Below are 114,190 nucleotides of genomic sequence, written 5' to 3' on the forward strand. Positions count from 1 at the left end.
GGATCCCTCCCCGCCCGCCCCCCGCAGCACGGGGGGCCCGGGGGGCGTGACGCACCCGGCGCCCCTCTGTGCTGCTGGACGGGCCAGTACCCATTTTCCCGGGCCAGCAGTCCCCGTTGCAGATTTGAGCTTCGGCCCCGGCACTTCGGCGCATGTGACCACTCAGACCCAGACCAGGGTCTACCGCATGGACCATGACTACGCCTCCGCACTGATGAACATCACGGTCGAAGAAGGCGCCCGTGTGGAGTACCTGCCCGAGCCAGTGGTGCCCTTCGCCGCTTCGCGCTATTACCAGCAGACATCGGTGGTGATCGACGAGTCGGCAACCTTGATGCTCAGCGACACCATGTACGCGGGCAGGCTCGCCCGCGGGGAGCGGCACGCCTACGATGTGTACGCCTCCGACCTCGAGGTGCGGCGGCCGGACGGCGGGCTGGTTGCCCTGGACCGGGTTCGGCTCAGCCCGGGAGCGGGAGCCGACGGAGCGGTCTCCGGCGTCGGCGGGCTGGGCGTGCTTGCCAACCACGATGTGCTCGCCATGCTCTACGTCTTCACACCCCTTGTTCCGGCGGCCCAGCTCGCCGATACCCTGCACCGGTCCGGTCCCGCTCTCGTGGGTTCTGGCTGTGGTTGGAACCGTGGTGACGGCGGTGATGACGGTGATCATGCACGATTTTTCAGCTCCCACCTACACCTGGCCGTATATCCTCACCACTTGGGTGTTCCTGGTGATCGCCCACTACATTCCGGCAGCCAGACGCACGTGAGCGGGACATTTAGAGCGCTGCGCCCACCCAGAGGCCGACGGCGGCCGCCGCCACCGAGAGCACGAGCATAACCACACCGCTGATAAACGACGCGCCGTGGCGGCCCTGTTTGATCAGCTGAACCGTCTCGTAGCTCGCCGTACTGAAGGTGGTGTAGCCGCCGAGGAAGCCGGTACCGATGATATAGCTGAGGTCGGTCGGCACCAGGTGCACGAACACGACGCCGGTGAGCAGGCCGAGCACGAGGGAGCCGGACACGTTGATGATCGTCGTTGCCCACTGGAACGTCGTCTTAAGGTGGGCTCGGATCAGCCCGTCCACGATGAACCGCACCGCGGCACCGAATCCGCCGGCCAGCGCCAGCAGCAGGAAAATCCCGGGAGTCATGCAGCAGCCTCCTTCCCGCCGTCGTTCCGCCGGCCGGGACCATTGATGGCGCTCGCCACGGCGATGCCGGCCCAGGTGGCACAGGCACCGATAAGCACCGTGCCAAAGGCGTAGATCAGCGCGGCCCAGGGCAGCCCGTCACGAAAGAGCACGGCGGTGTCGGTGGCCAGCGAGCTGTAGGTCGTGAAGCCGCCGCAGAAGCCGGTCCCGAGCAGCAGTTTGAGATTCTTGCCGGTCGGGGCGCTGCCCAGGCGGGTGACGGCCTCATAGAGGTAGCCGAGGAGAAAGGCGCCGACCACGTTGATGATCGGAATCGCCACCGGCACCTCGCCGAGGTTCGGGATGAGCAGTGTAAGACCTTCGCTGCTGGCGGCACCGGCTGCGCCGCCGAGGAACACGAGACTGATGGGTGCCCAGCGCAGGTGCGGTGGGCGGAGACCGGCGCTCATCGCCCGGCCCGGGGCCGGCCCGGGCGAGCCCCGGTGTCACGGACGGGAATCCCGGCAGCATCAATGGCCGGGCGGGCGTCGAAGAAGACCACGCGCCCGTCCGCGAAGTCGGGGTCCATCGGGGAGGTGTGCATTAACCCGTCATGGGACTCGGCGGCGGCAAAGCCGGCAAGGACCACATGCGGCGGCCGGCCGGAGGAAACGCAGACGACGACCGGGTGGCTCTGGGGGGAATTCGACCTGGCGCCCTTGTTTCCGAAGGTACTCCCGGGGCCACCCGTCTTCAATGCCGGCAGGCCGCCGGTCCGCTGAGCGGCTGGGAACAGCACCACGTTCGAATGTACCGGCTGTACGCCAAGGACCCGGCCCCGCCGGAGCCGGGCCTTTGGCGCGGACATCAATGCCGGCTGTCCCTGGTTCCATCGGTGCTGCCCGTGCCGGCCGATACCGGGGCCGGAATGGGCAGGTCACCGTCCTCCTGCCGGCCCTCCCCCGCCAGGCCCTGCGGCCGCGGCGGCAGCGGAGCCGGCTGGAGGCTGCGGTACCCGGCAAGCGCCGGGGGCTCGTCCGTCGGCAGCTCGGAGAGCATTTCCCGCAGGATGCCCACACCGTGTTCCAGCTGCGGGTCGTCCCCGGACACATAGGCGTGCGGCGGGAAGGCAACCTCGATGTCCGGCTCCACTCCACGGTTTTCCACGCCCCAGCCCGCACCGCCCGTGAACCAGTAGGCGTGCCGCGGCTGGTTCACCGCGGTTCCGTCCACCAGGCTGAAGCGTCCGTCGATTCCGACGACTCCGCCCCAGGTGCGCGTGCCGACTACCGGGCCGATGCCCCGCAGCTTGGAGACCTGGGTGACGATGTCGCCGTCGGAACCGGCAAATTCGTCAGTGAGGATCACTACCGGTCCCCGCGGAGCATGTGACGGGTACGGTGTGGGCGTGCCCGCTCGGGGGTTGCTCCAGGCCGTGACCTTCCGCCCAATCAGCTCGGCAACCAGCTGGGACGTGTGCCCGCCGCGGTTCCGCCGGACGTCGACCACCAGGCCGCGCAGGGACGCCTCCTGGTCCAGGTCCCGGTGCAGCTGCGACCACCCGTTGGCCATCATGTCGGGGATATGCAGGTAGCCGAACTCGCCGTTGGAGGCTTCCCGAACGATGCGGCGGTTGGCGCTGACCCAGTTCTGGTAACGCAGGCGTTCCTCGCTCCGCAGCGGAACGACGGCGATCCGCCGCTGCTCCGGTGCGCCGTCCTTGCCGGCGGATACAACAGTCAGTTCGACGGTGCGGCCGGCGGCACCGGCGAGCAGGACTGCCGGTCCCTCGTTTGCGGGAACCGGCTGCCCGTCCACTGCCGCAATAACATCACCGGGGTGAACGCCGGCACCTGGAGCGGTCAAGGGAGACGTGGCCTCCGGATCGGAGGACTCAGCCCCGAGGATCCGGGCCACTTCCCACCCGCCGGTGCCGGGACGCAGATCGGCACCAAGGAAACCCTGGCCGCCGGATCCCTGTTCGGTGACCGGAACGGGAGTGACGTAGGCGTGGGAGGTGCCCAGTTCACCGTGCATTTCCCACAGCAGGTCCACAAGGTCGTCATGGCTGCCGAGGTTCTGCACCAGCGGGCGGTACCGGGCGTGGACGCCTTCCCAGTCCAGCCCGCCCATGTCCGGAGCCCAGAAGAAGTCCCGCTGCAGGCGCCACGCTTCATCGAAGGCCTGACCCCACATCTTCACGGGATCGATCCGGACCCGGATGCGCTCCAGGTCAACGCGGACGTTGTCGGCGGAGTCCTCCTCCACCCGGGCAGCAGCAGGGACCATCCGGACGCTGCCCTCGTGGCGCAGCACTACCTGGGTGCCGTCGCCGCTGACTTCGAAATCGTCCAGCGCCGGAACCAGGACGGAGACGTCCTTCTTCGCCAGGTCAAAGCGCTCCAGCCGGGAGGCCGGATCACGGTCCGCGGCCGAAGCACGGCCGTCGCCGGTCACCCCGTAGATGTCGGAGGCCTGCCAGAGAAGTCCGCCCTCTGCCGGACGGAGCTTTTCGTAGCGCCCCTGGGGTACCGGCACGGGGATCAGGCGGTCACCGATCCGCTCGGCGTCCACCTGCACCGGCGCCACCGTGTCCTGTGCCGCGTCTGACTCGGTTCCGGCCTCCGCCGTGGCCTTGGAGGCAGCTAGGGATGTCCCGGACACCGACGGGCCGAACGGCGAAGGCGTCCCGGCTGCCAGTGCAACGAGGAACGGTTTCGTGGAGGACGGGAAGCTGAGGTCGAACCGGTGGGTGTCGTACACCGGGTCGAAGCTCCGCTCCGAAAGGAACGCCAGGTAACGGCCGTCAGTGGTGAACGAGGGATCGTGGTCGGTAAACCGGCCGTCGGTTATATCGATCACGGGGGCTGCGGTATCCAGCACGGACCGCAGGCGGATCCGGGACCGGCCCTCGCCGCTGGACGGTTCGGCCCAGGCGAGCCACTGCGAGTCAGGAGAGAAAGCCAGCTGGTCGACGGCACCGAAGCCGGAGGACGCAACGGGGAACAGTTCGGCCGTGGCGACGTCCAGCACAAACACTTCACCGTATTCGGTGGAGACGCCCACGTGCTGTCCGTTCGGGCTGGGAACGAGCTGGCTGACGCGGGTGGCACTGCCGAACCCTACGCGGACGACGCCGGCGGTGGTGTCGGCTGCGGCACCCTCCTGCGCGCCTGCGCCGTGTACCGCGGCGTTGCCCGTTCCGGCGTCTCCGGCTCCGTCACCGATCGCCTGGGCGGCCGGAACGGCAGCACCGGAAGCGGACACCGGGCTGGGCAGAACCAAACCGTTGCCCTCGCCGGCACCGGCAGCAGGAACTCCCGCTCCTTCCTTGACAGCCGGACCTGCCGCATCCCTGGCAAGGTCGGCAAAAACGTCCTTGATATAGATCGCTTCTTCTCCGTTGCGGTCCGCCACGTACACGGCACGGGACCCGTCCAACGGCCTGCCCAGACGGGCGCGGACGGCCGAGTCTGCTTCGATCACGCGTGACGGCCCGTCCCGGTGGGTCAGCCAGTGCAGGGTTCCGTGGCTCTCCACCACGCTGGCAGTTCCCTGGGTATCAGGAACAACCGCTGACAAATGCTTTGCGACGTTAAGGGGACGCGGCCGGCGGGCAGTGCCGGCCGAGCCCAGGACGATGTCCAGCGGCTGCGCTTCGGCGTCCAGCGAAGACAGGAGCCAGATACGTCCCGCCGATTCAAACACGATCCGGCTGCCGTCGGAGGACGGGTGCCGAACATAGAAGCCTTCGAAGTCGGTGTGCCGTCGAAGATCGTTCCCCTGGGGCGTCACGGAATAGAGGTTGCCGTAGCCTTCATGGTCCGAAAGGAAGACCACCCGGCCGTCGATCCACATCGGGTCCGACAGGTTGCCGTCCAGTTCCGGCACAAGGCGAAGGAATTCTCCATTGCCGTCGGCGTCGATCCAGAGCTTTCCCGCGGTCCCGCCGCGGTAGCGCTTCCACCATGCCTGCTCACGGGTGAGCAGGCTCCCGATCACCATCGGGCGTTCATCGCCCACTGCGGGTCCTTCAGCGATGGTCTCCACCGGGCCGTACGGAAGCTTCACCGGCGCCGTGCCGTCGAGAGGAACCGCGAACGCCCAGCGCAGCCGGTTATCCTCCTGCTCCACAGAGCAGGTGGCAATGACGTGTCCGGCCGAGTTGAAGCCCTTGAGCCGCGTGCTTTGGCTGCCCCAGAAGGTCAGCTGCCGGAAGTTCCCGCCGTCGACGTCGGCCGTGACGATTTCCGGGGCACCGCCCTGGACCACCTGCCAGGCCAGCCGGCTCCCGTCCGGGGAGAACTTCGGGCTGCGGGCGGGCAGCTGCATCGCGGAAACCCGCCACGCGCGGCCGCCGCTGACCGGAGCCATCCAGACATCGTCTTCGGCGACAAAAGTGAGGAGGTCCCCGTGCAGATCGGGGTAACGGAGGTATGCAGTTGGGCTCATGGGATGATCCTATCTTTCGCCACGGACTTGTCCGTGTAGCCAGCAGCCTCACTATGGAGCCAGGATCCGGCTGATCCGCCATTGTCCCTCGTGTCGCACCAGCACCAGCAGCACCTCCTGCTGCTGTGCCTGCCCGTAACCCAGCACCGCCCCGGCGCTGTCAACCTGCGTGTAGCCGGAAACCTGCATCCGAACCCGCAGTTCGGCCGTTGCCGTTCCCTGCGGCGGAGCAGTCCAGCTGCCGGACACCACGGACACCTCCATGGCCAGGCCGGACAGGGCCTGCCCTTCCGCAGCCAGCCGGGCGACCTGGTCCTGGTCCGCCTGCAGCGCTTCCGACCCCGGAGCATTCACATAGTGAAGCAGCGCGGGGTCTGCGCTGCTAAAGGCCCTGCTCCGCAGTTCGGCGAGCGCGGGCAGGGCCTCGGCCGGGTCCTCGGCTGCCGTCTCTGCCCGGAGTGATTCCACGGTTTCTGCGGGTTCCCGCGTTGCGGACGGTGCTGGAGCTTCGGCCGTTGAAGCGCCGGGCGAGGGTGCCGCCGCCGGTGCGGAGGTGCTCTGGATTCCTTGGGAACCGCCGGGCGAGCCATCGCGGTCACCGGCACCTGCACCACGGGCCCGCAGGAGATCAGGGGCGGCGAGCGCTATCCCGGCAAGCAGCAGGACCGCAACAACCACCACTGTGGCTGCCACGGGAAAAACCCTGCTTCCAGTGGAGGAACTGCGTGATACGCGGCGGCGTCCTGCGTGCTGAGTCTCCCGCCTATCCCTTCCCCACCGACTGCTTCCCGCTGCACCCGGTCCCCCGCGTCTTCCGTTCGCCTGCGTGCGTCCGCGGCCCTGCCTTTGTCCGCGGTCCTGCCTTCGTCCAGGCGCCCTGCTCCGTCCCCGTTCCGGTTCCGGTCCGCCAGCTCCTCCGGACGGGCCCCGCTTCCACCGACGGCGTGTCCGTTTCTGGGTCGCGGCCCCGGCGGAGCCGGTCCTGCGCGTCAATAGTTCGGGATGAACATCCGGATGGACAGCGGCCACCAGGTCCACGGGCAGTGCGGGAGCGCCCCGGTATGCCGCCGCCGCAAATTCCCCCGCCGTGGGCCGTTCGGCGGGATCCTCCGCCAATCCCGCCTCCAGCAGGGCCGGCAGCTCCCGGCCCACGTCCGGAACCAGAATCGACAGCGGGGGACGGTCGCGGCTGGGCGGCGGCGTCCGTCCCGTCAGCAGAAACCAGCCCACCGCAGCCAGCGCATACATATCCATTGCTGCACCGAGCCCGGATTCTTCCCCGTCAGCAGCCTCAGGCGCAGCGAACCCGGGTGTCCCCGGCCGCTTCGCCCCGGGCTCCCCCAGCAGCCGCCCAGACCCAAAGTCCGCCAGCAACGGCCTGCCCTCTGCGGTGAACAGGATATTCCCCGGTGATACGTCCCCGTGGGCCGCACCCCGGGAATGGAGGTACCCCAAGGCTTCGGCAATCCCCACGAGGATGCTGACCGCTTCTCCGGGCTGGACCGCCCCCCGGGCAGCCACCAGACCCGCAGCACTGCCGCCGGCCGCATATCCGCTGAGGAGGCCCGCGCCGTGATTCGTCTCGACCACCGCGTGCATCCGCAGCAGATGCGGGTGCTCCAGGCGGGCAAGGACATTGACCTCCCGTCGGGCTTCGAAGGCGTTCAGCGCCCCGTCTGCCCCGGTTGCCGGGACTTTGAGCGCGAACGGAGCGCCGTCGTCGTCCCGCACCAGCCACACGGCAGCACTGCCGCCCACTCCCAGCAACCGCTCTACCCGGAAACCCGGCAGTTCGGGTGCCGCAGGTGCGGGAGGTGCCGGAATACCGCCACTGGCTGCGGAATGTCCCGCAGGGGGTTCCGCCGGCTGGGTCGTGTCCATGAAAGCAAAGTCTTACCCTCCGTCCCGGCCGCGGAGCAGTTATCCACAGGGTAGCGGGACGGGTGCGGGACGCCGGGAAACCATGCCGGCCGATCCCGCCTGAAGTGTGGTCCACATTACGTCTACGGAGGTCTAGGCTAGGGGCCATGGCTTTGGAGTTCACCCGCGTAGGCCTGTCTCCGCACTACGTGGAATATTCAGCAGGCTGGGACCTCCAGCAGCAGCTGCACCGGCAGGTACTTGAGGGCAAGGCACCGAACACGGTGCTGCTGCTTGAACACACCCCCGTCTATACCGCCGGGCGGCGTACTGAGCCGCACGAGCGGCCTTTCGACGGAACTGAAGTAGTCAACGTGGACCGCGGCGGGAAGCTGACCTGGCACGGTCCGGGACAGCTGGTGGGATATCCGATCCTGAAGCTCTCCGATCCCGCGCGTGTGCTGGCCTATGTTGACGCCCTGGAAGCGGCTGTCATCAGCGTGCTGCAGGACTACGCAATCCCCGGCGTCCGCGTCGAAGGCCGGTCGGGGGTGTGGGTCCGCGGGGACGGGCAACCCTTCGGGGTTCCGGACCGGAAGATTGCAGCCGTCGGTATCCGCGTCCACCAGGGCGTCACCATGCATGGATTTTCACTGAACTGCAGCAATGATCTGGCACCGTACAGCCAGATCATTGCCTGCGGCATCAGCGACGCGGGAACCACGTCGATCAGCGCCGAGACGGGACAGGCAGTGTCCCCGGCCGACGTCGTCGCCCGTGTGGAAGACGAACTTGCCGCCCGTGAGGCGGACCTGACCGGCACCATCCCCTCGAAGAACTCCCCCGGCATCGGCGCCGTGCCTGCCGGCAGCCGGCCGAAAGGAGCCCTGCTGTGACCCTCGCCCCTGAAGGACGGCGCCTGCTGCGCATCGAACAGCGCAACGCCGCTGTCCCCGTGGAACGGAAGCCCGAATGGATCAAGGCCAAGGTAAACATGGGCCCTGAATACGTGGAGCTGAAGAAGCAGGTCAAGAAGGAAGGCCTGCACACCGTCTGCGAGGAAGCAGGCTGCCCCAATATTTTCGAATGCTGGGAGGACCGTGAGGCAACGTTCCTCATCGGCGGGTCCGAATGCACCAGGCGCTGCGACTTCTGCCAGATCGACACCGGCAAGCCCTCGCCGCTGGACCTGATGGAACCCACCAAAGTGGCACGCTCGGTCCAGCAGATGAACCTGCGCTACGCCACTGTCACCGGTGTGGCCCGCGATGACCTCGAAGACGAGGGTGTCTGGCTCTATGCCGAAACGATCCGGAAAATCCACGAGCTGAACCCCGGTACCGGCGTCGAGATCCTGATTCCGGACTTCTCCGGGAAAGTGGAGCACATCATCGACATCTGCGAAGCCCTGCCTGAGGTCTTCGCCCACAACGTGGAAACGGTTCCCCGCCTGTTCAAGCGGATCCGGCCTGCCTTCCGCTATGAACGGTCCCTGGACGTCATCACGCAGGGTCAGAACATGGGCATGGTCACCAAGTCCAACCTGATCCTGGGCATGGGTGAGACGCGCGGGGAAATTTCCGGAGCGCTGAAGGACCTGCGGGACTCCGGGTGCGACCTGATCACCATCACCCAGTACCTGCGCCCCAGTGAACGCCATCTGCCGGTGGACCGCTGGGTCAAGCCGCAGGAATTCGTCGATATCAGCACCGAGGCAGAAGAACTGGGTTTCCTTGGCGTGATGAGCGGTCCCCTGGTTCGCTCCTCCTACCGTGCCGGAAGGCTCTGGGCTACGGCCATGCGCCGCAAGGGGCGCGAACTGCCTCCGCAGCTGGCCCACATCGAGGATTCCGGGAGCACACTCCAGGAGGCCTCCTCCATCCTCGCCCGCAGGTGACGCGGCCCGGCCCCCCGGGCACTGCGCCAACCCCTGCGTACCCTTATTCCGCCTAACCGCACGACGTTCCTAACCGCACGCCTTACATCACGTAGAATGAACTCATTATGGCCAAAAGCACCGATTCAGACGCATCCCAGAGCGCCCGCAAAGGCGTCTTTTCCCGCAAGCCGAAGGGGGAAAAGAAGCCCAAGAAGGAAGGGCGCATGAAGCAGATTGCCCAGGTCTTCAAGATGACCCGGCGCAATGACCCCAACGTTGTATGGCTGATGCTCGGCGCGTTCTTCGGCATCATCGCCGTGGGCCTGCTGATCGGCTTCCTGATCGACAACTGGATCACGATGCTCATCATCGCCATCCCGCTCGGCCTGCTCGCGGCAGTGTTCATCCTGTCCCGCCGTGCCGAACGGGCGGCATTCACGCAGATTGAGGGCCAGCCGGGAGCCTCCGGTGCTGCCCTGAGCGTGCTGCGCCGCGGCTGGATCCTTGAAGAACAGCCCGTCGCAGTGAACCCCCGCACCCAGGAAGCCGTGTTCCGGGCCATCGGCCGTCCCGGCATCGTCCTGGTCACCGAAGGTTCGCCCGCCCGAGCCAAGGCACTTGCCGACGGCGAACGGCGCCGGATGAACCGGATCGTCCCCAAGGTTCCCATCACGGTCATCCACACCGGGCGCGGCGAAGGCCAGGTTCCGCTGTCCAAGGTAGCGACCACCGCCAAGAAGCTCCCCAAGGCACTGACCAAGCAGGAAGTCGCCACCGTCAACAAGCGGCTCTCGGCGCTCGGCACCCGGCTGCCGATCCCCAAGGGCATCGACCCCTACCGCGCCCGTCCGGACCGCAAGGCAACCCGCGGACGCTAGCCGATTCTCCACCAAAAGGGCCCCCTTTACCGGGGGCCCTTTTGTTTTGTCCTAGGTCCCGTCCGGCAGCAGGGAATCCGTGTCCGCCAGCCGGGCCAGCAGGTCGTGTTCTTCCGCCAGGGTGAGTCCCGCTCCCCGCGGACGTCCGACGCCGGCGGCTTCTTCCCAGGCGAGGGTGTCCTTGAGCGTCTGCCGCAGCGGCCGAAGCCGAAGTCCGGCGGAATGCGCGCGTGCATTGGACCGGGCGTTCATGCCGTGCCAGTCCGGATCTTCCAACCACAGCGGCAGCGACCGGGGACCGGACCACTCGTTCACGCCCTGTTCACTGAGCCACTGCGGCGGGGCCGGTGCGCTGATCAGTGGAAGGGCGGTATCTGCCACCCGTGAGTTCCGTGCCCCTGGCTCCATGGCCCCTGCTGCCGCCGCTGCCTCGGCCAGGTGCTCTGAGAACGGCAGCGTCTTCCCCACTGCGTTGAACACTCCGGCGGTCCGCTGCTCAGCCACCAGCACGAGCCACTGCGCCAGGTCCCGGACGTCAATGAGCTGCGTCGGCTGGTGCGGCACGTCCGGCACGAGGACAGGGCCGCCCTGAGCGAAGCGCAGCGGCCAGTATCCGCTGCGGCCCGAGGTATCCCCCGGGCCGCCTATGAGCCCGGCACGGACTATGGCATGGGAGCCGTCGCCGAAGCCTGCAGCGACGGCCTGCTCGCAGGCGACCTTGGCGGGACCGTAGCTTTCCATGCTGTCCATGACGTCTGCCGCCAGGGGTGCCAGCAGCGGGGCATCCTCGTCCTGGCCGAATTCCCGTTGGCTGGCATAGACGTTGCCGGTGGAGACAAACACATAGAAGTCCGCGGCGGTTCTCAGGTCGCGGACCGAGCGGCGCACCTGGCCGGGCTGGCGGGAGACGTCGATGACGGCGTCCCAGTGCTCCTGCGCGGCTGCTGCGAGGCCGTCGTCGGCGTCGCGGTCCACCTGCAGAAAGGTGGTTCCGGCCGGCGGCTCGCCGGAGCTGCCCCGGGCAGCGCAGGTGACGTCATGGCCTTTAGCCAGTGCAGCGGCGGCGGTCTGATGTCCCAGCCAGGCGGTTCCGCCCAGAATCAGTAGTTTCATAGCTTGGAATCTGCCAGATTCTGAGGGCCGGTGGAAAGCCTAGTGCTTAACCTTCACCAGCACTGTACCCATGGCGCGGTCATGCAGTCCGCGCTGGTCGGCGTCGAACACCACCGCCGGAATCACCAGGCACAGCAGCAGCGTGCGGACAATCGCAGCCGGAATGCCCGCCGCGCGGCCGTCCATTTTCTGTACCTGCAGGCTGAAGATGCGGTGACCGATGCTGTAGCCGAGGAGGCTGAGGAGCAGGATCTGCTCGACGGCGAAGATCGCCAGGATGGCGAAGTCATCTCCGCCGAAGAGCCAGTAGGCAATGAGTGAGGCGATGGCCCAGTCGATGACCAAGGCACCCAGCCGTGGGCCGACGCGCGCAATGGACCCCGGGCCGGTACGCGGGCGGCCGAGGCGTTTGCCCGGCCACGTACTCTCATCGGAGGGAGGGCCTTCCAGCCAGGAACCTATATCGCTTCTATCGACCACGGTTAAAGACTACCCGGGTGGCAACGAGGGAAATGAACCATCCATTATCACTGTCCCCCATGGTTGCGGATAGGGTGGAAGGGAGACCATCGACTGCGTAACGTACCGGAAACACATGTGTCACCGCCGGGAAACCCGGCCCCTTTAGGGTCAAGGTGAGGCACCGGACGTTCAAAGGGCCCGGCGCCAGCCAGGTCTTGCAGCCCGAGATCTTCCACCCAAACAGTTGTATAGGAGCACATAAACGATGTTCAAGAACGCGGACGAAGTCCTCAGGTTCATCGCTGACGAGCAAGTGAAGTTCGTCGACATCCGATTCACCGACGTACCCGGAGTGCAGCAGCACTTCAACGTGCCGGCCAAAACCGTAGATGCCGATTTCTTCGTCAACGGTCAGCTGTTCGACGGCTCATCCATCCGCGGCTTCCAGGGCATTGCAGAGTCCGACATGCAGCTCATCCCGGATGTCACGACGGCGTTTATCGATCCCTTCCGCATCGAGAAGACCCTGGCGCTGAACTTCTCGATTGTGAACCCGCGTACCGGCGAGCCGTACCACCGCGACCCGCGCGGCGTTGCCGAGCGTGCCGAGGCGTACCTGGCATCCACGGGCATCGCCGACACGGCCTTCTTCGGTTCCGAGGCCGAGTTCTACATCTTCGACAACGTCCAGTACGAGTCCTCCCCCAAGGGCAGCTTCTACAAGGTGGACTCCGAGGAGGCGCCTTGGAACAGCGGCCGCGAGGAAGAGGGCGGCAACCTGGGCAACAAGACCCCGTACAAGGGCGGCTACTTCCCCGTGGCTCCTGTGGACAAGCAGGCCGACCTGCGCGATGCCATCAGCGTGGAGCTGGACAACGTAGGCCTCGAAGTCGAACGCGCCCACCACGAGGTCGGCGGTGCCGGTCAGGCTGAAATCAACTACAAGTTCACCACGCTGACGCATGCGGCCGACGATCTGCAGAAGTTCAAGTACATCGTCAAGAACGTCGCCGATGCCTGGGGCAAGTCCGCCACATTCATGCCGAAGCCGATCTTCGGTGACAACGGTTCAGGCATGCACTGCCACCAGTCGCTGTGGAACGGCGGCGTGCCGCTGTTCTACGACGAGAAGGGCTACGCCGGCCTCTCCGACCTGGCCCGCTGGTACATCGGCGGCCTGCTCAAGCACGCCTCCGCCGTGCTTGCCTTCACCAACCCGACGGTCAACTCCTACCGCCGCCTGGTTAAGGGCTTCGAAGCTCCCGTGAACATGGTCTACTCGCAGGGCAACCGTTCCGCAGCTATCCGCATCCCGATCACCGGTTCGAACCCGAAGGCCAAGCGCCTCGAGTTCCGCGCTCCGGACCCCTCCTCCAACCCGTACCTGGCGTTCTCCGCGCAGCTGATGGCGGGCCTGGACGGCATCAAGAACCGCATCGAGCCGGCGGACCCGATCGACAAGGACCTCTACGAGCTGCCGCCCGAAGAGGCCAAGCACATCCAGAAGGCCCCGGCCTCGCTCGAAGAGGCACTGGTTGCCCTGGAGAACGACAATGAGTTCCTCCAGGCCGGCGGCGTGTTCACCCAGGACATGATCGACAGCTGGATCTCGTACAAGCGCGAATTCGAAATCCTCCCGCTGGCACTGCGCCCGAACCCGTTCGAGTTCGAGCTGTACTACGGCGTTTAATCCGGTTCTGCAGTTGGGCCGCGGCTTGCCCGCAGCCGGACCGCAGTAACTGCCTGCCTATGGAAGCGGGGTCCCGACGTGACGGGACCCCGCTTTTTGCTGTGCAGGGCCGTTTCAGGAACCCCTTCACCATGGTCCGGCTCGCGTAGCATCGGGAGCGGGGAGGTCCCCGTCGTCACGAAGGAGAACACTGCTATGAAAGCTGTCTACGTCACCGGCCCGGACACCAACGAATGGGTTGAGGTTGAGCAGCCCACCGTCGGGCCCAGCGACGTCCTGCTGAAGATGAAGGCCTGCGGGATCTGCGGGTCAGACGCGTTTTACAGCCACATCGGCGGCATTCCGCCCCGACAGGGCGCAACCCCGCTCGGGCATGAACCGGCGGCCGAGGTGGCGGAAGTCGGCTCCGAGGTGGACGGCATCGCGGTAGGCGACCACGTGGTGATTGACACGATGGCTTTCACTGACGGGCTGCTCGGCAGCGGCGGCGCGCAGGGCGGGCTCTCGGAGTACGTGGTGGTTCACGATGCAGCTCCCGGCCGCCAGCTCAAGGTCATTCCCAAGGACATTCCGTGGGAAGTGGCCGCCCTGAACGAACCGATGGCGGTGGCCCTCCACGCCGTGAACCGCACCAATCCCATGCCCGGCGACAAAGTGGTGATCTTCGGTGCCGGTCCGATCGGCCTCGGTGCCCTCCTCGGCTACCGACGCCGCGGGGTGTCCCACATCGTCGTCGTCGACGTTATCGCGTCCCGGCTTCAGAAGGCCCTCCAGATCGGCGCGGACGCCGTCATCAACTCCGCAGAGGAGGACCTTGCCGCCCGGCTCGTGGAGCTGCACGGTGATGGGGCAACCATGATGGTCCGCGGGATCCGGTCAGGTACCGACATCTTCCTGGACGCGGCTGGCGCACCCGTCATCCCCGCTACCGTCGCCGGCCTCGCGAAGCAGGGAGCAGTGCTCGGCGTCGTGGCGGTCCACAAGAAGCCCGTCGAGCTCGACTTCGGCACGATCCTCACCACCGAACTCACCATCGTCTTTGCCATGGGCTATCCGACGGAGATCTTCGAAGTGACCGAGGACATCATCGAAAACTGGCAGAAGTACGCGCTGATCATCAGCGACACGCTGCCCTTCGATAAGGCGTTGGACGCCCTCACCCTGGCACAGACCCCGGGTGCTGCCGACAAGGTGGTCGTGACCTTCGACTAGCGCCGGATCCCGGTCTTCCCGGCGGCTACAGCGTCACGCCGTCGGGAAGGTCCGGTGCATCGAATTTTTGCCGGTCGCACTCGGCCTTCAGCTGCGGGTAGGTGGCGGCAATCAGGTCCAGGATGCGGTTGCGGACCACCAGGTAAGCCTCGCCGACGCCCACCACGCCCTTGAATTCCTTGAGTTCCTCCTCGTAGGAGGTCTGCTGGTGGCGCAGGTAGTTCACGGTAAGCCGGTTCAGCCGCGACGGTGCCGTGGAGAGGCTGGCCGGGGACTGCTTGCCGCGGAGCCGGCCGTTGAAATGCTCGATCGCCTTGCGCTGCATGGTTTCCCACGGCTCGGGAACAATGCGCAGCTCCAGCGCCTCGGCGACGGCGACTGCCGCCTTCTTCTTCACCAGGGCACGTTCCCGCGCCGCCAGCTGCCGGTTACGGGAGGCTTCACGGGCCTTGGCATACTCCGGTGTGGCCTCGATGGCTTCCACGCGTTCCAGGGCGTAGAGCTTCATGGGGGCTGCCTTGCGGGAAAACGGGTTCCGGGCTGTCTTGTCCGGTTCGGGCAGGAAGGTTTTGATCTGCCCGTCGGTCCAGCCCCGTTCCTTCTTCAGGTCATTGGCGATGAGCATGCCCTCGCTGTTTGCCGGTTTCGGACGCGGCGGATGGTGTTTGCCTCTGGGCACGGTGCTCCCCGGATGTAGAAATGGTGGTTTTCCTATTCTAGGAGTCCGCTGTCCCCGGTCCTTCAATGCAAAAACGCCGCCATTCCCGGGTGGGAACGACGGCGGAGACTTCTTCTGCGCTAGGCGGTGGCCTCAGCGGTGACCTGGCTCGCGGCCGGTTCTGCGTTCAGCATTGCGACCTCTGCTGCCGACACTCCCCCGGCAACCAGCGCGCATCCGGCCGCAATGGCCGTGATCTGTGCGGTGAATCGAGAAGTGGTGGTCCTGCTGCGTGTGACATTGACGTGCTTCAACATATAGCTGATGCTCCCTTCGAGAGGCATGGGATAGCACTCCGGACACACTGAATCGATGTGCCGAAAAGCGGTGGCTTCTGCGCCGGAGTGGTGGTTTTGCGGTTCGTCGCCCAAGGCGGACCGCGGAATTCAGGAGAGGCTGCGCGTGCTGCACTTACTGGCTGCGCTTATGGGGCCTTCGGATCCTGTCCGCTATCCAGTCTACTGGTATTACCTTCTGGGCTCAAGGTGCAAAGCGCGGGATGGCAGTACGTTTGAACACATGCAAGTTGATCATCTTGACCTGTCCATTCCCGTCGGCGAGGGGAACGTATCCGCCGTATTGTCCCGTCCCGAGGGCGCGGACGTGACCGTCGTCGTCGCCCATGGAGCCGGAACCGGAATGGAGCATCCCTTCCTCACCGGGTTCACCGGGGCCCTGAACGACGGCGGCGCGGCCACCCTGCGCTTCAACTTTCCGTACCGCGAAGCCGGGAAGAAGTTTCCGGACAGGGCTCCCGTGGCCGTGGAAACGTGGAAGGCCGTTATGGCCACTGTGGCGGAGCGCGACGACGCCGGGCCGGTCTGGGCGTGCGGGAAGTCCTTCGGCGGCCGGATGGCGTCCATGGCGGTCGCTGAAGGCATGCCTGCGGCCGGCCTGGTGTACCTGGGCTACCCGTTGCATCCGCCCGGCAAGCCGGAGAAGCTGCGCGACGAGCACTTATACGGCCTGGCCCTGCCGATGCTGTTCCTGCAGGGCACCCGGGACACTTTCGCCCTGCCCGGCGAGCTGGAACCGGTGGCCGAGCGGATTGGTCCGAACGCCAGGGTTGAACGGATCGAAGGCGGGAACCACTCCTTTGAGGTGCGCGGACAGAAGCGCATGCCTGACGTGATTGGTGCCGGACTCGCTGAGCCGGTCCTGCGGTTTATCCGGGAGGGCGCGAAGTCGTGAGCACGGTGTCGCCCGAAGACCATGCAGGCCGGGAGGAAATGACACCCAGTTTTCGGATGAGGCTGTTGACGCCGTACCTGAGACTGACTCGGAAGCCCCTGACCGCCACGGCGGAACGCGCGGAGGCAAGATTGGCGCGGGGCAGGCAGTCTGCCCCGCCGCCCCGAAGCCTGCTGCGAAAGTTCCGTGTGGAACAGCGGAGCGTGGAGGGGTTCTCCTGCTATTCGGTGATGCCGCGGCCGGTGGCTGCCTCGGCTGGGAGCCCAAAACCCTCCGCGGTGCTGTACCTGCATGGGGGGTCGTACATCAGCCCGATCAGCACCTGGCACTGGCGGTTCATCGCCCGTCTGGCGGCAGCGGGCCACCGGGTGGAGGTTCCGCTGTACGGTCTGGCCCCGGATTACAGCCATCGTGATGCACCAGCACTGCTGGCGTCCGTGTACCGGCGGCTGCTCGAAGACTACGATTCCCAAGATGTGGCTTTTATGGGCGATTCAGCCGGTGGCGGGCTGGCCCTGGCCTTTGCCCAGCAACTGTCGGAATGGTCGCTGCCCCAGCCGCGGCGTTTGATTCTGCTCTCCCCCTGGGTGGACGTGGCGATGGAAAATCCGGAGCTTGCCGCGGTTGAAGCGGTGGATCCGTGGCTAAGCCGTGCCGGACTGCGGGTTGCGGCGCGTGCCTGGGCTTCGGGTGACGCCTTGACGGATCCGCGGGTCAGTCCCGTCAACGGCACACTGTCGGGACTGCCGCCGACGGACCTGTTTGTCGGAACCCATGACCTGCCCTATCCCGATGTGCTCAAGCTGGAAAGACTCCTGAAGTCGGCCGGCATCCCTGTTTCGCTGCATATCGCCGACGGCGGGGTCCATGTTTATCCCCTGCTTCCCGTGCCTGAAGGCATGGCTGCAAAGAAGAAGATTCTGGAGCTGCTGCAGCCTTGAGCACTCAGCCGCGGGCCCATCCCGGAGCGCCTGGCTAAGGGGTGCGCTCATAGCGCCAGGCCGTCTTGTCCATCACGAGCCGGTGCCGCGCCGGCAGGGAAGCATCCGACGCCGGCGTAGGAGATCCGCCGCCGGCCGCGCCGGAAGCGCCCCCGGCGCCGTCGTACTCCTCGTCACCGGCCCAGGCCAGGACCGTCGCGGGCTCGTATCCGGCGAGGGGACGGGTCCGGAAGGTTTCCGGTTCAGCACCCGCAATCCGGACCAGGGCCGCAGCCGCGGAGGTATCGGAGGTCAGGGAGTGCAGGGTGACCCAGGTGGGTGCAACCAGCTGCATCAGCCCGTTGCGGTGCCGGTCCAGCGCCTCCGCCGGCAGGAGCCACAGGTGGTTGAGCAGCTCCCCCGGATTGAGCCGGATATCTCCGGAAGGAGCCTTCGCGGCAAAGAACCAGGTCTGGTAGCGCCTCGGGATGTTCTCCGGAGGGATCCAGCAGGAAAGCGGGACCAGGTCCGCGGCAGGAAGGACCAGCCCGGTTTCTTCAGCGGTTTCGCGTACTCCGGCGCGTACAGCCGCCGCTGCTTCCGGCTCTCCCTCCACACGGTCTTCCGGGTCCACCCGGCCGCCGGGGAAGACCCAGGCACCGCCGAAGGAGCCCGCAGTCGGCCGCTCGAGCAGCAGCACTTCGGGGCCGGCGTCGGAATCCCGCAGCAGTACGACAGTGGCCGCCGTACCGGTTAGTTCGCTCATTCAGAAGAGCATAACCAATACCGTCGGCGGCCACCGTAAAAAGCGTCCGGAGCGCTAGAGCACCTTGGCCAGGAAGTCCTGGAGCCGCGGAGCCTGCGGGCTGCCGAAGAGCAGGGCCGGGGTGTTCTCTTCGACGATGTTGCCGTCGGCCATGAAGATCACGCGGTCGGCCACTTCGCGGGCGAAGCCCATTTCGTGGGTAACAACGACCATGGTCATGCCTTCCCGGGCCAGGTCACGGATGACCTGCAGCACTTCGCCCACCATTTCCGGGTCGAGGGCCGAGGTGGCCTCGTCGAAGAGCATGATGTCAGGCTGCATGGCCAGCGCCCGGGCAATAGCCACACGCTGCTTCTGGCCGCCGGAAAGCTGCGCGGGACGGGCATCGGCCTTGTCTGCCAGGCCAACCCGGTCCAGCAATGCCAGCGCGGTCTTGCGGACCTCGGCCTTCGGGGCCTTCTTCAGCTGCACCGGAGCGAGCATGATGTTGTCCAGCACGCTCATGTGCGGGAACAGGTTGAAGTGCTGGAAGACCATGCCGATGTGCTGGCGCACCTCGTTCAGGTTCACCTTCGGATCGGTGAGGTCAAAACCGTCGACCTTCACCGTGCCGCCGGTGATGTCTTCGAGCTTGTTCAGGCAACGCAGGAACGTGGACTTCCCGGAGCCGGAGGGGCCGATCACGCAGACCACTTCACCCTCGGCCACGCTGACGTCCAGGCCCTTGAGGACCTCGTTGGATCCGTAGGACTTCCGTAGTCCGATGGTTTGGATCTTGCTCACTTGTTAAACCTCTTATCCAGGACGTCCGCCAGCTTGGTCAGCAGCGTAATGACGATGAAGTACAGGGCAGCCACGATGATCAGGACCTCCGCGGTACGGAAGTTCACCGCGTAGATCTGCTGGCCCTGGTACGTCAGCTCCGCAAAGCCGATGACGGCCAGCAGGGAGGTGTCCTTCAAGGTAATGACGAACTGGTTGATGAAGGAAGGCGTCATGATCTTGATGGCCTGGGGAATGATGACCTTCTGCATGGTCTTCCCGTAGCCCAGTCCGAGGCTGCGTGCCGCTTCCATCTGGCCGGGATCCACGGACTGGATGCCGCCGCGGACAATCTCGGTCATGTAGGCGCCGGCGTTCAGGCTCAGGGTCAGCACGCCGGCCGTCAGCACGTCCACCGGCTGGCCGATGATCTGCGGCAGGCCGAAGTAGAAGAAGAAGGCCTGCACCAGCACCGGGGTGCCGCGGAAAATGCTCACGTACACGGTGGCGATGCCGCGCAGGATCTTTGACGAGCCGACCTTCAGGAAGCCGAAGAACACGCCCAGGACGAGCGCGAAGAGCAACGACAGTGCGGTTGCCAGCAGGGTCAGGCCCATGCCCTTGGCGAAGGCCGGGCCATTGTCCGTGATGAGGGACCAGAAGCTTGAGTCCTTGGCGCCGGCTTCCAGATAGGTATCCAGGATTTCGTCGTATTCGCCGCTTTCCTTCAGGTCGGCGAGACCGGCGTTGAAGGCGGTGAGGAGTTCGGGGTTGGCACCCTTGTTCACGGCGAAACCGTACGAGCTGCCGGCTTCCTTCTCGGTGACGGTCTTCAGGCCGTTGCCGGAGGCCACACCGTAGGCAAGCACGGGGTAATCATCAAACACGGCCACGGAGCCGCCGGCCTTGACGTCGTCGTACATCTGGGCGGACTGCGCGAACGCAACCACCTCAAAGCCGTACTCGTCCTTGATGGACTCGGCGAACGTCTGACCTTCGGTCCCTGTCTTGACCGCTACGCGCTTGCCGCGCAGATCCTCGTACCCGGCGACGTCGTCGTTGTTCTCGGCGACGGCCATCTGGATGCCGGACTCGAAGTACGGATCCGAGAAGTCGAAGACCTGCCGGCGCTCGTCGGTGATGGACATTCCGGCGATAACGCCGTCCACCTGGTTGGACTGCAGCGACTGCAGTGCCGCGTCAAAGCCGAGGGACTGGATTTCGACATTGAAGCCCTCCTCCTCGGCGATTGCGTTGAGAAGGTCCATGTCGATACCGACCAGTTCGCCGTTTTCACGGAATTCGAACGGTGCGAAGGTGGTATCGGTGCCGATGACGAAGGTCTCACCCTCGACGCCGTCCGCTGCAAAGGCTCCGGCCGCAGGTATCCCCAGCAGCAAAGCCAGGGTTGCGAGGAAGGTGGTCAGCGGTACGGCCAGTTTAGCCGGGCCCTTTAAGGCCCGTTTGCCACTAAGCAAAGTAAACGTCTCCTAGCTCTTTCACTGCGGCCCACGCCGCAAATGCCCTCATAGAGCGTACCTAGAGCAGTGGCAATGCAACGAACTGGAAGGGCCTTCAGGAGCGTGACCTAGGTCCCGTATCCGTAGAAATACCGTTCGAAAACGGCCCGGGCATGCCGGGTGAGCTTGAGGTAGTCCTCCTCCAGGACCCCGCCCTGGCCTGCGCCGTAACCGCACCAGCGGGCCACGGCGTCCAGTTCGCGGCGGGAGGAGGGCAGCACATCGGGGTTCCGTCCGCCGCGGATAACATTTGCGCTTCGGACCCGGCTGGCGAGCAGCCAGGCCTGGCGGAGGGTGTCGACGTCGACGGCGGGAAGCAGCTCCGCCGCCTCGATCGCGTCCAGCGCGGGAAGGGTCGCCGTCGTCCGCAGCTCCGGCACGCGGCGCGCGTGCTGCAGCTGGAGCAGCTGGACCAGCCACTCAACGTCGCTGAGGCTGCCGCGACCGAGTTTGAGCTGGCGGGAGGGATCGGCCCCTCGGGGCAGCCGTTCGGCTTCCACCCTGGCCTTGATCCGGCGGATTTCCCGTACGTCCTTGACCGTGACTTCCTCCGGGTAGCGGACCGGATCGATCAGGGCCATGAAGTCCTCGGCAAGATCATCGCTGCCGGCCATCGGGCGCGCCCGCAGCAGGGCCTGCGCTTCCCAGATCACCGACCAGCGTTCGTAGTAGCCGCGGTAGGACTCCAGGCTGCGTACCAGCGGCCCCTGCCGGCCCTCGGGGCGCAGTCCGGCGTCGAGGACCAGGGGGCGTTCGGCCTGGACAGCCGGGCTGCAGGGCTGCTGCAGGAAAGTGGAGATCTGCGAGACGACCTTCTCCGCCTGCGCCTGCGCTGCGGCCGGGTCGACGCCGGGCAGCGGGCGGTGTACGTACATGACGTCGGCGTCGGAACCGTAGCCGATCTCCCGCCCGCCCTGCCGGCCCATCGCGACTACCAGCAGATCGGTGAGCTTCTCGCTGCTGCCGAACACCTCCGACTCCGCAACATGCAGGGCTCCAAGGACAGCGGCACGGTCGGCGTCGGCCAGGGCACGGCCGACGTCCTGCTGGCTGAGCAGGCCCGCACTGTCGGCGATGGCAATGCGCAGCATCTCCCGCCGGCGGATCAGCCGGATCAGCCGCATGGCCTCCGCAGGGAGGGGATGGCGGGACATCTTTGACTGGATCTCCTGCCACTGCGTGTCAAAGGACACCGGCACCAGGTCCTTGTCGGAGGCCAGCCAGGCGGTGGATTCCGGCGAGACCTCCAGCAGGTCGGTAATGAACCGGCTCGAGGACAGGATGGAGCACAGCCGCTCCCCCGCGGCCGAAGAGTCGCGCAGCATGCCCAGGTACCAGTGCGTATCGCCCAGGTTTTCGCTGAGCCGCCGGAATCCCAGCAGGCCGGCGTCAGGGTCCACGCCGTCGGCCAGCCACGCCAGCAGCACCGGAAGGAGCTGCCGCTGCAGCGCGGCACGGCGGCTGACTCCTACGGTCAGTGCCTCGATGTGGCGCATGGCGCCGCGGGGATCCGCGTAACCCAGTGCGGCCAGGCGGGCCTGGGCTGCCTCCGGTGTCAGCCGGACCTCGTCCGCACTCAGGTTCGCCGCGGTGCTCAGCAGCGGGCGGTAGAAGATACTCTCATGCAGCCTCCGCACCAGGCGCTTGCGGCGCTGCCACTGTTCCTGCAGGCGTTCGGCGCTTGGCCGCTCCGGGGAAAGGGAGCCGGCGCTCGACTTGGCGAGGGCCCGCAGTGCGGCTTCACTCTCGGGCATCAGGTGGGTGCGGCGCATGTGCACCATTTGGATGCGGTGTTCAAGCACACGGAGATAGCGGTAGGACTCGTCCAGTTCCCGGGCATCGGTACGCCCGATGAACCCGGCGTCGCTGAGCGCGGCAATCGCAGCGGTTGTGGTGCGCACCCGGAGCGATTCATCGACCCGGCCGTGCACCAGCTGCAGCAGCTGGACGGTGAATTCGACGTCGCGCAGTCCGCCGCTGCCCAGCTTCAGCTGCCGCGCCTCTTCATGGGCGGGAATGTTGTCGGTGACCCGGCGGCGCATGGCCTGCACCGATTCGACGAATCCGTCCCGCTCGGAACTGCTCCAGATCAAGGGGGCGACGGCTTCTTCGTAGCGCCGGCCCAGGTCCCTGTCCCCGGCCATGGCGCGGGCCTTCAGGAGCGCCTGGAACTCCCAGCTGTGCGCCCAGCGCTGGTAGTAGTTCAGATGCGAGTCCAAGGTGCGGACCAGCGGGCCGTCCTTGCCCTCGGGACGCAGATTGGTGTCCACTTCCCAAAGCGGGGGCTCCGGTGCCGAAGCGTTGATGGCACGGGAAATCCCGGCGGCCAGCGCCGTGCCGATGGCGGAGGCCCGCTCTTCCGGCAGCCCGGAGGCTTCGATCACGTAGATGACGTCGACGTCGGAGATGTAGTTCAGTTCCCGCGCGCCGGCCTTGCCCATCCCGATGACGGCCAGGCGCACGGCGGAGATCTCTTCGGCCGGATAGCTTGCCGTCAGCTCGGCCCGGGAGACCGCCAACGCAGCTTCCAGGGCCGCACCGGCCAGGTCCGCGAGCTCGCGTCCGGCCGCAGGCAGGAAGTCGGTGGGCGACGCCGCGCCAAGGTCCCGCACGGCAAGGTCCAGCAGGTGCCGCCGGTACCGGGACCGCAGCGCCACGTAAGCCTCAGTGCCCGTCAGGCCGGCCACGGGCGCTGCGCCGCTGCCCGCATGTACGGCGTCCAGCAGCGAGGCCCGCAGGGTGGGTTCATCCGTACTGCCGGGTTCGGCGCGCAGCTCGCGGTGCAGCACGCCGACATCCCCGGGATGCCGCATCAGGAACTCCGCCAAGGCATCGGAGGCCCCCAGGAGCCGGAACAGGGCTTCGCTGCGCTCGGCGCCGCTGTTGACCAGTTCGACCAGCTCCGGGGCGCGGCCGATCAGCCGAACCAGCGACTGCAGTGCCAGGTCCGGATCCGCCGAGCAGTTGAAGCCCGCGAACAGCGCGTCCTCATCGACGCCCTCGAGTTCCGAAGCCGCCAGGAACCGCGTGCTTTTTTCCAGGTCGCGGAAACCCGTGGAGATCAGCCGTCGAGTCAGGCTCATCGGTGCCGGCCCTTCCTAGAGGATGCCCAGGTTCCTCTGCAGTTCGAACCTGGTCACCTGCTGGCGGTATTCGTTCCAGTCCGCACGCTTGTTCCGCAGGAAATTCTCGAACACCTGCTCGCCCAGAATGTCGGCCACAAGTTCGGACTCCTCCATAACGCGCACGGCGTCATGCAGGGACGCCGGCAGCGGGTCGTGGCCCATGGCCCTTCGTTCGGCGGCGCTCAGGCTCTCGATGTCGTCTTCGGCGCCCGGGGGCAGGTCATAGCCCTCTTCGATGCCCTTCAGGCCGGCCCCGAGCAGCACAGCGTAGGACAGGTACGGGTTGGCTGCGGCGTCGATACCGCGGTACTCGATGCGGGCGGACTGTCCCTTGTTCGGCTTGTACAGCGGCACCCGCAGCAGTGCGGACCGGTTGTTGTGGCCCCAGGACAGGTAGCTGGGGGCTTCGCCGCCGCCCCAAAGCCGCTTGTAGGAGTTCACGAACTGGTTGGTGACGGCCGTGAATTCCGGGGCGTGCCGCAGGATGCCCGCCATGAACTGGCGTGCGGTGGTGGAGAGCTGGAACTCGGCACCGGCCTGGAAGAAGGCGTTGCTGTCTCCCTCAAAGAGGGAGAAGTGGGTGTGCATGCCGGAACCGGGGTGGTGCGAGAAGGGTTTGGGCATGAAGCTCGCGTAGCAGTTGGTCATCAACGCGACTTCCTTGACCACTGTGCGGAAGGTCATGATGTTGTCCGCGGTCTGCAGGGCGTCGGCGTAGCGCAGGTCGATCTCGTTCTGACCCGGCCCGGCCTCGTGATGGCTGAACTCCACGGAGATGCCCACTGCCTCGAGCATGGACACGGCGGTGCGGCGGAAGTCCTGCGCGACGCCGCCGGGGACGTGGTCGAAGTAGCCGGCCTGGTCCACGGGAACGGGCTGGCCGTCTTCGCCGAGTTCATCGGACTTCAGCAGGTAGAACTCGATCTCGGGGTGGGTGTAGCAGGTGAAGCCCATGTCCGCGGCCTTCGCCAGCTGGCGCTTGAGCACGTTCCGGGGATCGGCAGCCGACGGCTGGCCGTCCGGGGTGAGGATGTCGCAGAACATCCGTGAGGTCTGCTCCTCGTCGCCGCGCCAGGGCAGGATCTGGAAGGTGGAGGGATCCGGCTGGGCCAGCAGGTCCGACTCGAAGATCCGGGCCAGGCCCTCGACCGAGGAACCGTCAAAACCCAGGCCCTCTTCGAAGGCGCCTTCCACTTCCGCCGGTGCCAGCGCCACGGACTTCAGCTGGCCGACGACGTCGGTAAACCACAACCGCACAAACCGGACATCGCGCTCCTCGATGGTGCGCAGAACGAATTCCTGCTGGCGGTTCATCCTTACCTTCTTTCCTCTTCACGGCTCAGAGACATGTGAAACCTTCTTCACTCTACCTACGTGTGCAGGATTTGGTCGGCAGCCCGCGGGGATCCCCTCAACCAACCCGGCCCGGCGGGTCCCCGCGGTCCGTTGTTTAGTAGGCTCGAAGCATGACCAGTGCCGAACAGCCCTCCCCGTACGCAGCCAATCCCGCGGACCCTTCCGTTCCTGAAGCACCGGCGCTGAAGAAAATCCGTATCTCGCATCTGCAGCAGTTGAAGGACAACGGCGGCCGGTTCGCCATGCTGACCGCCTATGACCAGTACGCCGCCGGCATCTTCGACGAAGCCGGCATCGAAGTGCTCCTGGTGGGCGATTCGGCCGCGAACAATGTGATGGGCCATGCCACCACCCTGCCTATCACCATGGACGAGATGATCGTCTTCGCCCGGTCCGTTACCGCCGGAGCCAGCCACTCGCTGGTGGTCTGCGACCTTCCCTTCGGCTCCTACGAGGTTTCCCCCGCCCAGGCCATCGAGTCCTCGGTGCGGCTCATGAAGGAAGGCCTGGTCCATGCGGTGAAGATGGAAGGCGGACGGCATTACGTTGAGCATGTCCGTGCCATGACGGCGGCCGGTATTCCGGTCATGGCCCACGTGGGCTTCACTCCGCAGGCCGAACACGCGCTCGGCGGCTACAAGGTGCAGGGCCGCGGCGATGCGGGAGCCGCAGTGGTGAAGGACGCCGTCGCCCTCGCGGAGGCCGGGGCGTTCTGCGTGTTGATGGAGATGGTGCCTGCCGACGTCGCCGCGGAGGTTGACGCCGCGGTTCGGGTACCGACCATCGGGATCGGCGCGGGCAACGCCACCACCGGGCAGGTGCTGGTCTGGCAGGACATGGCCGGACTGCGCGGCGGGAAGCAGCCGCGTTTCGTCAAGGCGTTCGCGGACCTGCGGACCGAACTGTCCCGGGCGGCGAAGGAATACGCCGATGAGGTACGCAGCGGTTCCTTCCCCGGCCCGGAGCACAGCTTCTAGGGAACACAGCTTCTAGTCTTCGTCGGCGTCCCAGGCTTTGTTCCGTGCCTGCACCTTCTGCAGCGCGAGCTCGGCTTCCTCACGGGTGGGGTACGGCCCCAGCAGCTTTGTCCAGTCCGACTGCGGGCCCTCCTCCACCTCGTGGGTCACTACGTTGAACCAGTAATCGGCCATGGGGTCCTCCTGTTGACGTGCCGTTGCCATTGGCGTGCCGTGCCTCTGCCGGACGGTCTCGTCCCGCCTTCGGGCACGCTGGCGATAAGATCGATGGTATGCCCCAGAAACTCGCCTCTGCACCCGCTGGACACCTGACACCGGGGAGCGTGAGCCCCCGGCTGCGGGTTCCGGCGTCGATCCCCCGTCCCGAATACGTGGATAAGGAAGCGCCCGCACCCTTCACCGGATCCGAGGTCAAGTCGCCGGAGACCATCGAAAAAATCCGCCTGGCCAGCAAGGTGGCCGCGCAGGCCATCGTTGAGGTCGGCCGGCACATTGTCCCCGGCGTCACCACCGACGAACTGGACCGGATCGGGCACCAGTTCCTGCTGGACCACCATGCCTACCCCTCCACGCTGGGCTACCGGGGCTTCCCGAAGTCCCTGTGCTCCTCCGTGAACGAGGTCATCTGCCACGGCATTCCGGACAGCACGGTGCTGCAGGACGGCGACATCATCAACATTGACATCACCGCCTACATCAACGGCGTCCACGGTGACACCAACTGGACCTTCCTCGTCGGAGACGTCGACGACGAGTCCCGGCTGCTCGTGGAGCGCACCTCCGAATCCCTGCGCCGTGCCATCAAGGCCGTTGCCCCCGGCCGTGAAATCAACGTCATTGGCCGTACCATCGAGTCCTACGCCAAGCGTTTCGGCTACGGCGTTGTCCGTGATTTCACCGGCCACGGCGTCGGCGAAGCCTTCCACACCGGCCTGATCATTCCGCACTACGACGCCGCGCCCGCCTACAGCAGGCTGATTGAACCGGGAATGGTGTTTACGATTGAACCTATGCTCACTCTCGGCACTATCGAGTGGGACATGTGGGATGACAACTGGACAGTCCTCACCAAGGACCGCAAACGCACCGCGCAGTTCGAGCACACCCTGCTCGTCACTGATGACGGTGCCGAAGTTCTGACCCTTCCCTGATCCGCTGACCCGAGCTCAGAACTACTACTGGAGAACCATGGCCAAGAAGCATAAGTCCGACAAGCACGTCGACGCCGTCATTGGAATTGATATCGGGGGCACGGGCATCAAGGGCGGCATCGTCGACCTGTCCAAGGGCAAGCTGATTGGCGATCGTTTCCGCATCCCCACTCCGCAGCCTGCAACGCCCGAGGCGGTGGCCGGAGTGGTGGGCCAGATCGTCGCGGAGCTCTCCTCCCGTCCCGGCGGCCCCGGCCCCGAAGTCCCGGTGGGCGTCACCTTCCCGGCCATCATCCAGCACGGCATTGCCCGCTCCGCGGCAAACGTGGATAAGAGCTGGATCGATACCGACGTCGACACACTGCTCACCAAGGCACTCGGCCGCGACGTGCAGGTCATGAACGACGCCGACGCCGCCGGACTCGCGGAGGCCCGCTACGGTGCAGGCCGCGAAGTGGACGGCACCGTACTGGTGATCACCCTGGGCACCGGCATCGGTTCGGCCCTGATCTACAAGGGCATGCTGGTTCCCAACGCCGAACTCGGCCACCTGGAAATCGACGGACACGACGCCGAGACCAAGGCCTCCGCCTCGGCACGGGAACGCGACGGGATCGACTGGGAAGAATACGCCCAGCGGCTGCAGCGCTACTTCTCGCACGTGGAGTTCCTCTTCTCCCCCGACCTGTTCGTGATCGGAGGCGGCATCTCCAAGCGCAGCGAGGACTTCCTGCCGATGCTGGAGCTGCGGACTCCCATGGTCACGGCCAACCTCAAGAACAACGCCGGCATTGTCGGTGCCGCACTGCAGGCAGCCATGCACTTCAAGTACATCAAGTAACTGGTTCCCGGAGGTAAGCAAAAAGCGGCGGAAAGGTAACCTTTCCGCCGCTTTTTGCTTAGCAGCTACTGCGCGGTGAGCGGGCGCTGGGCGCCGGACGGTACACGTCCCGAATTTTCCCGGGCCTCGGTCCGCAGCTTCTCGATGGCTGCCTCGAAATCCTCGAGGGAGTCGAAGGACTGGTAAACGCTGGCAAAGCGCAGGTACGCCACCTGGTCCAGCTTCTGCAGCGGGGTGAGGATGGCCAGCCCCACTTCGTGGGCATCGATTTCCGCTACTCCGCTGGCCCGGATGGATTCCTCCACTTCCTGGGCCAGCATGGCGAGGTCGTCTTCGCTCACGGGTCGGCCCTGACAGGCTTTGCGCACGCCGTTGATTACCTTGCTGCGGCTAAAGGGCTCTCCCACCCCGGAGCGCTTGATGACGCTCAGGCTGGTGGTTTCCACGGTGGAGAAGCGGCGACCGCACTGAGGGCACTGCCGGCGGCGGCGGATCGCCGACCCGTCGTCGGCCAGGCGGCTGTCCACGACGCGGGAATCAGCGTTGCGGCAAAACGGACAGTACATGTCCCGTCCTTTCGCGAAGGGGCCTTATGGTGCTCTCACTATAGGTCCCGTGCTGCCGCATCACCAAGTGCACAACCACAACATGTAGTACCGGCACTACTACATATAGGTAAGCCCCTGCCGGACCGCGAAGCACGAAGGGAACGAGGGGTCCGGGGCGCTCGAGGGCCCGAATCCCTTCGGTTTGGGAAGGACCCTGCCGTTTGTCGCGATCCCCGCACCGCGCGGCGCAGGAAACTGTACAGACCGCAGGGATCCGTACAAACCGCAGGGACAAACCCCAGGGAAACCCGGTCCCGGGCGCACAGGCGCCCGGGTTAGGCGGCTTTAATATCCCGGCGAGCTCTGCGAGCAAGGGATTTCGTTGCCGCCGTTCCGGGCACCGAAGCGTTCCGGGCGCCACAGGGAACCCGGGCGCCGAAGGGAACCACGGGCGCCGAAGGGAACCACGGGCGCCGAAGGGGACCGCGGGCGCCGAAGCGGGCCGGTCCTGATCCGCGCGCTACTCGAAGCGGATGGTGACGGCGTCGCCGTGGGCCGGCAGGTCTTCCGCCCGTGAGAGGGCTACGATGTCGGCGCTCACTTCCTCCAGCGCTTCGCGGTTGTAGTTGACCACCTGGATGGCACGCATAAAGGTGGTGACATTCAACCCGGAGGAAAAGGCCGCCGTGCCGCCGGTGGGCAGCACGTGGTTGGAACCGGCGCAGTAGTCGCCCAGGCTGACGGGACTGTAGTCCCCCACGAAAATGGCACCGGCGCTCCGGATCCGCGCCGCCACGGCCTCGGCGTCGGCCGTCTGGATTTCCAGGTGCTCGGCGGCGTAGGCGTCGCAGACGGCAATGCCCTGCTCCAACCCGTCAACGAGGATCACCCCGGACTGGGCGCCGGACAGAGCCTCGCGCACGCGTTCGCTGTGCTTGGTCTCCGTGACCTGGCGCCCCAGCTCCTCCCGGACCTTCCCGGCAAGCTGCTCCGATGCAGTGACCAGGACGGATCCGGCATTGGGATCATGTTCGGCCTGGCTGACCAGGTCCGCGGCGACCAGCCGGGCATCGGCCGTCTCATCCGCCAGGACCATGATTTCGGTGGGTCCGGCCTCGGAATCAATGCCGACCACACCCTTGACGAGGCGCTTGGCAGTAGCCACGTAAACATTGCCGGGACCGGTCACCACGTCCACGGGCAGGATGGCGGCATTGGCGCCGTCCGCCGGGACACCGTAGGCAAACGCGGCGATAGCCTGGGCGCCGCCCACGGCGTAGACCTCGTCAATGCCCAGCAGCTTGGCCGCGGCAAGGATGGTGGGATGCGGCAGTCCGCCGAATTCCTTCTGCGGCGGGGAGGCCAGTGCCAGCGAGGCGACGCCCGCTTCCTGGGCGGGCACCACGTTCATAACCACGGAAGACGGATACACCGCCAGTCCGCCCGGAACATAGAGCCCAACGCGGGATACAGGCATCCACTTATGGGTCAGGACCGCACCGGGACGGATTTCCACCTCGGCATCGGCGGGACGCTGGGCCCGGGCAAAGATCCGGGTCCTCTCGATAGCCGTTTCCAGGGCGGCCCGCACGGCGGGGTCCAACTGCTCAAGCGCCGAGTCGAGCGCTGCCGCCGGGACGCGGACCTCCTGCTGTTCCACGCCGTCGAACCGCTGGGCCAGTTCCGTCAATGCGGTAAAGCCCCGCGTACGGACGTCGGTGATGATGGCGGAGACGGCATCCGACGCCGCGTCGAACGTCGTTTCCGCCCGCGGCATGGCGGCCTTCAGCTCAGCGGGACTGAGGTGCTGGCCGCGCAAATCAATGGTGCGGAAGGATTCAAAGGCTGCTGCGGGGCTGGATGAATTCACACCACCATTCTACCCAGCCCCGTTCACGGCCCGCAGCGAATGTGTCGCCGGACCGAGCACCCTTCCGGGAGCGCACCCGGCCTAGCCGTCCAGGCAGGCCGGGCCGAGCAGCACCTTCAGATCGCCGAACAACGACGGCGTGGGGTTGACCCGCATGTCCACGCCCAGCTTCATCACTTCCACAGTTCGGGAGCCGTTGAGCCGGATCTGCACCTCGGAGGTTCCCGGGTGCGTCCGGAGCACGTCGCCGAGCTGGGTGACCACCGTTTCCGTGGCCTTGTAGGTGGCCATCGAAATCACCACGGGTCCGGAGTGGCCCTCGCTGAGGTCCGGAACGGTCAGTTCCTGCGCGTTCAGCGTGACGGCGCCGTCGTCGCGCCGCTGCAGCCGGCCGCGGACCACCACAATCAGGTCTTCGGCCAGCACGGCGGCGATGGGGCCGTAGACCTGTCCGAAGAACATCACTTCCATGGACCCGGCGAGGTCCTCGATCTCGCAGCGGGCGTAGGCGTTGCCGCTGTTCTTGGCAATGCGGCGCTGCAGCGAGGTGATCATGCCCGCGATGGTGACGATGGCGCCGTCGGGCGGGCCTTCCTCCCCCACGATGTTGGTGATCGTGGAGTCCGCGTGCTGGCTGAGGATGCCTTCCAGGCCCTGCAGCGGGTGGTCCGAGACGTAGAGGCCGAGCATGTCGCGTTCGAAGGACAGCTTGTCCTTCTTTTCCCATTCCGGCAGGTCCGGAATGTCGATGCTGATCGAGTCCTCCGGTTCCTGGTCGGAGATGGCGGCGAAGAGGTCGAACTGCCCCACGGCCTCGTTGCGTTTGAGCACCACCACGGAGTCGATCGCTTCTTCGTGGATCATCGCCAGCGGACGCCGGGCATGGCCCATCGAGTCGAAGGCACCCGCCTTGATCAGGGACTCGATGGTGCGCTTGTTGCAGACCACCGCCGGGACCTTCATCAGGAAGTCCTTGAAGTTGGTGTACGCGCCCTTCTCCTCACGGGCGGCGACCATGGCCTGCACCACGTTGGCACCGACGTTGCGGATGGCGCCCATGCCGAAGCGGATGTCCTTGCCGACAGGGGTGAAGTTCACCGAGGATTCGTTCACGTCCGGCGGCAGCACCGTGATGCCCATCTTGCGGCACTCGTTCAGGTACAGCGCCAGCTTGTCCTTGTCATCACCCACGGAGGTGAGCAGGGCCGCCATGTACTCGGCCGGATACTGGGCCTTCAGGTATGCGGTCCAGTAGGAGACGACGCCGTAGGCCGCGGAGTGCGCCTTGTTGAAGGCGTAGTCGGAGAATGGGAGCAGGATGTCCCAGAGCGCCTTGATGGCCGCTTCGGAGTAGCCGCGGTCCACCATGCCCTGGTGGAAACCGGCGTACTGCTTATCCAGCTCCGATTTCTTCTTCTTGCCCATGGCACGGCGGAGAATATCTGCCTGGCCCAGGCTGAAGCCTGCCACCTTCTGGGCGATCGCCATAACCTGCTCCTGATACACAATCAGGCCGTAGGTGGTGTTCAGGATTTCCGCGAGCGGTTCCTCGAGCTCCGGGTGGATCGGGGTGATTTCCTGCTGGCCGGTCTTACGCAGGGCGTAGTTCGTGTGTGAGTTCGCGCCCATGGGACCCGGACGGTACAGGGCGATGACAGCGGAGATATCTTCAAAGTTATCCGGGCGCATGCTCTTGAGCAGCGACCGCATTGGCCCGCCGTCGAGCTGGAACACACCCAGCGTGTCACCGCTGGCAAGGAGGTCGTAGGCTTCCTTCAAATCCAGCGGCAGGTCTTCCAGGACCAGGTCCTCGCCGCGGTTCTTCTTGATGTTCTCCACCGCGTCGGAGACGATCGTCAGGTTTCGAAGGCCGAGGAAGTCCATCTTGATCAGCCCCAGGCCTTCGCAGGTGGGGTAATCGAACTGCGTGATCACCTGCCCGTCCTGTTCGCGGCGCATGATCGGGATGATGTCGATCAGCGGATCGGAGGACATGATCACGCCGGCGGCATGCACGCCCCACTGGCGCTTGAGGCCTTCAAGTCCCAGCGCGGTGTCGAAGACCCGCTGGGAATCGGGGTCAGTGCGCAGCAGTTCGCGCAGCTCCTCGGCTTCCCCGTAGCGCTTGGCTTCCTTGTTGTGCACGTCGGCCAGGGACAGGCCTTTGCCCATCACGTCCGGCGGCATCGCCTTGGTCAGGCGTTCTCCGACCGAGAAGGGGTAGCCCATCACGCGGGAGGAGTCCTTCAGGGCCTGCTTGGCTTTGATGGTGCCGTAGGTGACGATCATGGCAACGCGCTCGTCGCCGTACTTCTCTGTGACGTAGTGGATCACTTCGGAGCGGCGCCGATCATCGAAGTCGACGTCGAAGTCAGGCATGGAGACGCGGTCCGGGTTCAGGAAGCGCTCGAAGATCAGGCCGTGCTGCAGCGGGTCCAGGTCAGTGATGCCCATCGCGTAGGCGGCCATTGAGCCGGCACCGGAGCCGCGGCCGGGGCCGACACGGATTCCGTTTGCCTTGGCCCAGTTGATGAAGTCGGCCACCACAAGGAAGTAGCCCGGGAAGCCCATCTGGGCGATGATGCCCACTTCGTAGTCGGCGCGCTTGCGCACGGCGTCGCTGATCCCGTTCGGGTAGCGGCGGTGCAGTCCGGCTTCGACTTCCTTGACGAACCAGGACTCCTCGTTCTCACCCTCCGGAGTCGGGAAGCGCGGCATGTAGTTAGCCTTGGTATTGAATTCGACGTCGCACCGCTCGGCGATGAGCAGGGTGTTGTCGCAGGCGTCCGGGTGGTCGCGGAAGATGGCCCGCATTTCGTCCGGGGACTTGAGGTAGAACTCGTCGGCGTCGAACTTGAAGCGCTTGGGGTCGGCCAGCGAGGAGCCGGACTGCACGCACAGCAGCGCCGCATGCGCGGAGGCGTCTTCGGCGTGGGTGTAGTGCAGGTCATTGGTGGCCACCAGGGGCAGCTGCAGCTCGCGGGCCAGCTTGATCAGGTCCGCCTGCACGTTGCGCTCAATGTCCAGCCCGTGGTCCATCAGCTCGCAGAAGAAGTTCTCCGGCCCGAAGATGTCACGGAAGTCGGACGCCGCCTGCACGGCTTCCTTGTAGAGGCCCAGGCGCAGCTTGGTCTGGACTTCGCCGGAGGGGCAGCCGGTGGTCGCGATCAGGCCCTTGCCGTAGGTCTGCAGCAGGTCCCGGTCCATGCGGGGCTTGTAGAGGTAGCCTTCCAGCGAGGCCAGGGAGGACATCCGGAAGAGGTTGTGCATACCCTCTGTGTTCTCGGCCCACATGGTCATGTGGGTGTAGGCACCGGCACCGGAAACGTCGTTCCTGCCGCCGTCGCCCCACTTCACGCGGGTCTTGTCCCTGCGCGCCGTACCGGGCGTCAGGTAGGCCTCCACACCGATGATCGGCTTGATGCCGGCACTGCGGGCCTTGTTCCAGAAGTCGAAGGCGCCGAACACGAAACCGTGGTCGGTGGTTGCCAGGGCGTTCATGCCCAGCTCGTCGGCGTGGCTGAACAGATCCGTCAGCCGGGCAGCCCCGTCGAGCATCGAATATTCGGTGTGGTTGTGAAGATGGACAAACGATTTCGACGTACTAGTTGCTGAAGCCACCTGTACATTCTAGGCCCCGGCGCGCGGCGTATCGGACGCCGCCGCGCCGGGCCGGAAGCCGGTGTGCCGCGGCTCTCCGGCGGACCTAGACCTCGCCGCTGCGCAGGGCGTCGACGGCGTACTGAAGGTCCTGCGGGTACTCGCTGGTGAACTCCACGTGCTCCCCCGACCCCGGGTGCGTGAAGCCCAGTTTCCGGGCGTGCAGCCACTGCCGGGTCAGGCCCAGCTCCGCGGCCAGCTTTGCATCCGCGCCGTAGGTGAGGTCGCCGGCGCAGGGGTGGCGCAGGGCGGAGAAGTGGACACGGATCTGGTGGGTGCGGCCCGTCTCCAGGTGCACCTCCACCAAAGAGGCCTTACCGAAGGCTTCCAGCACCTCGTAATGCGTCACCGACGGCCGGCCGCCCTCGACAACGGCGAAACGCCAGTCGTAGCCCGGATGACGGCCGATCGGCGCGTCGATGGTGCCCTTCAGCGGGTCGGGCAGCCCCTGGACCACTGCGTGGTACATCTTGTCCACGGTGCGGTCCTTGAACGCCTGCTTCAGCAGCGTGTAGGCGTGCTCGGTTTTGGCGACGACCATCACCCCGGAGGTGCCGACGTCGAGCCGGTGGACAATACCCTGCCGTTCGGGGGCGCCGGAAGTGGAGATCCGGTAGCCGGCAGCGGCCAGCGCCCCGACCACCGTTGGTCCCACCCAGCCCGGCGAGGGATGCGCTGCCACGCCTACCGGCTTGTCGATGACGACAAAGTGTTCGTCATCGGCCAGGATCAGCAGGTCGTCAACCGGTTCGACGACGACGGCCAGCGGGTCCCGCTGTTCCGGGACGTCTGCAGTGATTTCCTGCCCGGCGTGCAGCTTGTCCGATTTCGCCAACACGCGGCCGGCCGAGCTGAAATAGCCGTCGGTGCACCAAGTGGCCGCAATGGTGCGGGATACATCGAGCAGGCCGGCCAGCACGGCGTCGGCACGCTTGCCGTCGGCTTCCTCGGGGACTGCGAATACTGTGTGTAGCTCGTTCATCGTGTTGCCTCGTCGTCATTGCGCTGGTCGGTCGTAACTGTCTTGCCGGACGGTGTGCGCACCCCGTCCAAGCCGATTCCCCGCAGCGTGAGCAGGCAGACCAGGATCACGCCGGAGACCACGCAGGAATCGGCGATATTGAAGATCGCGAAGTTCGGGAAGGCGATGAAGTCCACAACATGGCCCTGGCCGAAGGACGGTTCCCGGAAGAGCCGGTCGGTGAGGTTGCCCAGCGCACCGCCGAGCACCAGACCCAGGGCCGTGGCCCAGGCCAGGGAACGGACCCGGAACATCAGGTAGACCAGGAATCCGGATACGAGAACCATGATGATCGTGAAGACCCATGTGTACTCCGTGCCGATGGAAAACGCTGCACCGGGATTGCGGATGAAGTGCCAGCGCAGGACCGGGGGCAGGACATCGGTTATCTGGCCCTCGGTCATGGTGCGGACCACCCACAGTTTCGTGAGTTGGTCGGCAACAACGGCGATGACCGCCAGGCCAAGCATGATCAAGGCAGGCGTGCTCCTGCGGGCACGGCTGCGTCCGGCACCCGTGCTGTCCGGGGTCTGCGGTGAGGAATGAGTCATGGTGCTTTCGTGATCGGAATGCCGGCGGGAATCGGGTGCCGGCTGAACTGCGCGGTGAAACGGATGTTCGGGCATAAAACCCAAGGGCCGTCGGCCGGGGTGACCCGGCCTCCGGCCCTTAGGTTTTATTCAGCTAAATACTGCTTAACTTCTGCATTGTTCAGCTTCTTCAATTACTGGACTTCCAGAATGCCGGCTGCTGCCTGTACATCAGTTTAACCGATCTTCCAGGAGCGCCGTGCCCGAGGCAGTTACGCGTCGGCGGTTTCCGAAGCTACGGAACCGCGTGCATCCAGGTCGCGGAGCTGGCCCTCGATGTAAGCCTTCAGGCGTGAACGGTAGTCCCGCTCGAAGCCGCGCAGCTGCTCGACCTTGCGCTCCAGGACAGCCTTCTGCTGTTCCAGGGTGCTGAGGATCTTGCGGCTCTTCTCCTGGGCGTCGGTGACGAGGCCGCTGGCCTCGATCTGCGCTTCGGCGATGATCTTGTCGCGCTGCTCGATACCGGCACCGACGTAGTCGTCGTGCATCTTCTGGGCCATGGCCAGGATGCCTGCAGCGGTCTCCGTGTTGTTGGCCGCGGGAGCCGGGGCGGGCTCCGGCTTGGCCTCGACGGGTGCCGGACGCTCTTCTACGACCGGAGCTTCAACCTTCGGCTCGGGCTTGGGCTCTTCCGGAACCTTTTCGATCTTCGGCGCAGCGGCTACCGGAGCCGGTACCGAGTTCGCCGAATCGGCGGACCCTCCGGCCACGGCTGCGGCCAGCTGGCTGCGGAGATCTTCGTTTTCGGAGTTCAGCCGGCGCAGTTCCACCACGATCTCGTCGAGGAAGTCATCGACTTCATCCTGGTCATAGCCTTCCCGGAACTTGGTCGGCTGGAACCGCTTATTGACAACATCTTCTGGCGTCAGAGCCATCTGGTCACCTCATACTGGATTATAAGATTCGCCTGCGAGTCAAGCAGGCGGTTCTACGTAGAGAATTACGGACATACAAAAATGCAGGTTTGTATTCGGTTTCACACTATATCGTTTGGTTTCCGAAAACTAACCGGACCCCGGCGGCGTCTAACGCTAGTGCGCGACGCTGACGACAATCTGCGTGAGGATCGATACAAGGATGAACAGAATCAGGAAAGCCAGGTCCAGGGACACTCCCCCAAGCCGCAGCGGCGGGACGACGCGCCTGAACAGCCGGACGGGCGGGTCGGTAACACCGTAGACGCCGGTGGCGAGCACGAGTGCCGGCCCCTTTGGCCGCCACTGCCGGGCAAACATCTGCACGGCGTCGTACACGATCCGCAGGATGAGGGCGAGCTGGAAGAGCACCAGCACCAGGTACACCAGGGGAAGAATGATATTCACGCGCAGGGTTTCATTTCCGGAAGTCGGTGGCAGCCCCCGCGGCCCGTCGGTGCGGGCCTTGGGTCAGCTCTGGTTAAAGAAAGTGGACTGTGATTCGCTGATCTTCTTGTCATCGCCCAAAACCTCAACGTAGGACGGCGAGAGCAGGAAGACCTTGTTGGTGACACGCTCAATGCTACCGCGCAGGCCGAAAACGAGGCCCGCGGAGAAGTCGACGAGGCGCTTTGCGTCCGCTTCCCCCATATCGGTGACGTTCATGATGACGGGGATGCCGTCACGGAAGCTCTCACCGATGATCTTGGCGTCATTGTAGGAGCGGGGGTGGACGGTGGTGATCTGGCGGAGGCCGGATACATCCTCACGGGACGACGGGGCACGCTTGATGGGTGTCACGGGTGCGCGGTACTCCTCCACTGCATTGCGTACGACGGGGGCAGGAACCGCCTCCGGCGCTTCCTCATCGGGCTCATGGACGGGAGCAAAGTCTTCCTCCCGGGCAGGGGCTTCCCGCAGGTGCCGCTGTTCGGACTCGTAGTGCTCGTCACCGTCGGCGAGCCCAAGGTAGATCATTGTCCTGCGCATTGCGCCAGCCATGGTTGCTCCTCTTAATCCTTCAACGCCTAGCTGCCCATTACTGTACTGTTACTGCACGGTACTGCAGGGTGCTGCGCGGCGGCTGTATGGTGTTCGTACTTTGACGCTACCGTACCGGCGGGCGCGGGCCCAGAACATCGGATCCGATTCTCAGGTGTGTCGCCCCGTGGGCGACGGCGGCCTCGAGGTCGGAACTCATGCCGGCGGAGATGCTCCGCGCCCCTGGGTGCTGCGCCTGCAGCTGCGCCGAAAGTTCGCGGAGGCGCGCGAAGGCTTCCCCGGCATCCGCGCCGAGCGGCGCAACGGCCATCAGCCCGGACAGGAGCAGTCCAGGAGTACCCGCCACCGCCTCGGCCAGAAGCGGCAGATCCTCCGGCAGCGCTCCCCCTCGGCCTGGATCTGCAGCCCGTGAGGCATCGCCCCGCAGGTCCACCTGCAGGAAGCAGGACAGGTCCCCCCGGGCCGCCAGTCCTTCGGCTTCACGGCGCCGCTGCTCTGCTGCCATCGCCTTGCCCAAGGCAGTCACCAGGGAGCGGCGGTCCACCGAGTGGACGGAGGCGGCATAGCGCACCACGGACTTTGCCTTGTTGGACTGCAATTGGCCGATGAAGTGCCAGTCCAGGTCCAGGTGCGCCAGATCAGCGGCCTTCGCGGCGGCTTCCTGGTCCTTGTTCTCGCCCACGTCCCGGACTCCCATCCCGGCGAGGATTTCGACATCGGAGGCCGGGAAATACTTGGTGACTACAATCAGGTGCGGTTCGGCGGCACCGGCCGGGCGCTCGGCGGCCTCGATACGGTTCCGGACGCGCTGCAGCCGGTCCCGAAGCTCATCGGCACGGGAGGGGTAATCGGATATTAAAGTCATGGTCTTTCCATTATCTCGGCCTGGCCGGCATCGATGCGCTGCAGCGGAATCAGGAACGCTGCCAGATCACGCCGGCGAACCGTCCGGTGGCGGGGTCCCGGCGGTGCGAAAACAGTTGCTCGTTCTCCAACGTGCAGTCCCCGACCCGTTCTACGGAGACGCCCAGGCCCGCGAGCTGCGCCTGGGCACCCGCGGGAAGGTCGAGGGCAGGGGTCCCGTTGCGGGTCACAGCGGCCGTTGCCGGGAGCAGGGCAACCGATTCAGCCTGCATCACAGCCGGAACTTCGTAGCACTGCCCGCAGACGCAGGGACCTATCCAGGCCCGGAGCCCGGTACCCCCGGCGGAGCGCATCCGGCCGACGGCAACTGGCAGGATGTTATCCAGCAGTCCGCGGCGGCCGGCGTGCACGGCGGCAGTAACCGGCCTGCCGTCCGGGCCGGAGCCTGCCAGCAGGACCGGCACGCAGTCGGCAACCATGACCGCCAGCGGGGCTGCACCGTCGGCGCTGATCAGGCCGTCCGCCGTGGGAGCACCGGAGCCGGGGTCTGCTGCTTCTGCCACCTCCGCTGAATGGACCTGGTTCATAAAACGCAGGGAGCCGGGGCGGACGCCCATCACGGACTCGAGCTCCGCACGCCGCCTCAGGACCGCATCCGGGTCATCCCCCACATGCAAAGCGAGGTTGCCCGCGGACGTGTTGGTGAATCCCGCCCACAGGTTGTCGCCAACCTGGCGGTGCCACCAAAACATCCGGGACAACCCCGCTGTCATGCTCAGCTGTTCTTGCTCTGCTGTTCTTGCCTGTCGGTCTTCCTACTTCAGGAAGTCCGGCACGTCCAGGTCATCCGGACGGCCCGTGGAGAGATCCGATTCCACTACTGCCGGAAGATCGATGTCGAAGCCGGCGTCGGCCGGAACATCGCTGTGCTGGTGCTGCGACCGCTGGGACCAGGCCGACAGGCCTGCGGAAGCCGGAGCAGCAGCCCCGAAGCCGCCGGCAGCCGCTGCCGAGGCAGGAGGCGTGGCGGGCTCGGCAGGCTTGTGCTGCGCGGGCTGCGAGGTGACATCCACCTGGTCGAAGCCTGCAGCAATAACGGTAACCCGCGCTTCGTCGCCCAGGGCGTCGTCAATGACGGCACCGAAGATGATGTTGGCTTCGGGGTGTGCAACTTCCTGGACCAGGCGCGCAGCTTCGTTGATCTCGAACAGGCCGAGGTCGGAACCGCCCTGGATGGAGAGCAGCACGCCGTGTGCGCCGTCGATCGAGGCTTCGAGCAGAGGAGAAGCTATTGCCAGCTCGGCAGCCTTGACTGCACGGTCCTCGCCGCGGGCCGAACCGATACCCATGAGTGCCGAACCTGCACCCTGCATAACCGATTTCACGTCCGCGAAGTCGAGGTTGATCAGGCCCGGGGTGGTGATCAGGTCGGTAATGCCCTGAACGCCGGAGAGCAGGACCTGGTCCGCGGAACGGAAGGCATCCAGCATGGAGACGTTGCGGTCGCTGATGGACAGCAGCCGGTCATTCGGGATGACGATCAGCGTGTCGACTTCGTCGCGCAGCGTATCGATACCGGACTCGGCCTGGTTGGAGCGGCGCCGGCCTTCGAAGGTGAAGGGACGGGTAACCACGCCGATGGTCAGGGCGCCGAGCGAACGGGCGATCCGGGCGACGACGGGAGCGCCGCCGGTACCGGTTCCGCCGCCTTCGCCTGCGGTCACGAAGACCATGTCCGCCCCGCGAAGGACTTCCTCGATCTCCTCGGCGTGGTCCTCGGCAGCCTTGCGGCCGACCTCGGGATCAGCGCCGGCGCCCAGGCCACGCGTGAGTTCGCGGCCGACGTCGAGCTTGACGTCGGCGTCACTCATCAGCAGTGCCTGCGCATCGGTGTTGATGGCGATGAACTCCACGCCGCGGAGGCCTACATCGATCATCCGGTTTACGGCGTTCACGCCACCGCCGCCGATGCCGACGACCTTGATGACGGCCAAGTAATTCTGCGGTGCTGCCACGTCCTGTGTCCCTTGTTCGAATCTCTGCAACTTTTATGTTTTCGCAACTGCCTGCGTTCTGCAGTTGCATGTGCCTTGCTGAACCGGCCTGCGTACAAACCGGTTCCCGGCCGCCGACGCCCCCGTGGTTTCCAGCGGAATCACTGAGACTCCCACTGGACGCCCGGCCGAAAACCTTGAACCAACACAACCCTAACCCTCAACTTGAGGGTTATAGTTATGTCAAGTAATCCATTACTTGAGACGCTATGGGGCCAGCGCCGCTTCCGCAAATACCGGCCCCGCGTGTCGGAGGAATCTTTCCTCACTCCCGCGCAGGATCACCTGCTCCGAGCCCCTGAAGATCCACCCAGCGGCTCCGGGACGGCGCACGGTTTCCGGCCGTCCTCCGCACCGGTCAACGTGTCACCGGGCGGTCGGGAGTACTTACGTCGTAAACCTGCACCGGAGGATCTGACGGCTCCATCTTCAGGAGCGCCTCAAGCACCCGCGCCTTTGCCTCATTGGCATCGGCACTCCCCCAGAATACTGTCTGCCCGCTCTTAAGCTTTAGTTCGACCGAATCCAGCGTCTGGGCGGAGGCGTTCTCGAGCCGGCCGAGCACCTCCGGCGGCAGCGCCGCCAGTACGGCCGTGATACTGGGGAAAACACTCGCGTTAATGGCTTCGCTTCCGCCGGCGATAAGCGGAAGGGCGACCGCTGCCCGGTCTGCTGCAACTGCCAGTCGGCGGCCTTCTTCGTCGATGAGGACATGCGTTTCACCGTCCTGCAGCACCGCCACGGGAATGCGTTCGGTAACCGTAACCACCAGGGTGGACGGCGGCTGGGCAGCGACCTCTACCTTTTCGATTTCCGGGCGGTCTTTCAGCAGCCCTTCCACGTCGGCGTCGGAAATGGTGGGCAGGGTCTGCCCCTTCAACGGCTCCAGCGCTGCTTCAGCCTGCTCACGGGGCAGCAGCGCGGTTCCCTCGACCACTACGGTCTTCAGGGCGAGCATCGGTGAGAAGAACAACAGGGCAAAGAACAGTGCGGTGACGGACACCGCGGAGCCGACCGTGATCCATGCTGCCCTGCGCCGCCTCCTGCCGGGCGGTTCCGGAAATGCCAGGACCGTTCCGTCCGTGCCTGCGCTGCCGGCACCCGGCACCGGGGACTTGCCCGCGGACCGCCGGGTTCCTGGCCAGCGGCCCGGGACATTGCCGGCTGAAGTGCCCGCAGGCTTCCCCGCGGATTTCCCCTTCCCCGCAGACTTCCCCGCAGACTTCGCCTTGGGGGCGCCGGCAGCCGGCCGGACGGCGGTGGAACCGGCGGCCGGGCGGACCACCTGGTCTTCCGGATCCAGGGCCCGCGTGGCCGTGATGGTCTCGTCGTCGCTCCCGGAGCGCTTCCTACCGGCCATTGGCGGCTTTCCCCGCTGAGGCGGCCGAACGGGCCGGAACGGCGGACAGACGGGCAACCAGTTCGGATCCGAGCGCGGTGACGTCACCGGCACCGACGGTCAGGATGATATCTCCCTCGTCGGCACTGTCTGCAACCCGGGCCACGGCGCGGTCCGGGCTATCGGCATAGCCGCCGGGGACATGCAGGCGGGACGTGATCAGCTCACTCGTGACGCCTGCAATCGGATCTTCCCGGGCCGGATAGATGTCCAGCACGGTGGCTGTATCGGCCAGATCCAGGGCGGCCGCAAATTCCGCCGCAAAATTGCGGGTCCGGCTGAACAGGTGCGGCTGGAACAACACATGCACCCGGTGCCCGCCGGCCACTGTACGGGCAGCCTTCAGTGCTGCGTGGACTTCGGTGGGATGGTGGGCGTAATCGTCGAACACCTGCACGCCGCGTGCGCTGCCGCGGGATTCGAACCGCCGGGCGGCGCCGGAGAACGTACCCAGTCCCGCTGCGGCCGTCCGGGGATCAACGCCCAGTTCCAGGGCTACGGCAAAGGCCGCAGCCGCGTTCAGGATGTTGTGCGCGCCCGGAACCTGCAGGGCAAGCTGCACCTCGGCGTCGCGGCCTTCCACGGTGTAGTGCAGGGTGCTCACCGAGCCGGCGCCCGCCGGGCGGGTATCCGTAACCCGCACGTCCGCGCTGTCCGCGTAGCCGTAGGTGGCTACCCGGACGCCCGGACAACGTTCAATGAGGGCTACGGCACCGGCGTCGTCCGCGCAGGCAACCAGGAGTCCATCCGCCGGCAGCAGCGCGGTGAAGGCGTCGAAGGAGGCGAAGACCGCTTCCTCCGTGCCGTAGTGGTCCAGGTGGTCTGCCTCGACATTGGTGACCACGCTGATCCGCGGGTTGTAGTTCAGGAAGGAACCGTCCGATTCATCGGCTTCGGCCACGAAGACCGGTCCCGCCCCGTGGGCCGCGTTGACGCCAAGGGCGGCAACGTCGCCGCCGATGGCGAAGGAAGGATCCAGGCCGGCCTCGCGCAGCATCACGGTCACCATGGCCGTGGTGGTGGTCTTGCCGTGGGTACCGGCCACCGCAATGAGGTCCTGCTCCCCCATGGCCGCGGAGAGCGCAACCGAGCGGTGGATGATCCGCAGCCCCCGGGACCGTGCTGCCGCGAGTTCAGGATTCTGCTCGCGGATGGCCGTTGACACGACTACCGTGTCGGCGCCGGCAACGTGTCCGGCGTCGTGCCCCACGAACACCGTGGCCCCCAGCGCTTCAAGGGCACGCAGCCCCGGCGAGTCCTTGGAATCGGAGCCGGAGACTTCAATGCCCTGGGCCAGGAGTACCCGGGCAACGGCCGACATGCCGGCGCCGCCCAGGCCGATGAAGTGTACGTTCCCAAGGTCTGTCGGGTTCAGCCGGTTCATGCCTTTGACCTATCGCTTGCTTCGAGGATGAATGCAGCCATCCGCTGGTCCGCGTCACGGATACCCAACGCCGCCGATGCCTTTGCCATGGCGTCCATTGCCTCCGGATCGGCCAGCAAAGGTATCAGCCTGTCGGAAATCCACTCGGCTGTGAAGAGGGAATCGGCAACCGTCAGCGCGCCGCCGGCAGCCACCAGGGCTTCGGCGTTGAGTGCCTGTTCGCCGTTGCCGTGCGGCAGCGGAACCAGGACGGCAGGCAGGCCCACCGCACTGATTTCGCAGACGGTTCCCGCCCCGGAGCGGGCCAGCAGCAGGTCCGCAGCCGCGTAGGCCTGCTCCATGCCGTCGACGTACTCCACCTGGGTGTAGCCGCGGGCGGCGATCGGTTTCCCGTCGGCGTCCACGAGGGACTTTCCGCGGCCGGTGATGTGCAGCGTCTGGATTCCCGCCGCCGCCAATGCCGGCAGGGCGTGCTCCACTGCCCGGTTAATGCTTGCGGCACCGGAAGAACCTCCGGTCACCACCAGCGTGGGACGGTCCTGCTCCAGCCCGAGGGCGGACCGTGCCGCATTGCGGGCGGCACTGCGGTCCAGCCCGGAGATTTCCCGGCGCATCGGCATGCCGACCCACGTCGCCCGGGGCAGGCGGGTGGATTCAAAGGCCACGCCTGTCACGGCGGCGAAGCGGGCACCCACTCGGTTGGCCAGCCCCGGACGCGCATTGGCCTCATGCACGATCACGGGAAGCGACCGGCGGCGGGCCGCCAGGTACACCGGCGTGGAAACGTAGCCGCCCACGCCCACAACGACGTCGGCCTGTGCGGCGTCCAGGATCTCGCCGGCCTGACGCACCGCACGGATCAGTCGGCCCGGCAGTTTGGCCAGGTCCGCGGAAGGCCTCCGGGGCATGGGGACCCGGTCAATGGTCACCAGCTCGTAGCCCGCCGCGGGCACCAGGCGTGTTTCCATTCCGGACGCGGTCCCCACCACTGTGATGCGGGCGTCGGGGCGGTGTGCCGTGACGGCATCTGCAATGGCCAGGAGAGGACTGATGTGCCCGGCGGTGCCGCCTCCGGCCAGGACTACGGAGAGGGAAGGCTGCGTCATGGAGCTGTTGGTTCACTTTCGGGGATTTTGCGGGCAAAGGAAAGCAGGACGCCGACGGCGGCGAGCGTGAAGGTCAGGGAGGAACCGCCATAGGAAATGAACGGCAGCGGAACGCCGATGACGGGGAGCAGCCCGGTCACCATGGCAATGTTCACGGAGGCCTGTCCGATGATCCAGACCAGGATGGCGCCGCAGACGATGCGGATGAACGGGTCGGTGTGGCGCATGGTGACCCGGACCGTCGCGATCGCGAGGACGGCAAAGAGGCTGACGACGACGAGCGTTCCCAGCAGGCCGAACTCCTCGCCGATAATGGCGAAGATGAAGTCATTGTGGGCTTCCGGGATCCAGTTCCATTTCTGCCGGCTCTGGCCGATGCCCACCCCCAGCCAGCCGCCGGAAGCCAGCGCGTACATGCCGGCGTTGGCCTGGTCGCAGAGGCCGGTGCTGCAGTCCAGCTGGAGCCAGGCGCTGATCCGGCTGGAGCGGTTGCTGCTCACCAGGGACATCAGTACCGCTCCCATGGCTGCTCCCGCGGCGAGGACGCCCAGGAAGCGCAGCGGAGCGCCGGCGAAGAACAGGGCAGCCACCATGATCATGCCCATCACGATCACGGTGCCGAGGTCGCTTCCGAGCATAACCAGGAGGATCAGGATCCCGCCGCCGGGGACCACCGGAATAAGGGCGTGCTTCCATTCGTTGATCAGCCGCCCCTTCCGGGACAGGACCGCCGCGAACCAGATGGCCATGGCCAGCTTCGCCGCTTCGGATGGCTGTCCCGTGATGGGCCCGATCTCAATCCAGTTCTTGTTGCCGTTGACTTCCTTGCCGATCACCAGCACCAGGATCAGCAGGACCACGGCAGCGGCATAAAGGAACCACGAGAGGAACCGGTAGTGCGGCGGACCGAGCCGCGAGAGCCCCAGCATGGCCACAACACCTGCCGCAGCGAACATGGACTGCTTCAGGAACAGATCGAAGGTCGTAGCCGCTCCCGCATCGCTGCCGGCAGCGGCGGCAATGGATTCAACCGAGGACGCCGAAAGCACCATCATCAGGCCGATGGCGGTGAGGGCCAGCGTGGCACCAAGGATCGTGTAATAGCTGGAGCCGGTGGCGCTGCGTCCGCTGCCCTCCAGGAAGACCAGGAACCGTTCAATGAACGACGCCGGTTTGGCCGGACGGTCCGGTGCTGTTCCGGAGCCAGCGCCGCGTTTTCCGGCAGGGGCCTTCTCCGGAGCGGTTTTCGCTGTCACCGCGCCCGTACCTTTATTGGCTGTTGCGCCAGGGTTCCGGCGCATGACCGGTTTGCGTTTGCTGCCGGTGGGCGTGGTGACCAATCTAGGGCTCCTTCGGAGTCTGTGCCTGTCCCGGTGCCTGCTGTTCGCTCATATACCCTGCGACGGCTTCGATGAAAGCCTCGCCGCGGTGGGCATAGGAAGTGAACTGGTCCATGGAAGCTGCTGCCGGCGCCATCAGCACTGTGTCTCCTGCTTCGGCCACGGCGGCCGCCGCAGCGACTGCCCTGACCATGATCTCTTCGGCACTGGTGACCGGTGCCGCCGTCAGCTGCCGTTCCCCAGTCTGCTGCACAAGGGCGTGGATGACCGGCACATCGGGTGCGTGTTGTGCCAGGGCTGCCTGCAGATCTGCGGTGTCCGCTCCGATCAGCACCACGGCCTTGAGCCGGCCCCGGTGCTCGGCAACGAGGTCGTTGTAGTGAACGCCCTTGGACAGGCCGCCGGCAATCCAGACAACGCTGGTGAAGGCAGCCAGCGACGCCGACGCCGCGTGCGGGTTGGTCGCCTTGGAGTCATTGATCCAGAGGATGTCGTTAAGGCGGGCCACGGGCTGGATCCGGTGGTCTCCCGGCGAATAGGCCCGCAGTCCGTCCCGGACCGCCGCCGGTTCGACGCCGAGGGCACGCACCAGTGCGGCCGCCGCCAGGGCGTTGGCCACCATGTGCCGGGGCGCGTACTCCCCCAGGTCGGCCATGGCTGCAAGCTCCGCGGCGGAGTCCTTGCGCTGTTCGATAAAGGCCCGGTCCACCAGCAGTCCTTCGACCACTCCGACCATGCTCACGGCCGGCACGCCGGTGGTGAAGCCCACCGCGCGGCAGCCTTCCACCACGTCGGCTTCCTCGACCATACGCTCGGTCTCGTACTGCTCGGCGTTGTAGATGCAGGCGACCTGCGTGTTTTCGTAGATCTTCGCTTTGTCGGCCAGGTAGGCCTCATAGGAGCCGTGCCAGTCCACGTGGTCTTCGGCGATGTTCAGGCATACGCTGGCCAGCGGGGAAATGGAGTGTGTCCAGTGCAGCTGGAAGCTGGAGAGTTCCACGGCAATGGCGTCGAAGCCTTCCGGATCCCGGATCGCATCCAGGATCGGAGTCCCGACGTTGCCGGCTGCGATGGCGCGCAGTCCGGCGGCCCGGAGCATGCTTTCGGTCATCGAGACCGTGGTGGTCTTGCCGTTGGTGCCGGTGATGGCCAGCCACTGGGCGGTCTTGCGGCCTTCGCGGATACGCACCCGCCAGGCCAGCTCGACGTCGCCCCAGACAGGAATGTCCGCTGCGGCGGCTGCCGCCAGCACCGGGTGGGTGGGCCGGAAGCCCGGTGAGGTCACCACGAGGTCAGGGGCTTCGCCGTCGACCGGGGGAAGCCCGGCCACTGCGTCGGCGCCGAGCAGGATGTCCGCGGCGCCGACAATCCGAAGGGTGTCGGCCTTGGCGCGGTTCTCCTCGGTGTCCCTGGCGTCCACCACTACTACCCGGGCCCCGAGTTCGATCAGGGTGTCCGCTGCGGAGAAGCCGGAGAGGCCGATGCCCGTGACGACTACGCGCAGTCCGCTCCAGTCGGCATCCCACGTGGTCAGTTCGGCAAGGGGTGCACTCACAGTCCCACCACCCATTCGGCGTAGAAGATGCCCAGCGCCACGGCAACGCAGAGGCCGGCGATAATCCAGAACCGGACCACCACGGTGACCTCGGCCCAGCCCTTGAGCTCGAAGTGGTGCTGCAGCGGAGCCATCTTGAACACGCGCTTGCCGCCGCTGAGCTTGAAGTAGCCCACCTGGATGATGACGGAAAGGGTGATGATCACGAACAGGCCGGCAAGGATCACCAGCAGCAGCTCGGTCCGCGAGAGGATGGCGAACGCCGCAATGGCGCCGCCGATGGCCAGCGAGCCCGTGTCGCCCATAAAGATCTTCGCGGGCGAGGTGTTCCACCAGAGGAAGCCGATGAGGGCACCCGCCATGGCACCGGCCAGCAGGGCCAGGTCCATCGGGTCGCGGACCTCGTAGCAGACGCCCTCGGCGTCCGGCGAACCGCAGCTCTGGTTGTACTGCCAGATCCCGATCAGGAAGTAGGCCCCGAACACCAGTACCGAGGCGCCGGCGGCCAGGCCGTCGAGGCCGTCGGCGAGGTTCACGCCGTTGGTCGTGCCGGTGATGATGACCAGGGACCAGATCACGAACAGGATCGCGCCGATCACCGTTCCCGCGAAGGCAAGGTCGAAGTTCGTGTCGCGGATGAAGGAGACCGCGGTCGACGCCGGCGTCCTCCCCTGTTCATTGGGGAACTGCAGGGCCAGCACGGCAAAGGTGATGCCGACGACTGCCTGCAGGATGATCTTTGCCTTGGCGTTCAGGCCCAGGCTGCGCTGCTTGGAAATCTTGGTGTAGTCGTCAATAAAGCCGACCATGCCCATACCCACGGTGAGCAGCAGGACCAGCAGGCCGGACGCCGTCGGGCTGAAGGACCCGAAGCCGAGCATGCCGCTGATGAGGTGGGTCAGGAAGTACGCGGCCACCACGGAGGCCACGATGACGGCGCCGCCCATGGTGGGGGTGCCGCGCTTGGTGTGGTGGGAGGTGGGGCCGTCGTCGCGGACGAACTGGCCGTACCCTTTCCGCACCAGGAAACGGATGAACAGGGGTGTTCCGGCAAAGGCGAAGACCAGAGCCAGCGAAGACCCTACAAGCAGGGAGATCACAGGTTCTCTCCTCCGGTCCCTTCGGTGCGCGCCGGCGCACTCGCCGGATCAGTTGCTGCGGACGGTGGTACAGGGGTCAAGGCTATCCGATCGCCGAGGAAGCGCAGGGCCGCCCCGTTGGAGGATTTGAACAGGACAAGGTCGCCGGGTGCGAGGGACTCGGCAAGGATGCGCTCGGCATCCTCCACCGTCTCCACGAAGGTGGATTCCTCCCCCCAGGAGCCCTCCATGACCGCACCGGTGTGCATGGCGCGGGCACCTGTGCCCACGACAATGAGTTTGGAAATATTGAGCCGGACAGCGTAGCGGCCGATGGCGTCGTGTTCGGTGACGGCATCCTCGCCGAGCTCCAGCATTTCGCCCAGGACTGCCCAGGTGCGCCGTTCCCGGCCGAGTTCGGCCAGGGTGCGCAGGGCCGCCCGCATGGATTCCGGGTTCGCGTTGTAGGCATCGTTGATCACCGTGACGCCGTCGGCGCGGTCGGTGCGCTCCATGCGCCAGCGGCTGGCTGCAGCGCGGCCGGAAAGCCCCGCGGCTATCTGCTCGCCCGGAATGCCCGCGGCGTAGGCTGCGGCCGCGGCCGCCAGCAGGTTCGCGGTGTGGTGGGCGCCGATGAGCCCGGAGCGGATTTCGTGCCGGCTGCCGTCGGGCAGCAGCAGCGTAAAGACGGGCCTGCCCTCGGCGTCGGTGCGTGCGTCCAGGGCACGGACGGCGTTCTTGGCGCCGTGCGCTTCCTCGGGCGAGGAGGTGAAGTAGAGGACGGGCGCCTGGGTGCGCTCCGCCATCGCCGCGACGCGGATGTCGTCCGCGTTAAGGATGGCGGTGCCGCCGGCGGGCAGCGCTTCCACGAGCTCTCCCTTGGCGACGGCGATGTTGTCCACGCCGCCGAACTCACCGGCGTGCGCGGAACCCACGAAGAGGACGACGCCGATATCCGGCTTCACCATCTCCGCAAGGTAGCGGATGTTGCCGATGCGGGTGGCACCCATTTCCATTACGAGGTAGCGGGTTCCGTAGCCGGCGGTGAACACGGTCAGCGGGAGGCCGACTTCGCCGTTGTAGGAACCTACGGGGGCGACGGTGGGACCTGCCTCGGCCAGCACGCCGGCCAGCAGGTCCTTGGTGGTGGTCTTGCCGGCTGATCCCGTGATGCCGATGACGGTCAGTTCGCCGTGCTCCCGGAGCCGGCGGACGATCTCCGCGGCAAGGGTGCCCATCGCCAGGACGACGTCGGGAACCATCACGCCCGGGTAGAGCGCACCGGCGTCGTCGGCCACCGGCCGCTCGACGAGTGCCAGCATGGCGCCGCGGGCAAAAGCGGCGCCCACGAACAGGTGTCCGTCCGAGTTCTCGCCGGGCTTGGCAATGAAGAGCGTGCCCTGTACGGCGTCGCGCGAATCCGTGGTGGCGGAAGTCACGACGAGACCGGGAGTCTGTGCGGCCGGGCCGATCAGCTCGCCGCCTGTAATTGCCGCTATTTCGGCTGCATTAAGTTCAATCATGACGATTTAGGACTCTACCCCGTCGCTCGAAAGGGCACTGAATCCGTATCTTGTCAAAGCCCGGCGCAGTTCCACCCGGTCATCCAGGGCAAGGTTCTCCCCCATGACTTCCTGCCACACTTCGTGGCCGCGGCCGGCCACCAGCACGGTGTCCTGCGGACGCGCCAGTTCAACGGCACGGTCGATGGCAACGGCACGGGGCGCTACTTCTTCAATGACGCACGGCAGGCTTTCCTCCGTCCGTGCACCCTCGGCACCGCGCAGGACGTCTGCGCGGATAGCGGCGGCGTCCTCGCCGTGCGGGTCATCGTCGGTGACGACGACGACGTCGGCAAGCCGGGCCGCGATGGCTCCCATCAGCGGCCGCTTGGTCTGGTCCCGCTCTCCGGTGGCCCCAAAGACAATAATCACCCGCGAGTCGCCTCCGGGACGCCGCACGGAGGCAAGGGTGCGGGTCAGGGCATCGGGGTTGTGGGCAAAGTCAACAATGGCTGCCGGCTCTTCACCGATCAGCTGCATCCGTCCGGGCACCTCGACGGTGAACGGATCAGAGGAGTCCAGGGCGGACTGCACGGTTTCTGCGGGAACGCCGGAGGCCAGCACCATCACTGTGGCCAGCGCGGCGTTGGAGATGTTGAAGGTTCCCGGCAGGGCGGTGGAGACCCGCAGCCGCTCCCCAACCGGTCCGCGGATACTGAAGGAGTGTCCGAGCCCGCGGGGCTCAATGTCCGTGACGGACCAATCGGCGTCGCGGCCGGTGCCGTCAGTAGCGAGCGTCAGGACGGGCACCCCCGCCCGGGCTGCCATTTTCACTCCCCATTCGTCATCTACCGTGACGACGGCCCGGCGGGCCCGGTCCGGCTGGAACAGTGCGGCCTTGGCAGTGAAGTATTCCTCCATGGACCCGTGCAGGTCCAGATGGTCCTGGGTGAGGTTGGTGAACCCGGCGACGTCGAAACGGACACCGTCAACGCGGCGGTAGGTAATCGCGTGGGAGGACACCTCCATGGTGGCGGCGTCCAGGCCCCGCTCACGCATCAAGGCCAGCAGCCCGTGCACCTGAGGTGATTCGGGCGTGGTCAGGACGCTCGGAATGGCTTCCCCGCCGGCGAGGATCTCGATCGTGCCGATCAGCCCGGTGGTACGCCCGAGCGACTGCAGGAGCGAATTCACGAAGTAGGAGGTGGTGGTTTTCCCGTTGGTGCCCGTGATGCCGAACAGGGCGGGGCGGGGGCCGTCCGCGGGAACGCTGTTGAAGACGGCGGCGGCCAGCGGCCCCACCAGCCTGCGGACATCACCGGCAACGAAGACCGGAATGTGCAGGTCGGCCAGATGGGCCAGCCCCGCCTCGTCGGTCAGGACCGCCGACGCTCCGGCCGCTTCCGCTGCCTCTGCGAAGCGGGCGCCGTGGTGGCGGGCGCCGGCAATGCCTACATAGAGGTCGCCGGGGAGCACCTCACGGGAATTGATCGTGAGTCCCGTGAGCTCCGTGCCCCAGGCTGCTTCCGCCGTTCCTGCGGCAGGGGCAACGTCCCGCAGCTGCACGGGCAGTGCCTGCACGGCGGCGCGCACGGTGACCGGATCCACGGCACCGGGACGGAGACCGGATCCGGCGGGAGGATTTTCACTTATTGGCACTTCAATGCTCCAGGAATTAGTACTCAATGGGGTAAGTCTCGGGTTCACCCGTGGAAGGGGGCACGTTGTTGCTCACCAGCGCCTGTTCCATGACCTTCTGGAAGGACTGGCCCGGAATGATGTAGTAGAGGTCGCCCTGGGGCCGCTGGAGGGTCACCACAACCACGTACTTCGGATCATCCATGGGTGCAATACCAGCATAAGAGAGGGTGGAGCCTGAATAGCCGCCGTTCGGCCCGGGGGCTTCAGCCGTTCCCGTCTTGGAACCGACCCGGTACTGCTTCAACTCGCCTGTCTTACCGGAGCCGTCTTTGGTGACCGTTTCCATCATGTGCTGGACCTGCTCCGCGGTCTCCTCGGAGACAACCCGCGTACCCGGTTCCTTTTCGATGGGCTGCTCTGTGCCGTCTTCCTTGATGACGGAGTCGATGATGCTCGGCTGGACGCGCACGCCGTCGTTGGCAATGGTCTGGAAGACGCTAGCCGTGTGCAGCGCTGTCTGCGTCAGGCCCTGCCCGAACAGCACGGTGTACTGCTGCCGTCCGTCCCAGGCATCGGGTTCCGGCAGCAGACCTGCGGTTTCGCCGTTGAGTCCAATGTTCAGCGGTTGGCCGATCCCGAACTTCCGCAGCCAGTCGTACCGCTGCTGCGGCGTCAGCTGCTGACCGACCATTACCGTTCCGGTGTTCATGGACTTGGCCAGCACACCCGCTACGGTCATCTTGACGGTCCCGTGCGGGACGGCGTCCTTGAAGGTCTGGCCGTCGACGGTGTAGGTGGGTTCGATCTCCAGCCGCGTCTCGGGGGTGGTGATGCCTTCTTCGATGGCGGCCGCCATGGTGATGACCTTGGTGGTGGAACCGGGCTCGAAGAAGTCCGTGACGGACCGTGCCTTCCGCGACTCCGCCGGGGTTGCGCCGGGGTTGTTGGGGTCCACCGTGGTGGATTCCGCCAGCGCGATCACTCGGGCGGTATCGGCCTCCATGACCACGATGTTGCCCCACTCGGCGTCATATTCATTCACCTGTGCGGCAATGGTCTGCTGGGCAAACCACTGCAGGTCCTGGTCGATGCTCAGCTTTATCGATTCCCCGTCGTGGACGGGTTCATCCTCATTGGTGGCGTAGGGGATGCGGATACCGTCGCCGCCGATTTCGTAGGTCTTGCTGCCGGCCTCGCCGGCAAGGATTTCGTCCTGGGTCAGCTCGAGGCCTTCCTGCGCGCCTTCGGTGCCGAGGAAGCCCACAATGGACCCGGCTACTGACCCGGAGGGGTAGGTCCGCAGCGTGGTCCGGTCCGCGTAGATCCCCGGGAACTTTACGGCGAGGACCTTCTCCTTGATTTCCGGGGTGACGGTTTTGGCAACGAAGTTGAAGCCCTTCTCCCCCAGCAGTGCAGAGCGCAGGGTTTCCGGATCCTGGCCGAGGATGGCGCCAAGTTCGTCAAACGCTTGGTCGAAAGTAACGTCCTGGAGTTTCCCCTCGGCGTCGCGGCGCTTGAATTTCTCGCCGATGTCCTGCGAAAGGCGCTGGTCCACCACAATGTCGAACCGCTCCACGCTCCGGGCCAGGTAATTGCCGTTGGAGTCAAGGATGCTGCCGCGCAGCGCCGGTACGGTGACCGTCACGAGCCGGTTATCCACGGCGCTCTGCGCCATGCCGTCGGGGTCCACTGCCTGGACGTGGAACAGCCGGAGTCCGAGCGCGAGCAGTAATGCCAGGGCCAGGATCAGTCCGGTGCGCAGGCGTCCGGTAACGATGGCCACCCTGTGGTTGTCCGGGCCGGATTTTTGTGCCACAACGTGTCCTCGTTCATGCCTAAATTTTGATGACTGCTTGGATTAGTTTCCGCTTCGCTGCACGGGCGCGGGGATGGTGCCGCCGTTCAGTTCGCCTTCAGGGACGACGTCCGGAGACTGGGCCGGATCCGCTTCCGGAGTCCGTGCGGCTTCTTCGGATGCTGCGGCGTCGGCTGCTGCGGCTTCGGCTGCTGCGGCGCGTGCGGCGGCTTCCTCCTGCTCCACGATCGCCCGTACCGATTCCTGCGGCTCTTCCGGAACCACGGAGGGCGCGGGGGTGATCGGCTGGGTCAGGACACTCGGTGCCCCGATCAGCAGCTCGGCGGGCTCGCCTTCCTTGGCTGCCTCCGGATTGCCGGTGACTGCGAGTGTCTGGAAGTCGATGGTGCCGAAACTCGGCGAAGAGACCATGCCGAGATCGGCCGCGGAAGCAGCCAGGACCTGGGGTGCCTGATGGTTTTCAATCTTCTGGGTCAGTGCTTCGTTGCGCTGGGCCAGTTCCGCCTTCTGGCTCTGCAGCTGCACCAGCTCGTACTGGCCGCTGGAAACCGAGATGTTCAGCAACAGCACCGAGGCCAGTCCGAGGACGAGGGCAGCGAAGCAGAAGACCGCGAACGGGGCACGTTTGCGGCGTGAGGCGGCGGGCACCAGCGACAGCGGGGTGCGCCGCTTTACGGTGGTGGCGGGGGCCGCAGCATCCCAATCAAGCGCGCGCGCCGTGTTGCCGACAACAGCGCTTGACGCCATGGTGCTGAATCGGGCCGATGGCCGACGTTCACTCATTATTTCCTGGCCCCATCCATGGGTTTGCGGATTCGTTCTACTGCACGGAGTTTTGCGGAGGCTGCACGGGGATTCTCGGCAATTTCCTCGTCCGTAGGCACCTCGGTGCCCTTGGTCAGCCTCTTGAGCTGGGCCTTGTGCTGTTCAAGCTCAACGGGGAAACCCTTGGGAGCGGAGGAACGCGCTCCTGCGGCGAAGACGCCCTTGACGATCTTGTCTTCGAGCGAGTGGTAGGACATCACCACCACGCGTCCGCCCATATTCAGCACCGACAACGATGCCGGAATGGCCCGCTCGAGGACATCGAGTTCCTCGTTCACCTCGATGCGCAGGGCCTGGAACGTCCGCTTGGCAGGATGACCGCCGGTTCGCGCAGCTGCCGCCGGGACGACCCCGCGGATCGTCTCGACGAGCTCGCCGGTGGTGGTGAAGGGCTTCGAAGCACGTGCGGCAACAATGGCCGAGGCGATTCGCCCTGCGAACTTCTCCTCGCCCCATTTCCGGATGATGCCTACCAGCTCCGCCTCGCCGTAGGTGTTGACGATGTCTGCAGCGGTACGCCCGCGGGTGGTGTCCATCCGCATGTCGAGGGGCGCGTCGTACGAGTAGGCGAAGCCCCGGTCCCGTTCATCAAGCTGCAGCGAGGAAACGCCCAGATCGAACAGCGCACCGTCGATGCCCTCGAATCCCAGGTCCGTGACGACATCCGCTATCTCGTCGTAGACCGCATGGACCAGGTCAATCCGGTCCGCAAACGGCTCCAGCCTCTCGCCTGCCAGTGCCAGTGCCTGCCGGTCCCGGTCAATACCGATCACGTGAAGCTGCGGGAACCGCTGCAGCATGGCTTCGGTGTGCCCGCCCATTCCCAGGGTGGCATCTACTACAACCGCACGGCCGTGGTCGGCCACGGCGCTTTCGATGGAAGGAGCCAGGAGGTTGATGCAGCGGTCGCGCAGCACCGGAACATGCCGTTCCTCGGTGGGGCGCTCTTCGCTCATCTGAGGCTTCCTTCCATTCGTAGTGTTGTTTGCCCTGCGGCCGGTTCTTAAACCAGACCCCCATCCGCGCCTCACCGCTGCGTACCTTCTGGCTCCGGGGAAGGGAAGCCAGACGGCCTTGCGGTGGGGCGGCGGGAGATCTCGTCCAAGACCCGGCCCGGGTTGTAGTGGGTGGGTACTGCTAGAAAATCCCTGGAATCGCGTCTTCGTCTGTTTCCGAAAACGCGGTTTCCTGTTCTGCCAGATAGCTCTGCCAAGCGGTTGCATCCCAGATCTCGGCCCGCGTACCGGCGCCGATAACGACCAGTTCGCGTCCAAGTCCCGCGTACGACCTCAGTGCCTGCGGAATGGTTACCCGGCCCTGCTTGTCTGGAACTTCGTCAGAGGCTCCTGAGAGAAAGACCCGAATGTAGTCACGCGCCTGGCGGGAGGAAAGTGGAGCTTCCCGCATCTGGTCGTGGACCCGCTCGAATTCCTTCTGGCTGAAGACGTAGATGCAGCGCTCCTGACCTCTGGTCAGGACAAGGCCGTCGGCCAGTTCCTCACGGAACTTGGCCGGCAGGATCAGCCTCCCCTTCTCGTCCAGACGCGGCGAATGTGTTCCTAGGAACATCCCGCACCGCCCTGTCCGATTGGGGGTAAACCCCTTGAGTACCGCCCCTACCCTCTTATGTCCCCCACTTTACTCCACTTCCCTCCACAGTCAACGCCTTCGCACGTTGTATTCCGGGCGCGTCGTGTCCAAAATCCGCATGTTGATGCGGATTCTGGCCGGTGGGGTGTTGTGGAGGGGTTTAGACAACCGACATTGGCTCCGGAAATGCATCCCGAACAGGGAAAAGGGCACAAAAAAGGACCCGCCGAAACGGATCCTTTTTGCGCTTCCTACCTGCCTGCCACCCTTTGGTCCTGAGCTGTCACGGGGTCCAGGGCCTGCGGCGCCGAGCGGGTGTACCTACGGCTGGTCGCGTTTGCGTTCGTCCCACTTGCTTTCCAGGTTATTCATGAATCCACGCTGTGTACTGGACTCACGCTCCTTGCGCCCGTCTGTTGACGCCGGCGGATTCTTGCGTCCCCGGGTGGTTGCGTAGTACACGCCCGCACCCATGATGAGGAACCCCAGTACGCCGACCAGAATGCCTGCTTCCGTAATTCCCAGAAGCATCACACCCAAGCCCACCACAGCCAGCAAGGCGCCGAGGACTATGCGCCTGGTCGAGATCCCACGGCCCGCGGACGTCGCCATTGAGTTCGCGAATTTTGGATCTTCGGCGTGTAATTGCTGCTCCAGTTGATCCAGCAAGCGCTGCTCGTGTTCCGACAGTGCCATTGCCGCCTCCTTGCCGTCCGGTCCTGCCCCTGTAAACCAACCAACGAACGTGTGGCGCCGGATGTTCCCGCGCAGGCTCGCTGCTGCTTTGCACTTAGTCCAAGGATAGGTGGCAACCGGTCCGCACGAAAGCGGCACGTCCACGTATTCCACCGGGTAGGGAACCAGCCTCGACGCACAGCCGATCCGGAGCCGGAAGTAGTTCAGCCCGGGAACTGATCCGGCTCCCCCGGGGGCTTCCGGGGAGACGGGGCGATGAGCCGGGCAGGCACAACGCCCAGGTCACCGAACCGCCGGTTGATCCGATCCAGCGCATCCTCTGCCGAACGCCAGCTGTCCTCCCGACCGTCCAGGGTCAACTGCATGGCAGCACCTTCGGCGGATTCAAGTTGTTCAACCCGCAGTCCTATCAGCCGGACGCTTTGCGGCCGCGATCCCAGGGCAGTCAGCAGGCCTTTGGCCGTCTCGTAAATCATCTGGGCGCTGTCCACCGGTTCGGGAAGGGTGCGGGTGCGGGTCAACGTCGTGAAGTCCGCATAACGCAGCTTCAGGGAAACGGACCTGCACTGGAGTCCGGCAGCCCGGAGGCGGACGGCGCTCCGGTGTGCCAGCCGAAGCAGCTCAGTGTGCAGCACGTCGTCGTCGCTGACGTCGGACGCGAATGTTTCCTCTGCGCCGATGCTCTTTTCGCGCCTTACGGGCGTTACGGCCCGGTTATCCCGCCCCCAGGACAATTCGTACACGTGGTCCCCCGCGGCCCCGAGCAGCCGGCGGAGCACAGTCGGCGGGGTATTGGCCACATCCGCCACCGTTGCAATGCCGACGCGCGCCAGCACCTCGCGGGTCTTGGCCCCTACTCCCCACAACGCAGAAACGTCCAAGGTGTGGAGGAAGTCCACTGTCTGCTCCTTGGGCACCAGCAGCAGTCCGTTGGGTTTGCATCGGGTGGAAGCGATCTTGGCCACGAACTTGGTGGCGGCAATGCCGACACTGGCGGTCATGCCCAGTTCGGCGGCAACACGCTCGCGGATATGCTCACCGATCACCCGGGGCGGCCCGAGCCTGCGCATGGCTCCCGCGATATCAAGGAAGGCCTCGTCGACGCTGAGCTGTTCCACCAGCGGAGTAATGGATTCGAAGATCTGCATCAGCTGCCCGGAGAAACTCCGATAGACCTCCTGGTGCGGCTCCAGCACCACAGCCTGCGGGCACTGCCTGCGGGCAACGGCCATCGGCATGGCAGAACGGACTCCGTAACGCCTCGCCTCGTAGGACGCGGACAGGACCACGGACCGTCCCCCGAGCCCGCCTACAATGACGGGCCTGCCCACCAGATCGGGCCGTTTGAGCAGCTCTACGGAAACATAAAAAGCGTCCATATCCACGTGCATTATGGTGCAGTCGCGGTTGCCGCCGCCGGCGTCGGGACCATTGCTCACTCCATCATCGTAGCCAGCACTGCCCCCATTTATGTCTTTCCCGCTGCCTCGCTTCTTTTTCGGCACCCTAACCATCTTCGCTGGAGCGGTTTTCGGTTCGCCTAGACTGGGTGGCAGGACCCTGACCCCCACCGAAGCGGAACCCGATGAAAAAGACGCTCACGATGCTCTCTGCCGCGGCCCTGATCCTGGCGGCAGCCGGATGCTCCACCGACGGCGCAGGGAACGCCGATTCCCAGTCCGCATCCCCTACCTCCGGTGTTCCTTCCAGCTCCCCGACACCCACGGCGTCTCCCGTTGCCCTCGCGGAGGGGTTCCCCTCCGACCTCATCCCGGTGATGAATGGCGCGGAGCTCCTTTCAAGCAGCGTGGACCGGGCAAACGGAACGCTCACCGCCGTATTAGTGGAGTCCTCGGATGCTCCCGCAGCCGAGATCCTCTCCTTTTACGATGCCAAGCTGGTTGCGCAGGGATTCACTGCAGCGGAAGCGGCCGCGGGTTCCCCTTCGTCGCGCGACTACGTGCGCACCGGCGCCGGCGAACCCGAAACTGTCAACATCACGGCGATCACCAAGGAGGGCGGCCCGGCAACGGTGACTGTCGGCGCCACGGTCCTCGCAGAAGCGGTGAAATGACAGTGTCCGCCACCCCAATCGAATCCGCACAGGAGGAGCAGGCTACATACCGGGGCCTGCTGGGTACGGAACTCGAGGATTTCCTGGCACTCCAGCACTCATTGCTCTCCGAGGTCTCCCTCGAGGCACTTCCCCTGCTGGATGCCGTGCACAACCTTGCCCGCGGAGGGAAGCGGCTGCGGGCTCTCCTTGCTTACTGGGGATGGCGCGGCGCAGGCGGAACTCCCCTGCAGCCGGAAGCCGTCCGGGCCGGCGTCGCACTGGAACTGTTCCAGAGTGCCGCACTGATCCACGACGACATCATCGACCGGTCCGACACCCGCCGCGGCGGGCCGAGCGTCCACCGCACGTTCTCGATGGCACACGCGGACTCCAACTGGCATCTGGACGGATTACATTTCGGTTCATCGGCAGGCATCCTTGCCGGTGATCTTTGTCTGTCCCTTAGTGAGGAAATGTTTTCCGCGGTAGGTCCCCGCGCGGCTCACGGCACCGAGGCCCGGCGCATCTTCAACCGCATGCGCACAGAGGTCATGGCCGGGCAGTACCTCGACATCCTGGAAGAGGTTGCAGGTCCGGGCCACGACCCCGAACACGCCGTCGTCCGGGCGCTGAATATCCTGCGCTACAAGGCGGCGAAGTACACCACGGAGCATCCCCTGACCCTCGGCGGCGCCCTGGCCGGTGCCGGCCCGGAGATCCTGGCTGGCTATTCCCGCTTCTCCCTGCCCTTGGGCGAGGCGTTCCAGCTGCGGGACGATGTGCTGGGTGTTTTCGGAGACCCCCGGACCACGGGCAAGCCGGCAGGAGACGACCTGCGTGAAGGTAAACGCACGGTCCTGATTGCCTACGCCCTGTCCAGCGGAAACGAGAGCGCCCGGAAAGAGATCACGGCCCGGCTTGGGGATCCGGAGCTGGACGACGACGGCGTGGCCCGGCTGCGCGGAATCATCCTGGACACCGGGGCGCTGGCCGCAACGGAGGAACTCATCTCGAGGCATACGGAAACAGCGTTTACCGCATTGGCCGCACTCCCCCTTGACGGCATCCCCCGGGCCGCCCTTGACGCGCTGGCCCACTCAGCCGTCCGGCGCAGCTCCTAGCGAACCACCACGAACAATACAAAGATCCCCAATTAATAAGGAGCTGCCAGTCCGAAGACCGGCAGCTCCTTATTTAGGTGCTGCGTTAGGCGTTGTTACCAGCCCAGCGCCTGTGCACGGCGGCGGATCTCCGTCTTGCGCCCTTCGCGGAGCGCATCCACGGGACGGCCAGGCAGCGTGTCGTCGGCCGTGAAGAGCCAGCGGATCATCTCGTCGTCGTGGAAGCCTGCGTCATCGAGCACCGAAATGGTGCCCTTCAGGCTGTCCAGCACGGAGCCGTCAGCGATAAAAGCAGCAGGGATGCTGCGGATCTTCCGCTCACCGAGGCGCACAGCCACCAGGGCGCGCTCCTCCAGCAGGCTATGCACCTTGTTAATAGGGAGATCGAGTTGTTCAGCCACATCGGGCAGGGTCAGCCAGTCGGAAACAAGTTCCTCGAGTTCATTCACCCTTCAAGGGTGCCACGTCCGGGGTTGCCCGGGCCACTCGGCCGTTTGGCAACAGAACTGAAACACAAAAAGGACTACCCGGGTATTGTGCCGGGTGCTGGTTAGTGTAAATTCACATTAGTACCTGTAATCACATCAGTAACTAGCACACCACTAGTCACATAAACAACAGCAGTAACACCCGTTCCAATACTTGTTTTTAATCCAAGGGATTTGCGGTAAAGGCCGCGGCCAACACAGATGAGGAAACATCACCATATGAACGCTCAGTCCAATACGGGAACGCCCGAGGCGCGTCCCGTTGCTACAGGAATACCGCGCAAACTGAGTGTTGCCGTGACGACCGCCGCCATTCCTGCAGTGATGATGTCCGCGTTGGCTCTTGCCGAGCCGGCTGCCGCCGCCCCCGCCGCACCCCAGAACACACTGTTCCCCCAGCTCCCCCTGCAGGCCATCAAGAACCTGAACACCGGGGCCGCCACCGGAGTTACCGCCTCGCAGCTGGCCACCCAGGTTCCCGCGACGCTGCCGGCTGAGTCGGCCGTTCCTGCCACGCACCGGATCGTTTCCGGCGACACGGTCAGTTCAATTGCCGCACAGTACGGTCTGTCCGTGACGGAACTGCTGCGCGTGAACAACCTGCAGCCGTCGTCGTTGATCTTCGCAGGGGACGATCTCCGCCTCGGCGGAGCATCCGCACCCGCTGCTTCCACCTCCGCTGCCGCCGAAGGCACCTACACGGTGGTCTCCGGGGATACCCTCAGCGCAATCGCCGGAAAGCACGGCGTCAGCCTCTCCAGTGTCCTCGCTGCGAACGGCCTGACCCTCACCTCCGTCATCTACCCGGGCCAGTCGATCCGCATCGACGGCCAGGCACCCGCCGCAGCCCCGGCCGCTCCCACGGCGCCTACCGGTGCTGCCCCCGGTACCGGCGGCACGTACACGGTTGCCGCCGGGGATACCCTCAGCGCAATCGCCGCGAAGCACGGCGTAAGCCTCTCCGGCATCATGGCCTCCAACGGCCTGTCCCAGACCTCGGTGATCCGCCCCGGCCAGAAAATCACCGTGGACGGCAGCACCGTCAGCGTCACCGCCGCCGCTCCTGTGGCAGCCGCACCCACGGATCTGGTTCCCAACACCTTCCTGCACTACACCTACCCCGAGCACACCGTCGCCGACGCCAACCTCAACAAGCAGACCCTTAACTCAATGCCGGTTCCCAGCCGTGCGCAGATGCAGCAGATCGTGGCTGACACTGCAGTACAGATGGGTGTCGACCCGGCACTGGCACAGGCATTTGCTCTTCAGGAATCCGGCTTCGACCAGCGGGCTGTCTCCCCGGCCAACGCCATCGGCACCATGCAGGTCATTCCCTCCTCCGGAGAATGGGCCTCGCAGCTGGTAGGACGGCAGCTGAACCTGCTGGATCCGTACGACAATGCCACGGCCGGCGTAGCGATCATCAGCGCTTTGACCCGCAGCAGCGACAGCCTGGAAAACGCGATTGCTTCCTACTACCAGGGCCAGTACTCGGTGACCACCTACGGCATGTTCGCGGATACACGCAACTACGTCAGTTCCGTGCTTGCCCACCGGGCGTCCTTCCAGTAAGGCCATCTCAGAGTGCAGCGAAAGGGTCCGGATCGGGTGTCGATCCGGGCCCTTCCGCGTACCGCCATTAGGATCTAAGAGTGCATGAGCCCGTGAAAGACTCCCTCGTTGAGACGCTGGTCGACGACCGTTACTTCGTCAGGTCCCTGGTTGCGCGCGGCGGAATGTCCAGTGTTTACCTGGCTACCGACCGCCGTCTGGACCGCGACGTGGCGCTCAAGGTGCTCTACCCGCACCTTGCCGCGGACCGCGGTTTCCTCCGGCGTTTCGAAAGCGAAGCAAAATCCGCTGCGCGGCTTTCCCACCCCCACGTAGTGGGCGTCCTGGACCAGGGGATCACCGACAGCCTGGCTTACCTCGTGATGGAGTATGTGCCGGGACGGACCTTGCGCGGGCTGCTGGACGAGCGCGGCCCCCTGTCGCCGCGCCTTGCGCTGGCCCTGATGGACGCGGTGGTCGAAGGGCTGGCCGCTGCGCACGACGCCGGCCTGGTCCACCGCGACGTCAAGCCGGAGAACGTGCTCCTTGCGGACAACGGCAGGATCAAGATCGCCGACTTCGGACTGGCGCGCGCCGTGTCCACCAGCACCAACACCGGAACACTGGTGGGCACCGTCGCCTACCTCGCACCCGAACTGGTTACTGCGGGCGGGGCCGACGAACGCAGCGACGTCTATTCAGCCGGCATCATGCTTTATGAAATGCTCACGGGCCGGCAGCCTTTCACCGGGGATTCACCCATCCAGGTGGCCTTCGCACATGTCCATTCCTCCGTTCCCGTGCCCTCGGACCTGTGCCCGGGACTGGCAGAAGACCTGGATGAGCTTGTCCGCTGGTGCACTGCAAAGGACCCCGAGGAACGCCCGGTCAACGGCCGGGCCCTGCTGGGCGAGCTGCGGCACATCCGCACATCCCTTAGCGACGCGGAGCTTGACTTCCGGTGCGCCCCGGGCACGGCCAGCGGACCCTCCGGCGCCGGCACACCCACCGAGGCGTTGGCCGGAGCCACGGAAGTCCTCACGGCCGCCGGTGCCGCCACAAGCGTCATCGACACCTCCGCATTGGGCGCCGGCGGTACCCGCGCGAACCACACCGAGGTCATCCACCGGAACGACAACGCCACCACGGTATTTCCTGCCGGCAGCCGCGGTGCAGGCGATGACGGTGCGGACCATGGGGACGGGTACGACGCCGAGGGCCCGGACGACGACTATGACGCAGACGACGAAGCCGATCTCAGCCCGAACGCGCGTCGGCGCCTGGCGCAGCGGGATGAACGCGACCGGCAGCGGCTAAACGACCGTGAGGCCCATCGCCCGCAGGTATCCCTTCGCAGCGGAAAGCCGCGCCGCCGGGGCATCCTGCTGGCCGTGCTGCTGACGGTACTGCTTGCGGCGGTTGCCTTTGCCGGTTGGTTCTTCGGTGCCGGCCCCGGCGCCCTTGTCTCCGTGCCGGACGTGAGCAATGCTTCCGTCGAGGAAGCCGGCACACAGCTGGGCGACGCCGGCCTGAACTACACCACCGATGAAGTGTTCGATGAAGTGGTGGCGGCAGGGCTGGCCGTGGGCACCGATCCCGGCGCGGCCCGGGAAATCCGCCGCTTCCAGCCGGTGAAGCTGCTCGTCTCCAAGGGTCCGCAGCTGTTTTCCGTCCCCAACGTCGTCCAGCGCACGCTCGAAGCTGCCCGGGCTGACCTTCAGGAGGGCGAGCTCGCGCTCGGCGCAGTCACGGAGGAGTACAGCGAGAGCATTGAAGCGGGCAGCATCATCAGCCAGCAGCCGCTGCCCGATACGCTGCTGCGGCTCGGAGCGCCGGTGGACGTCACGGTTTCCATGGGACCGGCACCCGTCGAGGTCCCCGCGGTCACGGGCCTGGGTGAGGAAGCTGCAGTGAAAGCCGTTGAAGACGCCGGACTCACGGCTGCCGTGGCTCCGGACAAAGTGAACAGCACTACCGTGCCGGCGGGCGCGGTTGTCGCCCAGACGCCGGCATCCGGACTGCTGGAGCGCGGTTCCACCGTTACGCTGACCATTTCCCTCGGCCCGCGGATGGTTGAGGTCCCGAATTACGTGGGACAGCGCGCCGAGACCGCGCGGACTGACCTGGAAAGCCGCGGGTTCACCGTCGAGGTGGAGAATCTGCTGGGCGGATTGCTCGGCCTGGTCCGGGACCAGGAACCGGGTGCGGGAACCGCCCCCGAGGGCTCCACCGTCATCCTGAAGGTGGTGTAGCCCCGGGGGCGGCCCTCCGCCCCGGTCAGCTCCTGCGGGAAAGGGCTCCGGCAACCAGGAAGGCCATCTCCAGGGACTGCATATGGTTCAGCCGTGGGTCGCAGACGGATTCGTAGCCTTCCACGAACGCTTCCTGGTCAATGGGGTCCGCACCGCCCAGGCACTCGGCGACGTCGTCGCCCGTCATCTCCACGTGCAGGCCGCCGGGGAAGGTCCCCAGGGAATCGTGCACCTCGAAGAAGCCGCGGACCTCGTCCATCACATCGTCGAAGTTGCGGGTCTTGTAGCCGTTCGGCGAGGTGACGGTGTTGCCGTGCATGGGGTCCGTCACCCAGAGCACCTGGGCGCCCGAGGCGGTGACTTTCTCCACCAGGGCGGGAAGCTTCTCGCGGATGTTCCGGGCACCCATCCGGGTGATGAACGTCAGTCGCCCCGGTTCCCGGTTCGGATCCAGCTTGTCGATCAGGGCCAGGGCGTCTTCGGCGCTCGTTTTCGGGCCGAGCTTCACGCCGACGGGGTTGCGCACCCGGGACAGGAAGTCCACGTGCGCGGAGTCGAGGTCACGGGTCCGCTCTCCGATCCACAGGAAGTGCCCGGAGGTGTCGTACGGCTGGCCGGTTCGGGAGTCCACCCGGGTCAGGGCCCGTTCATAATCCAGGAGCAGGGCCTCGTGGCTGGCGAAGAACTCGACTCGCTTCAGGGCTTCGAAATCCGCACCGCAGGCGTCCATGAAGCGTACGGCGCGGTCGATTTCGCGGGCCAGGGATTCGTAGCGGGAGTGCGCCGGGTTGGATGTAAAGCCCTTGTTCCAGTGGTGCACCAGCCGGAGGTCGGCGAAACCGCCCTGTGTGAAGGCGCGGATCAGGTTCAGCGTGGACGCGGACGTATGGTAGGCGCGCACCATCCGTGCCGGGTTGTGCCGGCGCGACTCGGGCGTGAAGTCGTAGCCGTTGACCATGTCACCGCGGTAGGCCGGCAACGTCACGCCCTCACGCGTTTCCTCATTGGAGGAGCGCGGTTTGGCAAACTGACCGGCCATCCGGCCCATCTTGATCACTGGCACGGATGCCCCGTAGGTCAGGACTACAGCCATCTGCAGCAGCGTGCGCACTCGGGCACTGATCTTGTCCGCGGTGGCTGCTTCGAAGGTCTCGGCGCAGTCGCCGCCCTGCAGGAGGAAGGCACGGCCTTGGGCGGCCTCGGCCAGACGGCTTCGGAGGACATCCACTTCGCCGGCGAAAACCAGCGGCGGCACCATCGAGAGTTCGGCAATCGCCGCGTCATATCCCGGGTCGTCGCGCCACGTCGGCTGCTGGGAAATCGGCAGGGAACGCCAGTTGTCCAGCTCGGGGTGGCTCGCGGAAGTGGCCGCCGCGCCCGAGAGCATGGTCGGAATGGACTCGCGGTGTACGGGGGTGTCAGTCACGGCTTAAATCCTACTAGTTGCCCGCCTGGAGCGAACAAAACCGTCATAAACCCTGCCGGGGCACGCAACACACGCGCGCTTCCGCCGTTCCCCCAAGGGAAATCTAGGCAGTGTGCGAGCGAGGATCTGTGTCGCGGTTATCGGCTGCGGACGGGCGGACACCGCTGGATTCGGCAGCACTGGTTTCAGCAGCACTGGTTTCGGCAGCATCGGTCCGGGCAGCGCGGGCACCGTTGGCACCGTTGGCACCGGGCCTGCGGCCCCGGAACTTCAGGCGCCGCTTGTTTCCGGCGTCCTGCGCGGCGTCGCCCGCTTCGGTTGCAGCCGGGGATTTTCCGGTGCCCTTCGCCGCGCTCGTACCAATGACGGTAACGGCGCCGGGCAGTTTGTCGCCCGCTTCGGCAGGCAGTTCCGAACCGCCGGCCGGGGGCTCTGCCCCGGATTCGGAACCGGTGGAGAGGCGGACAGCCGCGCTGCGTGCCTGTGCGGCCTTGACGCCCTTGCGGGCGGCCATTTTTTCCTTGACGGTGCTGGCGTAGACATCCACGTATTCCTGGCCGGAAAGACGCATGAGTTCATACATGATCTCGTCGGTCACGGACCGCTGGATGAAGCGGTCATTCTCCAACCCGGCGTACCGCGAGAAATCCAGCGGTTCGCCTACGATGATGCCGATCCGACGGATATTCGGAATCCGCCGGCCGATGGGCTGGACCTTGTCCGTTCCGATCATCGCAACGGGGATGACGGGAACACCCGTGGAGAGCACCAGCTTGGCCACACCGGTCTTGCCGCGGTACAGGCGTCCGTCCGGGCTGCGGGTCCCCTCCGGGTAAATGCCCAGCAGGCCGCCGTTTTCCAGGACATCGACGCCTGCCTTGAGCGAGGACGCAGAGGCTGCTCCGCCGGAGCGGTCCATCGGCAGCTGGTTCGCGAGCCGGAAGAAGGTTGCAGTGAGCTTGCCCTTGATGCCCTTGCCGTTGAAGTAATCGCTCTTCGCGAGGAAGCTCACCGGCCGGGGTACGGCCAGGGGAAGAAAGATCGAGTCGGAGAACGAAAGGTGATTGCTCACCAGGACGGCAGGCCCGGATTCGGGGATGTTATCCATTCCCTTGACCCAAGGCCTGAAGAGAAGATTTACCACCGGCCCGATGAATATAGTCTTCATCACCCAATAGAACACGCGGCTTGATCTCCTGTCCGGACAAGACAATAACGGGGGACCCGTTTGGTTCCCCAGACTCTACTGTATGCGCGCTTATCCCCCGCTGGTGAATTTGGCGCGTACAGGGGTTCCCGGGAGTTTCCTCCCTGCGGGGTCCAAAAAGGCCCCTCTAATGCAACCATAGACATATGACTTCCCTCCCGGGCGCTGACGCCTTCCACTCCGAGGGGCACGGACCCAACGCGGGCGTAGGCGTGCTTCTCAGCCACGGATTCACCGGATCACCGGTGAGCCTTGCGGCTTGGGCGCGCAACCTGGCCGGCCGTGGCTACTCCGTGAGCCTGCCGCTGCTGCCTGGCCACGGAACCAGCTGGCAGGAATTGGCACAGACGCCGTGGCTGCACTGGTACGAAGAATACGAGAGCGCATATCTGCGCCTGCGGGAGCGGACGGACTGTGTTGTATCGGCAGGGCTTTCCATGGGCGGCACCTTGGCGCTGCGGCTGGCGGCGCGGCACCCGGTGGCCGGCGTCGTCGTGGTTAATCCCGGCCTGACGTTTGCCGACCCCCGGGCACGCTATTCGGGCGTGCTGAAGTACTTCCTGAAATCGGTCCCTGCCATCGGCAACGACATCCGGCTCGAAGGGCAGGATGAGGGTGCGTACCCCCGGACACCGGTGGGCGCCGTGCACCAGCTGGGCAGGCTCTTCCGGAATACTGCCGCCGCTCTGCCGAACGTTACGGCTCCCGTGCTGGCGTTCCGGTCACGGGTGGACGCCGTGGTGCCGGAATCCAGCATGGAAATGCTCCGCCGTCGGCTCGTTAATGCAGAGCTTGAGGTGGTGCTGCTTGAAAACAGCTACCACGTTGCCACCATGGACCACGACGCGCCGCTGATCTTTGACCGCTCCGCTGAATTCATCCAACGCGTGAGCTCCGGGGTGCGCGCATGAGTGAACGCGAGCCGGAACATAACGAGTCCACCGACGAGGAAGTCTGGCTGGACCTGGTGGCCCGCCTGGAGCACATGGACGCCAGCGAGCCGGTGCATCCGGAACCGGACCATTCCGCCGGCGCCCCGGATGCTGCTGCCCCGCGCGGCAGCGGGGAAACGGGAGAAGCAACACAGTCCCGCGATCCGGCGGCACCGACACCGGCCGAACGGACCCGGGCCATCTTCGAGAACCAGCCGTTGGCATCAGCGGGGCCCCGGGACTATACCTCCGAAGACGATGAGGACGACGGCCGGTTTGTGCCGCCCGAACCGCCGCCGCTTGGCACCGGCGAACCGCTGGTAGTGCTCAGCTGGCTGGGCACGCTGGCCGGACCGCTCCTGCTCCTGGTGTTCGCCATGTTCTGGCGCAGCGCCCCGCTGCCGGTCATCCTCGGAACCATCGCCGTCTTCGCGGGATCCGCAGCCTATCTGCTTTTCCGCCTGCCCCAGCACCGCGACGAGGACGACGACGGCGCGGCCGTTTAGGCCCTGCTTTCTCCCCCGGGGACTCCCCGACTCAGCGGCGTGCGGCGATCCGCGACAGGTCCGCGGCTCCGATCATCCCCGCGGACGGGCCCATTGCCGCCCGCTCCATCTCGGCCGCGGGGCGGAAACCCCGCCCGGTAAGGTTTCGGGCAAAGGACCGGCGCGCCGGCTCAAGCAGCAGATCACCCGCATCGCTCAGTCCGCCGCCGATGACGAACATCCCCGGATCCAGGGCAGCGGCCAGGTTCGCCAGCCCCAACCCGAGCCACTGCCCCACTTCGTCAAGGAGTTCGATGGAGGCCGGGTCGCCTTCGAGGGCCAGTCTGGTGACGACGGCGCCCGTCACCTGCTCCGCATTGCCGTCCACGGCCCGGAGCAGTTCCTGGGCTACCGGGGAGTTGGCTGCGGCCAGTTCCCGGGCCTCCCGGCCCAGGGCGTTACCCGAGGCGTACTGTTCCCAGCAGCCCCGGTTGCCGCATTCGCAGCGGTGCCCGCCGGGCATGATGATCTGGTGCCCGAACTCCCCCGCCACGCCGTACCGGCCGCGCTCAAGGCGGCCGTCGAGCACCATCGCCCCGCCGATTCCGGTTCCGAGGGTTACGCAGACCATCCTGCTCTCCCCCGCACCGGCTCCGAACCGGTATTCCGCCCAGGCGGCGCCGTCGGCGTCGTTCACCAGGAAGACACGCCTGCGCAGCAACCGCTCCAGGTTCTCGCGGAGGGGCTCGTTGCGCCAGGCCAGGTGCGGACTGAACAGCACGGTGCTGCCTGCGAGGTCCATCCAGCCGGCCGCCCCGATGCCGACGGACCACACGTGGTGCTCGGCCGAGAGTTCCCGGACCAGATCCACGATTACCGCTTCGACTTCCCGGGGATCCTGCCCCGGCGTCGACCGGCGTGCCTGCTTCAGCACCCGACCGTCTCCGTCCACGAGCCCCGCCGCTACTTTCGTCCCGCCGATATCAATCCCGATGGCCAGCCCGCGCCGCCGCATTCGGTTCGGCAGCCGCATGGGCCTGCGGGGCCGGAACGGCTCCGAAGCGGCAAGCCTGCGTTGGAGCGGGGTGGAAAGCGGACGGGGAACGGGTGCTGGGGTAACTGGACGCATCAGAAACCTATTCTAGGGAAACGGCAAGAGCGGCGACGCGTTTGTTATGAATCTGCAAGGTTACCGACGGGTAAGAAAATGTGATCTACGTTATAGGCTGAACAGTGCCTACGGGCGTACCGGATATCAAAGGAGCTATCGTGCGAGAATTCAGCGTTCCCGTCCTAGCGGAGTCCCCGCCGCAGACGAACATCACCAACATGCTGCTCGACCAGGCAGCCAAGCCAAGCAACCCCGCTCTCTTTGCCGTCCGGAACGGTCAGGGCGAATGGCAGCGGATCAGTGCCACGGAGTTCACCAAGGACGTCCAGGCGCTGGCAAAGGGCTTCATGGCCAGCGGTATCAAGGCAGGCGACCGCGTGGCTGTCATGTCCCGGACCCGGTATGAATGGACCTTGGTGGACTTTGCGCTCTGGTTCGCCGGGGCGGTATCGGTTCCCGTCTATGAGACCTCCTCCCCTTCGCAGGTCGCCTGGATCCTGAGCGATTCCGGCGCCGTCGGCATTGTGGTTGAGGCTGCCAGGCACGAGAACATTGTGCGCACGGCCGCAGCCGACGAAGACCTTTCCATGGTCGCCAATGTGTGGCAGATCGACGGCGGCGGACTCGACACACTGCGCGCCGACGGGGCTTCGGTGAGTGATGAGGATCTCGAGAAACGCCGCTCCACAGCCCAGATGGCTGACCTTGCGACCATTATTTATACGTCCGGTACCACGGGCAAGCCGAAGGGCTGCGAACTCACGCACGCCAACTTCGTCGATGTGTCCCGGAACTCCGAGCTGGCAGAGCCCGAAGTTGCCACCGAAGGCTCGCAGACGATTATGTTCCTGCCCCTGGCACACGTCCTCGCCCGCTTCATTTCCGTGCTGTGCGTGGCCACCGGCGCAACCGTGGCACACACTCCCGATGTCAAGAACCTGCTGCCTGACCTGCAGAGCTTCAAGCCCACCTTCATCCTGGTGGTTCCCCGCGTCCTCGAGAAGGTCTTCAATGCCTCCATGCTGAAGGCCGAAGACGGCGGCAAGGGCAAGATCTTCCACGCAGGCGTCGCGACCGCCGTCGCCTGGTCGAAGGCGAAGCAGGAGGGCAAGGTGCCACTGAGCCTGACCCTCAAGCATGCCCTCTTCGACCGCCTGCTGTACGGCAAGATCCGCGAGGCCATGGGCGGCAACGTGAAGTACGCCGTCTCCGGCGGTGCACCCCTGGGCGAACGGCTGGGGCATTTCTTCCACGGCATCGGACTGCTGGTACTGGAGGGCTACGGTTTGACCGAAACCACTGCTCCGCTCACCACCAACACCCCGCAGCTCGTCAAGCTGGGAACGGTGGGCGCGCCCCTTCCCGGGAACAGCGTGAAGATCGCCGACGACGGCGAGGTCCTGGCCAAGGGCATCAGCGTGATGAAGGGCTACTACAACCGCCCGGAACTGATGGGCGAAACGTTTACTGACGGCTGGTTCCATACCGGTGACATCGGCGAACTCGACTCGGACGGCTTCCTGAAGATCACCGGCCGAAAGAAGGAAATCATCATCACCGCCGGCGGCAAGAACGTGGTTCCCTCCCAGCTGGAGGATTCCATCCGCGCCGATTCCATCGTTTCCCAGTGCGTGGTGGTCGGGGATGCGAAGCCGTTCATTTCGGCCCTCATCACCATTGACGAAGAAGCCCTTCCCGGCTGGCTTGGGCGGCACAAGCTGCCGGCGACCATGACGGTGACCGAAGTGGCCAAGACCGATGAGCTGCAGAAGGATCTCCAGGCCCTGGTAGACCGTGCCAACAAGAAGGTTTCCTCTGCCGAGGCGATCAAGGAGTTCCGTGTGGTCCCGACCGACTTCACCGAGACCAGCGGACACCTGACACCGTCGATGAAGATCAAGCGCGCCCAGGTGCTGCGCGACTTCTCCGACGTCATCGACGATATCTACAGCGGGCAGCGGGTCTGATCTGTCCGCGCCGGGCAGGAACCGACCCCCCTAGAGACGGTTCCTGCCCGGCTTTTCCTTTGTCTTCAGCGAAAGCAGTGCGTTTTCGACCACCTCGGTCAGCGCCGGGTGGATCCAGTACTGCCCACGGGCCATGGTGGCGGCGTCCAAGCCGAACTCCATCGCCTGTACCAAGGGCTGGATCAGCATGGATGCCTCATGTCCCATGATGTGGGCGCCGAGCAGCCGGCCGCTTTCCCGCTCCGCCAGCAGTTTCACGAACCCGGTGGAATCTTCCATCGCCCAGCCGTACGCCGTTGACCCGTATTCCTGCACGGACAAGGCCAGTTCGACGCCGCGGGCCTCCGTATCGGCGATGGCCTGGTCCTCGGTCATCCCGACGCTGGCAATCTGCGGGCTGCTAAAGACTGCAGCGGGTACGAAGCGGTGGTCCATGGCACGAAGATCCCCGGGGTGCACCAGGTTGTGCGCCACCACGCGGGCCTCGTGGTTGGCCACGTGCTTGAGCTGGTAGGGGCTGCTGATGTCACCCAGCGCCCAGATTCCCTTCGCCGGAGCGCCCGAGGCCAGCACCCGGCCGTAGCTGTCCACGGCCAAGCGGCCATCCGAGGTGAGGTCAAAACCGGCAGCAGCGACGCCCAGCCGGTCTGTGTTGGGGGTCCGGCCGGTTGCTGCGAGCACCAGGTCCACATCCAGGGATGACTCTCCCGCGGGACCGGAGAGCACCGCGTGCACGGAACCGTCGGCGTTTTCGACCAGGGAGTCCACGGTGGTTTCGAACTGCACGTTCCACTGCTTGGAAGCTTCTGCGGTGAAGCGCTCGGACACGGTTTCGTCCAGGGACCGAAGCAGCGCCCCCGAGCGCACGGCCATGGTGACGTCCGACCCGAAGGCAGAGAAAACGAAGCCGAACTCCGCGGCGATATACCCGCCGCCGATGATCAGCACCCGGGCAGGCAGCTCATCGATACGCATCACGGTGTCCGAGGTATGCGCCTGGGGAAGGTCCATCCCCGGCACATCCGGCAGGACCGGCCGGGATCCTGCGGCCACCACGATTTCATCAGCGGTGATTTCCTGCCCCGACGCCGTGACGAGTGCGTGCGGCGAGACGAAGCGGACGTATTCGCTGAAAAGCGTGACGTTGTCCAGCTCCTCGTCCCGGTAACGGCGGCCGCCGTCGGAAATCGCGTCGATGCGGGTGAAGATCCGGTCCCGGATATCCCGCCACCGGACTCCGGCGGGCACCGTGTCCACGCCCAGCCGCGCACCGTCCACTGCGGCGGCCGCCAGCTGGGCGGGATACACGAACATCTTCGTGGGGATGCACCCGACGTTGAGGCACGTTCCTCCGAACGTGCCTCCGTCGATGATCGCTACCTTTTTACCGTCCCAGTCCGGGGTGATGATCGAGTTGCCGGAGCCGGAACCAATGATGGCCAGATCGAAGTGAGTCACGCTCTTCAGTCTATGCAGTCACAGTCCACCGTTCATTTCGCACCGGTGAAGCCGGTACTCATTTCGGTGCGATGACCAGCAGCAGGTCCCCGCCCTGGACCTGCTCCACCCGGGAGATCGCGACCCGTTCAACCGTTCCGGCTATCGGGGCCGTGATGGAGGCCTCCATCTTCATTGCTTCGATGGTGGCGACGGTTTCCCCTGCAGCGACCTCTGCACCTTCCTTTGCGGTGACGGTAACCGCACCCGCAAACGGAGCCGCAACGTGGCCGGCCTCGGTCGGATCTGCCCGTTCCGCCGATTTCGTGGTGCTTTCGATGCTGCGGTCCCGGACCGAGACCGGACGCATCTGCCCGTTCAGGGTGGTCATGACCGTACGCATGCCCTTTTCGTCCGGCTCGGACACCGCGTCCAGCGCTGCAATCAGCCGCACGCCCTTTTCCAGCTCGATGACGTGTTCTTCCCCGCGCCGCAGCCCGTACAGGTAATCCCGGGTCTCCAGTACGGAAACGTCTCCGTAGGTTTCACGGACGGTTGCGAATTCCTTTGCCGGGCCGGCAAAGAGCAGCCGGTTCAGGGTTTCCTGCCGGGTGGCGGAATCGGCGTGCAGTCCCGCCTTGTCCACTTCGGTCAGTTCGACGTCGCGCGCCTTGATCTTGCGGCCCTGCAGCGCCTTGGTCCGGAAGGGCTCCGGCCATCCTCCGGGCGGATCGCCGAGTTCGCCGCTGAGGAAGCCGATCACGGAATCCGGAATGTCGTAGTTCTGCGGGTTCTCCTCGAAGTCCTCCGGGGAAACGTTGGAGCCGACCAGCTGGAGGGCCAGATCGCCCACCACCTTCGACGACGGCGTGACCTTCACTAGACGGCCCAGGATCCGGTCCGCGGCGGTGTACATGTCCTCGATGGCTTCGAACCGCTCCCCCAGTCCCAGGGCGATCGCCTGCTGACGCAGGTTGGAAAGCTGGCCGCCCGGAATCTCGTGGCGGTACACGCGTCCGGTGGGACCCGCCAACCCGGATTCGAACGGCGCGTAGACCCGCCGCACGGCCTCCCAATACGGTTCCAGCGCACCCACAGCGTCCAGGCTGATGCCGGTGTCCCGTTCGGTGTTGGTCAGCGCGGCGACCAACGAGGACATGGACGGCTGGCTAGTGGTGCCCGCCAGCGGTGCGCTGGCAACGTCCACGGCGTCCACTCCCACTTCGGCAGCGGCCAGCAGGGTCGCCAGCTGGCCGCCGGCGGTGTCATGCGTGTGCAGGTGGACGGGCAGGTCGAAACGCTCCCGCAATGCGGCGACCAGCTTGGCGGCCGCCGCGGGGCGCAGCAGGCCTGCCATATCCTTGATGGCCAGGATGTGGGCGCCTGCGTCCACCATCTTCTGCGCCAGGTCCAGGTAGTAGTCCAGCGTGTAGAGATCCTCGTTAGGGCTCAGCATGTCGCCGGTGTAGCAGAGGGCTACTTCCGCGACCGCGGTGCCGGTCTTGCGGACGGCCCGGATGGCAGGCTCCATCTGGGACACATCGTTCAACGCGTCGAAGATGCGGAAAATGTCGACTCCGGTCGCCGCAGCCTCCTCCACGAAGGCTTCGGTGACTTCAGTGGGATAGGGGGTGTAGCCCACCGTGTTCCGTCCGCGCAGCAGCATCTGGATGCAGATGTTGGGCAGCTGGTGCCGGAGGGCGGCTAGCCGCTCCCACGGGTCCTCGCCCAGGAACCGCAGGGCGACGTCGTACGTGGCACCGCCCCAGGCCTCCACGGACAGCAGCTCCGGAGTCAGGGCCGCTACCGCAGGTGCCGCCGCGGTCAGGTCCTTGGTCCGCACCCGGGTGGCCAGCAGCGACTGGTGGGCGTCGCGGAAAGTGGTGTCGGTGACGGCCAGTTGGGTCCGCTGCCGCAGGTCCGCCGCGAAACCTTCGGGGCCGAGTTCGAGCAACCGCTGCCGGGACCCCGGCACGGCATCCGGCAGATCGGCGGGCAGCTTCTCCGCCGGGTCGATGTGCGCAACGGGCTCGCCGTAGGGCTTATTGACGGTGACATCGGCGAGCCAGTTGAGCAGCTTCGTACCTCGATCCGCCGAGCCCCGGGCATTGAGCAGTTCGGGACGTTCCTCGATGAACGAAGTGGCTACGTCTCCGGCAACGAAGTCCGGATCATCCAGGACTGCCTGCAGGAAGGAGATGTTGGTGGCGACGCCGCGGATCCGGAACTCGGCCAGCGCCCGACGGGCCCGGTTGACGGCTATGGGGTAGGTCCGTCCCCGGCACGTCAGCTTCACCAGCAGCGAATCGAAGTGCGGGCTGATTTCAGCCCCCGCGTAGACCGTGCCGCCGTCGAGCCGGACCCCGGCGCCGCCGGCGGAACGGTAGGCGGTGATCCGGCCTACGTCGGGCCGGAACCCGTTGCCCGGGTCCTCGGTGGTGATGCGGCACTGGAGGGCGGCACCGCGGATCTGCAGTTCATCCTGCTGCAGGCCCAGATCGGCCAGCGTCTCACCGGCCGCGATCCGCAGCTGGGACTGGACGATGTCGACGTCGGTGATTTCCTCGGTGACCGTGTGTTCCACCTGGACGCGGGGGTTCATTTCGATAAACACGTGCTGGCCGGCGCGTTCGCCGACGGTGTCCACGAGGAACTCCACGGTTCCCGCGTTGACGTAGTTCAGGGCCTTGGCGAACTTCACCGCGTCCCGGTACAGGGCCTGGCGGATGTTCTCATCCAAATTGGGTGCCGGCGCTATCTCCACCACCTTCTGGTGGCGGCGCTGCAGGGAGCAGTCCCGTTCGAACAGATGCACGATGTTGCCGTCAGCATCGGCAAGGATCTGCACTTCAATGTGCCGGGGACGCAGGACTGCCTGCTCCAGGAACACGGTGGCATCGCCGAAGGCCGTTTCAGCCTCCCGCATGGCCGCCTGCAGCGCCTCGGGCAGCTTGTCCGCGGTGTCCACCCGGCGCATGCCGCGGCCGCCGCCGCCCGCAACGGCCTTGACGAAGATGGGGTACCCAATGTCCTCCGCCTCGCTGAGCAGCTTCTCGACGTCGTCGCTCGGCTCGGTGGAGCGCAGTACCGGGATGCCTGCCTTCCGCGCCGCGTTCAGGGCATGGACCTTGTGGCCGGCCAGTTCAAGGATGTCCGCCGCTGGACCCACGAAGGTGATGCCGGCGTCGGCCGCAGCCCGCGCCAGGTTCGCGTTTTCGGAAAGGAATCCGTAACCGGGGTAGATGGCGTCACAGCCGGATTCCTTGGCTACCCGGATAATCTCGTCCACGTCCAGATACGCCCGGACCGGATGTCCCTCTTCCCCGATCAGGTAGGCCTCGTCGGCCTTCTGACGGTGGATGGAATTCCGGTCCTCATGGGGAAAGACGGCCACGGTCTTGGCGCCTAGTTCATAGGCGGCGCGGAAGGCGCGAATGGCGATCTCGCCCCGGTTCGCTACCAAAATCTTCGAGAACATGGGTCTCCTGGATCAATTGCGGATGGGGCACCCGGACAGATACCGCCATTATTTACCCACGGCAGAAGAGGCAAGCCCCAAGCCGTACCGGGACCCCGCCGGGGGCGGACCCCGGCGGGGTCGTGTTGGACATCACACTTGCACCAGTCTAATCGCCACCCCTGCAAAAGCCCGCTGCCAAGGTAACGGGTGTGCGTCACATAGAATGAGTCAGCAGCGTCCAGTGACCCCTAGACACGTTAGGTTTTGGTTCATCAAGTGCAAGTAGTGAGCATCAGCAGCCTGAAGGGCGGCGTCGGCAAGACCTCCGTCACCCTCGGCCTGGCATCCGCAGCGCTGGCCGCCGGCATTCCGACGCTCGTCGTGGACCTGGACCCGCACGCCGATGCCACCACCGGTTTGGGTGTCAGCGCAGGCAACCAGCTCGGAATCGGCGAGATGCTCCGGACGGCCCGTCGGGCACAGATTTCGGACCACGTAGTCCCCAGCGGCTGGGTAGCGAACGCCCGCCGCCTTGCGAAGGGTTCAGACGGCAAGAAGCCAGTCCTGGATGTTGCCATGGGCTCGGCCTACTCAGGCATTTACGACCGTCCGGACCTGGGCAAGCGCGATCTGCGGCGCCTGACCAACCTGCTGTCCCGCGTGTCCGGATACGGCTTGGTCCTCATCGACTGCCCGCCGTCGCTGAACGGCCTCACCCGCATGGCCTGGACCGCCAGCAACCGGGTGCTGCTGGTAGCGGAGCCGGGACTGTTCTCGGTGGCCGGCACCGAGCGGACCATGCGCGCGCTTGAACTGTTCCGGGAGGAGTTCGCTCCCAACCTGGCCCCGGCTGGAATCATCGCCAACCGGGTTCGGCCCAGCTCCAACGAGCACGTTTTCCGGCTTGCTGAAATGAAGCAGATGTTCGGTGACCTGCTCCTCACGCCCACCATTGCGGAACAGGCGAACTGGCAGCAGATCCAGGGTGCCGCCCATTCGGTGCACCACTGGCCCGGCGAATCAGCCAAGCAGGCAGCCGGAACCTTCGACGCCCTGATGAAAAACCTGATGGATTCCGGCAGCGTCCGCAACCGCGTGATGCGCCGCCCGGTGGCATAGTGCCGGTCAGGCCACCGAGCAGCTGAACAAACATTGAAGGGCATCCCCGCGGGGATGCCCTTCAACGTTAACGGTCTGTATTGTGCGTCGCCCTACTTCAGCGGCGTGGCCTAACTGAGGCGGTGCCCTAACTAATCTTCCGGGCGATGCGGCGCTGGCTTAGTTCGTCTCCGGGAAAGTCCTGCTCGTTGACGTGCTCACTGGGCAACTGCGCGAGGCTGCCCTCAACCTCTCGCCAGACGCGGCCCACGGCTATGCCGAAGACCCCCTGGCCGCCCTGGACCAAGTCGATAACCTCGTCGGCGGAAGTGCACTCGTAAACGCTGGCGCCGTCGCTCATCAAGGTGATCTGCGCCAGGTCCTCGACCCCGCGTTCACGCAGGTGCTCAACGGCTGTTCGGATCTGCTGGAGTGATACGCCGGTGTCCAGCAGTCGCTTGACGACCTTCAGGACCAGGATGTCGCGGAAACCGTAGAGGCGCTGCGTGCCGGAACCGGCGGCACCTCGTACTGCAGGTTCAACGAGTCCGGTGCGCGCCCAGTAATCCAACTGGCGGTAAGTTATCCCTGCAGCCTTGCAGGCGGTCGGGCCACGGTAGCCTGCGTCTTCGTCGAGAAGAGGCAGATCCTCGGTGAACAGCAAGCCCTGGGCGCTCTGGGAAGGGATACTCCCCGGGGCTGCGGCGTGTTCGCCGGCATCGCCTTTCGGACTCACGTGTGCCTCCTAGTAACGGTTCCCCTGGGGGTCGGCACAGGCCGGAGCTGTCGGGGCTTCTTCAGTGTGCCCCGAGAACTCCCCCGGTGCAATGGGAACTCTATTCTTCGACGTTAGAACCGACGGGCACCAAGGTCAAAGATGCCGGGAACTTTTCCGAAGGCGTGTCGGAGGCACTTGCGTAAAAGCGGCTCAGCGTTCGAAGTCTTCGGGCTCGACGTCGGCCAGGAACTCGCGGAACTGGCGCATCTCCTGCTCCGCGTTGTCCTGCTCTTCTTCGTCTTCGGGATCGGCATCTGCAATGCGGACGCCGGCCTCATTGAGGACTTCGTCGGCGCAGTAAATAGGGCACGGAATCCGCAGGGCAACCGCAATAGCGTCCGATGCCCGCGAATTCACGGCGGTTCCGTCCTCGAAGACAATCTCCGCGTGGAACACGGTGTCCTCCACGGAGATCAGCCGGACGAGCGTCACTTCGCGTTTGAGGGCATGGATCAGGTTCACCAGCAGGTCATGCGTCATGGGCCGCGGGGGAACGATCCCCTGCTGCACAAAGGCAATGGCACTGGCTTCCGGGGCACCGATCCAGATGGGCAGGTGCCGTTCGCCGTTGACTTCCTTGAGCAGGACAAGCGGCTGGTTGGACGGAAGTTCAATCCGCACGCCGACAACTTCTACTTCCTGCATCTCAGCCCTCCATCCGCGCAATTTGGCCATGCACCAGAGCACTGTGCAGGCTCAGGCACAGGTCGCTGATCTCACGGGCGGTCTCAGCGGCGCGGGCCTTCGAGGCGACGTCCCGGCGTGAGGCGACGACAGGTGCAACCACGCGCTCAACCAGTCCGAGTTCGCGGTCCGCGGCCGCTCGGAACGGACGCAGGTGGCGCGGTTCGATCCCGTGGGCCTCCAGCTGGACGCAGGCCTTGGCCACCTTCAGAGCATGCTCGTCATAGTTCTCTTCGGCACTGGTGATCAGCCCGTAACTGACCAGGCTGTGCACCAATTCCGTGCTTGCACCGGATTCCTTGACCAGTTCGTTGAAGGTCAAGGTCCGGGCATGGGAACGGGCCGCGAGCTCTCCGGCCAGCTGGTCCGAAACGACGCGCGGGGCGAGGGACATACCGCCGGGCAGCGACTCGGGCCGCTCTCCCCGGTCAATCGCATCAAGATAATCCTTGATGACCTTCAGCGGCAGGTACTGGTCCCGCTGCAGTGCCAGCACAAACCGAAGGCGCTCGACGTCGGCCGCACTGTACTTGCGGTAACCGGCGGCCGTTCGCTGCGGCGTCACCAGACCCTTTTCCTCGAGGAAACGGATCTTGGACGCACTGATGGCAGGGAAGTCCGTGCTTAGCTCGCCCAGGACCTCGCCGATATTCAGCACCCTGCCACGCAGCCGTTCCGGTCCGGTGGTGCGCCTGACGGACTGTGATGCTGACATGTCTACTACCTTATCTGCCCTACGCCGGGGCCTGAGCCTAGTTTCCGGCAGTTGCGGGGCGGGCAGCGTAAAAAGTGAGTCGGAACTTACCGATCTGCACTTCGCTCCCGGTACGCAGCAGCACGCTGTCCACCCGGTCATGGTTGACGTACGTGCCGTTCAGGCTCATGGAGTCCACCACGCGGAACCCCTCGGGGGTGCGGCGGAATTCAACATGCTTGCGTGAAACAGTGACGTCATCGAGGAAAACGTCTGCGTTGGGATGCCGTCCGGCAGTGGTGACGTCCTGGTCCAGCAGGAAGCGTGCTCCGGCGTTCGGACCGCTGTGGGCAATCAGCAGGGCTGAGCGCGCAGGGAGGGCCGAGACGGCGGCTCGCTCGTCCGGAGTCAACTTGGGCTCGACGGATGCGGAATCGGACATCGGGGGAAGACTGATGGATGTAGTGTCTTCCGCGCTGGGCGCCCGTCGGTTGCCCGCTCGTTCGGCGCTGTACTGCTCGCCCGCCATGTGCAATTTCCTCCCCAAAAAGAAAACTGATCAGCCAAAAATATCTGGCTGACCCGGTTCCGATGACTGTTTCTGCCTTACCTGCTGTATCAGCCTACCCGTAACCGGCCCGGTGTGGCACTGATTTACAAGTACTGCTTCCGGCTTGTGCGGGCAGGAGGTAATAATCGGGGCGTGCGCGCGCGTCGGAGGTGGCCCTGCCGATCCTGCGGATCCTGTCCGTCCCGATTCCGAAGCCTCGCTACCTGCTCGGCCGCGACACATTCGCCCTGGCCAGCCCTGCCTCAGCTGCCGGCCCGTTGGCGGAGGCGGTTGCCTGCCACAACCGCGGCCACTGCGCGGCGGCTACATCCCTGGGCAGCGCCTGCACCGGAACTCCCGCAGCGGACAACGCCGTCCGTGCGGCCCGTGCCGACCCAAGATACCTGCCAAGGATCTCCCCCAGCACTGCTCCGGGACCGCTGAAGATGCCGCGCACGAACCGCTCGTAGGCTGCCCGGTCCTGCGGTTCCAGCAGCGGAACCTTGCGACGCCGGAGGCAGAGGAGTCCGCCGTCCACTGTGGGGCGAGGGCGGAACCCGGCTGCTGGCACCCGGCCCCGAAGGTCGAATTCGAACCAGGGAGAGGTTTGGGCCGTCAGCAGGGTTCCGCAGCCGACCCCGGCCCGCTTGCGGGCGACCTCCCACTGGGTCAGCAGCACCGCTTGGGTCCAGGTACCCGTTGTCAGCAGACGGCGCAGGATCGGGGTAGTCAGGTGAAAGGGAATATTGCCCACAATCACAGGTCGGTCATATGGAACGGCCAGGGCATCGGCCTGCCGGACCCGTGCTGCGGGCACACGCCGTTGCAGTCGTTGTACGCAGCCTGGATCCAAGTCAATGGCCAGCAGGTCACGGCCGAGGGCTGCGAGCGGATGGGTCAGGGCGCCGTCGCCGGCACCGAGTTCGAGGATGCTCCCGCCGCCCGAGGAACGGACCAGGCCAATGACCAAACGGATAGTGGGTTGGTGGATCAGGAAATTCTGGCCGAGCTCCTCCCGACCGCCATACTGGGTTCTCGCTCCCACGAGCGCTCCAATCGCCGCGAAATGGAGCACCCTTCAGGCATACGACGCCTTCCGGGTGCCTGGCATCCGGAACGACGGCGCGCGGTACCGCGAGTGGAGGTGCCGCCCGCCGTCAGCGGCGGCGGTCGCGCACGAAGAACCCGCAGCCGAAAGCGCGGGCAAAAGCTCTACAGGAAGTCATGGGAAGGAGGATACGGCGACCGGCTCGACGATTCCAGAGGGAGCAAGATGTACGGCGGATGGGTGAACGGCAGCCGGCCCTGGGATAGGGCCGGCTGCCGCACGTCTTCGGGTCCTTGAGGGCGGCTACGCCTACGATTCCTCGGCTCCGCGGCGACGCGTGAAGTACACGCCGGCAGCACCAGCGACAAGAAGGCCTCCGGCTCCCAACAGTGCGAGCGAGGTGCCGGTTGCACCGGTGTCTGCCAGGTCAGGGCTCACACCATTGGACGGTCCTCCGGTCCTCATGCACGGCGGAGTGATGGACACTACCTGGACCATGGTCACCCCTGTATCAGTCTGCGTAGGCGTCGGAGTGACTGTGGGGGTACCCGTCGGCGTCGAGGTGGGCGTACTAGTCGGAGTGACCGTCGGCGTCGACGTGGGCGTTGTTGACGGGGTGCCCGTCGGCGTCGATGTGGGTGTAGTTGTCGGGGTGCTCGTCGGCGTCGAGGTCGGCGTACTAGTCGGGGTGCCCGTCGGCGTCGATGTGGGTGTAGTTGTCGGGGTGCTCGTCGGCGTCGAGGTCGGCGTACTAGTCGGGGTACCCGTCGGCGTCGACGTGGGTGTAGGCGTGGGGGTCATGAGACAGGTGGGCGTAGGATCCGAAACGGCTACGAGAACACCGGATTCCATTGGCGCGGCGGGAGCCTGTGCGGCAGCCGTCGGAGCGGTGGCCAGCGAGCCCACGAGGGCAAAGGCTGCCGCCAGGCTGCCGATTGAAGTAGTGGCAAGGGCATGTGGAAGGCGTTTGGTTTGCATGCGGACGAGGTTGACACCCTGCCTTGTTCTACGCAAGCGTAAAAGACACTTTCTTCACCCCAGCCTCAGTGTTCCCAGTAGTAACGCGAGCCGCAGTCATACCGGTTCGTGGATCCCGCCGGTCATTCGCCGGTGATCCACTGGACTATTTGTACGATCAAGCCGTTCGGATCCCGGTACTGCGCGAACCGTTCACCCCAGGGCTCCGTTTCCGGAGGGGTCACCATGTCCACACCGTCGGGAACCTCCGGGGTAGGTTCAACCAGCGACACCGTGCGGGCAGCGCCCGCCACCCGCTTTCCGGATGCTTTCCCGTCGTTGGTCATGCCGGCCTCGCATTCCGCCGCGGAGGTGCCGGCTGCTCGGTCCTCTGCGTAGTCCCGCTTCCGCTGCCTGAACCGGCAGGTTACGGTGCGAGGGATTCGAGCCGAAAGAGTCTCGAGCATCCTTAGCCTCCGGAGCCGCGAAATGATCGAGGTCCACCCTGCAACCGCCGACCGGTTCGACGACGTTGCCGCAGTCCTGGCGCCGAAGAACCCCGACAGCCAGGCCTGCTGGTGCCTCAGTTACCGCCTCCCGACGTCCGAGTTCCGTGCCCTCGCCGGCGCTGACCAGCTGGGCAGGCTGCGCCGGTATGCGGAGGAAGGAACCCCGCCCGGCGTCGTCGCCTATGTGGACGGTGAGGCCGCGGGCTGGTGTTCGGTGGGTCCTCGCGCCAGCCACCACCGGCTGCGGTCCTCACGGACCATCCCCGCCGTCGACGACGTGCCGGTGTGGAGTGTGGTCTGTCTGCTTATCCGTCCGCAGTTCCGCCGGCAGGGACTGGCCCGGCACTTGCTCGACGGCGCCGTCGACTATGCCCGTTCTGCCGGCGCCCCGGTGCTGGAGGCCTACCCGATCGACGCCGGCGGCGGCAGGATCAGTTCCTCGCTCGCTTACGTCGGCACTACTGCGCTGTTCGAGGCAGCCGGCTTCGAACGCGTGGTGGCGACGGCGTCGAGATCCGGCGGAAAGACCCGGTGGCTGATGCGGAGAAGCCTCACCTAATCCGTTTCCAGGCGGAGGATCCGGTCGTCATCCTGCCCGGGACGGCCGCGGCCGTCGGTGTTGTTCGTCAGGATCCACACGCTGCCGTCCGGAGCGTTGACGACGTCGCGCAGCCGGCCGTACTCACCTGCCAACTGTTCGGCGGAGGCACCGAGATCGTCGAGCGGGACCTGCCGCAGCCGTTCGCCGCGCAGGTTGGCAATGTACAGGGTGCCGTCCGCGACGGCGATGCCGCTCGGACTGGCTTCCCCGGGCGTCCATTGCTGCACCGGGTCGATAAAACCCTCTTCCCCGGCGATGCCCTCGACCTCGGGCCAGCCGTAGTTTCCGCCGGCCTCGATGACGTTCAGTTCATCCCAGGTGTTCTGCCCGAACTCGCTCGCGTAGAGGACGCCGTCGTTGTCCCAGGCGATGCCCTGCGTGTTGCGGTGCCCGTAGCTGTACACGAGTGTTCCCGGAAACGGGTTGTCCTCCGGCTCGGTGCCGTCCGGATTCATTCGCAGGATCTTCCCGGCGAGAGACTCCCGGTCCTGGGCGCTGTCCCGGCTGCCGGCGTCGCCCGTGGCGGCGTACAGCATGCCGTCGGGGCCGAACGCAAGGCGGCCACCGTTGTGGACCGGGCCGGCAGGGATTCCGTCGAGGATGGTTTCCGCTTCGTCCAGCGCCAATGACCCCGGTTCGCCGGTGATGCTGCGGCGTTCGATCCGGTTCCCGCCGTCCCCGGTGAAGTAGGTATACAGATACCCGTCCTGGACGGCGATGCCGAGAAGCCCGCCCTCTCCCCTGCCTCCGGCGCCCTCGATGGTGCCGGCCTCGCGGGCGATACCGCCGGCGTCGAGCTCCAGGATGCGGGCGGAGTCCCGCTCACTGACCAGCGGGATGCCCTCGTGGAACGCAATGGACCAGGGTACGTCGAGGCCGGTGGCGAGGACTTCCCGGACGTTGGTTTCCGACGGTGATATGGGGCTGGACACTTCGGTCTCCGCCTCCCCGCTGCCGGAGCAACTAACGAGTGCGGGAATGACGATTGCCAAAAACCACACCACCGGGCGTTTTCGCGGCATTTGCCCTCCCTAGCCTCGTACAGAGTGGGTGCTGAAGCCGACACCGGGCAGAATCCGGCAGGAAGTCCCAAGTCCATGATGGGCGTTGTTGGCTGGCTGGGACAACGGGCTCCAAAGCAGCATTTTGTGTGTCCCAGAGAGGTGCCTAAAATTGATTGCCCCTTTTTTACTGGAAAGGAGAGACGTTGGCTATGCCATCAGCAACCAAGCAATCCCTACGCAACCAAGACCCGACGCTCAGCGCAGTCACCGAAGCGCCCGGGAAAAAACGCAGGAAGTGGCCGTGGATTGCAGGCATCATCCTTGTCCTGGCCGCCGGATCCGCAATCGACGGTGGGTCGGACACCGAGTCGACCCAATCCCCGTCCGTAGAAACCCAGGTGGAGTCCCAGGACATATCCGGCGTTGACCAAGCCGCGGGACAGGAAAACCTGGCCGGCGGGCAGACAGAAGCGGAACCTGCTCCGATCGATCAGCAGCCAGAAGCAGAGTCTGCTCCGATCGATCAGCAGCCAGCAGCACCGGCTGAAAGCGGCGTTCCGGCTGATTTCAAGTCCGCGCTCCGCCAGGCAGATACTTATGCGAACAAGATGCACATGTCCAAGCTGGGGCTGTATGACCAGTTGACCTCTGAGTACGGGGGTCAGTTCTCACCGGAGGCCGCCCAGTATGCGGTTGATAATGTCGAAGCCGATTGGAATGCGAACGCATTGGCCAAGGCGAAGAGTTACCAGGAGGACATGGCTATGTCGCCGAGCGCCATTTATGACCAGCTGGTTTCCGAATACGGAGAACAGTTCACGCCTGCCGAGGCTGACTACGCTGTCCAGAATCTGAACCAGTAACCCGGCCCGAACTGCTAAGAACCGTCCCGCCAAGAGGTGCGGGACGGTTCTTCTCTTTTACCGGGCATCTTGACCCTGACCCGACAGGCCGCGAAGCTGGCCGGAGTCGATTGATACTCCCCGGCCGGCTTAGGGCCGAGCCGCTTCCCGCTACGAGCTCCCGGGAGAACGCATGGAGATCTTCTTCGTCCATGGAGCCGGCGGCTACCAGGACGACCTACCCCTCGCAGAAGAACTGCACACCCGCCTCGGCCTGCCCGTTACGACGCCCCGATTCCCCGACGCGGACATGTCGGCCGCGGGCTGGCGCAGCGAAATCGAACGGCATCGGAACACCCTCGCCCCTGACCTGGTCATCGTGGGGCATTCCTTCGGGGCGTCGATGGCCCTGCTTCACCTCGCCGATGGATTTCAGGGCACCCCGCCGCTGGGACTTGTCCTCCTGGCAATGCCTTTCTGGGGGTCGGAGGGTTGGCAGGCGGAGTACACGCTGCCTGCGGACGCCAAGCTGCCAACCGGCTTCCCGGTCTGGCTCCACCATTGCGTCGACGACGAGGTGGTGCCCATCGACCACTTGGACCGGCACGCGGCTCGGTTGCCGCAGGCGCAAGTCCGCCGACATACGTCCGGCGGGCACCAGTTCGAGGGGCGGATGGCTGCGGTGGCCGACGACGTCGGCACGCTCGCGGGCTAATGGCGAGGCCGCGACCGTCACGCCCGCGGGCCTCAGGAAAGGGACAGCTCGCGGAGCTGACGGCGCGAGGTGACGCCCATTTTGCGGAAAATATTGCGGAGGTGGGCATCAATCGTCCGTGGGCTGAGAAAGAGTTCCGTGGCGACTTCGCGGGAGGTTGCACCGGTGGCCACCAGCCGGGCGATGTGCATCTCGTGGGCGGTGAGGGAGTCGGCCGGCTGGGCGCTTCGCTTGCGGGGGTGCTCGCCGGTGGCGCGAAGTTCGCGGGCGGCGCGGGCGGCGAACGCCTCGGCGCCCATGTCCAACAGCATCCCGTGCGCGGTGCGGAGCTGTTCGCGGGCGTCCTGGCGGCGGCCCTCGCGGCGGAGCCACTCGCCGTAGACGAGGTGCGTTCGGGCGAGATGGGTGGTTATCCGGCAGCGGTTGAGTTGCTCGATCGCCTCGCGGAAGTGTTCCTCAGCGGCTGTCCCCGTAGAGGTCAAAGCCCGTGAATGCGCCGCCAGACCGAGCCCCCACGGCGTACCGCTGGCGAGGGCGCGTGAAGTGAGTTGCTCCAGCGCATCGGCCGCACTCTCCGGCCGGCCGGAACGGCACGCCGCTTCGACGAGTTCAGAGTGGGCCAGGTTGTTGAACCTCACCGCTTCGGCGTCGATGGCCCGTGCCGCCGCGGCATGAGCTGCGGAGTAGTCGCCCAGACCGTTATGCAGCACCGCCATGGCGTACTGTGTCAGGGCATCCTCGGTGCTGTGCGCCTGTCGGGCAGCCTTGCGGACAATGCTCGCGCGCATCCCGGCGGTCTCGTCTGGACGGCCGCGCCAGGCAGACAGGAGGAGCTGCGCGTGCAGCAAGGGCACAGCCCCGGTCGCGGCTGCGATCGCTGCGTGCTCGGCGGCGCGGTCGAACTCACCCGAGAGCACTTGTATGACGGATTGGCCCAGAAGTGCGTCCGGGAGTGCGGCAAGCGCGCCGGTCTCACGGGTCAGACGGACATGACGGATGGACACCGCGTGGAGCATCTCGTCGTCGAACACCGACATTGCGGTTCGGCTGGCGAGCCACCCCCAGCGGCAGGTGTCGACGACGCTCAGCGCATCAACATCCTGCTCCTGGCCTCCGAAGGCCGCCAGCGCCCGCCGCAGCCCCGGCACACCGGCCGAATACCCCTGCGTGAAGGTCGTCACAAGCCCGTCAAGCAGCAGATCCGCAGGCCGCGGAGACCCCGTCGCGACGGGCGCCCTCAGGGCAGCCTCGGTCACTTCCGGTATGCCGCGGCCGCGTTGGAAGTCACCGGTGACGATCGCCGCTTCGAGCGCGCGCAGATACGTCTCACGGGACAGCACCGGGTCCAGCGGGGCCAGGCTCTTAGCGGCTTCCAGCAGCATCCTCTGCCCTTCGGCGTCGCGCGCGAGGTGGAACGCGATCCGCGCGCGCAGCAGTTCGAGGCGAGCCTGCTGCAGGGTATCGAGCGGCCCGGCCGAAGCGACCGTCAGCAACTCGGAGGCGTCCGCACCAGCCTCGTGCTTATCCTGCGCGGCCTCCAGCGCCCGGCTCGCGCGGGTGGCAGGGTCAGGGGTCAGTCTGGCCGCATGCTCCATGAACGCCGCCGCAGCGGCCAGCCCGCCGCGGGCGCGCGCCCGGCCTGCTGACCGCACCAGCCCAGCGGCGGCGTCCTCGTCGGTGCCCAGCACGGCCTGGGCCCGGTGCCAGGCGCGGCGGTCGGGGTCGACGTCTGGATCGATGGCAGCGGCCAGCGCGTCGTGTGCACGGCGACGCTCCAGCGGGGCGGCGGACCGAAGCACAGCTGAACGCACCAGCGGATGGCGAAACCTCACCCGTGTATCAATCTCCAGGAGTCCGGCGGCCTCTGCGGGCGCGGCGGACTCGCCGGCGATCCCCAGGTGCGCGGCCGCACGCCACAGCAGCGCCACCTCGCCGGTAGAATCGGCCGCGGCAACCAGCAGCAATAGTCGAGTAGGTGCCGGCAGGCTGTCCGCGCGGCGCCGAAAGGTGTCCTCGATGCGGTGCGTGATGCCCGGCACCGGCTCGAACCCGCCGGCCACCCATGCCGCCGGCGCGCTTCGGGCCAACTCCAGCAGCGCGAGAGGGTTCCCGTGCGCCTCCGCGACGACATGCTCGCGCATCCCGTCGTCCAGGGGTACGTAGTCGGCTGCTGCCAGCAGCTCCCGCGCGTCGGCCTCGTCGAGCCCGCCCAAGCGTAAGCCGGGTATGCCGTCGAACCCGCGAACATCGCGGTCGGTGGGCTCCCGCAGGGCGAACACCAGCGCCATCGGCTCCGCGGCGACCCGTCGTGCCACGAATGTGAGGACCTGAGCCGACGCCTCGTCCAGCCACTGCGCATCGTCAACGAGGCACAGAAGGGGCCCTTCCTCAGCGGCCTCGGCCAGCAGGTTAAGAGTGGCCAGCCCTATCAGGAACCAATCCGGCACTGCACCGCTTCGCTGCCCGAACGCCACGCCCAGAGCGATCTGCTGCGGCTCGGGCAGGGCACCCATGCGGTCCAGCAGGGGCGCGCACAACTGATGCAGGCCCGCAAAAGCGAACTGCGTCTCGCACTCCACCCCGACCGCGGACACTACTCGGAACCCCGAGGCATCAGCCCTGCCGCGGGCGTACTCGAGCAACGCCGTCTTTCCGATACCCGCTTCCCCTCGGACGATGACTGCCCCGCTCAGCCCGGCTCGTGCCTGCGCGAGGAGGTTGTCGACCGTTGCGCGGTCCGCGGAGCGGCCCAGGAAGTTCATCAGTGTCGCTCCCTTCAGAGCATGACGGCACCTTATTAGGCAATTTTCGCCTACGCAATCGAAGTCGCTCCGGCCCAAGCAGCTAGGCGGAAACCGGCGGAAAGGCAGGGGTTTCCACCGACGCGAAGACCCCGTCGCCGCTGCGAATCTGAAGACTCCGGTGCAGGCGAAGCAGTACGGCCCAGCCCAGACCTGGGAACACGGTTTGTGCTGGACCGTTTCGAGAATCGCACGAATCCACGACCCGCATAAGACATAAGAAAGAAGCGCTGAACCATGAACCCCATTCAGGAACTGATCATCAACTTCCAGGATCTGGCGGCCCAAGTGCCCGAGATCATCCGGCCCGTCATCGTGATGCTCGCCGGGGCCGTCCCGTTCATCGAGACCGAAGGGGCCTCCGTGATCGGCATCCTCGGCGGCCTCCACCCTATCGTTGCCGGTATCGCGGCCGCAGTCGGCAATTTCCTGAGCGTGGTTTTCGTGGTGCTCTTCACCTCCCGGGCCCGCACTGCGGTCACCAACCACAACAGGGACCGTGTCTCGGCTGCCCGGAGCGCCGAGCGCGTCCCGGCCTCCCTGGGTTACCAGGGGTCCGCTGCGTTCGAGGAGACGGCGCCGGCCAAGCCCGTATCCAAAGGGCGCCAGCGCTTCATGAAGTGGCTCGTCCGCTTCGGCGTCCCCGGCGCGAGCATCCTCGGTCCCCTTGCAATCCCGACCCAGTTCACATCCGCGATCCTCATCGCGAGCGGAACCCCCCGTGGCTGGGTGCTGCTCTGGCAAGGTGTGGCAATCGTCATATGGACGACAGTGGCCACCGTCTCGTTCTGGGCCGCCCTCACCTTCGTCGTCGGAGTCTGAGTCACATGAAAGGCCGGATCGACGACCCATCGGCGGAACGTAGCCGCGCCGGCAGGGCAGAGCCGAAGAAGCGATTCCGGGAGGAACAAGTGACACCCAAAGAGACGCTGGAACCCGGGGACGGACATACGCTTCCGGACTATCGATGGTGGCAGCTGTTCTCGCGTTCCCTCTTTCATCTGCAGCTCACCGGTGAGGACGGTGCACCGGAGATCTGGTCCGTAGAGGTCCGGCCCGGGGGTGATTCGGACGGCGAAGTGCGCGCGCAGCTCTACCGCAACGGGATCAACCAGGCCCGATCGAAACTTCCTGCGGTGTTCGCAGTGCCGGGTGGCGCCATCGAGGTCGAGGTCAGCATCTACGGGCTCAGACGCTGCCACTATGTGACGCCCGACGGGTCCGAGCGACAGCTTCTACCTGATCCTGCCTCGGCCGAAGGACTGCGCGCCCGACTGGAACGGACCAATCCGGCGCTGAGCCGTGCCGTTGGCATCGTATCGGCCAGCGTACTCGTGGTCGCGCTCCTGCTCGGCGTTCCGCAGATCATTGAGCAGATCATGCAGCTCCCGCCCATCGCGGAGAACCTCGGCACGTTCTCCAGCCCGTTCCAGCTTCCGGCATCGGCGAACTTGGTGCTGCTGCTGGCAACGCTGGCAGCCAGCACCGAGCGCGCACTCCGGCTGCGCTACAACCGGGTCCTCGACGGCGGCTTCCTTGAGGGTGGTGACTAGAGCATCGGCCGGGCTCTGCGGCAGGCTCAGCCCGGCACCCGCTTAAACGACAAAAGCCTGACGAAACTCGCGTTTCATCAGGCTTACCGTCGGGTTGACAGGATTTGAACCTGCGACCCCTTGACCCCCAGTCAAGTGCGCTACCAAGCTGCGCCACAACCCGCAGTTCTTCCGGAATGTCTCCCGGCTGAACCACCTCAAATACCTTACACCACAACCCGCGAATCCGTCGCATCGAGGCTCGCGGGCGTTGCAGGCACCGGCGTACGGCCAAAAACAGAGCGCGCACCGGCTCCCCCGCTTCCCGGCCGCGCTGCTTGTACAGATAACGGGCTTATCCCATTCCCGGCCGCGCTGCTTGTACAGATAACGGGCTTATCCCATTCCCGGCCGCGGTGCTTGTACAGATAACGGGCTTATCCCAGCCGGATAGCCCCGTTATCTGTACAGTGATGAGCCACCACAGTGATGAGCCACCGGACTCCCGGGCCGCTGCCACAGCCCCGAAGCCCCGCTGTCGCAGCACCGCAGCCTGCACCCCCGCAAACGCAGAAACCCCGGCCCCCCTCCCCCATAAGGGGACGGGACCGGGGCTCTACACCAAAAGACTTAGCGCTTGCTGTTCTTGCCGCGCTTCTCGCGGACGCGCATGCTGACCTCAATGGGCGTGCCCTCGAAGCCGAACGTCTCACGCAGCCGGCGGGTGATGAAGCGGCGGTAGCCCGGATCCAGGAAGCCGGTGGTGAACAGCACGAACTTCGGCGGGCGCGAGGAAGCCTGCGTACCGAAGAGGATGCGGGGCTGCTTGCCGCCGCGCACGGGGTGCGGGTGCGCTGCCACGAGCTCGCCCAGGAAGGCGTTGAGCTTTCCGGTGGGGATGCGCTTGTCCCAGTTTTCCAGTGCCGTATCCAGTGCCGGAACAAGACGGTCCTTGTGCCAGCCGGTCTTGGCCGAGATGTTGACGTGGGGAGCCCATTCAACGTGGGCCAGGTCCCGCTCGATCTCGATCTTGAGGTAGCGGCGGCGTTCGTCGTCGAGCAGGTCCCACTTGTTGAAGGCGAGGACCAGTGCGCGGCCGGATTCGATGGCCAGCTGCAGGATGCGGACATCCTGCTCGCTGAGGACCTCGTCCACGGCCAGGAGCACGACGGCGACCTCGGCCTTTTCCAGGGCAGCCTGGGTACGCAGGGAGGCGTAGAAATCGGCGCCCTGTGCCATGTGCTGACGGCGGCGGATGCCGGCGGTGTCAACGAAGCGCCAGGTGCGGCCGCCGAGTTCGATCATTTCATCCACCGGATCACGGGTGGTGCCCGCGGTGTCATCCACGACTACGCGCTCGGAGCCGGCCAGCTTGTTCAGCAGCGAGGACTTGCCCACGTTCGGGCGGCCGATCAGCGCGATGCGGCGCGGGCCGCCGGAGCGGTCCAGTCCGCCGTATGCGGAGTACTCGGGCAGCACGTCCAGGACGGCGTCGAGCATGTCACCGGTGCCGCGGCCGTGCAGGGCGGAGACCGGGTACGGCTCGCCGAAGCCCAGGCCCCAGAGGGAGGAAGCGTCGGCTTCGTTCTGGATGTCGTCCACCTTGTTGGCGACGACGACGACGGGCTTGCCCTTGCCGCGCAGCATCCGCACCACGGCCTCGTCGGTGGCGGTGATGCCGACGGTCGCGTCGACCACGAGCATGACGGCGTCGGCGTGGTCAACGGCGATTTCGGCCTGGTCGGCTACCCGGGCGTGGATGCCGCGGGCGTCGTGCTCCCAGCCGCCGGTGTCCACCAGCGTGAAGTTCACGCCGTTCCAGGTTGCCGGGTAGGTCACCCGGTCACGGGTCACGCCGGGGGTGTCCTCTACGACTGCCTCGCGGCGGCCGAGGATACGGTTCACCAGGGTGGACTTGCCCACGTTCGGGCGGCCAACGATGGCGACCACGGGATCCTGGCGCAGGGGTGCGTCTTCGTCGTATTCTTCGAAGCCGCCGGCGAGCAGCGCGGCGTCTTCTTCATCAAGTTCATAGTCGTCGAGGCCGGCGCGGAGGGAACGGGCGCGGATATCGGCCTCGTCGTCATCCATTGCCGCGAGGCGCTCGTCGATCTGGTCTTCTCCGGACGGGACGTACTCGTCCGTGGAGATCCCGTCACCGGCGGTGTCGTCGTTGAGAGGTTTTCCGTTCATTGAATTGCTTTCTTTCCGTTGAGGTCTGCAGCACTGCGTACAGGCCGTCGCCGGACGTTCAGCCCGGTAAGTGTGAGGGAGGATTCCTTGCGGCGTTGCCGCCGGATGTCCTCCTCCCATTGAAACACGGGCGGGTGCCCGTGATTGGTGCCGGGTCCCCCGGCAGGGAGCTAGTGGGTACTGGTGAAAACCACTTCGAGTACGGCCGAGACCGTCTCTTCGAAGTCCAGGTCGGAGGAATCGACGGTGACGACGCCGTCGGCGGCCTGCCGGAATTCCACCACTGTGGAGTCCTTGGCATCGCGGACCAGGACCTGTTCCTTCAGGGCTGCGGCGGTCTGCGTGCCGCCCAGCTGGATGCCGCGGCGGCGCAGCCGGGCTTCCTCGCTGGCGGTGAGCAGGATCCGCACCTCGGCGTGCGGGGCCACCACGGTGGTGATGTCCCTGCCCTCGGCCACGATCCGCAGGCCCGAGTCCCGGATCAGCTGCTGCTGGCGTCGGACCAGTTCCGCCCGTGCACCCAAGGTGGTGGCGACGGCGCTGACCGAGGAGGACACGGCGGGCTCGCGGATGGCGTCGGTGACGTCCCGGCCGCTGACCCGCACCCATTCCTCATCCGGGGACAGGCTCAGGGCAATGTCGGCGTTTTCCGCGGCGGCCTCGACGGCCACCGAATCGGTCAGGTCGATGCCGGCCTCCATGCAGGAGAGCGTGACCGCACGGTACATGGCACCTGTATCGAGGTAGGCGGCGTGCAGGCGGCGGGCCACTTCCCGGCTGATGCTGGACTTGCCCGAACCCGACGGTCCGTCGATGGCCACAACCAGCGGCTTGCCCTGCCGGAACTGGGCCGGATCCACATTAGAACTCACTGCACTACCTTCCACCCGCGGGCGCTTAATTCAGAAACAAGGTCATTCACCCGGCCGGGCAGGACGGAGATTTCCGCCCGTCCCACCTGTCGGCCGGAGGCGTGCTCCAGCCGGAGGTCTTCCAGGTTCACGCCGATCTCACCGATTTCGGTGAGCAGCCGGGCAATCTGGCCCGGCGTGTCATCCACCAGGACGGTGAAGGACACAAAGGTCTGCGCCGGTCCACCGTGCTTGCCCGGAATCCGGGCCTGCCCTGCGTTGCCTTCGGCGATCAGCTGCGCCATGTCCAGGCGCGCACCGTCCGCCACCGGGTCTTCGAGCGTGCGGATCAGCCGGTTCAGGTCCTCGCGGACCCCGTGCAGGATCGGCACCAGCCGCCCGGCGTTTCCGCTGAGGATCTGCACCCAGAGATTTGGATCGCTTGCGGCAATCCGGGTCACGTCCCGCAGGCCGTTGCCGGACAGGGCGAGGGACTGCGGCGGGGTTTCCTGCAGCCGGCTGGCCACCAGGGAAGCCATTACCTGCGGCAGGTGCGAGGTCAGCGCCACGGACGCGTCGTGGTCTTCGGCTGACATCCGGGAGACCACGGCGCCCAGGTCGAAGGCAAGTGCCTCCGCGCGGCGCACGGCGTCCGGGGCCGCTTCCTCCGGCGGGCAGATCACCCAGGGCATACCGTTGAACAGTTCCGCCCGCGCGGCCACCGGCCCGGATTTCTCCCGGCCTGCCATCGGGTGCGTGCCCACGTAACGGCTGAGGTCGGCGTCGCGCTCCCGCAGGTCAGCCAGGACCGCGGACTTGACGCTGGCGATATCGACGACGGCGGCGGCCGGCCAGTCCTTCAGCGCTGCCGCCGCCAGGGCCGGGGTAACGTCCGGCGGCGCGGCAACGACCACGAGCGCCGGCTCGAAGCTTTCGCCGGCGGCACTGAGCAGCCGTCCGGCGCCGATGTCGCGGGCCACGGCCTCTGTCGAGGGAGACAGGTCCGAGAGCACCACATCGACACCCCGGGCAGAAAGCCCGAGGCCGATGCTGGTGCCCAGCAGTCCCGTGCCGATAATCAGCACGGATCCGGACAGGTGGGTGCCCCCGTCAGCGGCAGCGGCCATTGGCTACAGTCCTACTGAGGCGAGCAGGTGTCCGACCTCGCCGCGGCCGAGGACGCGGATGCTGCCCTGGCGCTGGTCGCCCAGGCGGATCGGGCCGATCTGGGTGCGCACGAGGCGCTCGACGGGGTGCCCGACGGCGTCGAACAGCCGGCGGACAATGCGGTTGCGGCCCGAGTGCAGGACTACCTCGACGAGGAGGTGTCCCGGGGTGGAGTCGACCAGTTTGAAGGAGTCAACCTTCTGGAAGCCGTCTTCCAGCTCAATGCCTTCACGCATCTGCGCGCCGACGCCGTGGCTCATCGGTCCGCGGACCTGCACGAGGTAGGTCTTGGGCACTTCGTAGGAGGGGTGCGTCAGCCGGTTGGTCAGCTCGCCGTCGTTGGTCAGCAGCAGCAGGCCCTCGGTTTCGTTGTCCAGCCGGCCAACGTGGAACAAACGCTCGTTCTTGCTGGTGGCCTTAAGGAAGTCGCTGATGCAGGGACGCCCTTCGGGGTCTTCCATGGTGGAGATGACGCCGCGGGGCTTGTTGAACACGTAGTACTTCTGGGTTTCATCCAGCTGCAGGCGCATGCCGTCCACATGGATGGCCACCGTCGCGGGGTCAACGCGCACGCCGAGCTCGGTGACGACCTGCCCGTCAACTTCAACGCGGCCTTCGGCAATCATTTCCTCGCACACGCGGCGGGAGGCGACGCCGGCACTGGCCATCACCTTCTGCAGGCGGACGCCTTCGGGGTTGTGCTGTTCGGAAATCACCGGGGCCGCGGGGCGGCGGGTGGTGGAACGGCGCACGGGACCCAGGTTCTGGCCGAAGCGCTCCCCGCGGAAAGCGCGGTCGCCGCTCTTGCGCTGGCCCTGCTGGGGGCCGCCGAACTTGCCGGCACCGGACTTGGAACCCGGCTTGAAGCCGCCCGATCTGGGAGCACCGGACTTCGGGACGCCGGTCCGGGGTGCACCGGTCTTGCCGGAGTTGCTTGATCCGAAGGCCTTCACGGCGTCGGACTTGAACTTCTCCGGGCGGGCTGCCTCGGGGCTGACAGGCCGGTAGCCGTTGGCACGGTCTTCACCGGGCTTCAGGCCCGATGCCGAGCGCGGGCCGCCGGTGCGGTTGGAGGAGGGCTTGGAGCCGCGGCCGTAGCTTTTGCCGCCGGCGGGGCCACCGGCACTGCGTCCGCCGCCGCGAGGGGTATTGCGGCCGGATCCGGAACGGGGTGCTGGTGTCATGAGTAAGTCCTTTGGGTGTAGCGGTTAATAAGTAGTGTCTTCATATTCGGCCAGGTTTTCCAGCCCGGGCAGGTGCGGTGCAATCTGTGGAAGTTCATCGAGGCTTCCCAAACCAAGCCGTTCCAAAAAGTACGGCGTGGTCCGGTACAGCAGCGAACCGGTTTCCGGTTCGGTGCCGGCGTCGACGATCAATCCACGCTGAACCAGCGTGCGGACCACCGAATCGACGTTTACTCCCCGGATCGCGGAGACCCGGGCCCGGGAGACGGGCTGCCGATAGGCAATCACCGCCAGTGTTTCCAGTGCGGCCTGCGACAGCCGTGCACTCTGGCCTTCCAGTACAAACTTCGACACAACGGGCGCATAGTCAGCGCGGGAAAAAATCCGCCATCCGCCTGCTACGTCGCGGAGTTCAAAACCACGCGGTGCGCCCTCGGGTCCATCCCCAGTATAACCGTCATACTCCCGCTGCAGTTCCGTGAGGGCCGCGAGCACTTCCGGCTCCGGCACGCCGATCACCGAGGCCAGCACCGCGGGGGCAGCGGGTTCATCCACCACCATCAGCACAGCCTCGACGGCGGCCTTCACTCCCCGGGGAAGTGCTGCAACGTCTTCGCGGGCGTCATCCCCGCCGCTTTTCCCGGGACCAAAACCAGGTTCCGCCGTCATGACCGGTCCCCTTCCAGGGTTGTGTGTTGGACTGTTGCGCCATTGGATCCGCTGTTTTCGCCGGCGCGCTCACCGCCATATTCATCTCCCACGGCTGCAACCCCGCCTGCCGGATCCGACCCTGCGGTCCACGTGATGAGCAGCTCCCCCAGCGGGGCAGGCTGTTCAAAGCTGACGGTTCCGTCACGGAACATTTCCAGCAGTGCGAGGAACCGGGCCACCGCCACCGGACCGTCGGCGTCGGACACCAGGGCCGCGAAGGTGGCCGCACCGTCGGCAGCGAGCCGTTCCGCCAGGATTAGGGCCTGCTCCCGGACGCTGGTCTTGGGTGCGTGCAGATGCTCAAGCCCCACTGTCGGAGGATGCTCGTCGCGCGGCTGCAGGGCACGGGCGGCCATGTCCGCGAACTGCTGCGGCGTGGTCCGCCAGACCAGCTCGGGAAGCATCGCCGCGAAGTGCGGATCCAGGGATACCTGCCGCGGGAAACGCCGCGCCTCGTCCGTCAGCCGCTCCCCCATCAGGGCGGCCATCTCGCGGAACGCCTTGTATTGCAGCAGCCGGGCGAACAGCAGGTCACGGGCCTCGAGCAGGGCGACGTCTTCATCGTCCTCCACGTCGCCCGCCGGAAGCAGGCGTGCGGCCTTGAGGTCCAGGAGGGTGGCGGCAATAACCAGGAATTCGCTCGCCTCATCCAGTGCCACCTCGGGGCCGGTGCCGAAGAGCTCCCGGATGTAGCCCAGGAATTCATCGGTGACGGCGGCAAGGGCAATCTCGGTGATGTCCAGCTCGTGCTTGGAAATCAGTCCCAGCAGGACATCGAAAGGCCCGGTGAAGTTTGCCAGGCGGACTTCGAAGCCGGCACGGGCGGCCGGATCCTGCGAACCCGGCTCCCGGGCGTCCGGCCCCGCCGGGTTGGCGGGCGCCGGCTTAGGGCGCGCCGCCGCGGGCAATCAGTTCCTTGGCGAGACGGCGGTAGGAGTCGGCGCCCGGGTGATTGCCGGCGTAGGAGGTGATCGGTTCGGCCGCCACAGTGGCGTCAGCGAACTTGATGGTCCGCTTGATGACCGTTTCGAAGACCTTGTCCCCGAAGGCTTCCACCAGGCGGGAAATCACTTCCCGGCTGTGCAGGGTGCGGGCGTCGTACATGGTGGCCAGGACGCCGTCCACCTGCAGGCTGGGGTTGAGCCGGTCCTGGACCTTCTCGATGGTCTCCACCAGCAGGGCCACCGCACGAAGGGCAAAGAACTCACAGATCAGCGGGATGATCACGCCGTGCGCGGCGGTCAGGGCGTTGACGGTCAGCAGACCCAGGGAAGGCTGGCAGTCGATGAGGATGACGTCGTAGTCATCCGATACCCGGCGCAGGGCGCGTTCGAGCACCTGCTCGCGGGCCACCTCGTTCACGAGCTGCACCTCGGCTGCGGAAAGGTCGATATTGGCCGGCAGCAGGTGGATGTTCTCGATGGAGGTTTCGTGGATCGCCTCGCGGATATCCACCTTTCGGTCCATCAGCACGTTGTAGACGGTGAGGTCCAGCTCGTGCGGGTTGGCTCCCATCCCTGCGGACAGGGCGCCCTGCGGGTCAAAGTCCACCAGCAGCACACGCCGGCCGGCTTCAGCGAGGGCGGCGCCAAGGTTGATGGTGGAGGTGGTCTTGCCGACCCCGCCCTTCTGGTTCACCATCGCAATGATCCGGGCAGGACCATGGGACGTGAGGACGGGAGGCTCGGGGAATACCGTCAGGGGACGTCCGGTTGGACCCATCACCGTGTCGGCTCCGGTTGCGTCCTGCAGAGTTGATGAACCCTGTTCGCTGCTCACGTATAAATCCACGCTTCCGTATCTAGCTTTGCTGCGGGCTGTCTTTGTCAAGGTTACAGCCGCGCCACGGCCATCCCGCGAATCAGGGCTGCGACGACCGGCGAGCCTTGACGCTCAAGTAGAAGTCGAACCTTGAGGTTGGACGGCAGCATGCAGATGCATGTCGTGCCAGCCGTCCGCATGCCTGAGGGCACTGCGCTTGGTTCCTTCCAACGCGAAACCGGTCTTCCGGGCGACGCCGCAGGAAGCCTGGTTGCGCACCGAGTGGGAAAGCTGGAGGCGCATGAGGCCTGCCGTGCCGAAGGCCCACCGCGTCAGCGCGTCCTCGGCCCGGGATGCCACCGCGTTTCCCCGATCCTCCGGAAGCACCCAATAGCCCGGTTCAGCATCGCCGTCGCCACGGCGGCGTCGTCGTCGCGCCAGGGCCGCAGGACCAGGCCGTCTGCGTCGAGGGTCGACTGCACCCGGCTGCTCAATGTCCCGCGCCGCAGATAGGGGCCAAGGGCTGTCATCGAAAGTCCGCCGTTCGTAGAGCGGGCATCGAGGACCATTATGCACGCGGGCGGATTCCCGCCGGCTGCACGCGCAAAACGCGCCCCGCCCCGGTGTCTTCCGGGGCGGAGCGCGTTTTGAGGTACTGCCGGTTGTAGCGCCGGCGCCTTAGTGCCGGGGATCCCCTGCGGTGCCGGAGACTGCGGAACTACCGGCAGGGCTGGGTACCGATGCGGCCAGTTCGGCGGATTCCGCCGTCTGCCGCGGTTCGTCAGTGCCGGCGTCGACGTTCATGCTCGCCTCGTCGAAGGGCAGTTCGCGGTCCAGGACCGCCTTGACCTGTTCCTTGTCGATTTCCTTGGTCCAGGTGCCGATGAGGACGGTGGCCACGGCGTTGCCGGTGAAGTTGGTCAGCGCGCGGGCTTCGGACATAAAGCGGTCGATGCCGACAATCAGGCCCACGCCTTCGATCAGGTCGGGGCGGTGGGACTGCAGTCCGCCGGCCAGTGTGGCCAGGCCTGCGCCAGTGACGCCTGCGGCGCCCTTCGAGGCAACGATCATGAAGACCAGCAGGGAGATCTGCTCGCCCAGTTCCAGCGGCTTGCCCATGGCCGAAGCCACGAACAGTGCGGCCATGGTCAGGTAGATGGCGGTTCCGTCGAGGTTGAAGGAATAACCGGTCGGAACGGTGACGCCGACGACGGGCTTGGAAATGCCCAGGTGTTCCATCTTTGCGATCAGGCGGGGCAGGGCCACCTCGGAAGAGGAGGTGGAGAAGATCAACAGGTACTCACGGCCCAGGTACCGCATGAGCTTGAAGATGCTGAATCCGGTGACCAGCTTCAGCAGTCCGCCCAGGATGACGACAATGAAGAGGATGCAGGTGATGTAGAAGGCGACCATCAGGGTGGCCATGCTCACGATTGCCTGGATGCCGGTCTCGCCGACGACGGCGGAAATGGCACCGAAGGCGCCGATGGGAGCCAGCCACATGATCATCATGAGGATCCGGAACACCAGGGCCTGGATGTACCCGATGCCCTTGAGCACGGGGGCGCCGGCGGCGCCCATCTTCTGCAGGGCGAAGCCCACGAGCAGGGCGACAAACAGGGTCTGCAGAATGGACTCGCCCGTGAGGGAGGCCAGCAGGGTGGTGGGGATGATGCTCAAAAGGAAGCCCGTCATCCCCTCCCCTTCCTCGGGGGCGGCCGGGGCGGCGCCGCTGGAAGCCTCCAGGTCCAGGCCTTCACCCGGGTGGATCAGGTTACCCACGACGAGGCCGATGGCCAGGGCGAAGGTGGACATGATGATGAAGTAGCCAAGCGCCAGGCCGCCCACCTTGCCGACCGTCGCTGCTTTGGCGATTGATCCGATGCCTAGGACAATGGTGCAGAAGATGACGGGGGCAATCATCATCTTGATGAGGTTAATGAACCCCGTACCGAGCGGCTTAAGGCTCTTCGCGAACTCGGGGGCAAGAAGCCCGAGTACGGCACCGAGTACCACCGCAGCGATTACGGCGATGTAGAGGAAATGTGTTCTGTCCCGCTTACGGCTCTTCTGTGAACCGTCGTAGGGATTAGCGGCAGCTGCCATGGCGGTACTCCTTGATGCGTTTGGTCGGCTTCCATCTTCGATCGTTATGTGATCACAGTCACCCTTGTGTTCATACTGTTCTCAAGAAAACCCCTTACGCCCCGTAAGGAACCGCAACCAAAGGATCGAAAGTGCATCGAGGCAGCCTGGCCGGCCGGTTATTCCTGGCCCAGCTTGCCTTCATCCTGTGCGTTTCGGGCGGGATCGCCTGGGGGCTGTACCAGCAGGCCGAAGAGAACACCTATGAGGAAACGGGCTCACGGATGCTCGCCGTGGCCGGCACCGTGGCTGCCGCGGATACCGTCCGCACCGCCGTCGACTCCTCCGATCCGGCGGGCCTGCAGGACTATGCGCGCGATGTGATGGACAACGTCGGGGTGGACTTCCTGACCATCATGGATACGGACCGCACGCGGTTCACGCACCGGAACGCCGAGCAGATCGGCAGGCCCTACATCGGTTCCATCGATCCGGCCCTGGCCGGGGAGAGCTTCACGGAAACCTACACGGGCACGCTCGGGCCCTCGGTCCGCGCCGTCACCCCGGTGTACGACGACGCCGGCAACGTCACCGCGCTTGTCGCCGCCGGCATCACGGTGGACCGGGTGGCCATTGCCCGCGATGCACGGCTGCCGGAGCTGTTCGCCATCGACGCGGCCGCGCTCGCTGCCGGAGCCGTGGGGTCATACCTGCTCAGCCGCTATCTGCGCCGGGCCACCCACGGTCTCGGTCCCGCGGAGCTGACACACATGTATGCCTTTTACGATTCGGCGCTGCACTCGGTGCGTGAGGGGCTGCTGCTGCTCAATGACCGGGGACAGCTGGTGCTCTACAACGACGAAGCCGCCGTCCTGCTGGGGCTGCCGCCGGCGGATCCCGCCGTGCGGACCCGGGAACTGCCGGATCTCCCCGGACCGCTGGCATCCCTGCTGCGCTCCGGCCGGGACGCCCGGGAGGAAATCCATCTCACCGGCGAGCGCATCCTGGTGGTCAACCAGTCCGCAGCGGTGTCCGCCGGGCAGCACGGCCGGCGGTTCGGTACGGTCACTACGCTGCGGGACCATACCGACGTCGAATCCCTCACCGGTGAACTGGCCTCCATGCGGACGCTGGCCGATGCCCTGAGCGCCCAGGCCCATGAGCACGCCAACCGCGTGCACACGCTGGCGTCCCTGATCGAGCTGGGGCGCAGCGACGAGGCCCTGCGCTTTGCCACTGCCGATCTGGAACAGTCCCAGCAGCTCAATGACGAAGTGCTGGCCGTGGTGGAGGAACCGGCGGTAACCGCCCTGCTGATGGGCAAGGCAGCGCAGGCCCGCGAGCGCGGCATCGAGCTGGACATAGAGGTGGGTCCGGAAAGGGGACGATTCAGCGGGGCCGGGCTGGAGCCGGTGGAGCTGGTAACCATCATTGGCAACCTGCTGGACAACGCGTTCGACGCCGCGGAGGGCTCCGTGCGCCTGTACCTGGGCAGCGGCGACGGCCAGCTGCTGATCGAGGTGCAGGACGACGGTCCGGGCTTAGACCCTCAGATAATCGAACATATATTCGAACAGGGTTTCAGTACGAAGGAGCTGCCGGAGGGGCGGGTGCTGTCCGGCCGCGGATTCGGGCTCGCACTGGTCCGCCAGGCCGTGACGCGCCTGGACGGACGCATCCAGGTTCTGGGCAGCCCGGGTGCTTGCTTCAGCGTGGAGCTCCCGCTGCCGGCTTCGGCGTCCGCTCCGGTCCTCCCGCTGGCAGAGGCAGCACCGTGACCCGGCACTCCCCCGACGTCGGCGTACTGGTGGTGGAGGACGAGGAAATTCCCGCCGAGGCCCACGCAGAGTATGTCCGCCGGGCGCCGGGCTTTCGACTGGCCGGCATTGCGCGCACCGGTGCGGAGGCGCTGGAGGCCCTGAAGGTAGCCGGGTCGGCGCCGCCCGGCAGCGGAGCGGAGATCGGCCTGGTGCTGTTGGACATGAACCTGCCTGACCTGCACGGGCTGGACCTGCTGCGCCGGATCCGCGGGGCCGGACTACCCGTGGACGTCATAGCCATCACCGCGGTCCGGGACCTGGCGGTGGTCCGCAGCGCCATGTCCGGCGGCATTGTCCAGTACCTGATCAAGCCGTTTACGTATTCGGCGTTCAGTGCCAAGCTCACCGCCTACGCCGAATACCGGCGCCGGATGGCCGAGCAGGCCGCCTCCACCACGCAAAGCGAAGTTGACAGTGCCTTTGCCGCCCTCCGTCCTGCCGTGGCGGGACAGCTGCCCAAGGGACTGTCCGCGGAGACGCTGGAGGCCGTGGCGGATCTGCTCAAGGGTGCCCGGGCACCGCTCTCCGCCACTGAAGCAGCAGAGTCGCTGGCCATGTCGCGGATCACCACCCGCCGCTACCTGGAGTATCTGGCGGACCAGCAGTCGGTGCTGCGCTCGCCGAGGTACGGTACCCGGGGCCGGCCGGAGCTGGAGTACAGCTGGCGCCGGTGAGGCGCCCAGCCCTGGCCTAGCGGGCCGTATCGCCGGGACATCGCTTGTGGAAGCGTCCTCCCGCGGCTACTCTCGGGCGCAGTCGTCGCTCGATGAGACGCATGGTCATAGACAAAGGAGTCGTGATGGCACGTGCAATCCGGCAGGGTCCGCAACGGAAGACAATCCAGACCAAGGCCGGCGCCCTGGTGGCCGCGGGTTGCCTGGTACTCGCAGCAGCAGGCTGCGGCTCGGACGAAGAAAGCACCGGCGATGACGAGCAGGTCAAAGTCGGACTCGTCACTAAAACCGATTCCAATCCTTTCTTTGTAAAGCTGCGCGAATCCGCCGCAGCCGAAGCGGAGGCAGAGGGGGCCGAACTGATCGCTCTCGCAGGCAAGTTCGACGGTGACAATGAGGGTCAGGTCGCTGCCATTGAAAACCTTGTCAGCCAGGGCGTTCAGGGGATCCTTATCACCCCCAACTCATCAACCGGCATCCTGGACGCCATCGATAAGGCGCGGCAGGCCGGTGTCATAGTGATTGCCCTGGATACCGCAACCGACCCTGAGGACGCCGTTGACGCCACGTTCGCTACGGACAACCTGCAGGCCGGAGTGCTGCAGGGCAGTTGGGTCAGAGGCGCCCTCGGTGACGCCCAGCCCCAGGTGCTGATGCTGGACGGTACGCCGGGAGGAACCGTGGACACTTTCCGTCATGACGGTTTCCTTGAGGGCATGGGACTCACCGAGAACTCACCCGAAATCCTGGGAATGGAAAACACCAACGGCGACCAGACCAAGGCCCAGACCGCCATGGAGAATCTTCTTCAGCGCGAGCCGGATGCCAATGCCTTGTACACAATCAACGAACCCGCCGCCGCCGGTGCCTACCAGGCCATGGAGTCCGCAGGCCTGGAAGACCGGATCACCGTGGGTTCCATCGACGGCAGCTGCACAGGCGTGGAGAACGTCAAACGGGGAGTTATCGGAGCCACCGTGATGCAGTTCCCGGCCAAGATGGCGTCCGAGGGCGTCAAGGCCGTTGTGGCTTACGCGAAGGACGGGACAAAGCCTTCCGGATTCGTGGATACCGGTGCGGAGGTCATCACTGATGAACCGGTGGAAGGTGTCGCTTCCAAGGACACGGCGTGGGGACTGGAGAACTGCTGGGGCTGAAGACCCGTCTGCCAAGTGCCTGAAGCCCTGGAGGTAGTCCATGAGCACTAAGAATCCGGCGCCGCCCCTGACCGCTCCCCGGCCTGCCAATCAGCGGGCGGTTCAGCTCACGAATCTGCTGAGGCAACCGCTGGTTGGCCCGCTGGCCGCACTGCTCCTCGCCGTTATCGTCTTCTCCCTCATCACCGACACGTTCCTGACCTCCTACAACCTCTCCCTGATCCTGCAGCAATCCGTGGTGGTGGGCATCCTTGCCGCGGCGCAGACGCTGGTCATACTCACCGGCGGCATCGATCTGTCCATCGGGGCGGTCGCCGTCCTGGGCACGATCGTGATGGCGAAGATCGGGACCGTGCACGGACCCTGGATCGGGTTGCTCGCCGCCGCGGCGGTCTGCGTGGCGGCCGGGACCATCAACGGAGCCTTGGTCACGGTCCTGAAGCTGCCGCCGTTCATCGTGACGCTGGGGACGTTCACGGCAATCTATGCCGCCACTCAGCTTTACGCCGGATCGCAGACCTACCCGGTGCGGGACGAGCCGTTGACCTTCCTGGGCAACAGCATCGGGAGCGGTGCGGTCTCGACGACCTATGGTGTGATCGCCATGCTGGTTGTCTATCTGGTCGTCTGGTACGCCTTGACGCAGACGGCGGGAGGACGGCATGTCTACGCGGTGGGCGGCAACGCGGAAGCGGCGCGGCTCGTCGGCATCAAGTCGGACCGGACGCTGCTGTTCGTCTACATGACCGCCGGGCTTATCGCGGCGGTGGGAGCCTGGGCGGCTTTGGGACGTATCCCCAACGCAGACCCCAATGCCTTCCAGAACGCGAACCTGGAGACCATCACCGCCGTCGTGATCGGTGGAACCAGCCTCTTCGGCGGACGCGGCAGCATTATGGGCACCCTCATCGGCATGCTGATCGTCAGTGTGCTGCGCAGCGGCCTGACAGCGGCAGGGGTGGATGCGCTCTACCAAAACGTAGCAACAGGCGTGCTGGTGATTGCGGCCGTTGCGCTGGACCAGTTTGCCAGGAGGAAAACAGGGTGACACAGCACATCCAATCCCCCGTGCCGGGTCAACGTTCCATCGCGCCGGTTCTGGAGGCCCACGGTTTGGTAAAACGCTATGGAAGCGTGACCGCCATCAACGGTGCCGAGTTCGAGCTGAGGCCGGCGGAGGTGCTGGCCGTGATCGGGGACAACGGAGCGGGAAAGTCCAGCCTGATCAAGGCTTTGACCGGCGCTCTGATCCCGGATGCAGGCGAGATACTCATGGACGGGCAACCCGTGCGCTTCCACAACACGCTTGACGCCCGGGACGCCGGGATCGAGACCGTTTATCAGGATCTTGCCGTAGTTCCGGCACTGGACATAGCGAGCAACGTCTATCTCGGCCGAGAACTGCGGCGGAAAGGCGTAAGGGGGGCGGTCTTCCGACAGCTGGATAAGAAGGCCATGCAGGAGGAAGCACTGCGGCATCTGACGGACCTGAAAGTAAGCATCAAATCTGTACGGCAGGCCGTCGAGACTCTCTCCGGCGGCCAGCGCCAGGGCGTCGCGGTGGTACGCACCGCAGCATTCGGCCGCCGCGTCATCATCATGGACGAACCAACCGCTGCCTTGGGCGTCAGGGAATCGGGAATGGTGATTGACCTGATCCGGCAGATACGGGACCGCGGCCTTCCCGTGGTTCTGATCAGCCACGATATGCCGAATGTCTTCGAGGTCGCGGACCGGATCCACATTCACCGCCTCGGCCAGCGTGCGGCCGTCGTCGACCCGCGGGAGCGGAACATGTCAGAGGTAGTGGCCCTGATGACAGGTGCTGCGGAGCCGACTCCGCTGGAGCGCGAGGGCGGAGCCTGAGATGCCGCTGGGGATCTTTGCGGGCCTGGCGACCCTCGATGTCATACAGCAGGCGGACAGGATCCCCGGGCCGAACGAGAAAATCACCGGGCACTGGCAAACGATGGCCGCCGGCGGGCCCGCTGCCAACGCCGCGGTCGTCTTCGCCGCACTCGGCGGCCAAGCCCGCTTACTGACCGCGCTTGGCACCGGCCCGGCGGCACGCCTGGTGCGGGCAGATCTTGAGAACTACGGGGTGGAAGTCATCGACGTCGGCCCCCGGACAGGCGACGCTGCTGTCTCTTCCGCCATCATTACTACGGCAACGGGAGAACGGTCCGTGGTGTCCAGCGATGCAGCCGGACGCAGCGTTCCGGCGCCCGCATCGGATCAGCTTGGCCGCCTGCTGGCCGGCGCGGAGGTAGTCCTGCTGGACGGACACCATCCCCTGCTGGCCGTGGCCGCCTCCTTGGAGGCTGCACACCAGCACATACCGGTGGTACTGGATGCAGGGCGTTGGAGGCCGGTCATGGAGGAGCTGCTGCCAGCGGCCCGTGCGGTGATCTGTTCGGCGGATTTCCGGGTTCCGGGAACCCGCGGGGCGGCTGAAAGCGCCGCCGTCGTCGCCGCGCGCGGCGCAGCCTTGGTCGCGGTCACCAGGGGCGGCGATCCGATCCTCTGGTGGGAGAAGGGGCGTACCGGACAGGTACGGGTGCCCACCGTCAAGGTGGTGGACACACTGGGAGCCGGTGACTTTTTCCATGGAGCCTTCTGCTGGTTCCTGGCACGGCCCTTACTTCACACGACAGAGCGGCTCGCCGCCGCTGCGGAAATCGCTGCGCTGCGCTGCACACAGTTGGGACCCCGGGGATGGTTGCAGGACCTTCAGGCCCCGGGACCCGCTTCCCCCCGGAGCCAGACCCCGGCCTCAGCGCAGCCGCCGTTCAACCAGTAATTCCGGACTGCTGCGCCGGACGCAGCACCGCAGTCAGGGCCTCCAGCACGCCGGGATCCTCGATGGTGGAGGGCACGGTGTGCGGAACGCCGTCGGCAATCTGGCGCATGGTCTTGCGCAGCACCTTTCCGGACCGGGTCTTGGGCAGGGCGTCCACCACGTACACGTCCTTGAAGTCCGCCACGGGGCCGATCTGCGAGCGCACCCGTTCGACCAGTTCCGCGCGCAGCACGTCGGCGTCGATCTCCGTACCTGCCTTCAGCACCACGTAGCCGGACGGGCGCTGGCCCTTCACGGGATCGGCGATGCCGATCACCGCGGCTTCGGCGACGGCCGGATGGGAGCCCACCGCCTGTTCCATGGCGCCGGTGGAGAGCCGGTGGCCGGAGACGTTGATGACGTCGTCGGTACGGCCCATCACGAACACGTAGCCGTCCTCGTCCACGTAGCCGGAGTCCCCGGTGGCGTAGTAGCCGTCGAAAACCTCCAGGTACGCGGCGCGGTAACGTTCGTCGCTCCCCCAGAGTGTCTGGAGGGTTCCCGGCGGGAGCGGCAGTTCCAGGGCGATGTTGCCCTCCGTTCCGGCCGGCACCCGCTTCCCGTCCGGCCCGAGCACGCGCACGGCAAACCCGGGAACCGGGACGGTGGGCGACCCGGCCTTGACCGGCAGTTCCTCCAGTCCCACGGGGTTGGCGCAGATGGCCCAGCCGGTTTCGGTCTGCCACCAGTGGTCGATTACCGGCACCCCGAGGGCAGCCTCCGCCCACTCCAGAGTGGCCGGGTCCAGGCGCTCGCCGGCGGCAAAGAGGTGCCGCAGCCGGGAGAGATCGTGCCGACCCGGTTCGACGGCGTCGGGGTCGGCCTTCCGGATGGCCCGCAGCGCGGTGGGTGCGGTGAACAGGACGTCGACGCCGTGCTCCGCTGCCACCCGCCAGAACGCGCCGGCGTCCGGGGTGCCTACGGGCTTGCCCTCGTACAGCACGGTGGTGGCTCCGGCGATCAACGGTCCGTAGACGATGTAGGAGTGGCCCACCACCCAGCCGACGTCCGAGGCGGTCCACATCACCTGCCCCGGTCCCACCCCGTAGATGTTCTCCATGGACCAGGCCATCGCCACCGCGTGGGAGCCGTTGTCCCGCACCACGCCCTTGGGTGAGCCCGTGGTCCCGGAGGTGTAGAGGATGTACAGCGGATCGGCGGCGGCCACGGAGACCGGCCCGGCGGGAACCGCAGCCGCGGCGAGCGCGTTCCAGTCATGCCAGGCCGCCCCGCCGGTGCCGTCAAACTCCTCGCGGGTAGCCGTGAAGCCCGTCCGTTCGGCCACGACGACGGCGGCGACCCGGTGCGTGGCGGTTTCCAGTGCCTCGGCGACGGCAGGCAGGTATTCGACGGCGCGCTTGGGTTCGAGTCCGCCGCTGGCCGTCACGATGACCGTGGGGCCGGCGTCGTCGATCCGGGCGGCGAGCTCCCGCGGGGCGAATCCCCCGAACACCACGGAGTGGACCGCCCCGAGCCGGGCGGTGGCCAGCATTGCGATCACGGCTTCGGGGATCATCGGCAGGTAGATGATCACCCGGTCCCCGCGCCCGACACCGAGGCCGCGCAGCACGCCGGCGAAGCGTTCCACCTCGGCGAGCAACTGGCTGTAGGTATAGGTGCGGCTGGTGCCGAGCATCGCGGAGTCGTAGATCAGCGCCGCGGTGTCTCCGCGGCCGGCGGCCACGTGGCGGTCCAGGGCGTTGTAGGAGGTGTTGAGCTCCGCGTCCGGATACCAGGAGTAGAGCGGCGCCCTGGCATCCTCGAGGGCGCGGGACGGCGGCTTGTCCCAGTCCACCAGGGAAGCGGCGCCCAGCCAGAAGCCTTCCGGATCGGTGCTGCTGCGGGCATAGGCCTGTTCGTAGGCTCCGGTGCTCTGCACGTCCATGAATCCTCCTTGATTCCAGTGGGACCCGCCATGCTACTGATGCTTTACGGGCCCCACAAGGGCGATTGTGTATACAGGGAGGCCTTCCTGCCGCCTTCTGTGGGTCCACAGTACGCATATGAGCCAGCTCATGTATACACTGACGGGTAACGTGACGCAGGTATCAGTCGTGAGGAGGCGCACTATGCGGGCCAGTGACCGCGCGTACGCCGCCCTGCGGCAGGACATCGTGGAGTGGCGGCTCCCGCCGGGCACAGTCCTGGGCGAAGTGGAGCAGTCCGCACGCCTCGGTATTTCCCGCACTCCCCTGCGTGAAGCACTGAGCCGGCTGACTGCTGACGGCCTGGCCGCCCCGCACAGCGGACGCGGCGTCGTCGTTACCGGCATCTCCCTCGACACCGTCGCCGAGCTCTTTGAACTGCGCCAGGCGCTGGAATGCAAAAGTGCCGCCCTTGCGGCCGTGCGCGGGCAGGCAGCGGTCTTTGAAGAACTGCAGTCCCGCTTCCGCTCGGCAGGCAGCCTCATCGCCGCCTCGGACCGGCAGAACCGCAGCGGCTATTACGAACTGGTGGCCGAACTCGACGCCGCCATCGACGCCGCCGCGGCGAATTCCTACCTCACGCAGGCGCTGGGCAACGTCCGGCTGCACCTGGCGCGGGTTCGGCGCCTGGCCAAGGACAACCCCGAACGGCTGCTGGAAACCGCCGGGGAACACGCCACCATCGCCGCCGCCGTGGCCACAGGAGACCCGGACCTGGCGAGCGCCTCGGTATCGGTCCACCTGCACAAAAGTCTTGAACACCTTCGATCCGCCCGGATCACCACCCCCGAGATAAGGACAATCCCTTGAACCTGAACAAAGTACGGGTCTACCGCTCCGACGAAAAACTCGCCCGCGAAGACCAGCTGGCCTACAAGATCGCCAAGGTTGCCGCCGATCCCGTTGAGGTCACCGACGACGTCACGGACATGGTCATCAACCGCATCATCGACAACGCCTCCGTGGCCGTCGCTTCCCTGAACCGCGGACCGATCGTCGCCGCCCGCGCCCAGGCCCTGTCCTTCTCCCCCTCCGCCCACGGCAAGGGCGCCTCCGTCTTCGGCGTACTCGCCAAGACCTCCCCCGAGTGGGCCGCCTGGGCCAACGGCGTGGCCGTGCGCGAACTGGACTACCACGACACCTTCCTGGCCGCCGAGTACTCCCACCCCGGGGACAACATCCCGCCCGTCCTCGCCGTCGCGCAGCACACCGGCGCCTCGGGCCGGGACCTGATCCGCGGCATCGCCACCGGCTACGAAATCCAGGTCAACCTGGCCAAGGCCATCTGCCTGCACAAGCACAAGATCGACCACGTGGCCCACCTCGGCCCGTCCGCAGCGGCCGGCATCGGCACCCTGCTGGGGCTCGACGTCGACACCATCTTCCAGGCCGTCGGCCAGGCCCTGCACACCACCACCGCCACCCGCCAGTCCCGCAAGGGCGAAATCTCCACCTGGAAGGCACACGCTCCGGCGTTCGCCGGCAAGATGGCCGTCGAGGCCGTGGACCGGGCCATGCGCGGCCAGACCTCCCCCACCCCCGTCTATGAGGGTGAAGACGGCGTTATCGCCTGGCTGCTGGACGGCCCCGAGGCCGCCTACGAAGTGCCGCTGCCCGAAGACGGCGAAGCCAAGCGGGCCATCCTGGACACCTACACCAAGGAACACTCCGCCGAGTACCAGGCGCAGGCCTGGATCGACCTGGCCCGCAAGATCCACGCCGAGCACCCCGAGGCAGCGGATGCGGCCAACGTGGAAAGCGTCCTGATTGCCACCTCGCACCACACCCACTACGTGATCGGCTCCGGCGCCAACGATCCGCAGAAGTACGATCCCACCGCCTCGCGCGAAACCCTGGACCACTCGATCCCGTACATCTTCACCGTCGCCCTGCAGGACGGCGCCTGGCACCACGTGGACTCCTACTCCCCCGAACGCGCCGGCCGGCCGGACACCGTCGCGCTGTGGCACAAGGTCACCACCGTGGAGGATCCGGAATGGACCCGCCGCTACCACTCGCTGGACATCAGCGAAAAGGCCTTCGGCGGCAAGGTGACCATCGTGCTGACCGACGGCACCGTCATCACCGACGAAATCGCCGTCGCCGATGCCCACCCGCTCGGTGCCAAGCCGTTCACCCGCGAGCAGTACATCAACAAGTTCCGCACCTTGGCCGAAGGCCTGGTCTCGGCCGAGGAAATCGACCGCTTCCTCGCCACCGTCCAGCGCCTGCCCGAACTTGCCGCCGGCCAGCTGGACCAGCTGAACATCACCGCTGCCGAGGGCGTCATCAACCCCGCCGCCGCACCGAAGGGACTCTTCTAAATGCTGTACTCCTCCGTAACCCCCGAGGCGAAGCGGATTGCTTTCCGCGAAGGGCTGGCCTCCGGCACCCTGCAGCAGTTCCCGGGTGCCTTCAACCCGCTCTCGGCACGCCTGATCGAAGAAAAAGGGTTCGACGGCGTCTACATCTCCGGCGCGGTCCTGGCCAATGACCTGGGCCTGCCGGACATCGGCCTGACCACGCTCACCGAGGTGGCCACCCGCGCCGGGCAGATTGCCCGCATGACCAACCTGCCCGCCATCGTGGACGCGGACACCGGTTTCGGCGAGCCGATGAACGTGGCCCGCACCATCCAGGAACTCGAAAACGCCGGCCTGGCCGGCTGCCACATCGAGGACCAGTTCAACCCGAAGCGCTGCGGCCATCTGGACGGCAAGAACGTGGTGGACACCGACACCGCGGTCAAGCGCATCCGGGCCGCCGCGGATGCCCGCCGGGATCCGAACTTCCTGATCATGGCCCGCACCGACATCCGCGCCGTGGACGGCCTGGAAGCGGCGCAGGACCGGGCCCGCGCCTTGGTCGACGCCGGAGCGGACGCCATCTTCCCGGAGGCGATGAAGTCCCTGGAGGAGTTCGCGGCCATCCGTGCCGCCGTCGACGTGCCGATCCTGGCGAACATGACCGAGTTCGGCAAGAGCGATCTGTTCACCTACGACGAGCTGGCCTCGGCAGGGGTAAATATGGTGATCTACCCGGTCACCCTGCTGCGCAGCGCCATGGGCGCTGCCGAACGCACCTTGGAGACCATCAAGGCGCACGGCACCCAGCAGGCCGATGTTCCCAACATGCTCACTCGTGCGCGTTTGTACGAACTGGTGGATTATGAGGCGTACAACCAGTTCGACACGTCCGTTTTCAACTTCCAGGTTCCGGGCACCCGCTAGGACCCGCCATCCATTTCCTGCACGACAAAGGAGTCAGCACCAATGACAGACACCCAGATCCACAAGGGCCTGGCGGGGGTACTCGTAGACACCACCCGCGTTTCCAAGGTCAACCCGGAAACCAATTCCCTGCTGTACCGCGGCTATCCCGTCCAGGAACTCGCCGCCCGGTGCAGTTTCGAAGAGGTGGCCTACTTGCTGTGGAACGGCGAGCTTCCCACCGAAGGGCAGCTGGCGGAATTCACGGAAGGGGAACGCAGCCAGCGCGCCCTCACCCCCGAACTGAAGGCCGTCATTGACGCGCTGCCCGTGACCTGCCACCCGATGGACGTCTGCCGTACCGCGGCATCCGTGCTGGGCGCATCCCATGAGCAGGCCGGGGATTCCTCCGTCCAGGCCAACATGGACAAGGCCGTCAGCCTCTTCGCTGCCATGCCCGCCGTCGTCGCCTACGACCAGCGCCGCCGCCGCGGCGAGGACGTCGTGGAACCGCGCGACGACTTGGACTACTCGGCGAACTTCCTCTGGATGACCTTCGGCGAGGAAGCCGCGCCCGAGGTGGTGGAGGCCTTCAACGTCTCGATGATCCTGTACGCGGAGCACTCCTTCAACGCGTCCACCTTCACCGCCCGCGTCATCACCTCCACGCTTTCGGACCTGCACTCGGCCGTGACCGGTGCCATCGGCGCGCTCAAGGGCCCGCTGCACGGCGGCGCGAACGAAGCCGTCATGCACACGTTCGCGGAGATCACCGAGAGCGCGGCCGGCGGCGACGTCGCCGCCCACGCCGCGGCCTGGCTGGACGAGGCGCTGGCGGAGAAGAAGAAGATCATGGGCTTCGGCCACCGGGTCTACAAGAACGGCGACTCCCGCGTACCCACCATGAAGTCCGCCCTGGACAACATGGTCAAGTACTACGACCGTCCGGACATGGGCGAGCTGTACACGGCACTGGAATCGGCCATGGGTGAGCGCAAGAACATCCTGCCGAACCTGGACTACCCGGCCGGCCCGGTCTACCACCTGATGGGCTTCGACACGCTCACGTTCACGCCGCTGTTCGTCGCTGCGCGGATCACCGGGTGGACGGCGCACATCATGGAGCAGCTCGAAGCCAACTCCCTGATCCGCCCGCTGAGCGAGTACAACGGGGCCGAGGAGCGGCACCTGCCGTAGTCTTCGTCCTTTGGCTGGCGCCGGGTCCCGTTGGGGGCCGGCGCCGGGGCACCATCGGGGGCCCCGGAACGGCGGCAACGAAATTCCCTTGCTCGCAGAGCTCGCAGGGAATATTAAAGCCGCCTTATCCGGGGTCCCCTGTGCGTGCATCGGGAGCCATGCCGGTCCGGGTCTCACTAATCCCCCCGGGCGTCTTATGGAGGTCCTGTTGCCTCCCCGTCTCTCCCGAGTCCTCGCCGCGCGGGATTCCATGAGCCGCCCAAGGGGACCTGGTCCCCTGCTAGGAAAAGACGACGCTGGAGACGTTGACGTTGTCGGCAGCGATAGTGATGACAGCGTTGAAATAGTCCCCGGCCAGAAGGCGGGGCATCCAGAGGGCCGAATCCGGCCACATCTTGGCGTAGGGCATTTCCCCGGCCGGATACCAGGCCGGAAGGATCTCGTCAGACTCCGCCGGTTCGCCGTCCCAGCGGAGTGCACGGAACAGCACCGTGGACATGTCCAGCGCGGGCTGTGCCGGGAAGATCCACTCGATGGTGCCGGCACGCGTGAGATCCTTTTCCGCGACGATGACGCCGGACTCTTCCTCCACCTCCCGCACGGCGGCCTGCTCCGGGGTCTCCCCCGCTTCGACGTGCCCGCCGAGCGTGACGACCCGGCCGAGGCCGAAGCCGGTCTTTTTCAATCCCATCAGCACCTGCCGACCATCCCGTGCCTCCCGGAACAGGAAGCACAGGACAACCGGCGAGGCGCGGAACTGCACTACAGCGCCCGCGGGTGGGCTGCGGCGTAAACCTCGCGCAGTGTTTCCGCCGTCACCAGGGTGTAGACCTGCGTGGTGGTCACCGAGGCGTGGCCGAGCAGTTCCTGGACCACACGGACATCCGCACCGCCTTCGAGCAGGTGCGTGGCGAACGAGTGCCGCAGGGTGTGCGGAGAAACGTCCCGGCCGATGTCGGCCTTCTCAGCGGCGTTTTTCAGGATGGTCCAGGCGCTTTGCCGGGACAGCCGTCCGCCGCGCGCATTCAGGAACAGGGCAGGCGTGCCCTTGCCCTTGGCAGAGGCCGCCGGGCGTCCGCGCACCATGTACTCGTCCAGGGCGCGGGCAGCATAGGAACCCAGCGGAACCAGCCGCTCCTTGGACCCCTTGCCGAACAGCCGCACAACGTCCGGACCCTTGGCGGGGATACGCTCCAGGGACAGGTCATCGACGTCCAGGCCCACGGCCTCGCTGATGCGCGCTCCGGTGGAGTACAGGAACTCGAGCAGGGCACGGTCCCGGAGCCCGGAGGGCGTATCGAGGCTGACAGCCTCCAGGATGCGGGTGACCTCGTTGACGCTGATCGCTTTGGGCAGGCGCTTGCCCGGCATGGGCGGGTGTACGTCCGACGCCGGATCGGCGGCGGTCATGCCTTCGAGCGCCCAGAACCGGTGGAGTCCGCGCACCGCTACGATGGTGCGGGCAGCCGAGCGCACGCTCAGTGCGGAGGCGCCGTCGGAGCCTTCGGAAATCGATTGGGCGAACGCCGTTACGTCGTGGCGGGAAATGCGTGAAATGTCCTCCACGCCCCGGGCGCTCAGGAAACGGGCGTACCGCAGCAGGTCCCGGCGGTAGGCGTCGAGGGTGTTGACCGCCAGGCCGCGTT

The 114,190-nt window shown here is 66.0% G+C and carries 102 protein-coding genes, 1 tRNA gene and 1 pseudogene (1 of these 104 cut by a window edge); 35 read left to right on the forward strand and 69 right to left on the reverse strand.

Annotated elements, in window-relative coordinates; translation table 11 throughout:
• Positions 1 to 46: 46 nt before the first annotated feature.
• Entirely contained in the window at positions 47 to 841 is a 795-nt protein-coding gene (locus tag LOC56_RS10740) for an urease accessory protein UreD (RefSeq protein WP_331460932.1), read from the forward strand.
• Here LOC56_RS10740 and crcB read toward each other — a convergent pair.
• From crcB to LOC56_RS10765, 5 genes are read right to left on the reverse strand one after another with little or no spacing between them, the layout of a single operon-like run.
• Positions 780 to 1,157: a fluoride efflux transporter CrcB gene (gene crcB, locus LOC56_RS10745; RefSeq protein ID WP_229952269.1), complete on the reverse strand. Its 378-nt coding sequence runs from the start codon at positions 1,155 to 1,157 to the stop codon at positions 780 to 782. The two genes, LOC56_RS10740 and crcB, sit on opposite strands and share 62 nt — an antisense overlap.
• Positions 1,154 to 1,606: a fluoride efflux transporter FluC gene (locus LOC56_RS10750; RefSeq protein ID WP_229952270.1), complete on the reverse strand. Its 453-nt coding sequence runs from the start codon at positions 1,604 to 1,606 to the stop codon at positions 1,154 to 1,156. The genes crcB and LOC56_RS10750 overlap by 4 nt, the downstream gene beginning before the upstream one ends.
• Positions 1,603 to 2,004 (reverse strand): hypothetical protein, encoded by a 402-nt coding sequence (locus LOC56_RS10755; protein WP_229952271.1) that lies wholly within the window; start codon positions 2,002 to 2,004, stop codon positions 1,603 to 1,605. The genes LOC56_RS10750 and LOC56_RS10755 overlap by 4 nt, the downstream gene beginning before the upstream one ends.
• Positions 2,004 to 5,588, reverse strand: coding sequence for a S41 family peptidase (locus LOC56_RS10760; RefSeq protein WP_229952272.1), 3,585 nt, complete (start codon positions 5,586 to 5,588; stop codon positions 2,004 to 2,006). Before LOC56_RS10760 ends, LOC56_RS10755 begins: the two co-directional genes overlap by 1 nt.
• Before the next feature lie 51 nt (positions 5,589 to 5,639).
• Complete coding sequence (locus tag LOC56_RS10765) at positions 5,640 to 7,469, reverse strand: serine/threonine-protein kinase (protein ID WP_229952273.1); 1,830 nt, start codon at positions 7,467 to 7,469, stop codon at positions 5,640 to 5,642.
• A 146-nt stretch (positions 7,470 to 7,615) separates the two neighbouring features.
• On the opposite strand from LOC56_RS10765, the gene lipB reads away from it, so the two are divergent.
• The 3 genes from lipB to LOC56_RS10780 all read left to right on the forward strand — a co-directional run bounded on the left by lipB (position 7,616) and on the right by LOC56_RS10780 (position 10,205).
• Entirely contained in the window at positions 7,616 to 8,344 is a 729-nt protein-coding gene (lipB, locus tag LOC56_RS10770) for a lipoyl(octanoyl) transferase LipB (RefSeq protein WP_229952274.1), read from the forward strand.
• Positions 8,341 to 9,345: a lipoyl synthase gene (gene lipA / locus LOC56_RS10775; protein ID WP_229952275.1), complete on the forward strand. Its 1,005-nt coding sequence runs from the start codon at positions 8,341 to 8,343 to the stop codon at positions 9,343 to 9,345. Before lipB ends, lipA begins: the two co-directional genes overlap by 4 nt.
• A gap of 107 nt (positions 9,346 to 9,452) precedes the next feature.
• The gene (locus tag LOC56_RS10780) at positions 9,453 to 10,205 is read left to right on the forward strand and encodes a DUF4191 domain-containing protein (protein WP_229952276.1); all 753 of its coding nucleotides are present in this window, start codon (positions 9,453 to 9,455) and stop codon (positions 10,203 to 10,205) included.
• Between the two features lie 51 nt (positions 10,206 to 10,256).
• On the opposite strand, the gene LOC56_RS10785 is transcribed toward LOC56_RS10780, so the two are convergent.
• A complete protein-coding gene (locus LOC56_RS10785; protein WP_229952277.1) occupies positions 10,257 to 11,318 on the reverse strand; it encodes an NAD-dependent epimerase/dehydratase family protein in 1,062 nt (353 codons plus the stop codon).
• 39 nt (positions 11,319 to 11,357) lie between these two features.
• Positions 11,358 to 11,798: an RDD family protein gene (locus LOC56_RS10790; RefSeq protein ID WP_229952278.1), complete on the reverse strand. Its 441-nt coding sequence runs from the start codon at positions 11,796 to 11,798 to the stop codon at positions 11,358 to 11,360.
• A 247-nt stretch (positions 11,799 to 12,045) separates the two neighbouring features.
• Here LOC56_RS10790 and glnA point away from each other — a divergent pair, with 247 nt between their 5' ends.
• Entirely contained in the window at positions 12,046 to 13,470 is a 1,425-nt protein-coding gene (glnA, locus tag LOC56_RS10795) for a type I glutamate--ammonia ligase (RefSeq protein WP_229952279.1), read from the forward strand.
• A 195-nt stretch (positions 13,471 to 13,665) separates the two neighbouring features.
• Entirely contained in the window at positions 13,666 to 14,682 is a 1,017-nt protein-coding gene (locus LOC56_RS10800; RefSeq protein WP_229952280.1) for a zinc-dependent alcohol dehydrogenase, read from the forward strand.
• A gap of 25 nt (positions 14,683 to 14,707) precedes the next feature.
• Here LOC56_RS10800 and LOC56_RS10805 read toward each other — a convergent pair whose 3' ends face one another.
• Positions 14,708 to 15,361: a hypothetical protein gene (locus LOC56_RS10805; RefSeq protein WP_227922547.1), complete on the reverse strand. Its 654-nt coding sequence runs from the start codon at positions 15,359 to 15,361 to the stop codon at positions 14,708 to 14,710.
• A 119-nt stretch (positions 15,362 to 15,480) separates the two neighbouring features.
• Positions 15,481 to 15,657 carry a hypothetical protein gene (locus LOC56_RS10810; RefSeq protein ID WP_229952281.1) on the reverse strand — a complete coding sequence of 59 codons (177 nt, stop codon included), beginning with the start codon at positions 15,655 to 15,657 and terminating at the stop codon, positions 15,481 to 15,483.
• Between the two features lie 262 nt (positions 15,658 to 15,919).
• On the opposite strand from LOC56_RS10810, the gene LOC56_RS10815 reads away from it, so the two are divergent.
• Positions 15,920 to 16,591: an alpha/beta hydrolase family protein gene (locus tag LOC56_RS10815; RefSeq protein WP_229952282.1), complete on the forward strand. Its 672-nt coding sequence runs from the start codon at positions 15,920 to 15,922 to the stop codon at positions 16,589 to 16,591.
• Between the two features lie 188 nt (positions 16,592 to 16,779).
• A complete protein-coding gene (locus LOC56_RS10820; RefSeq protein WP_229952283.1) occupies positions 16,780 to 17,532 on the forward strand; it encodes an alpha/beta hydrolase fold domain-containing protein in 753 nt (250 codons plus the stop codon).
• A 34-nt stretch (positions 17,533 to 17,566) separates the two neighbouring features.
• Here LOC56_RS10820 and LOC56_RS10825 read toward each other — a convergent pair whose 3' ends face one another.
• The 5 genes from LOC56_RS10825 to LOC56_RS10845 form a co-directional block, all read right to left on the reverse strand.
• Entirely contained in the window at positions 17,567 to 18,277 is a 711-nt protein-coding gene (locus tag LOC56_RS10825; protein ID WP_229952284.1) for an NUDIX hydrolase, read from the reverse strand.
• 54 nt (positions 18,278 to 18,331) lie between these two features.
• Positions 18,332 to 19,060, reverse strand: coding sequence for an amino acid ABC transporter ATP-binding protein (locus tag LOC56_RS10830; RefSeq protein ID WP_229952285.1), 729 nt, complete (start codon positions 19,058 to 19,060; stop codon positions 18,332 to 18,334).
• Positions 19,057 to 20,517, reverse strand: a complete 1,461-nt coding sequence (locus tag LOC56_RS10835) for an amino acid ABC transporter substrate-binding protein/permease (protein ID WP_227922557.1) — start codon at positions 20,515 to 20,517, stop codon at positions 19,057 to 19,059. The genes LOC56_RS10830 and LOC56_RS10835 overlap by 4 nt, the downstream gene beginning before the upstream one ends.
• A gap of 110 nt (positions 20,518 to 20,627) precedes the next feature.
• Complete coding sequence (locus LOC56_RS10840; protein ID WP_229952286.1) at positions 20,628 to 23,642, reverse strand: bifunctional [glutamine synthetase] adenylyltransferase/[glutamine synthetase]-adenylyl-L-tyrosine phosphorylase; 3,015 nt, start codon at positions 23,640 to 23,642, stop codon at positions 20,628 to 20,630.
• Between the two features lie 15 nt (positions 23,643 to 23,657).
• The gene (locus LOC56_RS10845; RefSeq protein ID WP_229952287.1) at positions 23,658 to 24,998 is read right to left on the reverse strand and encodes a glutamine synthetase family protein; all 1,341 of its coding nucleotides are present in this window, start codon (positions 24,996 to 24,998) and stop codon (positions 23,658 to 23,660) included.
• A gap of 152 nt (positions 24,999 to 25,150) precedes the next feature.
• Between LOC56_RS10845 and panB the strand changes: the two genes are divergently transcribed.
• Positions 25,151 to 26,017: a 3-methyl-2-oxobutanoate hydroxymethyltransferase gene (panB, locus tag LOC56_RS10850; RefSeq protein ID WP_229952288.1), complete on the forward strand. Its 867-nt coding sequence runs from the start codon at positions 25,151 to 25,153 to the stop codon at positions 26,015 to 26,017.
• Between the two features lie 12 nt (positions 26,018 to 26,029).
• Here the strand turns inward: panB and LOC56_RS10855 are convergent, their stop codons facing one another.
• The gene (locus LOC56_RS10855) at positions 26,030 to 26,191 is read right to left on the reverse strand and encodes an SPOR domain-containing protein (RefSeq protein ID WP_229952289.1); all 162 of its coding nucleotides are present in this window, start codon (positions 26,189 to 26,191) and stop codon (positions 26,030 to 26,032) included.
• A gap of 98 nt (positions 26,192 to 26,289) precedes the next feature.
• Here LOC56_RS10855 and map point away from each other — a divergent pair, with 98 nt between their 5' ends.
• Both map and ppgK read left to right on the forward strand, forming a co-directional pair.
• On the forward strand, positions 26,290 to 27,168 hold the full coding sequence (map, locus tag LOC56_RS10860; protein WP_229952290.1) for a type I methionyl aminopeptidase: 879 nt from the start codon (positions 26,290 to 26,292) through the stop codon (positions 27,166 to 27,168).
• 37 nt (positions 27,169 to 27,205) lie between these two features.
• A complete protein-coding gene (gene ppgK, locus LOC56_RS10865; RefSeq protein ID WP_227922572.1) occupies positions 27,206 to 28,009 on the forward strand; it encodes a polyphosphate--glucose phosphotransferase in 804 nt (267 codons plus the stop codon).
• A 65-nt stretch (positions 28,010 to 28,074) separates the two neighbouring features.
• On the opposite strand, the gene nrdR is transcribed toward ppgK, so the two are convergent.
• The 25 genes from nrdR to dinB form a co-directional block, all read right to left on the reverse strand.
• Positions 28,075 to 28,575 (reverse strand): transcriptional regulator NrdR, encoded by a 501-nt coding sequence (gene nrdR / locus LOC56_RS10870; protein WP_229952291.1) that lies wholly within the window; start codon positions 28,573 to 28,575, stop codon positions 28,075 to 28,077.
• A 502-nt stretch (positions 28,576 to 29,077) separates the two neighbouring features.
• The gene (gene hisD, locus LOC56_RS10875) at positions 29,078 to 30,427 is read right to left on the reverse strand and encodes a histidinol dehydrogenase (protein ID WP_229952292.1); all 1,350 of its coding nucleotides are present in this window, start codon (positions 30,425 to 30,427) and stop codon (positions 29,078 to 29,080) included.
• Between the two features lie 81 nt (positions 30,428 to 30,508).
• Complete coding sequence (gene dnaE, locus LOC56_RS10880) at positions 30,509 to 34,048, reverse strand: DNA polymerase III subunit alpha (protein ID WP_331460933.1); 3,540 nt, start codon at positions 34,046 to 34,048, stop codon at positions 30,509 to 30,511.
• A gap of 85 nt (positions 34,049 to 34,133) precedes the next feature.
• A complete protein-coding gene (locus LOC56_RS10885) occupies positions 34,134 to 35,069 on the reverse strand; it encodes an RluA family pseudouridine synthase (RefSeq protein WP_229952293.1) in 936 nt (311 codons plus the stop codon).
• On the reverse strand, positions 35,066 to 35,659 hold the full coding sequence (gene lspA, locus LOC56_RS10890) for a signal peptidase II (RefSeq protein WP_229952294.1): 594 nt from the start codon (positions 35,657 to 35,659) through the stop codon (positions 35,066 to 35,068). Before lspA ends, LOC56_RS10885 begins: the two co-directional genes overlap by 4 nt.
• A 251-nt stretch (positions 35,660 to 35,910) precedes the next feature.
• Positions 35,911 to 36,573 (reverse strand): DivIVA domain-containing protein, encoded by a 663-nt coding sequence (locus LOC56_RS10895; RefSeq protein ID WP_229952295.1) that lies wholly within the window; start codon positions 36,571 to 36,573, stop codon positions 35,911 to 35,913.
• 156 nt (positions 36,574 to 36,729) lie between these two features.
• Positions 36,730 to 37,020, reverse strand: a complete 291-nt coding sequence (locus tag LOC56_RS10900; RefSeq protein ID WP_229952296.1) for a YggT family protein — start codon at positions 37,018 to 37,020, stop codon at positions 36,730 to 36,732.
• 63 nt (positions 37,021 to 37,083) lie between these two features.
• On the reverse strand, positions 37,084 to 37,614 hold the full coding sequence (locus LOC56_RS10905) for a cell division protein SepF (RefSeq protein WP_227922587.1): 531 nt from the start codon (positions 37,612 to 37,614) through the stop codon (positions 37,084 to 37,086).
• Positions 37,615 to 37,720: 106 nt separating this feature from the next.
• Positions 37,721 to 38,479 (reverse strand): YggS family pyridoxal phosphate-dependent enzyme, encoded by a 759-nt coding sequence (locus tag LOC56_RS10910; RefSeq protein ID WP_229952297.1) that lies wholly within the window; start codon positions 38,477 to 38,479, stop codon positions 37,721 to 37,723.
• Positions 38,480 to 38,528: 49 nt separating this feature from the next.
• Positions 38,529 to 39,251, reverse strand: coding sequence for a polyphenol oxidase family protein (locus LOC56_RS10915; RefSeq protein WP_229952298.1), 723 nt, complete (start codon positions 39,249 to 39,251; stop codon positions 38,529 to 38,531).
• 42 nt (positions 39,252 to 39,293) lie between these two features.
• Positions 39,294 to 40,493 carry a cell division protein FtsZ gene (gene ftsZ / locus LOC56_RS10920; protein WP_229952299.1) on the reverse strand — a complete coding sequence of 400 codons (1,200 nt, stop codon included), beginning with the start codon at positions 40,491 to 40,493 and terminating at the stop codon, positions 39,294 to 39,296.
• Positions 40,494 to 40,890: 397 nt separating this feature from the next.
• Positions 40,891 to 41,892, reverse strand: coding sequence for a cell division protein FtsQ/DivIB (locus LOC56_RS10925; RefSeq protein ID WP_229952300.1), 1,002 nt, complete (start codon positions 41,890 to 41,892; stop codon positions 40,891 to 40,893).
• Entirely contained in the window at positions 41,882 to 43,315 is a 1,434-nt protein-coding gene (gene murC / locus LOC56_RS10930; protein WP_229952301.1) for a UDP-N-acetylmuramate--L-alanine ligase, read from the reverse strand. Before murC ends, LOC56_RS10925 begins: the two co-directional genes overlap by 11 nt.
• Entirely contained in the window at positions 43,312 to 44,421 is a 1,110-nt protein-coding gene (gene murG, locus LOC56_RS10935) for an undecaprenyldiphospho-muramoylpentapeptide beta-N-acetylglucosaminyltransferase (RefSeq protein WP_229952302.1), read from the reverse strand. Before murG ends, murC begins: the two co-directional genes overlap by 4 nt.
• Positions 44,418 to 45,677, reverse strand: coding sequence for a putative lipid II flippase FtsW (ftsW, locus tag LOC56_RS10940; RefSeq protein ID WP_229952303.1), 1,260 nt, complete (start codon positions 45,675 to 45,677; stop codon positions 44,418 to 44,420). The genes murG and ftsW overlap by 4 nt, the downstream gene beginning before the upstream one ends.
• A gap of 85 nt (positions 45,678 to 45,762) precedes the next feature.
• Positions 45,763 to 47,331, reverse strand: a complete 1,569-nt coding sequence (gene murD, locus LOC56_RS10945) for a UDP-N-acetylmuramoyl-L-alanine--D-glutamate ligase (protein WP_229952304.1) — start codon at positions 47,329 to 47,331, stop codon at positions 45,763 to 45,765.
• On the reverse strand, positions 47,313 to 48,416 hold the full coding sequence (gene mraY, locus LOC56_RS10950; RefSeq protein ID WP_229952305.1) for a phospho-N-acetylmuramoyl-pentapeptide-transferase: 1,104 nt from the start codon (positions 48,414 to 48,416) through the stop codon (positions 47,313 to 47,315). The genes murD and mraY overlap by 19 nt, the downstream gene beginning before the upstream one ends.
• Positions 48,413 to 49,918, reverse strand: a complete 1,506-nt coding sequence (locus tag LOC56_RS10955) for a UDP-N-acetylmuramoyl-tripeptide--D-alanyl-D-alanine ligase (RefSeq protein ID WP_229952306.1) — start codon at positions 49,916 to 49,918, stop codon at positions 48,413 to 48,415. Before LOC56_RS10955 ends, mraY begins: the two co-directional genes overlap by 4 nt.
• Positions 49,919 to 49,924: 6 nt before the next feature.
• Positions 49,925 to 51,583 (reverse strand): UDP-N-acetylmuramoyl-L-alanyl-D-glutamate--2,6-diaminopimelate ligase, encoded by a 1,659-nt coding sequence (locus LOC56_RS10960; RefSeq protein WP_231703752.1) that lies wholly within the window; start codon positions 51,581 to 51,583, stop codon positions 49,925 to 49,927.
• A complete protein-coding gene (locus LOC56_RS10965) occupies positions 51,573 to 53,354 on the reverse strand; it encodes a peptidoglycan D,D-transpeptidase FtsI family protein (protein WP_229952307.1) in 1,782 nt (593 codons plus the stop codon). The genes LOC56_RS10960 and LOC56_RS10965 overlap by 11 nt, the downstream gene beginning before the upstream one ends.
• A gap of 42 nt (positions 53,355 to 53,396) precedes the next feature.
• Positions 53,397 to 54,101 carry a hypothetical protein gene (locus LOC56_RS10970; RefSeq protein WP_229952308.1) on the reverse strand — a complete coding sequence of 235 codons (705 nt, stop codon included), beginning with the start codon at positions 54,099 to 54,101 and terminating at the stop codon, positions 53,397 to 53,399.
• 35 nt (positions 54,102 to 54,136) lie between these two features.
• On the reverse strand, positions 54,137 to 55,135 hold the full coding sequence (rsmH, locus tag LOC56_RS10975; protein WP_229952309.1) for a 16S rRNA (cytosine(1402)-N(4))-methyltransferase RsmH: 999 nt from the start codon (positions 55,133 to 55,135) through the stop codon (positions 54,137 to 54,139).
• Between the two features lie 181 nt (positions 55,136 to 55,316).
• Complete coding sequence (gene mraZ / locus LOC56_RS10980) at positions 55,317 to 55,748, reverse strand: division/cell wall cluster transcriptional repressor MraZ (protein ID WP_229952310.1); 432 nt, start codon at positions 55,746 to 55,748, stop codon at positions 55,317 to 55,319.
• A gap of 342 nt (positions 55,749 to 56,090) precedes the next feature.
• The gene (locus tag LOC56_RS10985) at positions 56,091 to 56,465 is read right to left on the reverse strand and encodes a DUF3040 domain-containing protein (RefSeq protein WP_229952311.1); all 375 of its coding nucleotides are present in this window, start codon (positions 56,463 to 56,465) and stop codon (positions 56,091 to 56,093) included.
• Positions 56,466 to 56,668: 203 nt separating this feature from the next.
• Positions 56,669 to 57,904, reverse strand: coding sequence for a DNA polymerase IV (gene dinB, locus LOC56_RS10990; RefSeq protein ID WP_331460934.1), 1,236 nt, complete (start codon positions 57,902 to 57,904; stop codon positions 56,669 to 56,671).
• Positions 57,905 to 58,050: 146 nt separating this feature from the next.
• Here dinB and LOC56_RS10995 point away from each other — a divergent pair, with 146 nt between their 5' ends.
• Both LOC56_RS10995 and LOC56_RS11000 read left to right on the forward strand, forming a co-directional pair.
• Entirely contained in the window at positions 58,051 to 58,539 is a 489-nt protein-coding gene (locus tag LOC56_RS10995; RefSeq protein WP_229952312.1) for a hypothetical protein, read from the forward strand.
• Entirely contained in the window at positions 58,536 to 59,642 is a 1,107-nt protein-coding gene (locus tag LOC56_RS11000) for a polyprenyl synthetase family protein (protein WP_229952313.1), read from the forward strand. Before LOC56_RS10995 ends, LOC56_RS11000 begins: the two co-directional genes overlap by 4 nt.
• A 95-nt stretch (positions 59,643 to 59,737) precedes the next feature.
• Here the strand turns inward: LOC56_RS11000 and LOC56_RS11005 are convergent, their stop codons facing one another.
• The gene (locus tag LOC56_RS11005; RefSeq protein WP_229952314.1) at positions 59,738 to 60,091 is read right to left on the reverse strand and encodes an Rv2175c family DNA-binding protein; all 354 of its coding nucleotides are present in this window, start codon (positions 60,089 to 60,091) and stop codon (positions 59,738 to 59,740) included.
• A 258-nt stretch (positions 60,092 to 60,349) separates the two neighbouring features.
• Between LOC56_RS11005 and LOC56_RS11010 the strand changes: the two genes are divergently transcribed.
• The gene (locus tag LOC56_RS11010; protein ID WP_229952315.1) at positions 60,350 to 61,702 is read left to right on the forward strand and encodes a lytic transglycosylase domain-containing protein; all 1,353 of its coding nucleotides are present in this window, start codon (positions 60,350 to 60,352) and stop codon (positions 61,700 to 61,702) included.
• 80 nt (positions 61,703 to 61,782) lie between these two features.
• Positions 61,783 to 63,933, forward strand: coding sequence for a Stk1 family PASTA domain-containing Ser/Thr kinase (locus tag LOC56_RS11015; protein WP_229952316.1), 2,151 nt, complete (start codon positions 61,783 to 61,785; stop codon positions 63,931 to 63,933).
• 25 nt (positions 63,934 to 63,958) lie between these two features.
• Here the strand turns inward: LOC56_RS11015 and LOC56_RS11020 are convergent, their stop codons facing one another.
• Positions 63,959 to 65,320 (reverse strand): class II 3-deoxy-7-phosphoheptulonate synthase, encoded by a 1,362-nt coding sequence (locus LOC56_RS11020; protein WP_229952366.1) that lies wholly within the window; start codon positions 65,318 to 65,320, stop codon positions 63,959 to 63,961.
• Between the two features lie 558 nt (positions 65,321 to 65,878).
• Positions 65,879 to 66,542: pseudogene (locus LOC56_RS11025) on the reverse strand (lysophospholipid acyltransferase family protein); the annotation flags it as partial.
• Between the two features lie 170 nt (positions 66,543 to 66,712).
• Here LOC56_RS11025 and LOC56_RS11030 point away from each other — a divergent pair.
• Positions 66,713 to 67,477, forward strand: coding sequence for an alpha/beta hydrolase (locus LOC56_RS11030; RefSeq protein ID WP_229952317.1), 765 nt, complete (start codon positions 66,713 to 66,715; stop codon positions 67,475 to 67,477).
• Positions 67,474 to 68,004 (forward strand): hypothetical protein, encoded by a 531-nt coding sequence (locus LOC56_RS11035; RefSeq protein WP_229952318.1) that lies wholly within the window; start codon positions 67,474 to 67,476, stop codon positions 68,002 to 68,004. The genes LOC56_RS11030 and LOC56_RS11035 overlap by 4 nt, the downstream gene beginning before the upstream one ends.
• A 31-nt stretch (positions 68,005 to 68,035) precedes the next feature.
• On the opposite strand, the gene LOC56_RS11040 is transcribed toward LOC56_RS11035, so the two are convergent.
• Positions 68,036 to 69,016: an ROK family glucokinase gene (locus LOC56_RS11040; protein ID WP_229952367.1), complete on the reverse strand. Its 981-nt coding sequence runs from the start codon at positions 69,014 to 69,016 to the stop codon at positions 68,036 to 68,038.
• 236 nt (positions 69,017 to 69,252) lie between these two features.
• On the opposite strand from LOC56_RS11040, the gene LOC56_RS11045 reads away from it, so the two are divergent.
• Positions 69,253 to 71,061, forward strand: coding sequence for an AMP-dependent synthetase/ligase (locus tag LOC56_RS11045; protein WP_229952319.1), 1,809 nt, complete (start codon positions 69,253 to 69,255; stop codon positions 71,059 to 71,061).
• Positions 71,062 to 71,091: 30 nt separating this feature from the next.
• Here LOC56_RS11045 and LOC56_RS11050 read toward each other — a convergent pair whose 3' ends face one another.
• Positions 71,092 to 72,519, reverse strand: coding sequence for a mycothione reductase (locus LOC56_RS11050; protein WP_229952320.1), 1,428 nt, complete (start codon positions 72,517 to 72,519; stop codon positions 71,092 to 71,094).
• Positions 72,520 to 72,577: 58 nt separating this feature from the next.
• Complete coding sequence (locus tag LOC56_RS11055) at positions 72,578 to 75,976, reverse strand: pyruvate carboxylase (protein ID WP_229952321.1); 3,399 nt, start codon at positions 75,974 to 75,976, stop codon at positions 72,578 to 72,580.
• Positions 75,977 to 76,234: 258 nt separating this feature from the next.
• On the opposite strand from LOC56_RS11055, the gene LOC56_RS11060 reads away from it, so the two are divergent.
• On the forward strand, positions 76,235 to 77,077 hold the full coding sequence (locus LOC56_RS11060) for a ParA family protein (protein WP_229952322.1): 843 nt from the start codon (positions 76,235 to 76,237) through the stop codon (positions 77,075 to 77,077).
• Positions 77,078 to 77,204: 127 nt separating this feature from the next.
• Here the strand turns inward: LOC56_RS11060 and LOC56_RS11065 are convergent, their stop codons facing one another.
• From LOC56_RS11065 to LOC56_RS11090, 6 genes are all read right to left on the reverse strand, one after another.
• The gene (locus LOC56_RS11065; RefSeq protein ID WP_308219820.1) at positions 77,205 to 77,792 is read right to left on the reverse strand and encodes a MerR family transcriptional regulator; all 588 of its coding nucleotides are present in this window, start codon (positions 77,790 to 77,792) and stop codon (positions 77,205 to 77,207) included.
• Between the two features lie 192 nt (positions 77,793 to 77,984).
• The gene (locus tag LOC56_RS11070; RefSeq protein WP_229952323.1) at positions 77,985 to 78,479 is read right to left on the reverse strand and encodes a bifunctional nuclease family protein; all 495 of its coding nucleotides are present in this window, start codon (positions 78,477 to 78,479) and stop codon (positions 77,985 to 77,987) included.
• A gap of 1 nt (position 78,480) precedes the next feature.
• On the reverse strand, positions 78,481 to 79,233 hold the full coding sequence (gene ftsR / locus LOC56_RS11075; protein WP_229952324.1) for a transcriptional regulator FtsR: 753 nt from the start codon (positions 79,231 to 79,233) through the stop codon (positions 78,481 to 78,483).
• Positions 79,234 to 79,270: 37 nt separating this feature from the next.
• Entirely contained in the window at positions 79,271 to 79,741 is a 471-nt protein-coding gene (locus LOC56_RS11080; protein WP_229952325.1) for an FHA domain-containing protein, read from the reverse strand.
• A gap of 241 nt (positions 79,742 to 79,982) precedes the next feature.
• Complete coding sequence (erm, locus tag LOC56_RS11085) at positions 79,983 to 80,807, reverse strand: 23S ribosomal RNA methyltransferase Erm (protein WP_229952326.1); 825 nt, start codon at positions 80,805 to 80,807, stop codon at positions 79,983 to 79,985.
• Positions 80,808 to 81,119: 312 nt separating this feature from the next.
• Positions 81,120 to 81,248 (reverse strand): LPXTG cell wall anchor domain-containing protein, encoded by a 129-nt coding sequence (locus tag LOC56_RS11090; RefSeq protein WP_229952327.1) that lies wholly within the window; start codon positions 81,246 to 81,248, stop codon positions 81,120 to 81,122.
• 58 nt (positions 81,249 to 81,306) lie between these two features.
• Between LOC56_RS11090 and LOC56_RS11095 the strand changes: the two genes are divergently transcribed.
• Positions 81,307 to 81,924, forward strand: coding sequence for a hypothetical protein (locus LOC56_RS11095; RefSeq protein WP_229952328.1), 618 nt, complete (start codon positions 81,307 to 81,309; stop codon positions 81,922 to 81,924).
• Here the strand turns inward: LOC56_RS11095 and LOC56_RS11100 are convergent.
• Positions 81,911 to 82,114: a hypothetical protein gene (locus LOC56_RS11100; RefSeq protein ID WP_229952329.1), complete on the reverse strand. Its 204-nt coding sequence runs from the start codon at positions 82,112 to 82,114 to the stop codon at positions 81,911 to 81,913. The two genes, LOC56_RS11095 and LOC56_RS11100, sit on opposite strands and share 14 nt — an antisense overlap.
• 142 nt (positions 82,115 to 82,256) lie before the next feature.
• On the opposite strand from LOC56_RS11100, the gene LOC56_RS11105 reads away from it, so the two are divergent.
• The gene (locus tag LOC56_RS11105; RefSeq protein WP_229952330.1) at positions 82,257 to 82,835 is read left to right on the forward strand and encodes a GNAT family N-acetyltransferase; all 579 of its coding nucleotides are present in this window, start codon (positions 82,257 to 82,259) and stop codon (positions 82,833 to 82,835) included.
• Here LOC56_RS11105 and LOC56_RS11110 read toward each other — a convergent pair.
• Positions 82,832 to 83,899, reverse strand: a complete 1,068-nt coding sequence (locus LOC56_RS11110) for a PQQ-dependent sugar dehydrogenase (protein ID WP_229952331.1) — start codon at positions 83,897 to 83,899, stop codon at positions 82,832 to 82,834. The genes LOC56_RS11105 and LOC56_RS11110 overlap by 4 nt on opposite strands.
• A gap of 191 nt (positions 83,900 to 84,090) precedes the next feature.
• Between LOC56_RS11110 and LOC56_RS11115 the strand changes: the two genes are divergently transcribed.
• Together LOC56_RS11115 and LOC56_RS11120 are read left to right on the forward strand one after the other, a co-directional pair.
• A complete protein-coding gene (locus tag LOC56_RS11115) occupies positions 84,091 to 84,744 on the forward strand; it encodes an Ltp family lipoprotein (protein ID WP_229952332.1) in 654 nt (217 codons plus the stop codon).
• 172 nt (positions 84,745 to 84,916) lie between these two features.
• Positions 84,917 to 85,438, forward strand: coding sequence for an alpha/beta hydrolase (locus LOC56_RS11120; protein ID WP_229952333.1), 522 nt, complete (start codon positions 84,917 to 84,919; stop codon positions 85,436 to 85,438).
• A gap of 32 nt (positions 85,439 to 85,470) precedes the next feature.
• On the opposite strand, the gene LOC56_RS11125 is transcribed toward LOC56_RS11120, so the two are convergent.
• Positions 85,471 to 88,200, reverse strand: a complete 2,730-nt coding sequence (locus LOC56_RS11125) for an AAA family ATPase (protein ID WP_229952334.1) — start codon at positions 88,198 to 88,200, stop codon at positions 85,471 to 85,473.
• 276 nt (positions 88,201 to 88,476) lie between these two features.
• Here LOC56_RS11125 and LOC56_RS11130 point away from each other — a divergent pair, with 276 nt between their 5' ends.
• Both LOC56_RS11130 and LOC56_RS11135 read left to right on the forward strand, forming a co-directional pair.
• Positions 88,477 to 89,061, forward strand: coding sequence for a small multidrug efflux protein (locus LOC56_RS11130; RefSeq protein ID WP_229952335.1), 585 nt, complete (start codon positions 88,477 to 88,479; stop codon positions 89,059 to 89,061).
• 89 nt (positions 89,062 to 89,150) lie between these two features.
• On the forward strand, positions 89,151 to 89,792 hold the full coding sequence (locus LOC56_RS11135) for a hypothetical protein (protein ID WP_229952336.1): 642 nt from the start codon (positions 89,151 to 89,153) through the stop codon (positions 89,790 to 89,792).
• Between the two features lie 89 nt (positions 89,793 to 89,881).
• Here the strand turns inward: LOC56_RS11135 and LOC56_RS11140 are convergent.
• The 11 genes from LOC56_RS11140 to LOC56_RS11190 all read right to left on the reverse strand — a co-directional run bounded on the left by LOC56_RS11140 (position 89,882) and on the right by LOC56_RS11190 (position 99,744).
• A tRNA-Pro gene (locus LOC56_RS11140) sits at positions 89,882 to 89,955 on the reverse strand.
• A gap of 446 nt (positions 89,956 to 90,401) precedes the next feature.
• A complete protein-coding gene (der, locus tag LOC56_RS11145; protein ID WP_227922669.1) occupies positions 90,402 to 91,964 on the reverse strand; it encodes a ribosome biogenesis GTPase Der in 1,563 nt (520 codons plus the stop codon).
• Positions 91,965 to 92,134: 170 nt separating this feature from the next.
• On the reverse strand, positions 92,135 to 92,836 hold the full coding sequence (cmk, locus tag LOC56_RS11150) for a (d)CMP kinase (protein ID WP_229952337.1): 702 nt from the start codon (positions 92,834 to 92,836) through the stop codon (positions 92,135 to 92,137).
• Complete coding sequence (locus LOC56_RS11155; protein ID WP_229952338.1) at positions 92,833 to 93,942, reverse strand: prephenate dehydrogenase; 1,110 nt, start codon at positions 93,940 to 93,942, stop codon at positions 92,833 to 92,835. Before LOC56_RS11155 ends, cmk begins: the two co-directional genes overlap by 4 nt.
• Positions 93,943 to 93,945: 3 nt before the next feature.
• Entirely contained in the window at positions 93,946 to 95,166 is a 1,221-nt protein-coding gene (locus LOC56_RS11160) for a pseudouridine synthase (RefSeq protein ID WP_229952339.1), read from the reverse strand.
• A gap of 24 nt (positions 95,167 to 95,190) precedes the next feature.
• The gene (gene scpB / locus LOC56_RS11165) at positions 95,191 to 95,835 is read right to left on the reverse strand and encodes an SMC-Scp complex subunit ScpB (protein WP_229952340.1); all 645 of its coding nucleotides are present in this window, start codon (positions 95,833 to 95,835) and stop codon (positions 95,191 to 95,193) included.
• Positions 95,832 to 96,785 (reverse strand): segregation and condensation protein A, encoded by a 954-nt coding sequence (locus LOC56_RS11170; RefSeq protein WP_442860098.1) that lies wholly within the window; start codon positions 96,783 to 96,785, stop codon positions 95,832 to 95,834. The genes scpB and LOC56_RS11170 overlap by 4 nt, the downstream gene beginning before the upstream one ends.
• Entirely contained in the window at positions 96,763 to 97,656 is an 894-nt protein-coding gene (locus LOC56_RS11175; RefSeq protein WP_229952341.1) for a ParA family protein, read from the reverse strand. Before LOC56_RS11175 ends, LOC56_RS11170 begins: the two co-directional genes overlap by 23 nt.
• Positions 97,657 to 97,770: 114 nt before the next feature.
• The gene (locus LOC56_RS11180; RefSeq protein WP_331460935.1) at positions 97,771 to 98,025 is read right to left on the reverse strand and encodes a GNAT family N-acetyltransferase; all 255 of its coding nucleotides are present in this window, start codon (positions 98,023 to 98,025) and stop codon (positions 97,771 to 97,773) included.
• Positions 97,971 to 98,168 (reverse strand): hypothetical protein, encoded by a 198-nt coding sequence (locus tag LOC56_RS16290; protein WP_229952343.1) that lies wholly within the window; start codon positions 98,166 to 98,168, stop codon positions 97,971 to 97,973. The genes LOC56_RS11180 and LOC56_RS16290 overlap by 55 nt, the downstream gene beginning before the upstream one ends.
• 148 nt (positions 98,169 to 98,316) lie before the next feature.
• The gene (locus tag LOC56_RS11190) at positions 98,317 to 99,744 is read right to left on the reverse strand and encodes a cation:dicarboxylate symporter family transporter (protein ID WP_229952344.1); all 1,428 of its coding nucleotides are present in this window, start codon (positions 99,742 to 99,744) and stop codon (positions 98,317 to 98,319) included.
• Positions 99,745 to 99,875: 131 nt separating this feature from the next.
• On the opposite strand from LOC56_RS11190, the gene LOC56_RS11195 reads away from it, so the two are divergent.
• The 6 genes from LOC56_RS11195 (at position 99,876) to LOC56_RS11220 (ending at position 106,174) form a co-directional block, all read left to right on the forward strand.
• Positions 99,876 to 101,501: a sensor histidine kinase gene (locus LOC56_RS11195; protein WP_229952345.1), complete on the forward strand. Its 1,626-nt coding sequence runs from the start codon at positions 99,876 to 99,878 to the stop codon at positions 101,499 to 101,501.
• Entirely contained in the window at positions 101,498 to 102,217 is a 720-nt protein-coding gene (locus LOC56_RS11200; RefSeq protein WP_229952346.1) for a response regulator, read from the forward strand. Before LOC56_RS11195 ends, LOC56_RS11200 begins: the two co-directional genes overlap by 4 nt.
• Positions 102,218 to 102,342: 125 nt before the next feature.
• Positions 102,343 to 103,374 carry a substrate-binding domain-containing protein gene (locus tag LOC56_RS11205; protein WP_229952347.1) on the forward strand — a complete coding sequence of 344 codons (1,032 nt, stop codon included), beginning with the start codon at positions 102,343 to 102,345 and terminating at the stop codon, positions 103,372 to 103,374.
• A 40-nt stretch (positions 103,375 to 103,414) separates the two neighbouring features.
• Positions 103,415 to 104,422 carry an ABC transporter permease gene (locus LOC56_RS11210; RefSeq protein ID WP_229952348.1) on the forward strand — a complete coding sequence of 336 codons (1,008 nt, stop codon included), beginning with the start codon at positions 103,415 to 103,417 and terminating at the stop codon, positions 104,420 to 104,422.
• 86 nt (positions 104,423 to 104,508) lie between these two features.
• Positions 104,509 to 105,240: an ATP-binding cassette domain-containing protein gene (locus LOC56_RS11215; protein ID WP_229952349.1), complete on the forward strand. Its 732-nt coding sequence runs from the start codon at positions 104,509 to 104,511 to the stop codon at positions 105,238 to 105,240.
• 1 nt (position 105,241) lies between these two features.
• Positions 105,242 to 106,174 carry a PfkB family carbohydrate kinase gene (locus LOC56_RS11220; protein ID WP_229952350.1) on the forward strand — a complete coding sequence of 311 codons (933 nt, stop codon included), beginning with the start codon at positions 105,242 to 105,244 and terminating at the stop codon, positions 106,172 to 106,174.
• Here LOC56_RS11220 and LOC56_RS11225 read toward each other — a convergent pair.
• The gene (locus LOC56_RS11225) at positions 106,164 to 108,098 is read right to left on the reverse strand and encodes an AMP-binding protein (RefSeq protein WP_229952351.1); all 1,935 of its coding nucleotides are present in this window, start codon (positions 108,096 to 108,098) and stop codon (positions 106,164 to 106,166) included. The two genes, LOC56_RS11220 and LOC56_RS11225, sit on opposite strands and share 11 nt — an antisense overlap.
• A gap of 184 nt (positions 108,099 to 108,282) precedes the next feature.
• Between LOC56_RS11225 and LOC56_RS11230 the strand changes: the two genes are divergently transcribed.
• Genes LOC56_RS11230 through LOC56_RS11245 form a run of 4 tightly spaced genes read left to right on the forward strand, consistent with a single transcriptional unit; the run spans position 108,283 to position 112,544 of the window.
• Complete coding sequence (locus LOC56_RS11230; protein ID WP_229952352.1) at positions 108,283 to 108,948, forward strand: GntR family transcriptional regulator; 666 nt, start codon at positions 108,283 to 108,285, stop codon at positions 108,946 to 108,948.
• Entirely contained in the window at positions 108,945 to 110,462 is a 1,518-nt protein-coding gene (locus LOC56_RS11235; RefSeq protein WP_229952353.1) for an MmgE/PrpD family protein, read from the forward strand. Before LOC56_RS11230 ends, LOC56_RS11235 begins: the two co-directional genes overlap by 4 nt.
• The gene (prpB, locus tag LOC56_RS11240) at positions 110,463 to 111,368 is read left to right on the forward strand and encodes a methylisocitrate lyase (RefSeq protein WP_227933236.1); all 906 of its coding nucleotides are present in this window, start codon (positions 110,463 to 110,465) and stop codon (positions 111,366 to 111,368) included. It abuts the gene before it with no gap.
• Between the two features lie 42 nt (positions 111,369 to 111,410).
• Entirely contained in the window at positions 111,411 to 112,544 is a 1,134-nt protein-coding gene (locus LOC56_RS11245; protein WP_229952354.1) for a bifunctional 2-methylcitrate synthase/citrate synthase, read from the forward strand.
• Between the two features lie 280 nt (positions 112,545 to 112,824).
• Here LOC56_RS11245 and LOC56_RS11250 read toward each other — a convergent pair whose 3' ends face one another.
• A complete protein-coding gene (locus LOC56_RS11250) occupies positions 112,825 to 113,307 on the reverse strand; it encodes an 8-oxo-dGTP diphosphatase (protein WP_331460936.1) in 483 nt (160 codons plus the stop codon).
• A protein-coding gene (xerD, locus tag LOC56_RS11255; protein ID WP_229952371.1) for a site-specific tyrosine recombinase XerD crosses the window boundary here: on the reverse strand, positions 113,307 to 114,190 show its 3' portion. It continues 79 nt past the right edge of the window; the window shows 884 of its 963 coding nt (coding positions 80-963); the start codon falls outside the window, past its right edge — the gene reads right to left on this strand; it ends in the stop codon at positions 113,307 to 113,309. The genes LOC56_RS11250 and xerD overlap by 1 nt, the downstream gene beginning before the upstream one ends.

This window comes from Arthrobacter sp. zg-Y179, assembly GCF_020907345.1.
Lineage (GTDB): Bacteria > Actinomycetota > Actinomycetes > Actinomycetales > Micrococcaceae > Arthrobacter_B > Arthrobacter_B jinronghuae.

What these genes read in the sequence shown, in the direction of transcription:
- crcB (WP_229952269.1), bottom strand. Translation starts at nt 1,157, where the DNA reads ATGACTCCCGGGATTTTCCTGCTGCTGGCGCTGGCCGGCGGATTCGGT.
- LOC56_RS10750 (WP_229952270.1), bottom strand. Translation starts at nt 1,606, where the DNA reads ATGAGCGCCGGTCTCCGCCCACCGCACCTGCGCTGGGCACCCATCAGT.
- LOC56_RS10755 (WP_229952271.1), bottom strand. Translation starts at nt 2,004, where the DNA reads ATGTCCGCGCCAAAGGCCCGGCTCCGGCGGGGCCGGGTCCTTGGCGTA.
- LOC56_RS10760 (WP_229952272.1), bottom strand. Translation starts at nt 5,588, where the DNA reads ATGAGCCCAACTGCATACCTCCGTTACCCCGATCTGCACGGGGACCTC.
- LOC56_RS10765 (WP_229952273.1), bottom strand. Translation starts at nt 7,469, where the DNA reads ATGGACACGACCCAGCCGGCGGAACCCCCTGCGGGACATTCCGCAGCC.
- lipB (WP_229952274.1), top strand. Translation starts at nt 7,616, where the DNA reads ATGGCTTTGGAGTTCACCCGCGTAGGCCTGTCTCCGCACTACGTGGAA.
- LOC56_RS10780 (WP_229952276.1), top strand. Translation starts at nt 9,453, where the DNA reads ATGGCCAAAAGCACCGATTCAGACGCATCCCAGAGCGCCCGCAAAGGC.
- LOC56_RS10785 (WP_229952277.1), bottom strand. Translation starts at nt 11,318, where the DNA reads ATGAAACTACTGATTCTGGGCGGAACCGCCTGGCTGGGACATCAGACC.
- glnA (WP_229952279.1), top strand. Translation starts at nt 12,046, where the DNA reads ATGTTCAAGAACGCGGACGAAGTCCTCAGGTTCATCGCTGACGAGCAA.
- LOC56_RS10800 (WP_229952280.1), top strand. Translation starts at nt 13,666, where the DNA reads ATGAAAGCTGTCTACGTCACCGGCCCGGACACCAACGAATGGGTTGAG.
- LOC56_RS10810 (WP_229952281.1), bottom strand. Translation starts at nt 15,657, where the DNA reads ATGTTGAAGCACGTCAATGTCACACGCAGCAGGACCACCACTTCTCGA.
- LOC56_RS10815 (WP_229952282.1), top strand. Translation starts at nt 15,920, where the DNA reads ATGCAAGTTGATCATCTTGACCTGTCCATTCCCGTCGGCGAGGGGAAC.
- LOC56_RS10825 (WP_229952284.1), bottom strand. Translation starts at nt 18,277, where the DNA reads ATGAGCGAACTAACCGGTACGGCGGCCACTGTCGTACTGCTGCGGGAT.
- LOC56_RS10840 (WP_229952286.1), bottom strand. Translation starts at nt 23,642, where the DNA reads ATGAGCCTGACTCGACGGCTGATCTCCACGGGTTTCCGCGACCTGGAA.
- LOC56_RS10845 (WP_229952287.1), bottom strand. Translation starts at nt 24,998, where the DNA reads ATGAACCGCCAGCAGGAATTCGTTCTGCGCACCATCGAGGAGCGCGAT.
- panB (WP_229952288.1), top strand. Translation starts at nt 25,151, where the DNA reads ATGACCAGTGCCGAACAGCCCTCCCCGTACGCAGCCAATCCCGCGGAC.
- LOC56_RS10855 (WP_229952289.1), bottom strand. Translation starts at nt 26,191, where the DNA reads ATGGCCGATTACTGGTTCAACGTAGTGACCCACGAGGTGGAGGAGGGC.
- map (WP_229952290.1), top strand. Translation starts at nt 26,290, where the DNA reads ATGCCCCAGAAACTCGCCTCTGCACCCGCTGGACACCTGACACCGGGG.
- ppgK (WP_227922572.1), top strand. Translation starts at nt 27,206, where the DNA reads ATGGCCAAGAAGCATAAGTCCGACAAGCACGTCGACGCCGTCATTGGA.
- nrdR (WP_229952291.1), bottom strand. Translation starts at nt 28,575, where the DNA reads ATGTACTGTCCGTTTTGCCGCAACGCTGATTCCCGCGTCGTGGACAGC.
- LOC56_RS10885 (WP_229952293.1), bottom strand. Translation starts at nt 35,069, where the DNA reads ATGAACGAGCTACACACAGTATTCGCAGTCCCCGAGGAAGCCGACGGC.
- lspA (WP_229952294.1), bottom strand. Translation starts at nt 35,659, where the DNA reads ATGACTCATTCCTCACCGCAGACCCCGGACAGCACGGGTGCCGGACGC.
- LOC56_RS10895 (WP_229952295.1), bottom strand. Translation starts at nt 36,573, where the DNA reads ATGGCTCTGACGCCAGAAGATGTTGTCAATAAGCGGTTCCAGCCGACC.
- LOC56_RS10905 (WP_227922587.1), bottom strand. Translation starts at nt 37,614, where the DNA reads ATGGCTGGCGCAATGCGCAGGACAATGATCTACCTTGGGCTCGCCGAC.
- LOC56_RS10910 (WP_229952297.1), bottom strand. Translation starts at nt 38,479, where the DNA reads ATGACTTTAATATCCGATTACCCCTCCCGTGCCGATGAGCTTCGGGAC.
- LOC56_RS10915 (WP_229952298.1), bottom strand. Translation starts at nt 39,251, where the DNA reads ATGACAGCGGGGTTGTCCCGGATGTTTTGGTGGCACCGCCAGGTTGGC.
- LOC56_RS10925 (WP_229952300.1), bottom strand. Translation starts at nt 41,892, where the DNA reads ATGGCCGGTAGGAAGCGCTCCGGGAGCGACGACGAGACCATCACGGCC.
- murC (WP_229952301.1), bottom strand. Translation starts at nt 43,315, where the DNA reads ATGAACCGGCTGAACCCGACAGACCTTGGGAACGTACACTTCATCGGC.
- murG (WP_229952302.1), bottom strand. Translation starts at nt 44,421, where the DNA reads ATGACGCAGCCTTCCCTCTCCGTAGTCCTGGCCGGAGGCGGCACCGCC.
- murD (WP_229952304.1), bottom strand. Translation starts at nt 47,331, where the DNA reads ATGGGTGGTGGGACTGTGAGTGCACCCCTTGCCGAACTGACCACGTGG.
- LOC56_RS10955 (WP_229952306.1), bottom strand. Translation starts at nt 49,918, where the DNA reads ATGATTGAACTTAATGCAGCCGAAATAGCGGCAATTACAGGCGGCGAG.
- LOC56_RS10970 (WP_229952308.1), bottom strand. Translation starts at nt 54,101, where the DNA reads ATGGCGTCAAGCGCTGTTGTCGGCAACACGGCGCGCGCGCTTGATTGG.
- rsmH (WP_229952309.1), bottom strand. Translation starts at nt 55,135, where the DNA reads ATGAGCGAAGAGCGCCCCACCGAGGAACGGCATGTTCCGGTGCTGCGC.
- mraZ (WP_229952310.1), bottom strand. Translation starts at nt 55,748, where the DNA reads ATGTTCCTAGGAACACATTCGCCGCGTCTGGACGAGAAGGGGAGGCTG.
- LOC56_RS10985 (WP_229952311.1), bottom strand. Translation starts at nt 56,465, where the DNA reads ATGGCACTGTCGGAACACGAGCAGCGCTTGCTGGATCAACTGGAGCAG.
- LOC56_RS10995 (WP_229952312.1), top strand. Translation starts at nt 58,051, where the DNA reads ATGAAAAAGACGCTCACGATGCTCTCTGCCGCGGCCCTGATCCTGGCG.
- LOC56_RS11000 (WP_229952313.1), top strand. Translation starts at nt 58,536, where the DNA reads ATGACAGTGTCCGCCACCCCAATCGAATCCGCACAGGAGGAGCAGGCT.
- LOC56_RS11010 (WP_229952315.1), top strand. Translation starts at nt 60,350, where the DNA reads ATGAACGCTCAGTCCAATACGGGAACGCCCGAGGCGCGTCCCGTTGCT.
- LOC56_RS11020 (WP_229952366.1), bottom strand. Translation starts at nt 65,320, where the DNA reads ATGCTCTCGGGCGCGGCGGCCACTTCCGCGAGCCACCCCGAGCTGGAC.
- LOC56_RS11030 (WP_229952317.1), top strand. Translation starts at nt 66,713, where the DNA reads ATGACTTCCCTCCCGGGCGCTGACGCCTTCCACTCCGAGGGGCACGGA.
- LOC56_RS11035 (WP_229952318.1), top strand. Translation starts at nt 67,474, where the DNA reads ATGAGTGAACGCGAGCCGGAACATAACGAGTCCACCGACGAGGAAGTC.
- LOC56_RS11040 (WP_229952367.1), bottom strand. Translation starts at nt 69,016, where the DNA reads ATGCGGCTGCCGAACCGAATGCGGCGGCGCGGGCTGGCCATCGGGATT.
- LOC56_RS11055 (WP_229952321.1), bottom strand. Translation starts at nt 75,976, where the DNA reads ATGTTCTCGAAGATTTTGGTAGCGAACCGGGGCGAGATCGCCATTCGC.
- LOC56_RS11070 (WP_229952323.1), bottom strand. Translation starts at nt 78,479, where the DNA reads ATGCAGGAAGTAGAAGTTGTCGGCGTGCGGATTGAACTTCCGTCCAAC.
- ftsR (WP_229952324.1), bottom strand. Translation starts at nt 79,233, where the DNA reads ATGTCAGCATCACAGTCCGTCAGGCGCACCACCGGACCGGAACGGCTG.
- LOC56_RS11080 (WP_229952325.1), bottom strand. Translation starts at nt 79,741, where the DNA reads ATGGCGGGCGAGCAGTACAGCGCCGAACGAGCGGGCAACCGACGGGCG.
- LOC56_RS11095 (WP_229952328.1), top strand. Translation starts at nt 81,307, where the DNA reads ATGGTCACCCCTGTATCAGTCTGCGTAGGCGTCGGAGTGACTGTGGGG.
- LOC56_RS11100 (WP_229952329.1), bottom strand. Translation starts at nt 82,114, where the DNA reads ATGACCAACGACGGGAAAGCATCCGGAAAGCGGGTGGCGGGCGCTGCC.
- LOC56_RS11105 (WP_229952330.1), top strand. Translation starts at nt 82,257, where the DNA reads ATGATCGAGGTCCACCCTGCAACCGCCGACCGGTTCGACGACGTTGCC.
- LOC56_RS11110 (WP_229952331.1), bottom strand. Translation starts at nt 83,899, where the DNA reads ATGCCGCGAAAACGCCCGGTGGTGTGGTTTTTGGCAATCGTCATTCCC.
- LOC56_RS11115 (WP_229952332.1), top strand. Translation starts at nt 84,091, where the DNA reads ATGCCATCAGCAACCAAGCAATCCCTACGCAACCAAGACCCGACGCTC.
- LOC56_RS11120 (WP_229952333.1), top strand. Translation starts at nt 84,917, where the DNA reads ATGGAGATCTTCTTCGTCCATGGAGCCGGCGGCTACCAGGACGACCTA.
- LOC56_RS11125 (WP_229952334.1), bottom strand. Translation starts at nt 88,200, where the DNA reads ATGAACTTCCTGGGCCGCTCCGCGGACCGCGCAACGGTCGACAACCTC.
- LOC56_RS11130 (WP_229952335.1), top strand. Translation starts at nt 88,477, where the DNA reads ATGAACCCCATTCAGGAACTGATCATCAACTTCCAGGATCTGGCGGCC.
- der (WP_227922669.1), bottom strand. Translation starts at nt 91,964, where the DNA reads ATGAACGGAAAACCTCTCAACGACGACACCGCCGGTGACGGGATCTCC.
- LOC56_RS11155 (WP_229952338.1), bottom strand. Translation starts at nt 93,942, where the DNA reads ATGGCCGCTGCCGCTGACGGGGGCACCCACCTGTCCGGATCCGTGCTG.
- LOC56_RS11160 (WP_229952339.1), bottom strand. Translation starts at nt 95,166, where the DNA reads ATGACACCAGCACCCCGTTCCGGATCCGGCCGCAATACCCCTCGCGGC.
- scpB (WP_229952340.1), bottom strand. Translation starts at nt 95,835, where the DNA reads ATGACGGCGGAACCTGGTTTTGGTCCCGGGAAAAGCGGCGGGGATGAC.
- LOC56_RS16290 (WP_229952343.1), bottom strand. Translation starts at nt 98,168, where the DNA reads ATGACAGCCCTTGGCCCCTATCTGCGGCGCGGGACATTGAGCAGCCGG.
- LOC56_RS11190 (WP_229952344.1), bottom strand. Translation starts at nt 99,744, where the DNA reads ATGGCAGCTGCCGCTAATCCCTACGACGGTTCACAGAAGAGCCGTAAG.
- LOC56_RS11205 (WP_229952347.1), top strand. Translation starts at nt 102,343, where the DNA reads ATGGCACGTGCAATCCGGCAGGGTCCGCAACGGAAGACAATCCAGACC.
- LOC56_RS11210 (WP_229952348.1), top strand. Translation starts at nt 103,415, where the DNA reads ATGAGCACTAAGAATCCGGCGCCGCCCCTGACCGCTCCCCGGCCTGCC.
- LOC56_RS11220 (WP_229952350.1), top strand. Translation starts at nt 105,242, where the DNA reads ATGCCGCTGGGGATCTTTGCGGGCCTGGCGACCCTCGATGTCATACAG.
- LOC56_RS11225 (WP_229952351.1), bottom strand. Translation starts at nt 108,098, where the DNA reads ATGGACGTGCAGAGCACCGGAGCCTACGAACAGGCCTATGCCCGCAGC.
- LOC56_RS11230 (WP_229952352.1), top strand. Translation starts at nt 108,283, where the DNA reads ATGCGGGCCAGTGACCGCGCGTACGCCGCCCTGCGGCAGGACATCGTG.
- prpB (WP_227933236.1), top strand. Translation starts at nt 110,463, where the DNA reads ATGCTGTACTCCTCCGTAACCCCCGAGGCGAAGCGGATTGCTTTCCGC.
- LOC56_RS11245 (WP_229952354.1), top strand. Translation starts at nt 111,411, where the DNA reads ATGACAGACACCCAGATCCACAAGGGCCTGGCGGGGGTACTCGTAGAC.